We start from the raw sequence: 115,343 nt of genomic DNA, 5'->3' as shown, positions 1-115,343 counted from the left end.
GGCGTCCACCACCTCCGCCGTCTTCCTCGTCGAGCTGCTGTGCGGCATCACGCTGGGGTCGTTCGCCGGTGCTCTGGCCGACCGCTACGACAGGTTCCGGCTCATGGGCTGCGTCGCCGTGGTGCAGGCGGCAGTGGTGCTTCCCCTGCTCGCCGAACCGGGCCACCAGCTGTGGGTCATCTGCCTGATCGCCGGCGCCCAGGCCGTGCTGACGCAGACGTTCGACTCCGCCCGCAACGCGGCGCTGCCCAGCCTCGTCGAACCCGCGCACCTGGTGAGTGCCAACAGCATGGTGGCGCTCAACATCAGTGTCGGACGGCTGATCGGAGGCTCGCTCGGTGGGTTCGCGATCACCCGCGCCGGCACGGGTTACCTCGCCATCGGCGCGGTCGTGGCCTTCACGACCACGGCAGCCCTGATCGTCGCCGGCCGCCGGGCCGCGCGTCGCGGCGCCGCGCGGTCAAACCCACCGGAACGTACGTCGTCGTTCTTCACCACCTGGCGCTCTGGCCTCGCGGCGATGCTGCGCAACCCCACCGTGCGGGTGACGATCCTGAGCGTGGCGCTGGGCGGCATCGCGCAGGGCCTGTTCGTGGTGCTCTTCGTGGTCTTCGTCAGCCGCGCGCTGCATGCCGACGGCACGCTCACCGGCGTGCTTCGGGGCGTACAGGCGATCGGCGGTGTGGCCAGCGGGCTCATCGTCGGAATGCTGGGGGCGCGGCTCAGCTCCCGGCTGCTGATGAGCCTCGGCGCCACCACGTTCGGCCTGATCAGCCTGGTCATCTGGAACGGACCGGCGGTCACCCGTCAACCCGGGTGGTACGTCCTGCTGTTCATCCTGGTCGGCGTGCCGGGCGTCGCCTACGGCAGCGGGGCCTTCGCGCAGATCCAGCAGAGCGTGCCGGAAACCGATCTCGGCCGGGCCTTCGGCGCCTACTACGCGATCTACAACGCGGCACAGGGCCTGGGCATGGCGGCGGCCGGTCTGCTCGGCGACGCGCTCGACGTCGTGCTCGTCCTCAACGTGCAGGCGGCGTTGTACCTGGCCTCCGGTGCGGTCGCCTACGTGGGCCTGCGGCCCGTCCGCGGCGCCGCTGCACCGTCCGGCAGAAAGATCCTGGCCAGCAGGGGCGGGCGCCGGGAGACCGTCGAGTCCGCGCCGTAGCCGCGGCCTTCCCGGACAGGCAGAGCACCGTGGAGAACGGCGGCGGCGTCTACGTCGGCAGCGGCGTCCGACAGCAGCACGGAGCATCCGGTCCCGCCCGGGCTCGATCATCAGATCGGACCCGTGGCGGGGCCGGTTGCGCGCGTCAGAGCAGCTCGCTGCGGTACTCGGGAGCCAGGTCGGCCGCGCGTTGCCGGCGTTGCGCCAGCTCGTCGTCGGTGAGCCGCGGTGGCGGTGCGTCCGCCCCGGCGATTCTGTCGCCGACGCGCAGGAAGTACTCGTCCTGCCCGGCGGGGGTGCACATGCACAACATGCGGGCGGGTGCGCCGGAGGTGTTGCGGAAGTGGTGCGGGGCGTTGGCCGGGATGTTGACGGTCGAGCCGGCCCGGACCGTGCGTTTCTCCCCGCGGAAGGTGAATTCGATCTCGCCTTCGAGGAGGGTGAACATCTCCTCGAAGTCGTGCCGGTGCGGAGGCGGTCCGCCGCCGTCGGGGATGCGCATGTCGATCAGGCAGTACCGGCCGTTGGTTTGCTCACCGGTGATCAACATGGCGTAGGTGCCCCCGGCGAGGGAGATCCAGGTGGTCGCCGGTTCGTCGGGGCCGGCGATGGTGAGTGTTCGGGTCGGGTCGTCGTCCGGGATGGCGGGGGCGGCGCGGTCGGAGGCGCTCATGCTGCTCGTCCTTCCTGGGCTGCGTCAGCAGGGCTCGCGGACGCCCTCCTTCTTCTCCGGGCGACGAGCCCGTTAAACGGAATATATCGTCCGGCTAGCCGGAACTCGTTGCTCTCCGGGATGCGCGCCGCGGCCCCCGGCGGGGGATTGACCCGGGCGGAGCGCGGTCAGGAAGAGGTCGATCTGGCGACCGGCGACTTCCGGCCAGTCGCCCACGCCGGGCATCGGCACCGCGATCAGCGAGCCGAAGATGATGACATCGCGGGCCGTCAGATCCGGCCGCAACGATCCGTCGGCGACGCCGCGCTCGACCATCCGGCCGACACCGGCCCACACGCGCCGCTCCAGGCTCCGGTACTCCGGATCGGTGGTGACCGGGGCGCCGTGATGCGGCAGGAAGAGCTCCGTGCCGTGCCGGACCGTGCCGACCAGGAACTCGTGCACCGCGTCGATGCCCGTGACCCCGCGCTCGAGCACCTCGTCGACCAGGGCGAGGACCATGCCGATCGAGCGGATCTGCAGGGCGACCAGCAGGGCCTCGCGGTCGCGGAAGTGACGGTAGAGCGTCCCGACGCCCACACCGGCCTCCCGGGCGACCACCGCCATGGGGGCGGCCAGGTCACGCTGCAACGTGCGCAACGCCGCCGTCAGGACCTTCTCCCGGTTGGCCACGCCGTCGCTGCGCGGGGCACGACTCACCGTCGGTCCGCCGGGCGCGCTGCCATCATGCCCCGAATCCTAGGGGCTCGGTGGGGTGACGCGGCGTCATCGTGCCGGCGGCGACCGCGGTCGGCGCCACCGCCGGCACGGTGGTGGCGTCAGAGCCGGGAGGTGAAGGTGGCCAGGAAGCGGTGCGGGGTGACGACGCCGGCGTTGTCGAAGCAGATCACGTCGACGTCGGCGTTGGTGGTGTACGTCCACGGTTGGGTGAGGTGGCAGTAGTTGCTGCCGGCGCCCTGCGCGACCACCTGGACGTGGGTCTCCTTGAGACCGATCTGCGGGAAGGTCGCCAGGTAGCGGCCGGCCGGCACCAGCGGCGCCACCGTGTTCGCGCCGACGCCGAGCACCGAGTTGTCGTTGGTCGGCCCGCCGACGGCGGTGCCCAGGTAACCGAAGTACGACGACGGTGCGAGGGAGCCGATCACCGGCCGCCGACGGTGGTACGACAGGGCGAAGTCGGTGTTGATGAACGCGCCGGCCTGGTCGTAGCAGAAGACGTACACCTGCACGTCGCTGCCGACCGCGGCCCAGGAGTAGACCTTGCACCGGCGCGGGCCGGCGTTGGGCTGTACGGCGGTGACCTGCACGTCGCCGGCGAGCACCCCGGCCAGACCGACCCCGGGCAGCCGCACCAGGTACTGCCCGACCCCCAGGGGCCCGACCGTGTTCACCACGCCCGTCGAGTTGTACGACTGCACCACCACGCCGCCGCCCCACTGCACGTACGCGTGGGAGGTGCCGGCCGGCAGCACGCCCGAACTGGTCGTCCAGAGCACGGTGAACGGGGTGTCCTCGCGCGTGCCGCCGGGCCGGTGGCACTGCACGTCGACGATCTCGTCGGCGCCGGACTGGAACCAGCGGACCACCTCGCAGTAGTGCCCGGTCCGGTTCACCGGGGTCACGTGCGGCACGCCCCGCGAACTGGCGCCCACCTGTGGGAAGCGGACCTGGAACCGGCCGGGCGCGAGCTTGACGCCGTCGGCCCAGGCGGCCGGGAACGCGGTCTTCCAGCTACCCCACTGCCGGCTGGTGTCCAGCACGGTCCAGACCGGCACCGTGGGGTCCTTCACGTACGCGAACCCCCAGCGGTCGGCGGTGGCCGCGGCGGCCGGTGCGGGCGGAGTGAGCGCGCCGGCGGCCAGGACGGCGGCCAGCGCGGCGGTGACGAACGATCGGAGACGCATGTGTTCCTCCACTCGACGGGGACGGGTCGCAGAGGAGTGTGCTCGCCGTGACGTGATGGTCACAGTCGGCTACTGCGCGCTCCGGTGTCGGGTGTCGGCCACCGGGACCGATCGGCGCGGTGAACGGTGAACGGCCCCCTCGCCGGGGCGAGGGGGCCGTCCAGGAGTGGGGAGGCGGGGATCAGCCGCCGGCGAACGTCGGTTCCACCCCGCACTTGGCGTTCTGGTTCAGGCAGGACTTCACCAGGGCGCCCAGGTGCTCGGGCTCCCAGGCGTTCATGAAGTCGCCGTGCATCGAGGACGGCCTGCCGGAGGAGAGGCTGAGGCCGTCCCCGCCCAGCGACTCGTAGTTGACCATGAAGGAGAGATCGGGCACCGCCACCGGGTACCTGCCGGTGCAGACACCGTTCACCGGGTCACCCATGTGCGACTTGTGATCGGGCGAGTCGATGTTCTCACCGTCCCAGCAGTCCTTGAACACCAGCTGGAAGATCAGGTTGCCGCCGGGGGCGCAGACCGGCCAGTTGCCGTCGGCGCTGCGGCCGATCTCGGCGCTGCCCGCGCACCAGAACTGGTTGCTGCCGGCGTTCTTCGGGGTGTCGACCTGCTTCTTGGCGTCGCCCTCGACCACCCGCAGGCCCGGGGGGAAGGGCTTGACGGTCGACGGGTCCTTGACCCGCGAGCCGTAGTAGACCCGGAAGCTCTTCATCGGTACCGGCTTGCCGTCCTTGCGCAGCTCCGGGACCCAGTAGGCGCTCAGGTCGCCAGGGGCGTTGCAGGTGGTCTTCGAGGCGAGCAGCTTGTCGGTGGTGGTGAAGGCGTCGACCTTGGGGCCGAAGAACGTGTGCATGTGCGAGGCGCCCGAGAGGCCGGGCAGGACGATCGGGTCGTCCGGGGCGGAGTTGGCGACCTCGCAGTCGGTGTGGAACTCGGGAACGCGGGTGGTGCCCGGCGGCACCGCCTTCGGGGTGATCGCGGTGAAGGCGGCCAGCTCCCTGCTCCACGCGGCCTGGTCGACCGGAACCCAGCCGGCGGCCGGCGCGCTCGGCGGGACCGACGCGGAGGGCGAGGCGGACGGAGTGCGAGTCGGTGCCGACGACGTGGCCGGTGCGGCCGACGTGCTCGGCGACGTCGCCGTCGTGGGGCCGAACGTGAACCAGTTCAGATTCACGAAGTCGGACGTCGAGGTGCTCCTCATGACGGCGAAGACGGTCTGCGGGCCGGTCGGCACGCCGGATGCGGTGGCGTTGACCGTCGTCCACTTCTGCCAGCCACCGGTATGGGTGATCGGGAAAGTGGCCAGCAGCGTGCCGGTCTGCGTGCCGAGGCGCAGTTCGACGGCCCCGCCGTCGGTGTTGTGAGCGGCGACGCGGGCCGTCAGCTCCGCGCCGGTCACCGAGATGCCGTCGTACCGCAGCCAGTCGCCGTTGGCGAGCCAGCCGACGTTCCTGCCGCCGTCGGCGTCGCCGGTGCTCTCGGTCTGCGCGCCGGACTGCGCCGCGAAGGCCTCCGCCTGGACGCGGCCGGGCACGGCGACCTCCTCGGCCTGCGCGCCGGCGATGTAGATGCCACTGCCGCCCAGTGCGGCGACGACAGCGGCGGCGAGCGTGACGCGGGCGAGGCGACGGCGCTTTCGCGCCCGGTCCGGCGGTGCGACATGCGCGGGGGGAGTCCGCATTACCAGTGGTGTCCTTCGAGTCGGGCGATAACGCTCCTGTCGGGTGAAGTATGTGCACGTCCAGAGCCTGCATCAACGTGCGGAAAAAGAATTAAGGAGGGCGGTCCGCAGGTCTCCTGGTAGCCGGCGTCCCGGCTCCGGATAACAGTTTTTCGCCCCCGCAGACTTAAGTTTGTTTTAACTCCGGGAAAGCGACCCGGTTCCGGTGATTACGAATTTTGCGGTAACGAATCGTCATCCGATCGGATACTGGAGGGCATGTCGTCCGGTCGTCCTGGCACTCCTCGGCTCGCGCGCCAGCCGGGGCGGCTGGTCGCCTTCAGCGACGGCGTCTTCGCCATCGCCGTCACGCTTCTCGTGCTGGAGATCCAACCGCCGAAGGACTTCGGGCGCCTCCTGCCGGGCCTCGGGGCGTTGTGGCCGTCGTACCTGGGGTACGCGTTGAGCTTCCTGCTCGTCGGGCAGGTCTGGGTCAACCATCACGTCATGTTCGACCGGGTCCGGCACGTCGACCGTCCGGTCCTGTTCCTCAACACGCTGCTCCTGATGGTCATCGCGTTCCTGCCGTTCTCCACGTCGCTGCTCGCCGACGCGCTCCGCGCGGAGCAGGGGCTGCGGACGGCGGTCGTCGTCTACGGCACGACACTGTGGTTGGCGGCGGCCCTGTTCAACGTCATCTGGGTCCACCTCCGCCGGGCGCGACTCCTGGACCCCAGTCTCGGTCCCTTCGGCGTGCGGGCCATCGGCCGCCGATTCGCACTCGCGCTGGCCTGGATCGGCGGCGGCATCCTCGTCGGCGCGTTCGTGCCGATCGCTGGCGTCGTCATCATCGCGGCCTTCCTGCCCGCCTACTACCTGCCCATCCGCGGCGAGTACGGCGAGGACGACAAGACCACCGGCCGTCCCGCCTGAACCGCACCGGACGGCCCGCGGGCTGGCTCGTCGTACACCGGCGACGAGGCCGTCAAAATATTGTGGGTGCGCCTGTCGATCGGGACCGGCTCTCTTCGTAGCCAGGGTGAGAGCCCGGAATCGAGACGGGCCACACCCGCTGGAGGGCACGATGACCACCACCGCGCAGACCACCCGCACCACCACGGCGGCCTTCGGCGCGCTGATCGGGGCCGGTGCGATCGCCACGACCGCCGCGAGCGCCGCCACCATGACCGTCGCCGCCGCCGGCCACGCGGCAGGTATCAGCCTCGACGTGAGCGGCGCCCCGATTCCGGTGGCGGGGTTCGGCGTGCTGACCGCCGTCTTCTCGTCGATCGGCGTGCTGCTCGCCGTGCTGCTGTCCCGCTTCGCACGGCGTCCGCGGCGCGCGTTCGTCCGTACGACTGTGGCGCTGACGGTCCTGTCCCTGGTGCCGGACGTGCTCGCCGACGCCGGGACGGCCACCAGGGCGCTGCTGATGCTCACCCACCTGGTCGCGGCCGCGATCGTGATCCCGGCTGTCGCGCGCCGCCTGGCCGCCTGACCTGTTCCCCACTCATCGTCGAGCTATCGGAGGATCACCATGAAGCAGTACCTGCTGTCCGTGCACGTCGTCGAGGGCGCACCGACGCCGTCGGACGAGGAAACGCAGATCATGTTCCGGGAGACCGGTCGGATCAACGACGACATGCAGGCCGCGGGCGCCTGGGTCTTCGGCGGGGGGCTCACGTCGCCCGACAGCGCCACTGTCGTCCGGGTCGAGAACGGCGCCACCTCCATGAGCGATGGGCCGTTCGTCGAGACGAAGGAACACATCGCCGGATTCTGGGTGATCAAGTGCGCGGATCTGGACCAGGCGCTGGCCTGGGCCGAGAGGTGCGCGGCCGCCTGCGGCCCGATCGAGGTGCGCCCCTTCGACGAACTGTCCCAAGCCTGAGCGGGAGCTGTCGCCCGACATGGACCTGGCGAGCATCTACCGCGCGGAGTACGGCCGCTGCGTCGCCACACTGGCCCGCATCCTCGGTGACATCAACCTCGCCGAGGAGGCGGTCCAGGACGCCTTCACGACGGCGCTGCAGAAGTGGGAGTCCCCACCGCCGAATCCCGGCGCCTGGATCGTGACGACCGCGCGGAACAGGGCCGTCGATCGCCTCCGCCGGGAGTCGACCCGCGAGGCCCGGCACGCCCAGGCCCTGCTGCTGCACCAACAGGACGAGCCCCAGGAGGTGGGACCGGTGAAGGACGACCAGCTTCGACTCATCTTCACCTGCTGTCACCCGGCACTCGCCCCGGACGCGCGGACGGCCCTGACGCTCCGCCTGCTCGGCGGTCTGGAGGTACCGGAGATCGCGCGGGCCTACCTGGTTCAGGAGACGACAATCGCGCAGCGGATCGTGCGCGCGAAGAAGAAGATCCGGGACGCGGGGATCCCGTACCGGGTACCCGCCGAACACGAGCTGCCGGACCGGCTGCCGCCCGTGCTCACCGTGCTCTACCTGATGTTCAACGAGGGTTACGCCTCCACCGCCGGGCCGCTGATCAGAACGGACCTGTGCGCCGAGGCGATCCGGCTCGCCCGCGAACTGGCCGCCCTGATGCCCGACGAACCCGAGGTGCTGGGCCTGCTCGCCCTGCTGCTGCTGACCGAGGCACGCCGTCCGGCCCGGCTCGGCCCGACCGGCGGACTCGTCCTCCTCGTCGACCAGGACCGGTCACTGTGGAACCGCGCGCTCATCGTCGAGGGCCACGACCTGGTCCGGCGCTGCCTGCGGCGCAACCGGCCCGGCCCGTACCAGATCCAGGCCGCGATCGGCGCGGTGCACACCGACGGCGCGGCCACCGACTGGCCGCAGGTCCTGGCGCTGTACGACCAGCTCTTCGCGCTCGCGCCGACCGCCATCGTCGCGCTCAACCGTGCCGTCGCGGTCGCCGAGGTGCACGGGCCGGCGGTAGCCCTCGCCGCGTTGGAGGACGTCGACCTCCCGGGCTACCACCGGCTGCCCGCCACCCGTGCCGAGCTGCTGGCCCGGCTCGGGCGCGACCGCGAGGCCCGCGCCGCCTACGACCAGGCCATCGCGCTGACCAGCAACGAGACCGAGCGCGCTTTTCTGCGGACGCGTCGTACCGAACTCACCCACCCGAGGAGACCATCGTGACCGCCACCTACACCTTCGACGTCTTCACCAGCCTCGACGGCTTCGGCAGCACAACCGGCAACTGGGGCGGCTTCTGGGGTAAGCAGGGCCCGGAGCTGCTGGAGCGCCGCCTCGCCACGTACGGCGAGGATTCGCGCATGGTTTTCGGCGCCCGCACGTTCGAGTTGTTCGGGCAGATGCTGGCCGACAGCACCGAGGAGTCCGACGTACGGGACGCCTGGGTCACCCGCATGATCAACCTTCCGGCGACGATCGTGTCGAACACGCTGCAGGGCCCGCTCGACTGGCCGGACGCGACAGTCGTACGCGGTGACGCCGTCGACGTCGTCGCCCGGCTCAAGGAGGAGTCCGAGGTGCCGTTGCGGTCACACGGCAGCCTCTCGATGAACCGGGCACTGCTGGCCGCCGGGCTGGTCGACTTCATCCAGGTGACGCTCTTTCCGGTGGTCACCGGTCAGACCGGAACGGAGCCGATCTTTCACGGGACGGCCGACTACGACCTGGAGCTGATCGAGTGCCGGACCCTCGACGGCCGCTCCCAGGAACTCACCTACCGACCCACCCGGCACACCTGAGTCGTCAGCGCCACCCGACGGTGGTGCGGTGCCGCCGGCCGTGCCTGATGATCCCCGGCCGCGGCACCGGACGCCCAGCCGTGCCGGTCAGCAGCGCACCTCGGTCTCCTTCTGCGCCACGTCGGAGATCCCACCGAGGGCCCGGGTGCACACCGTCAGCGTGTTGGCGCCCAGCGACCAGACGTCCGGCCCGCTCGAGCACTGCAGGTCGCGAAGCGTGCTTCCGGTGACGATCGACGTGCAGACCTGGTAGGAGCCGTGGGTGGCGCGGTACTGCTGCCACACGTACGTGTAGGCGTAGTTCTTGCCGCAGCCCTTGTACTGCTTGACCGAGGCGGCGGTCTGCCCGCCGACGGTGACGTACGCCGTCGCGCCGATCTGCACCGAGCTCGCGCAGCGCGGGTTCGTCTCGGCGTGGGCGGGGCCGGCGAACGCCATCGTCGCGGGCACAGCCAGCCCAGCGGCCGCGAGGATGCGTACACCGCGTCGGGAAAGGCTCTTCATCGATGACCTCCTTCAGTGCACCGGGACCGTTGATCCCCGTGTCGTCGATGCACCACATTGATGCTCGCTGTGGCCCGTTCGGTAGCCTCTGACACGCTCTGACAACGTCTGACGAAGCTGTCTGACATGGGGGACTGATGAAGGACCAGCGTGCCGCCGCGGAGTCGATTCAGGACGGACGGGCCGCCGAGAGGTTCGCCGAGCAGTTGCGGACACTGCGCAGCGCCGCGGGAGACCCGTCGTTCCGCAAGATGGCGGGGCGATCAGGCCGGATCTCGCACACGACCCTGCACGAGGCCGTCGCCGGGACCCGGTTTCCCTCCTGGGAGACCACGCGGGAGTTCGTCCGGGCGTGCGAGGCGGACGAGGCCCTGTGGCGGTGCCGTTGGGAGGACGCGCAGCGCCCGGGGCCGGCCCCCCGACCCGGCGGGGACGGAGACGGAGACGGAGACCGCGCGCCGGTCGTCGCCGCGTCCGCGCCGAAGGAGCAGGGCGTGGTGCAGGTCGTGGAGTATCCGCGGGCCGAGGATGGCGTCGCGGCCAGGCGGCGGCGTCGACTGCCGTGGCTCAACGCCGCAGCCGTGGTGCTGGTGGTGGCGGTGGCCGCCGTCCTGGGCGTGACCGTTCGTGGCAGGTCCGACCCGGACGGCCCCGGCACACCTACCGCGTCACCGTCACCGGTGGCGTCGCCGACCACTACGGCATTCTCGGACTCGCTGATCCCCGGGGACTCGAGCAGATTCGTCGGCGACGTCACCATCCCCGACGGCACCCAGGTGAAGGTCAACGCCCAGTTCGACAAGGTGTGGGCTCTCGCGAACGTGGGAAAGGTCGACTGGCACAACCGGTACCTGGCGCGGATGGACCCCACCGCCGACGGTGCGGGTTGCCGGACACCGGACCGGGTGCAGATCGGTGACACGCCGCCCGGTGAGCAGGTGATGATCCGTGTTCGGGTCACCGCGCCGAGCCGCCCCGGCAAGTGCTGGGTCAGTTGGAAGATGGTCGACGAGGCCGGGCGGGAGTACTTCCCGACCCGGCGGCCGGTGTACTTCATGGTCACCGTGACCGCCTGAGGGTCAGGCCGCGGGCTCCGGGTGGCCCCGATGCGATCGATCGCTGTCAGGCACGAGCGTCGAGCCAAACTGACAACACCGCATTCATCGAGGTCGGTGAGGGTCTGACGGATCTGACAGACACCAGGGGTACCGAACAGCACCGCACTTCTCGCAGGGTGATGTCGAACCGAGTACGACTCACCAGCTACGAGGAGGACCCATCTTGCGCCGTCCCTGGTTATCCGTCGGGCTCGCCGCGCTCTGCGTGGCCGTCGGCGTCCCGGCCCACGCGGCGGCATCCGACGCCACAGCGCCGCGGGCCGTCACCACGGCCGCACGGCCGGTCGTGGACATGGAGGCCACCGTCCTGGCCGCTCAGATCGACCCCCGCCGGGCCGACAACACACTGACTCCGGGTGCGAAGAACTCCGTGCTCGCCGTGGAGCAGGCGTTGCAGGCGCAGGGCCTGCTGAACGCGCAGTGGGTCGACGGCTACTTCGGCACGGTGACCGTCTCGGCGTACGCGGCGTACCAACGCTCACTCGGCTACACCGGGCTGGCCGCGAACGGGCTGCCCGGCACGACGTCGCTGACGAAGCTCGGGCTGAACCGCTACACCGTCGGCAACACGATCGGTCCGGGCGCGAAGGTCCCGCGCGACGGGTACGTCGTCAACGCCCGTACCCAGGCGATGCTGGCCGAGGCCCAGCGTCTGCTCGGTTACACCCTGGTGCTCGACCAGGGCTCGTACAACCCCGGGGGCGACCCCACCTCGGCCGGCACGCACGACGGCGGGGGCGTGGTGGACATCGCGGTCACCGGCATGACCGCCGCCAGGCGCACCGCAGTCGCCCGGGCCCTGCGCCAGGTCGGCTTCGCCGCCTGGGTCCGCAACCCCAACCAGGGCGACTGGCCGTGGCACATCCACGCCACGGCGATCAGCGACACGGACCTGTCCAGTCAGGCGCAGCACCAGGTCGGTGACTACTACCTCGGCATGAACGGCCTGGCCAACCAGGGACCGGACGACGGCCCCCAGGTCCCGATCAGGACCTGGGAGCAGTACCAGCGCGGGCAGTGACCCGCATCCCCCTCACCGTTCGCGAAAGGACACCATGAACATCCGTAAGAGCCTCGCCGCCGTCGGCGTCGCGCTGGCCGCGACCACCTCGATCCTCAGCGTCGCATCGCCCGCCTCGGCGGCGGCCCGAGACGGGGTCTGCGACAGCGGCGAATTCTGCTACTACTACAACAGCGACAACGCGGGGTCGATCTCGGACTTCACCGGTTCGCTCGACGACTACGGCACCGAGCAGCCCTCGTGTTACGACTTCAAGGGCGCCGGCGCCGGCAAGGGCCTGTGCATCAAGAACGAGGCCGCCTCGGTCTGGAACCGCAGCACCAAGACCGTACGCGTCTACTACAACAGTGGCTACGCCGGTTCCTACCAGGACTTCGCGGCCGGTGCGAAGGGCAACCTCAACTCCACGCTGAAGAACAACAACGCCTCGCACCAGTTCTCGCCGTCGACCCGCACGAACCTGTCGTACGCCCTGTACCAGGCCAGCGGCGGTGCGGTCACGTGCGGCTTCGACGGTTACACCACCACGCCCGGCCGGCACGAGGGCATCGACATCGCCCGCAGCGTCGGCTCGGACGTGCACGCCCTGGTCTCCGGAACGGTCACCTACGTCGCGCAGGGCAGCACCGGCAGCGGCGGCCTGTCCACGATCTCCGTCTACAACTCCTCGCTCAACAAGACGGTGATCTACCTGCACACCGCGCCGAGGTCCGGGGTGAGCGTGGGCGACGCCATCAGCAAGGGCCAGATCATCGCGGATGAGTCGTGGCACGGGGTGTCCTCCAGCTCGGGCGCGCACACCCACGTCGAGGTCCGGGCCGGTCGGCAGACCCACGCGGCCGTCAGCGTCGGTGACCCCACGCTGGACAACGCCGACCCGACCGCGTTCTGGAACGCCCAGGGCTACAACGAGAAGTAGGACGCCATGAATATCCGCAAGGGCCTCGCCGTCGTCGGCGCCGTGCTCGCCATGTCCACCTCCATCCTGAGTGTCGCCTCGCCGGCGGCGGCGGCCGAACGGGACGGAACCTGCGACAGCGGCGAGTTCTGCTACTACTACAACAGCAACCAGGCCGGCTCGGTCTCCGACTTCACCGACTCCCTGGACGACTACGGCACGACCCAACCGACCTGCTACGACTTCAAGGGCGCGGGCGCCGGCAAGGGCCTGTGCGTGAAGAACAACGCCGCGTCGGTGTGGAACCGTACCGGCAAGACCGTGCGGGTCTACTTCAACAGCAACTTCGCCGGTGCCACCCAGGACTTCGCGTCCGGGGCGAAGGGCAACCTCAACGCCACGCTGAAGAACAACAACGCCTCGCACGAGCTGCTGAGCGGACCGACGGGCTGTAGCACCGACGGCACCAACAGCAAACTGCCGAGCACCATCCTCGTCTACCGGGTCAGTCTCGGCCGAGTCGATCGGGTCGACTTCAAGACGTACGTCAAGAACGTCCTCCCGAACGAGTGGATCACGAGTTGGCCGGCTGCCTCGCTGGACGCCGGTGCGATGGCCGTGAAGAGCTACGCCTGGTACTGGGCGCTGCACTCGACCCGCAAGACCTCCGGCGGCCAGTGCTACGACGTCCGGGACGACACGGGCGACCAGGTCTACCGGCCGTCGTCGGCCCAGACCTCGACGTCGGCGGCGGTGGACCGGACCTGGTCGACCCGGATGACCCGGAGCGGCAACATCCTGCGGGCGCACTACTGCGCGACCACCACCGCGTGCGGTGGCTGGGTGGACGGGGACTGGCTGTCGCAGTACGGCTCCCGTGATCTCGCCAACTCGGGCAGCAGCTACCAGGCGATCCTGCGCCACTACTACCGCGACGTGGTCATCTCCTGACGTCACGCGTCATCCGACGACGAAGCGCCCCGTCCGGCCTGGACGGGGCGCTTCGTCGGTTCAGCCGAGGTCTGTGCCGGGCACCGGTCCGGCCTCGTCGGCGCTCGACGCCGGGGCGGCCACCTCGATCCGGGGCGACCGGTCCGGCGGAAGATGAGCGCGGTCGGCGATCACCACCACATCCACCTCCCCGTCGATCATCTTCTGCTCGACGGCCTCCCACGGCGCCCGCATGATCCCGTTCAGTCGGTAGTCATGCCGGCGGAGGTGGGTCAGACACGACGCGATGGCGTGCTCCGACGGCTCGATGTCGGCCGGTACCCAGATAACGGCTAGTTCCATGATCTCTCCTGATCAACGTCGTGGACGCGGGTGACAGATCAGGAGTTGCCGGGGCGGTGGGGGACCCCGCTCCACGGGCCGGCTGATGGCATGGCTGTCGAAGGGGAGGACGGCACGCCCCCGGTGCAGCGCTGCGACGGGCGGCGGCCCGTAGGCCGCCGGCGCCTTCTGGTCGAGCCCGCCGGCGCCGGAGCCGGCGCCGGCGGGTGCGGACACGAATGCCAGCACCAACGCCGGTCGCACCGGCAGGGGGCCGGCGGGAGGGGGTGGCGCCGACAGCGGTCGAGCGGTCATCGCCGTCGGCGTTCGAGTGGGCACGCGGCCGTCGACGGTGCCGGGGAGGCGGGCCCGGGACGCTCGCGCCGTCACCTGGGTCGGCGGCGGTGGCGCGGTGGCGCGTGCGGCCGGCGGGGCCGAGGCCGACGGAACGCGCGGCGGGGACGACTGTCGCGCACGGGGTCGTCGGGCTGGCGCGGCGGTGGAGGGTTCGACCGACAGCGCGCCGGCGACACTCGGCAGGGGCAGGGGGACGGCTGTCGGCACGGGCAGTGGGACGGCCGTCGGCAAGGACCGGCCGACGTCCAGCGGTGTCTCGACCACGTCGTGCAGCAGCGCCCCGACGATTCCCGGCGCGGTGGCGTCCTGTGCCGGTGCGCGGGTGGTCGGCGACGGTGCCGGTGACGGGGCGGCGTGCGCGGGCTCGGGGCCCAGGGCCGCGCCGAGGGCCGCCGCCCCCAGCGCTGCCGCTCCGAACGCCGCTGCGCCGAGCGTGGGCGGCGGCGGACACCGCTTCGGCCGCCTCACGCCGTCCCATCCATGCGCGGACTGTTGCCCCCGGGTAACTCGGGTTACACCTGTCGCGGACCGATCCGCGGCCACCGCGCCGGTCCAGCTTCGCCGGGCGCGTGCGGCGCGCGGGTCCCCGCTCCGCGCCCCTGTGGTACGCCGGGCAGGTGACCTGGACTGTGAGCGATAACAAGACCGTCGCGCGGCGCACCCACAGCGTCGGAGCGGCACGGATCGTCGACCCGATCCCGTCCGGACGTCGACAGGTGGCAATGGGACACGCTCCGCGAACCGATTCGGCCGGGCAACTATGTGGCCGGCTCGTTACGTCTTGACGAACAGCATGTTATCGCTCACTCTCGATGCAGAGGTCGGCGGCGTCGGTGGCTCACCGGGCGAGTCCCGCGGTCGCGCCTCGAAGCACGGCGTCCCCGGGCAGCGGACGTCGTCTCAGGACTCGCGTGGTTGCCGGCGAGCGCCGGCCAGGCTGCGTGCGCTGTGCGCAGTGCCCAGGATGATCGTTCCGGATTCCTCGGCTCACGCCGGCGCCTGTCGTCGGGACCAGTCCGTCCTGAGTGAAGTGGCACATCACCACCACCGATGCAACCACTGAGAAGGAACGACATGAGACCCAAGAAAGCTCTGCTGGCGACGGCGACCCTCGCGGTCGCGCTGACCGCGGGTATGACCATGGCGCTGGCGCCCATGGCCAGCGCCGGAACGACGTTGAAGGCCTCGGCGGCCGAGAAGGGCCGTTACTTCGGCGCCGCCGTCGCGACGGGCAAGCTCTCCAACAGCCAGTACGTCGGCATCCTCAACAGCGAGTTCAACCAGGTCACCCCCGAGAACGAGATGAAGTGGGACGCCACCGAGCCGTCCCAGGGTGCGTTCAACTACAGCGGTGGTGATCGTCTGGTCAGTCACGCGCAGGCCAATGGCATGAGGGTGCGGGGGCACGCGCTGTTGTGGCACGCCCAGCAGCCGGGGTGGGCGCAGGGCATGTCCGGCACCGCGCTGCGTAACGCCGCGATCAACCACGTCACCCAGGTCGCCACCCACTTCCGGGGCAAGATCTACGCCTGGGACGTGGTGAACGAGGCGTTCGCCGACGGCGGCAGCGGCGGGCGACGGGACTCGAACCTGCAACGCACCGGCAACGACTGGATCGAGGCGGCGTTCCGCGCCGCCCGCGCCGCGGACCCGGGCGCGAAGCTCTGCTACAACGACTACAACACCGACGGCATCAACGCGAAGTCGACAGGCATCTACAACATGGTGCGCGACTTCAAGTCCCGCGGCGTACCGATCGACTGCGTCGGCTTCCAGTCCCACCTCGGCACCACGTTGGCCAGTGACTACCAGGCCAACCTCCAGCGCTTCGCCGACCTCGGCGTCGACGTGCAGATCACCGAGCTGGACGTGATGACCGGCTCCAACCAGGCCAACATCTACGGTGCGGTCACCCGCGCCTGCCTGGCCGTCGCCCGTTGCGCCGGCATCACCACCTGGGGCGTGCGCGACAGCGACTCCTGGCGCGGTAGCGACAACGCGCTGCTGTTCGATGGTTCGGGCAACAAGAAGGCGGCGTACACCTCCGTCCTCAACGCTCTCAACGGGGGCAGCACCTCGCCCACCACGCCTCCGCCGGGCACCGGGGTGGACACCACCGCCTGGTACGTGTTGGTGAACCGCAACAGCGGCAAGGCGCTCGACGTGTACGAGCGGGCGACCACCGACGGCGCGCGGATCGACCAGTGGGCCCGCAACGACGGCGCGTGGCAGCAGTGGCAGTTCGTGGACTCCGGTGGCGGTTACTACCGACTGAAGTCCCGCAACTCGGGCAAGGTGCTGGATGTCTACAACTTCTCCACCGCCGACTCGGCGGCGATCGTGCAGTGGAGCGACGGCAACGGCACGAACCAGCAGTTCCGGCTGGCCGAGTCGTCCGGCGGCTACCTGCGCCTGATCAACCGCAACAGCGGCAAGGCCGTCGAGGTGCAGGGCGCGTCCACCGCCGACGGCGGGAACATCGTGCAGTATGCCGACTGGGGTGGCAACAACCAGCAGTGGCAACTGGTCCGGGTCGGGTAGCCACCCGACCCGCTGAACCGGCAGCGTGGTGGCGCGGACGCACCTCGTCCGCGCCACCGTCGCCGCTGGCCGCGACACCCCCTCGGCACCCGACAGTTGAACCTCGTGCCTGCGCATCCACGCTTCGGACAGCGGATGGACAAGGGCAGCACTATTGGAGAGCATCTATTTCATGATTATCCGGTCCGCCACCCCGCCACCGACCACGGAGAACGTGCCGCCCGAGCCGGTCTCCGACGACCGGCCACCGGCCGATTGGGGTCGATGGCGCTGGGTCCGTAACGAATGGACCGTGGCGGTCCTGGCGAGCCTGCTGGTGGCGGTGGTGCTGACCTGGCCGACGCTGCGGCACCCGGCGAGCACGATCCCCGGTGACCTGGGCGACCCGCTGTTGCAGGCGTGGCAGGTCGCCTGGTCGGGGCACGCTCTGCTGAGTAGCCCGGCCGACCTCTGGAACTCCAACACGTTCTACCCCGAGAAGTACACGTACGCCTACAGCGACACCCTGCTCGGCTACGCCCCGATGGGAATGCTCGGCTCCGGCTTCACGGCCGCCGTGATCCACTACAACGTGCTGTACGTGCTGCTGCACGCCTTGGCGTCGCTCGGGGCGTACGCCCTGGCGCGGCAGCTCGGCGCGAACCGGTGGGGCGGTGCGGTCGCCGGGATCGCGTGGGCGTACGCGCCCTGGCGGTTGGCGCACTCCGGGCACCTGAACATCCTGTCCAGCGCGGGAATCGCGCTGTCGCTGGCCATGCTGGCCCGGGGTCACGGCTGGTCGTTGCGCCACGGGTACCGGCCGGAGCTGCGCCGGCCCGGTTGGGCGGTGGCCGGGTGGCTGGTCGCCGCCTGGCAGGTCTCCCTCGGCTTCGGCATCGGCCTGCCGCTGGTGTACTTCCTGCTGGCCGCGGTGCTGGTGGCGGCGGGTTGCTACGGCTGGTCCTGGTGGCGGCGGGAGCGGCCGCCGTTCGGTCGGCGGCTGTTGCTCGCGGATCTGATCGGTGGGGGTGTGTTCGGCGCGGTGACGCTGCTGCTGGGCATGGTCTACCTGCGCGTCGTCGATCTCAACCCGCAGGCCGAGCGGACGCTGGACTGGACGAAGATGTTCTCGCCTCCGCTGATCGGGTTCGTCACCGCGCCCGCCGACTCGTGGTTGTGGGGCGAGCGGCACGCCGCCGCACGCGAACAGTTGTCCTGGCCGCCGGAGATGGCGCTGCTGCCGGGGATGATGCTGATCGGGTTGGCCGCGGCCGGGCTGTTCCTCTCGGCGTATCCGCTGCGGCACCGGGTCGCGCTGGGGCTCGGCGTGGTCGGCACGGTGCTGCTGGGTCTGGGCGCCACGCTCGGCGGTGACGGCGACCCGGGCTACCTGACACTGTCCACGCTCCTGCCGGGCTGGGACGCGTTGCGTACCCCCGGGCGGATGATGCACTGGACGAGCCTGCTGCTGGCGGTGCTGGCCGCCGGTGCGGTGACGGCGCTCGCCGAATCGCTGCGCGAGTCCTCGCCCCGCCAGTGGACGCGGATCCTCACGCCGCTGGTCCTGCTGGTGCCGTTGACCATGGTCACCCTGGAGGGCGTCAACCGGACGCCCCACCCGAGCGTGCCGCAGCCGCCGGCCGCGATGCGGACGGTGCAGGACCCGATCCTGGTGCTGCCGGCCGGCAGCGTGGGCGATCTGACGTACATGTTGTGGACGACCGACGGGTTCCCCCGGGTGACCAACGGTCTGGCCGGCTTCGAGCCGGTCAGTCAGGCGCAGACCCGGACCGCTGTGGCGTCGTTCCCCGACGCGGGCAGCGTGGCGTACCTGCGGGGGATAGGCGTGCGGTCGGTGGTGTTCGTGCCGAGCCGCGCCGCGGGGACGCCGTGGGAGGGCATCGCGGCCCGGCCCATCGACGGGCTGGGCATCACCCGGGAGGATCTCGATGGCACGCTGGTCTACCACCTCTGACCGCGCGGGCGCCGGACCGGCCGGCGTCGGCGTCGGACACCCGGGCACGGGCGGAAAGGGGTGACGACAGTGCGACTGTCCGTCGTGGTGCCCTGCTTCAACGAGGAGGCGTCGGTGGAGCGGCTGCACGAGACCGTGTGCGCCGCCCTCGCCGAGCTGCCCGACGTGGACGTCGAGGTGGTGTACGTCGACGACGGCAGCGAGGACGGCACCCTCGCGGCGCTGCGCCGGCTCGCCGCCGCGGACCCTGCTGTCTGCTACACGTCGCTGAGCCGGAACTTCGGCAAGGAGGCGGCGATGCTCGCCGGGTTGCAGCGGGCCACCGGTGACGCGGTGGTCATCATGGACGCCGACCTGCAACATCCGCCGCGGCTGCTGCCCGAGATGGTGATGCTGTACCAGCAGGGCTTCGACCAGGTGATCGCCCGTCGGGACCGGCGCGGTGACCGGTTCGTGCGGATGGTCGCCTCGCGGTCCTTCTACCGGGTGATCAACTGGTGGATCGACGTGCGCCTACAGGACGGGGCGGGTGACTTCCGTCTGCTGTCCCGACTCGCGGTGGACGCGATCCTGGCGATGCCGGAGTACAACCGCTTCTCCAAGGGACTGTTCTCCTGGATCGGCTTCCGGACGGCGGTGGTGGCCCACCCCAACGAGACCCGGCAGTCGGGTCGGAGCAGGTGGACGTTCGGCAAGCTCTTCAACTACGCGTTCGACGGCCTGCTGTCGTTCAACAACCGGCCACTGCGCCTGGCGATCTACGGGGGCCTGTTCCTCACGCTCATCGCGCTCGTCTACATGGCCTGGGTGGTCGCGGACGCCGTCGAGAAGGGCATCGACGTTCCTGGCTACACCACCATCATCGTCAGCGTGATCGGGCTCGGCGGCATCCAGATGACGATCCTGGGCGTGATCGGGGAGTACATCGGCCGGATCTACTACGAGACCAAGCGCCGACCGCACTACCTGGTGCAGGAGACGGAGCACCTGCGCGCGGAGACCGGCGACGGGCCGCGGCTGCAGGTTCCGCCCGTGCCACGCTCGACCGTACGCGGCCAACGGACGGTGCCGGCCCGGGAGGATTCCGTCGGCCGGGATCCGGCGCCCCGCCGGCGGGAGGTCCACGACCGCGACACCGGCTGACGGCGTGTGGCGCAGTCGGGTCGGTCAGCGACCGCAGGACGGGCACGCGCCGCGGGTGCGCAGGTGGTAGTCGCTGGACGCGGCGAGGAGGCCGAGCCCCAGGAGGCAGTACGCCGACATGGCCACCCAGAGGAACGCGTCGGAGAACTCGCTGGCCGACCCGGACGCCACCTGCGCCAGCCCCATGCCGAAATAGGCGACGATGGCCGCCCCGAGCCCGAAGCCCGGCACGAGCAGCAGCCGGCGGGGGATCGTACGGCCGGCGAGCAGTGGCACCCATCCCGGCCAGATTTCACCCCAGTGCCGCACCAGTGCCAGCGGTAACAGCACCCCGGCCAGCACCAGACCGATCTCCAACCCGATCACCGAGGCGTCCTGCGTGAGGCCGTCGAAGCCCACCACCGCCTGGGCCGCGAACCGGGTCACGAGGCCGGCCACCGCCACGTACGCGGCCCAGCGTGCCCACGGCGCGGGTGCCGAACGCCGCCGGCCGGGTGGGCCCGTCCGGCAGCAGTTGGGGCAGTCGCCCCGCGTGCGGCGCTGGTAGCGAGCGGTGGCCAGGCCGAGCAGGGCCGCTCCGGTGACGCACCCGAGCCGGCTCGCGAAGGCCACTGGATCGAAGGACGGGCCGGGGGCGAACAGCAGGAGACTCACCAGTTCCGGCAGCAGGATCGCGGCGGCCGCGACCAGTGCCCCGCCGAGCGCCCAGGCTGATCCCGCGAGCACCGGCCGCCAGGTCGCCGCCCGGTCCAGCGCCACCGCCGTCGCGCCTGCCGCCAGGCACAGCGCCACCGACCACCAGCCGGTGAAGCCGAGCAGGTCGGACCCGAACGGGCCGAACTCCGGCGCCTCCCCGATCGTCCACGCCAGACGTACACCGCCGTAGGCCACGGCCCAGGCGAGTACGGCGGAGGTTAGGTGGTTGCCGCTCCCGCGCGCGGTAGCTGTCGGTGTCGTCATGCCTCCGATCCTCGCGGGGCGCCGCCGGGAGCGGTCCCCTCCTGTCGGGGAAGGCGCTCCCCGCCGCGAGGGACGAGCCCCGGCGACCGATCTTGATCCGCCGGCTGTTCAGCCGTACGCTCGGAGCATGGTTGAACATGTTCAAAAACTGGTGTCGGTCGGGGATCGACCGTGAAGATCGTCATTCCGGGCGGCACCGGCCGGGTGGGCGCGATCCTGGACCGGGCCTTGACCGCGCAGGGTCACGAGGTGGTGCTGTTGACCCGCTCGCCCAGTGGTGCGCGTCAGGTTCGCTGGGACGGCGTCACGCTCGGCGACTGGACCCGGCAGGTCGACGGCAGCGATGTGGTCATCAATCTGGCCGGCCGCAGCGTGAGCTGCCGGTACACCCCGCAGAACCTCGACGCCATGATGCGTTCACGGGTGGAGTCGGCGCGCGTTGTCGGCGAGGCCATCGCCGCGGCCGAGCGGCCACCCAGGGTGTGGCTGCAGATGAGCACCGCGACCATCTACGCGCACCGCTTCGACGCCGCGAACGACGAGCGCGACGGCGTGCTCGGCGGCGGCGAACACGGCGTGCCCGGGTACTGGTCGTACAGCGTCAAGATCGCCCAGAACTGGGAGGCCGCGCAGGAGCGGGCGGCGACCCCCCACACCCGCAAGGTCGCGCTGCGCTCGGCAATGGTGATGAGCCCCGACCGCGGTGGCGTGTTCGATGTGCTGAGCTGGCTCGCGCGGGTCGGGCTCGGTGGCCCGGTGGCGGGCGGTGGGCAGTACGTCTCGTGGATCCACGACCGGGACTTCGTCCGCGCGGTGTGCCTTCTGATCGACCGTGACGACCTCGCCGGGCCCGTGAACCTGGCCGCGCCCGGCGCGGTGCCGCAGCGGGAATTCATGCGGGCGCTGCGGTCGGCCTGGCGGATGCCGGTCGGCCTGCCGGCCACCAGGTTGATGGCGGAGGTCGGTGCGTTAGTGCTCCGGTCGGACACCGAACTGCTGTTGAAGAGCCGGCGCGTCGCCCCGGGCCGGCTCTCCGCCGCGGGCTTCACGTTCGATCATCCGTGCTGGCCCGACGCCGCAGTGGACCTGGCCCTGCGACGCCGGGACCTTGGCGGCCTCGGGCGTGGGGGAGCGCACGGTCGCGCACACCCCCACGCCCGGTCGCCTCGCGATCGACACCCGGGAGCGGTCAGAGAGTGAACACGAGGGTCGAGATGCTGCGTGCGCCGACGGTGATGGTGGCCTGTCCTCCGTTCACGCTTGTCGGCTGGCTGGCCGCGTTGGCGTTCTGCGAGGTGAGGTAGTACTCGGCCTTGCTGACGTTCTGCGGCGCCTGGATCACGGCGTTGTTGACCGCGCTGTTCGACCGGTTGAGGATCACCAGCGTGATCTTGCCGTCGCCCTGGTAGGCGGTCACCTCCAGCGGCGAGGCCTTGGAGCTCTTGGTCAGGGCCACCCGCTGATAGCCCGGCCGGACGTACTTCGCGTACTGCGAGAACGCGTACCCCCGCTTGAGCGGAGCGCCCGCCGTGGTGCCGTAGGCCGCCTCGCCGTCGCCGATGAAGGAGTAGTAACGCTTGCCGTACCACCAGATGTAGGCGCTCCAGTTCGCCTCCATCGACTTGTGCACCGTGCGCATGATGTCGTCGAGCGTTTCGTTCCAGACCGCCAGGTTTGCGGGGTTGCCCCAGATGTTGGAGCCGCTGCCGTCCGCCTCGTGGTAGTTCCACTCGGTCATCCACACCGGCTTGTTGTACTGGGCCGCCAGGGGGTACGGCGCCAGCCGACCCGCGGACTCGGTGCCGTACAGGTGGCCGCCGATGTAGCCGATGTTGTTCCGGGCGGTCGCGTCGTTCAGGGTCGGATCGGTGTAGCCGTAGTTCATGTTCACGGCTTCGGCGACCATCAGCTTGCTGTTCTGCACCTTCGTGCCCTGATCACGGACGAAGGTGCGCAGCTCGGTGCCGCTCCAGTCCATCGAGTCGTAGTCGGGGTGCCAGTCCGGCTCGTTCTGCACCGACGTGACGTCGATGGTGACGCCCTGGCCGCGCATGTACTGGACATAGCTGTTCAGATGGTTCGCGTAGTCGTCGTAGTAGTCGGTCTTCAACTTGCCGCCGTTGGTGCGGCTGTTGTTGGTCTTCCACGCCGCCGGCGCCGTCCACGGTGAGGCGAGGATCTTCACGCCGGACCCGTACGACTTCGCCGTCTTCAGCGAGTTCACGTGGGTCGACCATTCGCTGGACACCGGTGAGAGGCCGGTGCGCACGATGGACAGCCCGAGCTGGTTGGGGCCCAGCCCGACCAGGGTCTGGGTGTCGGTCGTCGACCAGGCGCTGCCCCAGATGGACTGCGCGGCCCCGAAGCCGTCGACCGTCTGGTACCGGGTGGCGCTGTTCACCGTGATGTCCGCCGGCCCAGTGGGTGGCGGGGTGGTGGGTGGCGGTGTGGTCGGCGGCGGTGTCGTCGGGGGCGGCGTGGTAGGCGGTGGTGTGGTCGGCGTCGTGCCGCCGGTGCAGGTCACACCGTTGAGCGCGAAGCTCGACGGATCGGGGTTGCTGCCGGTCCACGAGCCGTTGAACCCGAACGACGTCGTGCCGTTGGTGGGGATGGCCCCGTTGTAACTGACGTTCTTGGCGGTGACCGCGGCGCCGCTCTGGGTCAGGGTCGTGTTCCACGCCTGCGTGACCGTCTGGCCAGCGCTGTAGGACCAGGTCAGCGTCCAACCGCTGACCGCGTCGCCGAGATTGGTGATGGTGACGTTCGCGCCGAAGCCGCCCTCCCACTGCGACGACACGGCGTAGTTCACCGCACAGCCGGCGGCTGCGGCACCGGCCGGCGCCGCCAGGGCGACAGCTGTCGATGCCAGTAGGACGGCGCCGGCCGAAACCAGTGCGGCGTTTGTGACTCTTCGTTTTCTCATGAGCCTTCTCCTGCAGGGGGTGGTGGCGGCGACGGATCCGGTGGATCGGTCGTTCGCAGAGCGTCAGGCGGTACCTCGTCAGGTGCTCGGGAGCGCTCCCAAGCGTGGCGGCGGGCGTTGTCGGGAATTCGCCTGTCAGTTCAGCCCCGCGTGGCAACCCTCGACATCACCCGCCGATCGCCGACCCTCGCGTCGCTCGGACGGGCGCGGAGGGAACACCGGGGGAACGCCGGTGCGTCGGCCGGAATGTCGGCACCAGATGGGGTCTCGCGCCACCGGTCGCGAATGCGCGAGCGGCGGCGGGACCGCGTTGGTGCGGCGAACGGGTCCAGCGGGACTGTGGCACCCTCCTCCGTCGGCCGGTTCCTGGAGCGGGCCGGCCTCGCTGCTCATTCGCGGGCTCGCGGGTGAGTGCCGCACAGCGAGCGTACGAAACAGTTTCTTGTTGCCAGGAATTTATTTCGTCAAGTGGTGCCTGTCAATGCGTCAGGCGTACGCGAGCAGGAAGTCGACGGTCCCGGTGCCGCCGGGCTGGCCGGGGGCGACGGGCAGGCCGGGTTCGCTGTTCAGGACGTAGAAACCGCCGCTGCCGATCAGCCGGGGCGTCACGGCCATCATCTGCGCCGCCATTGTCGCTCCGGTCGGCCGCACCACGCTGTCGAGCAGGAGCCGGAAAAGGTTCGCGTTCAGGTTCGCGACGTGGAGCACCCGGTACGAGCGGGGAGCGGCAGCGCCGGTGCTCGTCAGGCCCCAGATCGGCACGATCTGGTTGCGCCACCGCGACGGGTCGTTCGTGATCGTGCTGTCGTGGGTGTTCAGCTGGGTCTGGATGCCCGAGTGGATCCCGGCCAGGTGGATGTGCAGCTGGTCCTGCGTACGGATCGTCGGGTCGGCCGAGTTGATGCCCAGCCCGAGGTGGGGATAGACGACGTGTCCCGGCTGGCCCGGCTGGGCGTTGTTCCACGCGTCGAGCCAGTAGTTCGGTGCGCTGGCGGTGGTGATGAACGGGCACTCGATGCCGCGGATCCGACAACTGGGGACCAGCAGGAAGTCGTGGTTCGACCCGGATCCTCCATTGAGGATCACGTAGGTGGGGGTGGTGCTCAGGCACTGGGGGAACGGAGGGCCGGTCCTGGTGCCCTCGCAGACCTGCACCCGGTCCCAGAGGTCGAACCTGCCTCCGGTGTCGCCGGGGTAGCCACACAGGGGTGAGGGCGTGGGGCAGGGGGCGCCACCGGGCTCCGGCGGGGACGGTTCGGGGCCCTGGCCCCCGTCGGCCAGCGCCCGGTCCGCGCCGATGATGCCCAGGAGCCCCGTGGCGCCGGCCGTTCCGGAGATCCGGACGAACTGACGCCTGGCCATACCACCCATCTTCATCCTCCGTGGCTGCTCAGAACGGGTGCCGTCAGGTGTCATCGCGCCGCGGATCGGTGTCGACGACCGGCCGATGTGAGTCATGAACGTGTTGAGATTAGGACGAACCAGTCAATGACCCGGGTGGCGGCACGGCTGGTCCCCTGATCGTGTCGGGCTGCGCCGGGGCGCTGACCCGGGCCGGCCCGACAAGCGTCTGCAAAAAACCTGCAAACGCTAACCCTTGCCCAGAGGGAAACCGCTTTCCTACGATTGCGTTACATCGATGTTTCATCTCGAGCTGGGCGGGTGCGCATCGGGATGCGCTTCCGGCGACGTGCCGTTTGGCCAGCGGCTTCGCCGCGCACGCCAGGGCGATGACATTCTCGGCGACGAGCAAACAATTGATTGCCGTCAATGCACAGTGATCGACTGAAATCGCGTACCCGTGGAGGGTCGACGCGTCGATCGCCGCTGCCGTCGGCACATCGAGACGAAAGACGAAGGAGGCGCGACATGAGACGACCAGTCGCACTGCGACTTCAGGCGGCGCTGGCCACGGCCGCTGTCGGGATCGCGGTCGGAGGAACACTGTCCATCCCGCACGCGTCGGCGGCGGTCGGCACCGCCACCGGCTACGCCACCCAGAACGGCGGGACCACCGGCGGCGCGGGCGGGCAGACGGTACGGGCCAGCACGGGCACCGCGATCCACGCGGCGCTGTGCGGGCGAGCCAGCAGCAGCACCCCGATCACCATCGAGGTGACGGGGACGATCAACCACGGCAACACCAGCAAGGTGTCGGGTTCGAGCTGTAACACCGCCGACGGCGTGATCGAGCTCAAGCAGATCAGCAACGTCACCATCATCGGGGTCGGCAGCGGCGCGATCTTCGATCAGTTGGGCATCCACATCCGTGACTCCAGCAACATCATCATCCAGAACGTGACAGTCCGGAACGTCAAGAAGTCGGGTTCGCCCACGTCCAACGGCGGAGACGCCATCGGCATGGAGAGCACGGTCCGCAACGTCTGGGTCGATCACGTCACCCTGGAGGCGTCCGGCGGGGAGTCCGAGGGCTATGACGGCCTGTTCGACATGAAGGACGACACCCAGTACGTGACCTTGTCGTACAGCATCCTGCGCAACTCCGGTCGTGGTGGCCTCATCGGCTCCAGCGAGAGCGACCTCTCGAACGGCTTCATCACGTTCCACCACAACCTGTACGAGAACATCGACTCCCGTACGCCGTTGCTGCGCGGCGGCATCGCGCACATCTACAACAACCACTACGTGAGCCTCCACGAGTCCGGCATCAACTCCCGGGCCGGCGCACGGGCCAAGGTGGAGAACAACTACTTCCGCAACTCGAAGGACGTCCTGGGCACCTTCTACACCAACGAGCGCGGCTACTGGCAGGTCAGCGGCAACACGTTCGACAACGTCACCTGGTCCAGCGCCGGCAGCGAGAACTACCCCGCCGGCCCCAACCCGACGTCCAACACCACGGTCAGCATCCCGTACGCGTACCGCCTCGACGGCGCGAGCTGCGTACCGGATGTCGTCCGGCAGATGGCCGGCGCCAACACGGGCCTGCGGGTCTCCGACGGGAGCTGCTCGCCGCAGACGCCGCCGCCGACCACGGCTGCGCCGACCACCGCGCCGCCGACCACCGCGCCGCCGACCACCGCGCCACCGGCGACGACGCCCCCGCCCAGCGGGACCAACCTCAGCCTGGGTGCCGGTGCCGACGGTTCCAGCAAGGCCAGCGGCACCAGTTACGGCAACGTGCGCGACGGCGACATCGGCACCTACTGGTCGCCGGCCGGATCGACCGGCTCCATCTCGATCAAGTGGGGATCGGCCACCCGGGTGTCCCGGGTGATCATTCGGGAGCCCTCCGGGACCCAGGGCTCCATCGGTTCCTGGCAGCTCGTCAACCACGACACGGGCGCGGTCCTGGCCTCCGGTAGCGGTGCGGGCGTGATCACGTTCTCCGCGACAGCACTGAGCAAGATCACCTTTAAGATCAACAGCTCGAGTGGTGTGCCGCGGGTCGGCGAGTTCGAGACGTACGCCAGCTAGCCATCGGGTGGGCGGGGACGGTCCGGCCGCTCCCGCCCACCCGTGGTCCACGAAGGACGAGGCCGGCCCGCGCCGCCCCGACGATAACCCTCGGTGGCCGATCAGTGACTGCTAGCATGCGGCAATGTCCGCAGCTCAACGGGGGATTCAGGCAGGCGACAGTGGTCCCGCGGTGACCGACGCGGGCCGTCTGGCAGCGTTCAGCGACGCCGTGTTCGCCATCGTCATCACCCTGCTGGTGCTGGATCTGCGGGTGCCGGACTTCCACGAGGGTGGACTGGCCGAGGGTCTGCTCGGGGAGGGACCGTCGTATCTGGCCTTCGTCGTGTCGTTCATCTATGTCGGTGTTCTCTGGCTGAATCATCACGCGGTGCTCCAGATGGTCCGGGGCACCACCCCCGCCTTCAGCTCGATCAACCTCGGCATCCTCTTCGGCGTGGTGATCATCCCGTTTCCCACAGCCGTCCTGGCGTCGGCGCTGGCCGACGGCAACACCGACGATCTGCGCGTGGCGGTCGTCCTGTACGCGTTCGCCGCATCACTGATGTCGGCGCCCTGGTGGGTGCTCTTCGCCTATGTGCGCCGCCACCCGGCCCTGCGCGCCGACACCGTCGACCAGGAGCAGGTCCGGGTGCAGGAGGCCCGCCCGATCGTCGGCCTGGTCCTCTACGGCCTGACCGGGGTGCTCGGCTGGTTGGTGACCCCGTTGCTCGGCCTGATCGGTGTGGTCGTGATGATCATCTTCCATGGCGCCACCAGCCAGGGCCTGCGGCACGGGCTGCGGCGGCGCAGGCGCGACGCCCCCCGGAGCTGACCCACCCGCCGTCCCACCGGACCTCGATTCGCGCAGGTCACACCGCTGCGGCTATCTTTCTGCCTTCGTGGAGACCGTCTGGGGGAGGGCCATGAACACCATCGCCGATCGGATGGCCGCGGCGTACGACGATGCCATCGAGGATCTGTGTGGAGCGACTCCGAAGGGGTGGTACGCGAAGCGGGGCACCGCCCGTGCGGCGGTGACCCATGCGGGAGCGTCGACGTTGAACGTGGCGTACGACCTGTCGCGGGAGCCGGACCTCGATTCGCTGGACACGATGGCGACCGAGGTGGCCCGGCAGATCGAGACCTGGTCGATCATGGTCCGGGAAGACGCCGCCGGCGCGGTGGCTGATCTCGCCGGCCGTCACGGGCTCTCCGAGCGCAGCGAGCTGCCGCTGCTGGCCTGCACGGCGGGCGAGCTGGTCTACCGGGCTGACGAGGCGCAGCGCGAGCGCGTGCGCCGGGTCGGCGCGGCGGACAGCGATCGGTACACGGACGTCCTCACCAGGGGGTTCGACGCCCCGGACGGTCTGTTCGGGTCGCTGATGGGCGGCGCCGTGCTCGACGCCGAACGGATCGACGGCTACCTGTACGAGGAGGCCGGCGAGACCCTCGGCACGGGTCTCGGGATGCGCACCCGAGGGGTGGTCGGCGTGTTCAACATCGCCGTCGTCCCGGGCGCGCGCGGTCGTGGCCTGGGTCGGGCGATCACCGAGACGGTGCTGCGCGACGGCGTGGCGACCGGCGCGGACGCGGCGTACCTGCAGAGCAGCGCGCTCGGCCGGCCACTGTACGAGTCGATGGGCTTTCGCCTCCTGGAAAACTGGACCGCCTTTCATGCGTGACCAGCTGACGAGACGGCCGACACCGCGGAGCGGGCGACGCCACCCTGCGCGAGCAACGAGAGGACATCAACCGTGAGTTTCAGTGACGACGTCCGCTCGGCCTTTCGGCGGGGGGAGACCGACGAAGTCGTGCGGATGAGTACGGCCGAGATCGAGCGGGCCCGGACCGTCGGCGACGCGGCGGGCGAGGTGGAGGCCCGGTACAGCCTCGCGCGGGTGGCGATTCGCGGCGGCGACCTGACGCTCGGGGAGGCGCGGGCGCGTCAGGCGCTCGACGTCGCGGTGCGCTCCGGCGATCGCGCGTTGGAGGAGCGGCCGAGGCACGTGCTGGCCGCGGTGGCGCGGATGGCCGGTGACCTGACCCGCGCACGGGATCTGTACCGGGAGAGCATCGCGCTGAACGAGGCGCTGGGGCGGCCGGAGACCGTCAACTCCGAGACGCACAACCTGGCCTTCTGCGAGCTGGGCCTGGGCAATCTCGCCGAGGCGAGGAGGCTGTTCACCCTCAGCCGTACCCGGGTGTTCCGGCACGGCTGGGACGAGTTCGTGCCGTACGTCTGCGTGGCGGGCGCGGCGCTCGCGTCCGCCGAGGGCGACCACCCGCGAGCGGCGCTCATGGTCGGCCTCGCGGACGCGGCGTTCGCGGCCCTCGGCCAGGTGCCGGATCCGGACGACGCGGCCGACCTCGCCGCCGTGCGGGACGCCGCGATCGAGGCGCTCGGCCCCGACGCCTACGCCGCCGCGCAGGAGCGGGGTCGGCACCTCGACCCCCGTACGGCGTTCGACGACGACCTCTGAGAGGGACGGCCGGTCAGGCGGGCGGCTCGGGGGCCGACCGGGCATCGTCACCGTCGCCCGTGCGGGCCCGCGCGGCGGCGACCGCCCGGCCGCGCTCCGACCCCGGAAAGCGGCCGAGCATCGCGCGCACCTCGTCGGCGCTCACGTTGGCGCCGAACAACTCGCTGCCCGGCTCGAGTCGTACCCCCTCGGCGAGGGGGCCAGCGACGACCGGGTCGAAGCCGAGATCGTCCACGAGGGACGCGACAGTGGCGAGGTCGGCCTCGTCGTCACCGGCGATCGCGATGGCCTTGCGGCCCGCCGTGCCCGTCGACCGCGCCTCGTCCTCAAGGTCGTGGTAGCCCATGTGGTTGAACGCCTTGACGACCCGCGCGTCGGCCAGGAACGCCTGGACGATCTCACTGGACGAGGTGCGCGGGTCGGTCAGGTCGTCGCGGATGCCGTCCACCTCCCACCAGTAGTTCATCGCGTCGACGACGAGCTTGCCGCGCAGCGCCTCGGCGGGCAGCGCCCGGTACTTGCCCAGGGGCAGGGCGAGGATGACGATGTCGGCACCGGCCACGGCGTCGACGGCGGTGGTGGCCACCGCCCCGGGCGTGAGCACCTCGATGGTCAGGGCGATCTTCGCCGGGTCGCCGGAGCCGGCGACGAGCACCCGGTAGTCGGCGGCGAGCGCGAGCCGGGCGAGGACGGTGCCCACCTTGCCGGCACCGAGCACGGCGAGGGTCCGGGGTCGGTCGTGACCGTTGTCGAACATGTCGTCCTTCCAGAGGGGTCGGCCGGTGGGTCAGCTGGCCAGGATGTCGCGGACCATGGGGATCACCCGCGAGCCGTACAGCTCCACGGCGCGCATCCGGGCGCTCACGGGCTGCGCTCCGGCGGTGTAGATGAGGTCGAACCGGCCGACGCCCAGGCTGCGGATGGCACCGGCCATCCGGCGGGCCACCGTCTCGGGTGAGCCGATGTAGAGCGAGCCGTGCTCGACCTCGGAGTCGAACTCCGTACGGCGGATCGGTGGCCAGCCGCGCAGCGCGCCGATCCGGTCCCGCATGACCCGGTAGTGCGGCCAGAACAGCTCCTTGGCCTCCTCGTCGGTGTCGGCGATGAAGCCGGGTGAGTGCATCCCGACCGGGTGCGCGGTGGTGCCGAGCTGGTCGGCCGCCCGGCGGTAGAGGTCGATGTAGGGGGCGAAACGGTCGGGAGCGCCGCCGATGATGGCGAGCATGAGCGGCAGGCCGTACCGGGCCGTCCGCACCACCGACTGGGGTGAGCCGCCCACGCCCACCCAGGTGGTGAGGTGCCCCGACTCCGTCTTGGGGAAGACGTCGGCGTCCGTGAGCGGGGCGCGCGTGGTGCCGCTCCAGGTGACCGGCTGCTCGTCGAGCAGCTTCGCGAACAGCTCGATCCGCTCCTCGAACAGCACGTCGTAGTCGGCCAGGTCGTAGCCGAACAGGGGGAAGGACTCGGTGAACGAGCCCCGGCCGAGGATGACCTCGGCCCGGCCGTGCGACAGCGCGTCGACAGTGGCGAAACGCTGGAACACCCGGACCGGGTCGTCGGAGCTCAGCACCGTGACACCGGAGGAGAGTCGAATCCGCGAGGTGCGGGTGGCGATGCCCGCCAGCACCGTCTCCGGCGTCGACACCGAGTACTCCGGACGGTGGTGCTCGCCGAGGGCGATCACGTCGACGCCGAGGTCGTCGGCCAGCACCGCCTCGTCGACCACCTGGCGGATCGCGGCGGCGTGCGACACGGGCTTGCCGAAGTCGTCCTCCGGTACGTCACCGAAGGTGTCGAGGCCGAACACGAGGTCAGACATTGGTGGGCTCCTTCGCCAACAGCTCCCGGACCCGCGGCGCGACCTCGCTGCCCAGCAGCTCGATGGTGCGCGCCCGTGCCTCGCGAGGCAGGTGCATGATGTCGTACTTCAGGTCGAACCGATTCAGCCGCAGGTCGCGGGCCATCGTGGCGATCTTGCGGGCGACCGTCTCCGGCGAGCCGACGAACAACGCCCCGTGGTCGATCTCGGCCTCGTAGCGGGCGCGGTCCGGTTTGTAGAAGCCGCGCTCCTCGGCGAGCCGCGCCACGGTCGGCTGCCAGTACCGCCACCAGGTCTCCACCGCCTCCTCGTCGGTGTCCGCGACAAGGCCGAGCGAGTGCTGCCCGACAGGTTGCTCCGGCTGCCCGAACTGTGCGAGCGCCTGGTGGTAGAGGTCGACATGGCCGGCGAACCGCTGGGGACGCCCACCGATGATCGCCAGCATGAGGGGAAGCCCGTGACGGGCGGCGCGGACCACCGAGTTGGGGCTTCCTCCGACGCCGATCCAGGTCGGGATGCCGCCCGGCCGCATCCGTGGGTGCAGCCGCTGGGCGACCAGGGGAGTGCGTACCGTCCCGGACCAGGTGACCGTTTCGTCGCGCTGAAGCCGTAGGAAGAGGTCCAGCTTCTCCTCGAACAACCGCTCGTAGTCGGCCAGGTCGTAGCCGAACAGCGGGAACGACTCGGTCGCCGATGCCCGCCCGAGGACCAGTTGGGCGCGGCCGTCGCTCACCGCGTCGAGGGTGGCGAACTCGTGGTAGAGCCGTACCGGATCGTTCGTGCTGAGGACCGTGACCGAGGTGCCGAGGCGGATCCGCTCGGTAGCCGTCGCGATCCCCGCGAGCAGGACGGGTGTGGCCGAGTCGTTGTGGCCCTCCCGGTAGTGCTCGCCGAGGCTGAACACGTCGAGCCCGACCGACTCCGCGAGTCGGGCCTCGTCCACGAGCAGTCGTACGGTCTCGGCGTCGCTCAGCGTCCGGTCGCCGTCGGTGGCCACCTCGCCGAACGAGTTGAGCCCCAGCTCGAAGCCTTTCGCCGTCATGTCTCCTCCTCGGCGATCCTCGCCGTCGACCGCGGGGAAGTGATCTTCCCATGTTGACGTGTCAATGATGCTAACCTGCTGATTGACGCGTCAATTCCCCGGGAGAGACACATGGTGAGCGCCACACCCGAGCGGCGGAGGGGCCGCCAGCTGCCGACCGCGGAGGAGCTGCGGATCTGGCGGGACTTCGTCGAGACGACGGAGAGGCTCACCTCCCGGGTCGGGTCACGTCTCCAGGTCGACACTTCCCTCTCCTCGGGGGACTACGCCGTCCTGCTCGCCCTCACCGAGGCGCCCGACGAGCGGATGCGCTCCTCCGCCCTCGCCGCACACATCGGGTGGGAGCGGAGCCGGCTCTCGCACCACCTGGGCCGGATGGAACGACGCGGGCTCATTCGGCGCGAGGAGTACGCAACCGTCCCGCGCGGGGCGCAGGTGATCCTCACGCCGGCCGGGGCCGAGGCGTTCCAGCGGGCCACCTTCGGGCACCTGCGCACCATCCGGGAGCTGTTCGTCGACGCTCTCACACCGGAGCAGCTCCGCGCGGCCGGCGACATCGCGGCGGCGCTGCGCGAGCACCTCCGGCCGCGGCCCGAGGAGCGCGAGGAGTAGGCCGGGCCGCATGCGACGCGGCAGACCGGGTACGCCGCTGCGGCCGTCAAGCCCGACGCGCGCCGCGCAGCACGAGGAGTACCGACATGTCGATCGCGGGGCGGGCACGACTCGCGCCGAACGTCTCGCTGGTGCTGCTGGCGTCGATCCTCGTGTCGTTCCTGGCCGCCTCGGCGGCGCCGACTCCGCTCTACGGGATCTACCAGGAGCGCTGGCACTTCTCGCCGGTCACGACCACCGCGGTGTTCGCGGTCTACGCGCTCGCGGTGCTGGCGTCGCTGCTCATCTTCGGCAAGCTCTCCGACCACGTGGGCCGGCGTCCCGTCCTGGCCGTCGCGATCGCCGTGCAGATCCTCTCGCTGCTGGTCTTCATCATCGCCAACGGCGTGCCCGCCCTGGTGGTCGCCCGCCTCGTGCAGGGGCTCGCGGCGGGTGCCGCCACGGGGGCGGTCGGCGCGGCGATGCTGGACATCAACCGTGTGCGCGGGACGCTCGCGAACTCGATCGCGCCCGGTCTCGGCACCGGCAGTGGCGCTCTGCTCTCGGCGCTGCTCATCCGCTACCTGCCCGCGCCGACCCGGCTGGTGTACGTCGTCCTCGTTGCGGTCCTGCTGATCCAGGCCGTCGGGGTCGCCCTGATGCCGGAGACCGTCACACCGATGCCGGGTGCTCGGCGCAGTCTGCGACCCGAGATCCGGCTGCCGCGCCCCGTACGCGGGCCGGTGCTGGTCGTCGCTCCGGTGCTGTTCGCGGTCTGGGCGCTGGCCGGCTTCTTCGGCGCGCTCGGCCCGGCGCTTGTCCACAGTCTGATGGAGCCGTCGATCGTGGTCTCCGGCCTGGTCCTCTTCGTCTTCGCGCTCTTCGGGTCGGTCGCCGTCCTGGTGCTGCGCAACACCGCGGCGCGGACCGTGATCCTGACCGGGATCGTCGCCCTCATCCTGGGCATGGTCGTCACGGTGCTCTCGGTCATGGCCGAGTCCGTTCCCGGGTTCTTCGTCGGCCTCGCGCTGGGCGGCGTCGGCTTCGGCGGTGGGTTCCAGGGCAGTCTCAAGACGATCATGCCGCTGGTCGAGGCGCACGAACGCGCCAGCGTCCTGTCGCTGCTCTACGTCGTCTGCTACGTCGGCTTCGGCCTTCCCACCGTGATCGCCGGCTTCCTCGTCGTCTACGCCGGCGGTCTGCCGCAGACGGCCGACGAGTACTCGGTCGCCGTCATCCTCCTCGCCCTCGTCGCCCTGCTCGGGGTGCGCAGAGCGGCACGGGTGGCACCCGGCTGATGCGGGAAACGCCGCACCCGCCGCCGGCACAGGACGTAGCGTGGTGATCGCCGACGGCGGTGCCCGCACGCGATCCAGGAGGCCGAGATGAGCCCGAAGGCTGGCGACGCGAGCGCCGCGTCGAATGTCGCAGGCCTCGACGTCAAGGTCGAGGTGATCGTCATCGGAGTCTCGGACGCCGACCGCGCGAAGCGGTTCTACCAGGGCCTCGGGTGGCGACTCGACCAGACGCCGCCGGGCATCGTCCAGTTCACGCCGCACGGCTCCGCGTGCTCGGTGCAGTTCGGCGCTCAGCTCACGTCGGCGACGCCGGGTTCGGCGACGGCGTACCTGGTCGTGTCGGACATCGAGGCGGCCCGCGACGCGCTCGCCTCGGCCGGTGTCGACGTGGGCGGCGTCTTCCACGTGACGCCGGACGGGCCGGCCGACGGCCCGGACCCCGAGCGGCGCAGCTACGTCTCGCGTGCCACGTTCCGCGACCCGGACGGCAACACCTGGCTGATGCAGGAGATCACGAACCGGCTGCCGGGGCGCGTCGAGGGCGACCTGACGTCGTACGGGTCCGCGAGCGAGTTGGCGAGCGCGCTGCGGCGCGCGGCCGCCGCCCACGGCGAGCACGAGAAGCGCACCGGCGAGCGGGACGACAACTGGCCCGACTGGTACGCGACGTACATGGTGAGCGAGCAGTCGGGGGCCACGCCGCCCGAGTGAGCGGTGCCGGCGCACCACCCCACCGTCCGCCGGATCCGGCGCGGCGGTGCTGTTGCGTGCCCACCTCCACCGGCCGTCGACAAGAATCATCAGATGTATTGGCGAGTCGTGTGGACGGCACGTGTGTCCACCGTGGCCGCCTGCCCGCGCCACCGTTCCGGGCGAGTCCGAACTCTCCTGATTAGGGTCGGGTCGCCGCCCGTGATCCTCCGGGCTATCGACCGTTGCCTATTGCGTGACACCGGAGTAATCTTCCCGAAACACATCGGACGTTTGACCGTCCGAGGGTCTGCCGACGGCCTGCGCAGCGAGGCCGGTGCCACCGCGCGGATCCACTATCGGGGGTCGTCGTTGTCGCGCGTGGGTGGCCGTACCGGTCACCGTTTGGAGGATCGATGTCAGACCTGACCCGGCGGCAGGCCCTCAAGATCGGCGCGGCCGGCGCGGGTGGCGCCCTGCTCCCGCTGCCCTGGACGGCCACCGCCCAAGCTGACTCCGTCGCGCCGCCGCAGGTGCTGGCGGCCAACGACCTCGCCCTCTGGTACGACGAGGGCGCCGGCACCGACTGGCTGCGGGCCCTGCCGATCGGCAACGGCCGGCTCGGCGCGATGGTGTTCGGCAACGTCGACACCGAGCGACTCCAGCTCAACGAGGACACCGTGTGGGCCGGCGGCCCGCACGACCCCAGCAACACCAGAGGCGCCGCCGCGCTGGCGGAGATCCGGCGACTGGTCAACGCCAACCAGTGGACCCAGGCCCAGGACCTCATCAACCAGACCATGATGGGCAACCCCGGCGGGCAGTTGGCGTACCAGACCGTCGGCAACCTCCGGCTGGCCCTTGGTTCGGCAAGCGGGGCGTCCCAGCACAACCGCACGCTGGACCTCACCACCGCCACGGCCACGACGTCGTACGTCCTGGGCGGCATCCGCTACCAGCGTGAGGTCTTCGCCAGCGCGCCGGACCAGGTCATCGCGATGCGACTGACCGCCGACCGCAGCAATTCGATCAGCTTCACCGCCACCTTCGACAGCCCCCAACGTACGACGGTGTCCAGCCCGGACGGCACGACGATCGGCCTCGACGGCGTCTCCGGCAGTCAGGAGGGCGTCACCGGGCAGGTCCGCTTCCTCGCCCTGGCCAACGCCACCGTCAGCGGGGGCACCGTGTCCAGCTCCGGCGGCACCCTGCGGGTCACCAACGCGACGAGCGTGACACTGCTCATCTCGATCGGCTCCAGCTACGTCAACTACCGCAACGTCGGTGGCGACTACGGGGGCATCGCCCGCCAGCGCCTCAGCGCGGCGCGCGCCTACAGCTACGACCAGCTGCGCAGCCGGCACGTCGCCGACTACCAGTCGCTGTTCGGGCGGGTGACCCTCGACCTCGGCCGCACCTCCGCCGCCGACCAGACGACCGACGTCCGCATCGCGCAACACAACAGCGTCAACGACCCGCAGTTCTCCGCGCTGCTGTTCCAGTTCGGCAGGTACCTGCTGATCTCGTCGTCGCGGCCCGGCACCCAGCCGGCGAACCTCCAGGGCATCTGGAACGACTCGCTCACCCCCTCCTGGGACTCGAAGTACACGATCAACGCCAACCTGCCGATGAACTACTGGCCGGCCAACACGACCAACCTGGCCGAGTGCCACAACCCGGTGTTCGACATGGTCCGCGACCTGTCGGTGGCCGGCGCGCGCACCGCCCAGGTGCAGTACGGCGCGGGCGGCTGGGTCACCCACCACAACACCGACGCGTGGCGGGCGACCGCCGTCGTGGACGGCGCGTTCTGGGGCATGTGGCAGACCGGCGGCGCGTGGCTGTCCACGCTGATCTGGGACCACTACCTGTTCAACGGTGACGTCGAGTTCCTGCGGACGAACTACCCGGCCATGAAGGGCGCCGCGCAGTTCTTCCTCGACACCCTGGTGACCGAGCCGACCCTCGGCTACCTGGTGACCAACCCGTCGAACTCGCCGGAGCTGAGCCACCACGCGAACGCCAGCGTGTGCGCGGGCCCGACCATGGACAACCAGATCCTGCGCGACCTCTTCGACGGCGTCGCCCGGGCCAGCGAGATCCTCAACGTGGACAGCACCTTCCGGGCCCAGGTCCGCGCCACCCGGGACCGGCTCGCGCCGATGAAGATCGGCTCGCGGGGCAACATCATGGAGTGGCTGTACGACTGGGTGGAGACCGAGCCCAACCACCGGCACATCTCGCACCTCTACGGGCTCGCGCCCAGCAACCAGATCACCAAGCGCGGCACCCCGCAGTTGTTCGAGGCCGCCCGCCGTACGCTGGCGCTGCGCGGCGACGACGGCACCGGTTGGTCGCTGGCCTGGAAAATCAACTTCTGGGCGCGGATGGAGGAGGGCAAGCGGGCCCACGACCTGATCCGCTACCTCGCCACCACCGCCCGGCTCGCCCCCAACATGTTCGACCTGCATCCGCCCTTCCAGATCGACGGCAACTTCGGCGCCACCGCCGGCATCGCCGAGATGCTGCTCCAGAGCCACATCGGTGAGCTGCACATCCTGCCCGCGCTGCCGCCGGCCTGGCCCAGCGGCCGGGTGACCGGCCTGCGCGCCCGCGGTGGGCACACGGTCAGCATCACGTGGGCGAGCGGCGCGGCCACCGAGGTGCTGGTGCGACCGGACCGTGCCGGCACCGTCCGCCTGCGGTCGCGGTTCCTGACCGGCACCGTCAGCGTCGTCGACACCGCCGACGGGACGTCACCGCGGGTCACCCGGATCGAGTCCGACCTGGTCGAGGTGACCGTGCAGGCGGGACGCACCTACCGGGTCAGCAGCACGGGTGTCGCCACGCCGACGCTGGAGCAGAGCTTCACCAACGCCGGCATCAGCAACGACAGCAACACCAACGTCGCGAACTTCGACGGCAACGGCGCGAGTCTCTCCGCGCAGGCCCTGGCGCAGGCCGGCGCCAGCCCGGGCGGCACGGTGAGCCGCAACGGTGTGAACTTCCGCTGGCCCAACGTCAGCCCCGGTACGGCCGACAACGCCATCGCCTCGGGCCAGACCATCGGCGTCAGCGGCACCGGCAGCACGCTCGGCTTCCTCGTGACCGGCACCTACGGCGCCGTGTCGGGAACCGGCACCGTCGTGTACGCCGACGGCACCCGCCAGACGTTCACGTTGAGCACGCCCGACTGGTACGGCGGGCCGCAGTCCGGGGCGACCGCCGCGATCGTGTCCGCCTACCAGAACCGGCCCAACAACGCCCGCCAGGCCACGGCGGCCTGCATCTACTACGTGGGCGTCGCGTTGCAGAGCAAGGCGGTGACCCAGGTCGTGCTGCCCAACATCAGCGCACGGCCCGCGGCGAACGTGCCGACCATGCACGTCTTCGCCATCGCCATCGGGTCCTGACACCGGGCTCGCGCCGCGCCGCCGGGACGGCACGGTCACCGGCGGCGTGGCGTGATCAGTCCCGACTCGTACGCCCACACGACCAGCTGGGCCCGGTCACGGCAGTGCAGCTTCGTCATCGCCCGGTTCACGTGGGTCTTGGCGGTCAACGGGCTGATCACCATCCGCACGGCGATCTCGTCGTTGGTCATCCCTCGGGCGACGAGCTCGACGATCTCCTGTTCGCGGGCGGTCAGCACGTCCCGGCCCGCACCCGGTACGGCCGGCGGCGGGCCGGCCACGAACTCGCTGATCAGCGTACGGGTCACGGTCGGGGCGAGCAGCGCGTCGCCGCGCGCCACGACGGCGACGGCCTGCAGCAGGTCGGCGGGGTCGGCGTCCTTGAGCAGGAAACCGCTGGCGCCCGCTCGCAGGGCGGCGAAGACGTAGGAGTCGAGCCCGTAGTTGGTGAGGATGAGGATCCGGATCGCGGCCAGGTCGGGATCCACGGCGATGCGTCGGGTCGCCTCGATGCCGTCGAGCCCCGGCATCTGCACGTCCATCAGTACGACGTCGGGGCGCAGGCGTCGCGCGAGGTGCACGGCCGACGTGCCGTCGGTGGCCTCGCCGACGACCTCCAGGTCGTCCTCGGCCTCCAACAGCGCCCGGAAACCGGCTCGCATCAGCGCCTGGTCGTCGGCGAGCAGGACCCGGATCATGCCGGCTCGTCCAGGGGGAACGTGGCCCGCACCGTGAACCCGTGGTCGTCGCGGGCGGCGGCCTCCAGTGTGCCGCCCAGTCCGGTGACCCGTTCCCGCATACCGCGCAGTCCCACCCCCGGTGTCGGGGGTCGTGCCGGCGACGCCCGCCCGTCGTCGGTGACCGCCACGGTCAGCCCGGCCGGGGCGTACTCGACGTGAATGTGCGCGGACGCCGGGCCGGCATGGCGGGCCACATTGGTCAGGGCCTCCTGCACGACCCGGTAGCCGGCCTGGTCGACCTCGTCGGGCAGGCTCCGGGGCCGACCGCTGACGGTGACCTGGACCGGCACGCCGACCGCCCGGGTCCGCTCGGCGAGTTCGTCCACCCGGGCCAGCCCGACCCGGTCGTCGTCGGGCGCGCGCAGGATGTCGAGGGTGGTGCGTAGTTCCCGCATCGCGGCGCCACTGGCCTCCTGGATCGCCAGCAGCGTGGCCGACGGTTCCTCGCCGTGCTTACGGGCCAGGTGCACGGCGATCCCCGCCTGCACCTTGATCACCGAGATGCTGTGGGTCAGGGAGTCGTGCAGGTCGCGGGCGATGCGCAGCCGCTCCTCCCCGGCCCGCCGCAACGCCATCTCCTCGCGGGTGCGCTCGGCCTCGATGGCCCGCTGTTCGACCTGCTCCAGGTACGCCCGGCGTTGCCGACCGACGAGCCCGGCGACGTTGGCCGCCACGAACCATCCCAGCAGCAGCGCCGTCCGCTCGACGATCAGCTGGTTGGGGCGGTCGGCGGGCGCCACCGAGAAGTCGCGGGCCAGAAAGCCACCGAGGAAGGCGAGGCTGGCCACGGCGGCGGCCGCCCGGCGACCCCGCCAGGCGGCGAGGTAGACCACACCGAGAACGGGGAACGCGGCGGACACCCCGGAATGCACCCGGACGTGCACGGCCAGCATGGCGGCGGTCACCACGCCCAGCGCGACCACCGGGTACCGCCGGCACACCGCGAGGGCCGCCGCCATGGCCAGGACCAGGGCGACGTCGAGGGCCCCGACCGTCGCGGCGTCGGGCGCGAGCGCGGCGTTGCCGAGCAGCAGGCCGCCGAGGGCGAGACCACTGAGGGCGTACGGCAGGTCGCGGCGCATGGTCGCACTGTAGAACGGCAGTCGTCCGGGGAGCATCCCGCGCACGCGGTAGATCAGCCGTACCACGGACGCGGTATCGCGCCGGAGCAAGTGTCTGCGGCGGCACGACGTTTTCCCAGCCCGCCGCGGCGAGCATCGACCTCATGACATACCGCTTCTTCACCCCCGTTCCCACGAAGGCGGTCACCGGCCGCACCGCGGAGGTCTACCAGCAGTCGCGTGAGGACTTCCTCGGGCCACTGCCCACCTTCCAGGTGCTCTCGGCCGTGCCGGAGGTGCTGGCCGCGACCTGGTCACTGCTGCGCGAGGCCCTGCTCGCCGGGGACGCGTCCCGGGTCGAGCGCGAACTCGTCGCGGCGGCCGTGTCCCGAGCCAACCGCTGTCAGTTCTGCATCGACGCCCACGTGCTGCTGCTGCACGCCCTGGGCGAGCACTCGCTGGCCGAGGTGGTCGCCCGGGGCGGGACGCCAGCCGACCCGAGGCACGCCGAACTCGCCCGCTGGGCCCAGGCCAGCCGCAGCCCCCGGGCCGCCGACTGGCGCAGCCCGTACGGCCCGGAGGTCACCGGCACCCTGCTCGCCTTCCACTTCATCAACCGGATCGTCTCGGCGCTGCTCGACCCCGACCTGCTCCCCGGCGGCCTGCAACGCGCACCGCTGGTGCGTTCGGTCGGGGGCCGCCTGTACGCCAGGGCCGCCCGGGAGCCGAGGGAACCCGGACGCAGCCTGCCGCTCCTCGATGCCGGTCCGACGCCGCCGCCGGCCTGGGCGGGGGACAGCCCGGTCGGTGTCGCCTACGCCTCGTTGCGAACCGCCGCCACCCGGGGCGGGGACCTGCTGGGCGACGTGGCCCGCCAGACCGTGACGGCAACCGTGCGCTGGGAGGACGGGCGGTTCCCGGCCCGGCCCGCCGACTGGGCCGTCGACCTCGTCCGGGACGTGCCGGGCCGGGACCGCATCGGAACCCGGATCGCGTTGCTGGCGGCGTTCGCGCCCAGCTCGATAAGCGTGGGGGACGTCGCCCTCTGGCGGCTGTCGCACCCCGCCGACGCCGACCTCGTCCGGCTGGTCGCGTACGGCGCGATCACCGCCACCGACCACGTCGCCCAGGCCCTGGCCTCGGCGCACCTCTAGGAGCCCACCATGCGTAAGGCATTCGTCGTCAGCGCCGCACTCCTGCTCGTCGCGTTCGCCGTCCAGTTCGTCTTCGCCGCCGTCGGCGCGTTCACGAAGCCCGGGGGCGACGGCGCGTACGCCCTGCACAGCGCCAACGGCATGGCGGTGATCCCCGTCCTCACAGTGCTCACCGCCCTGTTCGCCGCGTTGTCGAGGGCGCCGGGCCGACTCGTCGGACTGGCGATCCTGCCGTTGGGCCTCGTCGTCGTGCAGGCGCTGCTCGCCATGCTCGCCAACGGCTCCACCGACGCCGCCGGCGTCAGCACCGTGCTCGGCCTGACCATCGGTGGGTTGCACGCGATCAACGGCATCGTCGCGGTGCACGTCGTGGTCGGCGTCCTGCGGGGAGCGCGGAGGCTGGGCGGTCCGACGCCGCTGGGCGACATCCGCGCGGCCGTCCGGGAGCAGGAGCCGGCATGACCACCGGCTCGCTGCTCGTGGCGGACCTCGTGCTCGCCGTTCTCACCGCCGCCGGATGGCTGGGCGGCGGCGCCGCGGCGGCCGCCCGACGCCGTCCGCTCGCCCTCGGGCTGGCCGCCCTCGCGCTGCTCGCCACGCTCGGCCGTGCCCTCACGGTGATCGCGCTCGCCCGCGCCGGCTGGTGGTTCGCCGCGGAGAAGGTCCTCGTCGCCGCGCCCCTGTCGCTCGCCGCGGTGATCGTCGCCGGGCCGCGGCTGCTGCGGGCCGCGGGCGACATCAGGTCCGTCGCGGTCCCGCTCCTCTTCGCCGGGTACGCCGTGAGCGGCGCCCTGCTCGTGACGATCCTGCACGGCTATCCGGCGTCGACGTCGACGGGGTTGCTCGCGGTCGCCGGGATCGGCTCGGCGACGGCGGTCACGTGGCGTTTTCTCGACGCGCGCCCGTCCCGGACGGTGTCCCGCGCGGCCACCGTGGTGACGGTCGCTGCCCTGCTGGCCGGAACCGGGCTGGCCGTCGCACCGGACACCGCGACCGCCGTACCGCATGATCATGGCTATCCGCAGATCCGGACCACCGACGAACCCACTCGGCGGTTCACCCTGACGGCCGGGACGGCCACGGTGAACGTGGGTGGCCGCGACGTAGCGGCATGGGCGTTCAACGCGCAGGTACCCGGGCCGGAGTTGACCGCCACCGTCGGCGACGTCGTGGAGGTGACGCTGCGCAACCGGGACATCGGACGGGGCGTCACACTGCACTGGCACGGGTACGACGTGCCGAACAGTCAGGACGGGGTGCCCGGCGTGACGCAGGCAGCGGTGCTGCCCGGCCAGGAGTTCGTCTACCGGTTCCGTGCCGATCAGGCCGGGACGTACTGGTACCACACCCACGCGGTGTCCGACGTCGGTGTGCGGATGGGCCTCTACGGCGTCCTGGTGGTGCGCCCGGGGCCGACGACCGGCCTCGACGTCACCGTGCCGGTGCACACCCTGGCGGGTCGTCCACTTCCCGCGGCGAGAGTGGAGCGGGTCGAGGCCGGTGTGCCGGTACGGCTGCGTCTGATCAACACCGACAACACGACGCACCGCTACGCCCTGGCCGGGACCGCCTTCCAGGTGGCCGCGATCGACGGCTTCGATCTGCGGGGTCCGACGCCGCTCGTGGACACCGCGGTGCTGATCCCGGCCGGGGGCCGCTACGACCTGGTGTTCACCGCGCAGGCCACCCCGGTGGCGCTGTTCGTCGACGGACGGGTGGTCTGGTCCACCGGGGAGGTGTCGACGGCGACCGGCGGGTGGCCCGTCCTGGACCCGCTCACCTACGGCGTGCCGGCTCCGGCGCCGTGGACCGGGTTCGACCGGGAGTTCACCCTCGTCCTCGATCGTGGTCTCGACCTGCACGGACTGCTCCCGCGATACGCCCACACCGTGAACGGCGCGGCCGATCCGGACATCCCGCCGCAGGTCGTGCACCGCGGCGACGTCGTCCGCTTCACGATCGTCAACCGGTCGCAGACCGTGCACCCGTGGCATCTGCACGGCCACCACGTCCTCGTGCTGTCCCGTACCGGCTCGCCGGCGATCGGAAGTCCGCTGTGGCTGGACTCGTTCGACGTCCGGCCGGGTGAGGTGTGGGAGGTGGCGTTCCGGGCCGACAACCCGGGGATGTGGGCCAACCACTGCCACAACCTGGGGCACGCCGACGCCGGGATGACGCTGCACCTGATGTACTCGTGATCTCCCGTACGGTTCCCGGTTTCGGCCCCACCCTGGCGGGAACCCCGTCGCCGCCCGTGCAGCGGAGGCAGGCGACGAGGAGGCGGCTATGACGCTGGCCAACCCGGCTCCGGACTATTTCGAGCCCGAAGACGGCATGTTCCTGGCGACCCTGCTCATCGTCCGGGACATCGATCGGTCGCGCGAATACTACGAGCGCGTGTTCGGGGCGACGTGCGTCCACGACGCGAACCCGCTGATCATGAAGTTCTTCAACAGCTACATCATTATCAACGTCGAGGGCGGCCCGACTGACGACAAGCCGACGGTCCAGGCCAAGGCCCCGACGGACTCCAACACCCTGAGCTGCGCGATGAACGTCCGCGTCCGGGACATCCGCACGCTCTACGCCGAATGGAAGGCCCGGGGCGCGGATTTCCTCACCGAGCCGAAGGACCACGGCACCGAGATCCGTTGTTACCTCCGCGACCCCGACGGCTATCTGGTGGAGATCGGCCAGGGGCTCTAGTCGCGAGTCCCATCGCCGGCCGCCGGATCGGACAGGCGCAGCACCCGGCCCCGTCGCGTGGCGGCGGGGCCGGGTGTCGGTGCGCGGAGTCGGTCGGGATCAGCTGGTTCCGCAGGTGACAGTCGGCCAGTTCCAGTTGCCGTTGGCCATGACCGTTATGCCGAAGTTGTTGCCGTTGCCGTTCGGCCTGGCGGTGACGGTTCCGCTGGTGCCGCTGACGGAGGCGTTCCAGCTGTTCTGAATGCTCTGGCCGCCGCCGAGACCGAGTCGGACGACCCAGTTGTTGGTGCCGCTGACCGCGACGTTGAGATTGAAGCGGTCGCCCCACTGCTGACCGGCGGAGAGCGTCGCGTTGCAGGTGCCGTTCCCGGGGTTACCGGTGGTGGGTCCGGAGGTGGGCCCGGAGGTCGGGTTGCCGCCGCCGCCCTCCTGGACGGTGACGTCGGAGCTGCCGCTGCTCTGGTAACCCTCGGTGGCCATGATCTGGTAGCTGTGGTTGGTGCCGAGGTTCAGGCCGGCGCGGGCCCAGGCGTCGAAGTGGTTGGCGGTGGTGATGGTGCCACTCGAGCGCTTGTTCTGACGGACGCTCCAGTACTGGTAGAACGTCTGGTTTCCGTCGATCGACGGAGCGTTGACCCGCTGGCTGCGCAGGATGTCGTAGGTGCCGCCGTCAGTGGTCACCGTGCCCAGTCGCTGGGCGCCGCTGCTCGGGTTGTAGCTGCCGAAGTTCTCCACCACGTAGTACTCGATGAGCGGGTTGCGCGTCCATCCGTACAGGGCGAGGTAGGTGTTGTTGTTCCCCGGGTTGTAGTTGGCCGAGTAGCTGACCGTCCGCCGCGAGCCGGTGGCCCAGCCCTTGCCGCCGACCCAGTTGTTGGTGCTGCGGTCCCAGCTGCTGGAGTACCGGCCGTTTTCGCGCAGCGTCATGCTGGCGTTGCCGCCGTCCTTCCAGAAGGAGAAGTAGTAGCCGTTGTGCGTGCCGGTCAGGCTCGAGGTGAGCGTCCGGTCGGCCTCGGCGTACGCGTTGGTCGCCGTCACCGTGCCGGCGACGGCCAGGACGGCGGCGCACGCGGCGCCCAGGAGAAGCCGGATGCGGCCGCGCCTCCCTCGCCTGGTGGGGGTGTGGCTGGTGTCGGTCATGTGGGTGGTTCCTCCTCGTAACGGCCACGGCGTGGTGCCGCGTGGTGGTGGTTGGCCGGTCGTCCTGCACGACGACCGGAGGAGTGGGCCGTGGTGGCTGGTGCTGACGGTGATTGAACGTCGTCGATGGCGACCGTATTAACCCGGTCGTCGACTTGTCAACAATTTCCGGAAACGCCGTGGCAACGTCGCGCTGGCCTCCCGCAGCGGAGGGGGCGCGCGTCGAGGCAGGTCAGTAGTCAATCAGAGTTCGGTATCGTCATACGAATGTCGGCGCTGGCGACGGCCGCCCCGGTCGGAAGCCCCCGAAATTTCCGAAGACTTTCCGGACCTTGGCCAGCGGGAGCGCGGGAAGTGGGTCCCGGAGAGGTTGCCGCCACTTCCGCGTGCCGGATCGGGTGAAACTTGATCCGTTCCAAAAAAGTGAGCTAGTGTTCGTCGGGTGATGCCCGACTTCGAGGCGCAACTGCGAGCCGCCTCGCTGCGCGTGACCCGGCCCCGGCTGGCGGTGCTCGCGGCCCTGCGCGACCACCCCCACGTCGGCACCGACGCGGTGATCGCGCTGGTGCGGGCGGAGCATCCCACCGTGTCCCACCAGGCCGTGTACGACGTACTGCGTGTGCTCACCGACGCCGGCCTGGTCCGCCGGATCCAGCCCGCCGGTGCCACCGCCCGCTACGAGTCCCGGATCGCGGACAACCACCACCATGTCGTGTGCCGCTCCTGCGGCGCCATCGCCGACGTCGAGTGCGCCGTCGGTCACGCACCCTGTCTCACCGCCTCGAACGACCACGGCTTCGTGGTCGACGAGGCGGAGGTCGTCTACTGGGGCACCTGCCCCGGTTGCGCGACCGCCCGCACCTCCCAGTGATCCGCCAGTTCGGAAGGAAGTACATGAGCGACACCCAGGACAACCGCCCCGCCAGCGCGCAGGGCGTGGACGAGAAGGCCGCAGCAGGCTGCCCGGTCGCGCACGACTCGGTGACCGCGCACGGCAGCGAGAGCGAGAACCCGGCGATCGACTCGCCGACCCCGAAGACCGGTGGTCGTCCGCGCACCAACCGGGACTGGTGGCCCAACCAGCTCGACCTCTCGGTCCTGCACGCCCACTCGTCCAAGGGCAACCCGCTGGGTGCGAACTTCTCCTACGCCAAGGAGTTCGCCAAGCTCGACGTCGAGGCCCTCAAGCGCGACATCGTCGAGGTCCTCACCACCTCGCAGGACTGGTGGCCGGCCGACTTCGGCCACTACGGCGGTCTGATGATCCGGATGAGCTGGCACGCCGCCGGCACGTACCGCATCGAGGACGGCCGCGGTGGCGCCGGTGACGGCGGTCAGCGTTTCGCCCCGCTCAACAGCTGGCCCGACAACGCCAACCTGGACAAGGCCCGCCGGCTGCTCTGGCCGGTCAAGCAGAAGTACGGCCAGAAGATCTCCTGGGCCGACCTGATCGTGCTCGCCGGCAACGTCGCCCTGGAGTCGATGGGCTTCAAGACCTTCGGCTTCGGCTTCGGTCGCGAGGACGTGTGGGAGCCCGAGGAGATCTTCTGGGGTCCGGAGGACACCTGGCTCGGCGACGAGCGGTACTCCTCGGAGAAGGAGATGGCGGCCGGCGTCGGTTCGACGGAGATGGGCCTCATCTACGTCAACCCGGAGGGCCCCCGCGGCAACGCAGACCCGATGGCGGCCGCCCACTTCATCCGGGAGACCTTCCGCCGGATGGCGATGAACGACGAGGAGACCGTCGCCCTCATCGCCGGCGGCCACACCTTTGGCAAGGCCCACGGCGCCGGTGTCGCCGACGGGCACGTCGGCGCGGAGCCCGAGGGCGCCCCGCTGGAGGCGCAGGGCCTCGGTTGGCTGAGCACCCACGGCAGTGGCAAGGGCGCCGACACGATCACCAGCGGTCTCGAGGTGACGTGGACCGACGTCCCGACGCAGTGGAGCAACCGCTTCTTCGAGATCCTCTTTGGCTACGAGTGGGAACTCACCACCAGCCCGGGCGGCGCGAAGCAGTGGGTCGCCAAGGACGCCGAGGCGATCATTCCGGACCCCTTCGATCCGGCGAAGAAGCACAAGCCGACGATGCTCACGACCGACCTGTCGCTGCGCGTCGACCCGGCGTACGAGAAGATCTCGCGTCGCTTCCTGGAGAACCCCGACCAGTTCGCGCTGGCCTTCGCCAAGGCGTGGTACAAGCTGCTGCACCGCGACATGGGCCCGATCGAGCGCTTCCTCGGACCGTGGGTGGCCGAGCCGCAGCTCTGGCAGGACCCGGTGCCGGCCGTCGACCACGAGCTGGTGGGTGACGCCGACATCGCCGCGCTCAAGGCGAAGGTTCTCGAGTCCGGTCTCACGATCGATCAGCTGGTCTCCACCGCCTGGGCGTCCGCCGCGAGCTTCCGGTACACCGACAAGCGCGGTGGCGCCAACGGCGCGCGGATCCGCCTCGAGCCGCAGCGCAACTGGGAGGTCAACCAGCCCGAGCAGCTCGCGTCGGTGCTGAGCACTCTGGAGGGCATCCAGCAGGAGTTCAACGCCGCAGGTGGGGCGAAGATCTCGCTGGCCGACCTGATCGTGCTGGCCGGCTCGGCCGCGGTCGAGAAGGCGTCGCGCGACGCGGGTGTCGAGGTGACCGTGCCGTTCCGGCCGGGCCGCACCGACGCCACCCAGGAGCAGACCGACGTCGAGTCCTTCCGGGTCATGGAGCCGCGCGCCGACGGGTTCCGCAACTACCTGCGCCCGGGTGAGAAGACCCAGCCGGAGGTGCTGCTCGTCGACCGTGCCTACATGCTGAACCTGACCGCGCCCGAGATGACCGTCCTCGTCGGCGGTCTGCGGTCGCTCGGCGCCAACACCGGCGGCAGCCAGCACGGCGTCCTCACCGACCGGCCCGGTGTGCTCACCAACGACTTCTTCGCCAACCTGCTCTCCCCGGGCACCCGGTGGAGCGCGTCGAAGTCCGACGAGCACGTGTACGAGATCCGGGACCTGGCCACCGACGAGGTGAAGTGGACCGCCACCGCGGTCGACCTCATCTTCGGCTCCAACTCCCAGCTGCGGGCCCTCGCCGAGGTCTACGCCAGCCAGGACGCGCGCGACAAGTTCGTGCAGGACTTCGTCGCGGCCTGGACGAAGGTCATGGAGCTCGACCGGTTCGACCTCGCCTGATCCTGCGTCACCGACGAGCCCCGGCCGATCCGTCAGCGATCGACCGGGGCTCGTCCGCGTCCTGCCGCCGACCGCCTGACGTCCGTCAGTCCAGCCCGGACAGGTACTCGCTGCGTCGCTGCGGCTCGAACTTCTCGATCGCGTACCGCAGCATGACGCGCGGCATGACCCGGTGGTGCCGGGCCAGGAACTCCTCCTCGGCCGCCCGGTCGCGGTTGCCCACCTCGCGCAGCATCCAGCCCACCGCCTTGCGGACCAGATCGTGCGGGTCGTGCAGGAGCCGTTCACCCAGGCGAAACGTCCAGTCGAAGTCACCGACCCTGATGAAGGCGAAGGTCGCCATGATGGCGAGGCGCCGGTCCCACACCAGGTCCGACGCGGCCAGGCGATCCAGGACGCTCCGGTCCTTGTCGATCAGCCACGGCCCGAGGATGTACGGGGCGGACGAGTCCACCAGGTCCCAGTTGTTGACGCGGTCCGTGTTGTCCAGCAGGAGACGGACGACGCGGCCCCGTTCCTCCTCGTCGCCCCGGCTGAACTTGCGGACCAGAACGAACAGCGACGTCAACCTCTCCTCGTGCACGTCGCCCGTCAGCAGCTCCGCCGTGTCGGTCAGGGAGAGATCGCGCCAGTACCGGGCAACGACCCGCCGCTGGTCTGGTACGGAAACGCCGATCGCGCGGTCGCCCTCGCCGTAGCCGCCGGGGACCAGCTGGAGGAGCCGGCTCCATCCGGCCGCCCGGGCCGGGTCGGCGAGGCGCGCGAGGTCGTGGCGGACGTCGGTGGGCGTGGCCATGTCTGGGCAACCTACCGGGCGCGTCCGACAGTTCGGTCGTGTTCGGTGGCGTTCCGTCCGCGGCGCGCGGTGCGAGAGGCCGGTGAGTGTCCGACCAGTTTGGGATGCTGTGGCCGTCTCTCTGCCGACAGCACCTGATCTGAAGGAGCACTGCGATGGCGAAGGTCATCTCCACGCTGTTCATCTCGGCCGACGGCGTGGCCGAGATCGACCCCGACTGGCACTTCCCGTACTTCGACGACAACATGGGCCGCGCCGTCACCGAGGACTACGACACGTCCGACGTGCTGCTCATCGGCCGGGTGACCTACGACAGCTTCGCCGGAGCCTGGCCCGACCGGGAGGCGGCGGGTGGCGAGGACGCCGGGTTCGCCAAGCAGCTCGGGGACGTGCGCAAGGTCGTCGTGTCCCGCCAGCCGCTGGAGTTCTCCTGGCGCAACTCGGAGCTCGTCGACGGCGATCTCCCGGCGGCCGTCGCCGCGCTCAAGGCCGACGCCGGGATCAAGGGCATCCTCATTCCCGGGTCGATCTCCGTGGTGCAGCAGCTCCTCGCCGCCGGGCTGGTCGACGAGCTGCGCCTGCTGGTGCACCCGGTGGCGGCGCGCAAGGGCCGCAGGCTGTTCGACGACGGTGACACCCCGTACCACCTGCGGGTGACGGCGACCGAGGTGTTCCCGACGGGCGTGCTCCGCGTGATCTACGCCCCGACCGACGCGCCCGGCGCGGTCGGCTACGACGAGGTCAAGGACCAGGTGCCCGCAGGAAACTAGGCGACCCGGCCGCCCACCTGGTCGGCCGCCCGACGCCTGGTCCGAGCCGGCCCCGTCGCTGCGCGCGACGGGGCCGGCCCGATCTCGTCCGGGCTCGGACAGCTCAGCCCTGGTGGAGGTCCGCGATCAGGCGATCGTGCAGGTCGCGCCGTTGAGTGTGAACGAGCTCGGTCGGGCGGTGTTGCCGGTGTGCGTGGCCTGGAAGCCGATCGTGACCGATCCGTTCGGCGGGATGCTGGCGTTGTAGGCGACGTTCCGGGCCGTCACCTGGCCGGACGTGGGGGAGTAGGTCGCGTTCCAGCCCGAGGTGATGCTCTGCCCGCCGGGCAGGGTGAACACGAGCGACCAGCCGTTGACGGCGCTGGCACCGGTGTTGGTGATGGTGAAGTTCTCGGTCAGGCCGGTGTTCCAGGCGTTGACGGCGACGCTCACCCGGCACGCGCCGGAACCCGGCGGCGGCGTGGTCGGGTTCGGGGGCGGCGTGGTCGGGTTGGGTGGCGGCGTCGTGGGGTTCGGGGGCGGCGTGGTCGGGTTGGGTGGCGGCGTGGTCGGGTTTGGCGGCGGTGTGGTCGGGTTCGGCGGGGCGGTCAGGCCGAAGAAGGCGACGGCGGCAGCGGCCATGCCGGCGGAGGGCAGGCTGTGCCCGGCCCCCTGGATGCTGTACGCCTCGACCTGAACGGTCCCGCTCGCGTCGGCGTACCGACGCCGGTTCCAGCCGGATTGCGGTGTGTCGGTGGAGGTGGGTGTCTGGCTGAGCCCGAACACGTTGGTCCACTGCTCGATCGTCTCCTGCAGCAGCGAGTACGGCACGAGGGTGTCGCTGGTGCCGTGCCACAACTGCACACGCGGGCGGGGGCCGGAGTAGCCGGGGTACGCCTGACGGACCGCGTCACCCCACTGTTGCGGGGTGCGGTTCATGTTCCCGCCGGTGCACTGGCTGCTCCCCGGTGGATAGTCCGCCGCGTTGGCGAAGCAGTTGTAGGGGACTCCCATGAACGCCGCGCCGGCCTTGAACACGTCGGGATACAGCGCCAGCATGTGGTTGGTCATCATGCCGCCGGACGAGCTGCCGGTGGCGTACACCCGGTCGGGGTCGCCGCCGTACTGCTGCTGGGCGTAGCGGATCATCGAGATGATCGACACGGGGTCGCTGCCGCCGCCGCGGCGCTTGGCGGCGTCCGACCAGGTGTCGAAGCAGTTGCCGAACCCGGCCTGCTGGGTCGCGGTCGGGTAGATCACGATGAAGCCGTACCGGTCGGCCTGGGCGGCGAACTCGCTGCCGGAGTAGAAGCCGGGGCCCGATCCTCCGCAGCCGTGCATGGCGACCACGATCGCGGGCCTGGTCGGGCGGGTGTCGGGCACGTAGACGTGCATGCGCATTCCGCCGGGGTTGTCGCCGAAGCTGGTCACCTCGGTGAGGGATGCGGCGTACGCGGGCTGGAGGGCGGGTGCCACCAGGCCGGCCGCTGCCAGCGACGTGACCAGGCCGAGCAGCAGTTTTCTTCGGATCTTCACGGGGACGACTCCTTCGATCACCTGTGCGGGTTGCGTGTGGTCGCGCGGCGGTCACGGGTGCGCCCGACTGCCCGTGGTGATCGCGCCTCGCCCACTACGTGTGCTTGCCCTGTGCCCGGCTCTGTGCGGCGTCGCGTTGCAGATAGTGTTCCTCGCGGTCGTCGAAGTGTCAATCGACGTACCTCAATTGCACGAGTGGTGGTGACCGCCGCGGCGGTCCCGGCGGCACGGACCGTCCGTCTACAGTCGGTGCACCGTCCCTGAGTCGAGCCGGGAGCGCCTGTGGCAAGCCCCTTCACCATCGAGGAGATCTATCCCGACGACGGGGACGACCCGCCGCGGCTGCCCCGGCGACAGGCCGGCAGCTCGCCGCAGGATCTCGCGGTGACCCTGCTGGCCGACTACACCCTGCGCAACCGCGCGCGGATCCCGTCCGCCGCCCTCGTCGCGCTGCTCGCCGAGGCCGGGGTGAGCACTGCCGGCGCTCGCGCCGCGATCAGCCGCCTGGCCCGTCGGGGTGTGCTGGAGGGCAGCCGGGAGGGGCGGCGCAGCTCCTACCGGATCAGCCGCGCCGCCGCCGCGAACCTGTCCAGCGGCGGCAGATGGATCCTGGCCGCCACCACCGAGGTCACGACGTGGGACGGATGCTGGACCATCGTCGCCTTCTCCCTGCCGCAGGATCACAGCACCCAGCGACGGGCCCTGCGGGGCCAGCTCCGCTGGCTCGGGTACGCGCCGTTGTACGACGGTCTGTGGATCTCGCCGTACGAACTGAGCGCGCAGGGCAGGGCCCAGCTCACCCGATTCACCCTCGGCGCCGTCACGGTGTTTCGCGGGCGGCAGGCCGCGCTCGACGTGATCGGCCAGCGCGCTCCCATCGACGCCTGGGACATCGAGGCGATCGGACGGCACTACGAGGAGTTCCTGCGGCGCTGGACGCCCCTGGTGCCGGTGCTGCGATCCGGAGCCGTCGACGGCGCGGCGGCGGTACGGGCGCGTACCGAGGTCATGGATACCTTCCGGCGGTTTCCCACCCTCGACCCCCGGTTGCCGCTGGAGCTGCTGCCGCCCGGCTGGCTCCGGCAGCCGGCCCGGGAGCTGTTCGAAGCCGTCTACGACGGCCTCGCCGAACCGGCCGCGCGCCACGTCCGGTCGGTCGTCGCGCGGTTCGCCGACGGCGCGCAGCCCGGCATCCAGGCGCACACCACCGCCGACCTGCTCGCCGGTGTCTGCGGCGCGGACCCGGCTCCGGACCGGGGCGGCACGTCGGCGCCGGTCGAGAGCTGCGCGACCTGAACGGGGGCTGACGGGGTCTCCCCACCGGCGGCCAGGTGTGTACCTTGTGGAGAACGCGCAGCACTGGGGAGGCCGGATGACGTCACGCGGTGCAGACCTTTCGGCGACCGACCGGATCGACACCTCCGTCGCGCACCCTGCCCGCCGGTACAACTACTTGTTGGGTGGCAAGGACAACTTCGCCGCCGACCGGGAGTCCGGCGACGCGCTCGCGGCCGCGATGCCCACCATCCGGCTCTCCGCCGTGGAGAACCGGATGTTCCTGCAACGCGCGGTGCGCTTCCTGGCGCGGCACGGCGTCCGGCAGTTCCTGGACATCGGGACCGGCATCCCGACCGCCGACAACACCCACGAGGTTGCCCAGGGCATCGACCCGTCGGCACGGGTGGTGTACGTCGACAACGACCCGATCGTCCTGGCCCACGCCCGCGCGCTGTTGTCCAGCACGCCCGAGGGGCGGACGGCCTACCTCGACGCCGACCTGCGCGAGCCGGAGACGATCCTCGCCCACCCCGATCTGCGCACGACACTGGACCTGACCCGGCCCGTCGCGCTGATGTTGGTGGCCATCCTGCACTTCATCCGCGACGACGAGGACCCCAAGGGCATCCTCGATCGGCTCATCGCGGCGCTGCCGTCCGGCAGCTACGTGGTCGCCTCGCACGTGACCTGGGAATACCTGCCGCCCGCCGTCACCGCCCAGCTCGAAGCCAACAACCGCGACGGCCGGTTCCAGGCCCGGAGCACCGAGCAGTTCGCGGCCCTTCTCGACGGGCTGGAGCTCGTCGAGCCGGGCATCGTGTCGGTGGCGCGCTGGCACGCCGACGACGCGCCGCAGCCGCGCCCGTCCGTAGAGGACGTGTCGTTCAACGCCGCCGTCGCCCGGGTCCGGTGACGACGACCGCCACCGGCGCCGCGGTCGCTCAGCGAGTCTTCTTCGTCGGCCGCTTGCGGGGCGGCGTCAGCAGGTCGGCGATCGCCGCGATCGCCGACGGCACGATGCGGTAATACGCCCACACGCCGCGCTTCTCGCGCTCGATCAGGCCGGCCTCGGTGAGAATCCGCAGGTGATGGCTCACGGTCGGCTGAGAGAGGTTGAGCGGCGCGGTGAGGTCGGTGACCGAGGCCTCGCCCTCCGGGGCGGCCTGGATCAGGCTGAGCAGCCGCAGGCGGGCCGGATCGGCGAACGCCTTCAGCACCCCCGCGAGCCGCTCGGCATCCGCGCGTTTGATCGGCTCACCGGCAAGCGGCGAAATGGCAGGCATGGCAGTCTCGGCAGTTCCCACGACAGCCATCGTTCCACCAACCTGGGGAACAGAGCGGCGGAACCGGACAAATCCCCGAGCGGATGCTGTGCTCATCACGACACCATCGACGCGTGTCGTGGCCGACGCGCCCTCGGTGGGCTCACCGGAGGGCGTCCTCCGTCGAACCGGGGCCGCGTGGGCCAGCCGTCAGGGCAGGTTGATCGTGTACTCGGCGGTCTGGACCTTCCCGTCGACCTGGAAGTCGAAGAAGGCCCGGTACCGGCCGGCGCTGGGGACGGTCAGCCAGAACGTGACAGCGCCGTCGACCAGCTCCTGCTCCGGGTGGACGTGCACGTACCCGAGGTCACCCTCGCGGACGACGACCAGGTGCCCGTACGCGCCCAGGTACCGCTGCGGCTGGACCGGCCCGGCGGCGTCGGTGCGCGTGAGCTGGAATCGCACCGGCGCGGTCACCCCGGCGGTGGGCGTCCCGGTCATCGACACCGTGAACGGTCCGGCCGTCGCCTGCGCCTGGGTCGGTGGCAACGCGGCCGGGGAGTACGCGCCCGGCACGTGGTGGTCGACGCCCAGCACGAGGGGCACCTGTCGACCGTCGGGGGCGTTGACGGAGAAGTCGGCGAAGACGCGGTAGCCACCCGGTCGGGCCAGTGTCAGGGGGACGCTCCAGGTGCCGTCGGACGCCATCGTCGGGTGCAGGTGCTGGTAGCCGCCGAGGTCGCGCCCCACCACGATCAGGTGCAACGGCTTCTCGTGTACGACGGCGAAACGCGTCGCCGGCTGCCGGTCGGTCCCGACGATCCGGAACCGGTAGTCCGCGCGTACGCCGGGCGGCTGGGTCCGCTCCAGGGGCTGCAACGTGTAACCGCCCGCACTGACCGTCGTCCCGGTCGCCAGCGTCTCACCCGCGCCGACGTCCCCCGGATGCGAGTGCGGCCCCGTCCCGGGCGCGTGGTCGTGCCCGTTCCCGGCCGACAGGGCCTCCCCGGCGCCGGTCGGCGCCCCGCCGGCGGCCCCGGGCCGACGGGCGTTGCCGGCCGGCGACGCGTCGCCGGCGCCGATGCGGGCGAGCCCGAAGCCGGCCAGCAGAGCCACCACCAGCCCGCCGACGAGCAGCGCCAGGTGGGTGTTGGTCAGTCGTGACCCGCGTACCCCGGTGCCGTCCTGCGCCTCGGGCCGCGACCGGTCGGCGGGCGACGCGTCCTCGGGCGTGGCCAGGGCCTGCGCGGACGGCGCCGGCGCGGACTCGACCACTACCGGACCTCGCGCGCTGGAGCGCGCGCCGCTTCTCTGCGCCGGGGGTACGGCGGCGCTGCGCTGCCTGCCACCTGCCGCGCGACCGCCGCCCGTGGTCGCCGGGCTCCTGCCGGCGGTCGCCGCGTTCCTGCCGGCGGTCGCCGTGCTCTTGGCGCCGACGGGCTTGCGTGCCGAGGGGGCGACGCGACCGCCCCGGCCGGCGGGAGCCTTCGACGTGCGGACCCGGCCAGGCGATCCACCCGCGGGCGACGAGCGACGACGCCAGAGGACGAATCCCGCCACCGCCGCCAGGACCGCGACCGCCCCACCGACCCCGAGCAACGCGCCCGGGCCGCTTCGCTCCTGCGGGCGTGCGGCGGGCGCCGCAGGCGTCGTGCCGGGCGAGCCGGCGGGCGCCGCCGAGGCCACCGGCTGCTGCCCCGTGGAGGCGTGCTGGTCGATGGCCGCCAGAAGCGCGGGGTCGGGCTGCTGGGTCGGCGGTTGCCAACCCTGCGGAGCCTTGGTCGCCCGGCCGGTGTAGCGGAACGTCATCGTGCCGCGCACCGCGTCACCGTCGGAGGCCACCGACAGGTAGCTCACCGAGTACTGGCCGGCGGCGGGAAGGTGCGCGACCGACACCACCGCCGGAAAGCCTGTCGTGTACTCGCGTGGCTGGAACTGGCCGTCGACCAGGAAGTACTCCCGCACCGGCTTGGTCAGCGGCTTCGGCTCCCCGTACGTCCAGCCGTTGTCGACGCGGACGCCGTTCGGCGCGGTGACCGTGAAGTAGGCGTTGGCGCCGACCTTCTCCGTGAAGTACAGCGCCACCGACGTCAACGGCCCCGGCACCGTGGCGCCGCTCTCGGGAGTGGACATCGCGAACGTCCCGTGAGCTGCGGCGGGCTGAGCGGACGCGAGAAGGGTGACCGCCGTGGCGAGGGCGAGCGCGAGCACGCCCGCGACCAGCCGGCCGAGACTCTGGGGGAGACGACGCATCTGAATATCCTCACCGGGGTGAGGCTTTCTTCACAAGGAGCTGATCTTTTTTCGCGGACGGCAAAAGTTGCGCTCGCTCCGGTCGGCACACTCCGCCGGTGGCCACGACCGTCGCCGCGCGCCACGACCCCGGACCACGCCCACGCCCACGCGTGGCCCGGGGCCGTCGCTTCAGCAGGTCGCGGGTGGAATGCTCTGCTCGTACTGGAAGACGTTGTGCGGGTCGTACTTCGCCTTGACCTTGCGCAGTCGGTAGAAGTTGGACCCCCAGTAGGCCGACTCCCACTCGGCCATCCCGATGTTCGGCACGTTGACGTAGGCGCCGTCGACGTACGGCCGCAGGGCCTGGCTGAACTCGGCGATCCAGGTCTGGGCGATCGGGGTGAGGGCGTCGCCGCTGTCCGGCTCCCCGCGCGTGCCCCAGCCGACGCCCGGCTCGGAGTAGAAGAGCGCGTCGCGGTGCGGGAACGCGGACCCGCCACGGGGCTCGTGCGCCTGGGCCCCGCGGCCGAACGCCTGGAGGAAGAAGTTGCTGTCGTCCGTGGGTGCCTTGTCCATGAAGGCCCGGACCACACCTATCGCCTTCTTCGGGAACGGCCGGTTGGAGAACTGCGAGAAGAACTTCCAGTTGGCGGGCTCGTCCTCGGTCGGGATCTGGAAGCCCGCGTAGATCTCGCCCCAGCCCCCGGTCTGTACGGTGACCTCGGGGCTGCCGATCGAGAGGATCGGCTCCAGCAACTCCCTCGCCTCGGCCTCCGGACCGTCGGCGAGCACCGCGAACAGCAGGATCTGGGACTTGTGGATCTCGACCTGGGTCCCGAGGCGGTAGTCGGTGAACGGAGCGATGCGCTGCCAGGTGTCGAAGATTTCCTCCAGGTCGCCCAGGCCGTCCCAGGTCGCCTGGACGTAGGCGACGCTGTGCAGCGGCGTCACCCGGTAGGTGAGTGAGGTGACGATCCCGAAGTTCCCGTTGCCCGCGCCGCGCAGGGCCCAGAGCAGGTCCTCGTGGTTGTGCAGGTCCACCTCGATCGCCTTCGCGCCGTTGGTGCCCCACGCGACCACGATCTCCGCCCCGATCAGGCTGTCGCAGGCCATCCCGAGGTAGCGGGTGAGGAAGCCGAGACCGCCGCCGAGGGTCGCGCCGGACAGGCCCACGCTGCCCTCCGTCCCGGTGGTCACCGCGAGGTCGTGCTCACCGAGCGCGGTGACCGCCTCCAGTTGGTTGAGCCCGGCGCCCACCCGCGCGGTGCGGCTTGCGTAGTCGATGTCTGTCGACTTCAGCTCGCTCACGTCGATCACGATGCCGTTGTCGACGTTCGACCAGCCCTCCAGGCTGTGCCGGCCACTGCGCACCCGCAGCGCGACGTCGTTCTGCCGCGCCCAGGTCAGGGCGTTGACCACGTCCTGGGTGTTCTGGGCGAAGACGATGACCAGCGGGTAGCGGACGAACAGCTCGTCCCAGCCGAGGCTCGCGTTCGCGTAGCCGGGATCCTGCGGGCGGACGATGCGGCCGGTCAGCTCCGCCGGCGGGCACTCCGCGGTGGAAGACGGACCCGGGCCGCCGTCGGCCGCGAACCCCGGGGTGCCGGCGGCCACGATGCCGGGAAAGACCGCGGCCCCCGCGCCGACGGCCGCCGTCGCCTTGAGTACTTCGCGACGAGATAGGTCGCGCATGGTCCGATCCTCTCGATGTGGGTTCCGCCAGCGATCGACCAGAGTGGTTCTGGCCCGGTGGCACGCAACTCACGCTATTACGGGAGAGTTATTCGGAGATGGGCGTTTTTGTCCGGAAACCCGGTCGGGTGATCGGGACGGGTCGGTTCGTGGTGTGCGGGACGGCTCGGTCCTGCGTGACGTCAGTCGACGCCACGCAGGACCGTCGCGGCGTCAGCCGGCCGTACAGGAGCGGATCTGCGGTCGGGCGCTGCTGTTGCCGTTGAACATCGTGGTGAAGCCGAACGTGTTGCCGCTGCCGTTGGGGCGCACGGTCATGACGTAGCCGCTGCTGTCCCAGGTGGCGTTGCCGTTCCAGATGGTGGAGACCTTCTGCGGCGCGGTGAGGGCGACCACCACCGTCCAGGTGCTGGTGCCGCTGACGGTGACCGAGGTGTTGTACCGGTCACCCCAGACGTTCGGCGTCGTCGCCGTCGCCGTGCAACTGCCGCCGGACGGAGGCGGGGTCGTGCTGCTGGGCGGGGGAGTCGTGCTGCCCGGCGGCGGGGTCGCGCCGTCGGGTGCGACCGCGCGACCGGTGGACGGCGAGATCATGCCGGGGCAGAGGTTGCGGCTGGTCAGGTTGGCCACGATCTGGCCGATGGCGTCCCGGGTGTTCTGGATCCCGTCGTGCATGAGGATGACCTGGCCGGCCTGGAGACGGCTGGCGTTCGACACGATCTGGCTGACGCTCGCGCCGTTCCAGTCCTGTGAGTCGACGTCCCAGATCACCTGCCGCATCCCGAGCGACGAGGCGACCGACTGGAGGGTCGAGTTGGTCTCCCCGTACGGCGGCCGGAACAGCTGCGGCCGGCTGCCGGTCGCGGACTGGATCGCCGAACTCGTCTGGGACAGGTCGGACTGCATCTGGGACTGGCTCATCGACGTCATGTGGGCGTGGCTCCAGCTGTGGTTGCCGACCCACATGCCGGCGGCCACCTGTGCCTGCGCCGCCGACCTGTTGTTCTGCGCGTTCTGCCCGATGTTGAACATCGTGGCCCGTACGCCGTTGGCGCGCAGCACGTTCAGCAGGGCGCTGGTGCTGCCGGTCGGACCGTCGTCGAAGGTGAGCCCGACGTAGCCGTTGCAGGTGGCGGCGCTCGACGGGGTCGCGGTGGCCACGACGACGACGCCGCATGTCGCGACGGCGGTGGCGAGGATGGACAGCACCGCACGGAGTCGCCTCGACCGTACGAGCGTGCCAGCGGAGACAGTGCTCATCTGTGCCCCTTCTACCGGGTCGGACGCGCCCCGGTGTGTGTGGGCGGCACGGTCCGGTCCGGACGTGTGGGTGGTGGGTGGGGAGATCGACCGAAGCTCGCCGGAAGCCGGATCGCATCGACCAGAATGGATCGGAGTATTGCAGCGGGAATTCCGACGCGTCAACAATTTCCGGAACCCCGGCCGGAGTCGTCCGGAGCCGCTCTCGTGCTCGACGTGACCCGGGAACAGCCGGGATGTCGGAGCAATGGCAACCAGGTGTTCGCAAAGGCCGGACCTTTCGGCCTTGATTCAGAGAGTCCGAGAGCGCATGATCCGGAAATCTCCCGGAACTCTCGGCGGAGATCTGACCAATAGATCGCGGCCGTAGCCGAAGCGCCTGTTGTCGGCTGATTGATCAGGGTCCTGGCCAGGTCCGACAGGCCGCGCGGTGGGCGACACTCGCCAGGCGGTTCCGCAATGTTTCCGATAAACGTTGACAGTGCGCCGCCGTGCTACCAATACTTCCGCCATCGACAGACCTTGACGGATGTCGATTCGGTTCGCTCGCGGCGACCTGGTCTGCCGGGCGGCGACGGCAGCCGGCCGCACCTTGGCCAACGGTCTCACGCAGGGCGAGCTGACCGCCGGCCGGATCGCCCCGCACGGCGGGCTGGGGCGGTCCGGCCGCCGGGTCGGATCACCGTCGGCGCCCCGCGCGCCTGTCCCGACCGGCGGCGGCGACCCCGTTGATCGGTTTGTCCCCGATCGAACGACATCGTTTGACATGTGCCGCGAATCCATCTTTGATGGTCGATGTTGCTTCTCGTCGGTCCGGTCGGGCGCTGGGTCGTCCGGCGTGGGGTCGGGCCGTTCGATGCCCCGACCCTGGAGGACGGATGCGAAACTTCGCCCGAGTCAGACCACGACGGCTGGTGCCGGCGTTCGCCGTGGCGGTGCTGCTGTCCGCGGCGGTCGGTGTGCCGGCGTCGGCGGCGGGCCCGTCGACAGTCGTCGGTGTGGCGTCCGGTCGGTGCCTGGACGTGGTGGGCAACTCACGGACACCCGGCGCCGGCATCAACATCTACGACTGCGTCGGCCAGGCCAACCAGGCCTGGACGTTCACCGCGGCCGGCGAGTTGCGGGCGTACGACGCGACGATGTGCCTCGACGTGGTCGGCCAGGACACCAGCGCGCCGGCCGCGCTGCAGATCTACGGCTGCACCGGCGGTGCCAACCAGCGCTGGCGGATCAACGCCGATGGGAGCATCGTCGGTGTCCAGTCCGGGCTCTGCCTGGACGTGAGCGGCGGCGGCACCGCCAACGGCACGACTGTCGGCCTCTGGACCTGCAACGGGCAGGCCAACCAGCGCTGGACGTCATCGCTGGGCAGCACCGACAGTCAGCCGCCCACGCCCCCGGGCAACCCCCGGGTGAGCGGGCTGACCTGCAACTCGGTGACGTTCGCGTGGAACGCCTCGACGGACAACGTCGCGGTGGCGTTCTACGACATCTACCACGACGGCCAGCTCATGACCTCGGTGAGCGGCGGCACCCTGTCGGCCAGCCTCACCGTCGTCCCCGGAGCGACCTGGGGCCTGTACGTCAACGCGCGCGACGCCGCCGGCAACGTGTCGCAGGCCAGTGCCACCGTGACGATCACGCCGCCGCCCTGCCAGGCCGACACCGTGCCGCCGAGCACGCCGACGCAGCTCACCGGCACCGCGTCGGGGACCACTGTGACCCTGCGGTGGACCGCATCGAGCGACAACGTCGGGGTCCGGGCGTACGACGTCTACCGCAATGGCGTGAAGATCGGCACTGTCACGGGCGCCCCGCCGGCCACCACCTTCACCGACAGCGGCCTGGCGGCGAACACCACGTACCAGTACCAGGTCCTCGCTCGCGACGGGCAGGACAACGCCTCGGCGCGCAGCGCCTCCGTCGCGGTGAGCACCGGCGGCGCCTGCGCCAACCCGGTGTGCACGGTGCGGCAGGTCACCACCGACACCGACGTCCCGTGGGGCCTGGTGACGCTGCCGGACGGCACCGTCCTCTACAACCGCCGCGACGCGCACGACATCATCCACCTCAACCCCACCACGGGGACGAAGACCACAGTGGGCACCGTGCCGAACGTGCAGAGCACCGACGGTGAAGGTGGTCTGCTGGGCCTCGCGATCTCGTCGAGCTTCGCCAGCGACCGGTGGCTCTACATCATGCACACCTCGCCGAGCGACAACCGGATCGTCCGGATCAAGATGGAGAACGACCGGCTCACCACCGCCAGCGAACAGGTCCTGCTCAGCGGGATCCGGCGCAACAAGTACCACAACGGCGGTCGGCTGCGCTTCGGCCCGGACGGCAAGCTGTACGCCAGCACCGGCGACGCGCAGAACGGCGCGTACGCCCAGGACCGCTCCAGCCTCGAGGGCAAGATCCTGCGCCTCAACCCGGACGGCGGCGTGCCCTCGGACAACCCGTTCGGCAACTACGTGTGGAGCTACGGTCACCGCAATCCGCAGGGGCTCGCGTTCGACTCGCAGGGCCGCCTGTGGGAGCAGGAGTTCGGCAACTCGATCATGGATGAGACCAACCTGATCACGCGGGGCGGCAACTACGGCTGGCCGGCCTGCGAGGGCACCAGCGGCACCTGCGGCACGGCCGGCTACATCGCGCCGGCCCGCACCTACCCGACCGCCGAGGGCTCCTGCTCCGGCATCGCGATCGTGCGCGACGCGCTCTACGTCGCCTGCGCCCGCGGTACGCGGATGTACCGCGCCGTGATCAGCGGCAGCAGCCTGACGAACGTGCAGACGTACTTCAGTGGCACCTACGGCCGGTTGCGGACGGTGGAGCCGGCGCCCGACGGGGGACTGTGGCTCACCACCACCAACACCGGCGACAAGGACAGCACCCCGAACAACAGCAACGAACGCGTCCTGCACGTCACTCTCGGCGGTTAGCCGGGACGTTCGCCGACGGTCACCGCGCTTCGGCGCGGAGGCCGTCGGCGAGGCCGGGACGCGGTCCCCGCAGCTCTGAGGTTCGACGAGCGTTCACACAACGCTCGTGGCGAGGTCACCGTGCCGGATCGGCTTCCACCTAGCCTCACCAGGGCATCTGCACCCCAAGAGCTGAGGTTTGCACCATGTCCCTGCGTCACGTTCTGGCGGGCCTCGCCGTTCTGCCCGCGCTCGCCGCTCCGGTAGCCGCGCACGCGTCGCCAGTCGACAGCGCCAGCGCGCTGCACCCCCAGAAGACCCATTTCGACCTCCAGGCCCACCGCGGCGGCATCGGCATGACCACCGAGGAGTCGCTGGAGGGCTTCGGCAAGGCGATGCGCCTCGGTGTCACCACGCTGGAGCTGGACACCCAGATCACGAAGGACCAGAAGGTGGTCGTCAATCACGACCGCCAGATCAGCGCCCAGAAGTGCGCCGACACCGCACCGGTCCGGGCCGGTGACCCGATGTACCCGTACGTCGGCAAGTACATCAAGGACCTCACCCTCGCCCAGCTCAAGACCATGGACTGCGGCTACCAGCAGCTTCCGGGCTTTCCCGAGCAGGAGCAGGTCAAGGGCTTCCGCATGGTCGAGTTGAAGGACGTCCTCGGCCTCGTCAAGAGCTACCGGGCCAAGCAGATCACCCTCAACATCGAGACCAAGGTCGAGGCGGGAGCGCCCGAGCAGACCGCGCCGCGTGAGCTGTTCGTCCGGCGGGTCTTCGAGGAGATCGACGCCTCCGGCATCGAAAAGCAGGTCACCATCCAGTCGTTCGACTGGGGTGCGCTCAAGGCGATGCACCGGCTCGCGCCGAAGTGGCCGCTGGTGGCCCTCACGAACTACGACTTCCTCCAGGTCGGCCAGCCGGGCGCGTCCCCCTGGCTGGGGGGAATCGACGCTGACGACTACGACGGTGACTTCGTGAAGGCGGCCGCCGCCATCCCCGGCGTCACCGCCCTGTCGCCCAACTACGGATTCCCGCAGAACGGGACCATCAGCGACCCGAACTTCCGCTTCTACCCGGACGCGACGATGGTGGCCGAGGCGCACGCCCGGGGCCTGAAGATCATTCCGTGGACCTGCGACGACCCGGCAACCGTGTCCGCGTTGATGGACATGGGCGTCGACGGGATCATCACCAACTACCCGAACCGGGTCCGGGAGATCATGGCCGAGCGGGGCATGCGGCTGCCGAAGAGCTACCAGCCCCGCCACTGACCCGTACGCCCGATCCGGGGCCGGTCCCGTGAGCCGCCTGGCGCGCTCGTGGGGCCGGTCCCGTCCGGCGCGCGTGCCGCGGCGCGGCCGGCGACGGCCCGGACGGTCCGGTCAGGCCGGATGCTCAATGAGTCTCCTCGGATTCCCCCTCCGCTGCGCCGGCACGCCTGTCGGTCGGTGGGCGCCGCCCAACTCCGTCGTCCACGGCCGGGCCTGCGCGGCCGGGGCCCGCCACCGGGCCAGTGCCCCAGGCGGCGAGTCGGCGTGCTGCCCGCCGCCGGCCCCGGCGGGCCCCGCGTCGGGGTCGGTCGCCTCGCCGCCGGCCGGCGCGATGCCCAACTCCCGCATCCGCTCGACGTACGTGCGGTAGCGCCGCTGCGCCTCGCCGTGCCGCCCGGCCGCGCGCAGCACCTGCACCAACTCCAGGTGGGCGTCCTCGTCGTACGGGTCCCGGTGCACCAGCCGCATCAGGTAGACCAGCTTCTGGTCGGTGTCCGAGGCGTGCTGGGCCAGAGCCCGCAGCACGCTGGTGTGGGCGACCTGCGCCTCCTCGCGCAGCGGCTGCGCCCAGTCCTCGTACGGGTCGTCGGCGAGGAAGTCCCCGCCGTACAGCTCGTCGGCCCGGACCAGCGCGCGGGCCGTGTCCGGGTGTCCGCCCCGCAGGGCGACCTGCGCCTCCTCGGCGGCGGTCAGGAACGTCTCGACGTCCACGTCGATCACGTCCAGGTCGATCGCCACCGAACCCCGGTCGGCCAGCACCGCGCCCCGGCCGCTGGTGCGGCGTCCGGTGCCGAGCACCCGGCGCAACGTGGACAGCAGCACCGACAGCCGGTTCGCGGTACGCGACGGTGACTCGTCCGGCCAGAGCAGCTCCATCAGCCTGGCCCGGGGCACGGCGCGTCCCCGGTGCGCGACGAGGATCTTCAGCAGGTCCCGTGCCTTCTTGGACTGCCACTCGCCGTACGGGACGACGGCGCCGGCCCGGAACACCCGGAAGTCGCCCAGCGTGTGGATGACCACCGCCGGTACGCGCAGCGTGATCGCGGTGAGTCCGTCGGCGACGCCCGGGTCCAGGCGTACCCCGCAGCGGCGCAGCTTCTGCCCGGCGCCCTCGGCGCCCCGGCGGGCCTGCCGCCCCTGCAGTCGCGCGGCGATCAGCGCGACGGTGGCCTCCTCGGCCGGGTCGCCCAGTTCCCGGCAGAGCGCGGCGGCGTCGTCGAGCAGCCCGGCGGACGCGCGCGGGTCGTCCGCCGCGAGCACGGTGAGTTGAAGCGCCTCGACGAGGGTGGCGCGTCGCCGCCCGACGGTCGCGCCGGTGCGGGCCTCGGCGGCGTCGAAGTGGGCGGCGGCGGTGTCACCGCGCAGCAGCGCCACCCAGCCACGGGCCAGAAGGGCGTACGGTCGTTCGGGCTCCCGGGCCATGGTGACCGCCCGTTCGGCGAGATCCTGCGCGGCGCACAGGTCGTCGGCCGCGCGGATCCGCGCCAGCTCGGCCAGGACCCAGGCGGGCGAGACGATGCGCGGCTGACCGCTGCCCACCGCGGCCAGGGCGCTCTCCAACGCCTGCCGGGCCTGCCGCGGCTCCCGCCGGCGACGGTGCACCATCCCGAGGGCGGCGAGCGAGATCGCCTCGTCGGCGGCGACTCCCGCCAGTTCCCGCAGGCGAAGCCCTGCCGCCCCGTCGGCGAGGGCCTCCTCCAACCGGCCGAGCTGACACTTCGCCACCGCGGCGAGGGTCAGCGCGTACGGTTCGAAACCCGTGTCGCCCGCCACCTCGGTCAGTCGGACGGCCGCCTCGGCGTGCCGCAGCGCGTCGGTGGCGTCGCCGGCCCACAGCAGGTGGCCGGCCAGGTCCAGGTGGACCATCAACCGCAGCAGGTCGGCGTCCGCGCGGCGCAGCCCGTCGGTCGCCTCCGCGCGCCCGTGGGTCGCCGTCGCGTCGCCGGTGGCGGCGGCGAGCAGCACGACCATCCGGGCGTACGCCCGGTGGGCGGTCGGGACGCCGCACGCGTGAGCGGCACGCGCCGCCTCCTCGACGTCGGCGCTGGCCCGCTCGATGTCGTCGTCGAGCAGGTGGTGCACCGCCGCGTGGCAGTACATCTGCACGGCGTGTGGGCCAGTCGCGCCGATCGGCGCGGTCGCCAGGCGGGCCGCCGCCAGGTGCGGTTCCCCGGCGAGGTGGTGCCGCAGCGCCGCGCGCCAGATCTCCGCGACCGGCGCGTCGGCCGGGTCGGGTGTCGCGGCGAGGAGGTCGGGTTGGGTGGCGAGCCACAGGTGCGCGGCCGCGCGGTCGCCGGCGGCGGCGAGGTGACGCAGCGCCCGCCCCGGGTCACCACCCGCAGGGTGTCGTTCCGCTGTCGATGCCTCGACCCCACCTTCGCTGCGAGCCGGCGTCGACGGGCGCCAGGCATGGTTGACATTGTCTCCGGACATTCACCGCTCCTGTGTTCTCTCGTGGAGGCTCAGGCGAGCGAAGAGACAACCGGGCACTACGAGTCGTCGCCCCCGGCGTGGCTTCCCCCCGGGCACGATCATTGTCTTCATCGAGCGGCATCGCCATAACCAAAAGAGTCGGTGTACTTACTGACTGCAATGCGCTATCGGCATAAAGGCGCACTCAGGTTTCCCTCAGACCGCCGCAACGGCACCCGAACGGCCCCTACAAGCAACTGGCACGGGCCCGGTCCAGACTTCCCGGCATTGCGTGTCACCCGCCGATCGGAGCTGAGATCCGATGACCGAACAGACAGTTCGCCCTGGCCTTTCCGCCTTTTGGGAACGACAGCTCACGGACCTTCCGGAGCCGCCGGACCTGCCCTTCGCGCCATCCACCGACCCCGCCGTGGACACCCCCGCCGAGCTGCCCTGTGACCCGGTCGAGCCGCAGGTCAGCTCGCTGGCCGGCCTGTTCGCGCTGCTGCACCGCTGGGTCGGTGGCCGGGACCTGCTCGCCGAGACGCCGGCCGCGCCGACCGGCTCGGGACGATGGCTGCCCGTGCGGGTCCGGTTGCCCGAGGATCCCACGTGGACCGAGCTGCGGGACCTGGTCCGAACGGCTCTGCGCGAGGCCCGGGAGCACGACGCGGAATTGCCCGAAACGGTTCCCGACTATCGGCCGGTGGTATCGATTAGCTCCGATCAAGCGTCTCCCGGTTTTCGGGGTGCGGTGCGGCTGTTGATCGACGACACCGACGAACGGCCGGCGGCCACGGTGAGCCACCCGCACGCGACGTCGATCGGGGCGGCGCTGGCCGTGCTCCTCGCCCGGGCGCAGGAGCGGCCCGGCGCGCGCCTGTCCGACCTCCCGCTGCTCGACCCGGCGACAGAACGGCAGGTGGTGATCGACTGGAACGCCACCGACACCGACTACCCGCGCGAAAGGTCGGTGCCCGACCTGTTCGCCCAGTGGGTGCGGCAGACCCCGGACGCGCCCGCGCTGCGCGACGGCGAGCGGATCCTGGCCTACCGGGAGGTGGACCGGCGTGCCAACCACCTGGCGGGGCGTCTGCGCCGGCTGGGGATCGGCGCCGAGGCGCTCGTCGGCATCTGCCTCGCCGACACGACGGCCTGGGTGATCGCCGCGCTGGCGACGCTCAAGGTCGGCGCCGCGTACCTGCCGCTGGACCCCGGATACCCACCGGAACGGCTGGCGTTGATGTGCCGCGACGCCACACCGGGAGCGATCCTGCACACCGCCGCGCTGGCCGACCGGCTCCCGGACGACGGCACGCCCCGGATCGTCGTGGACCGGCTGCCGGCCGACGACGGCCCGGCGGACCCGCCGGCGGTGGCCATCCACCCCGACCAGCTCGCGTACGTGATGTACACGTCGGGCTCCACCGGCCGCCCCAAGGGCACCGGCGTCAGCCACCGCAACATCGTCCGGCTGGTCCGCGACACCAACTTCGTCGACGTACGCCCGGACGACGTGATGGGACAGGCCGCCACGATGTCGTTCGACGCGGCGACCCTGGAGGTGTGGGGCGCCCTGCTCAACGGCGCGTGCCTGGCGGACCTGGACATCAACGACGTGATCGTGCCGGACCGGTTGCGCGCCCGGCTGCGCGACACCGGCGTGACGATGATGTTCCTGGCCACGTCCGTGGCCCGCCAGGTGGCGACCGAGGCGCCGGACGCCCTGGCCGCGCTGCGCTACCTGACGTTCGGCGGCGAGCAGGCCGACCGGACGGCAGTGGACCGGCTCCGGGTGGCCTGCCCGGACACGACGCTTGTCAACGGGTACGGCCCGACCGAGGCCACCACCTACACCACGACGTACGACTGCGCCCGGCTCACCGCCGCGGACCCGATCGTGCCGATCGGCGGTCCGGTCGCCAACACCCGGGTGTACGTGCTGGACCAGCTCCTGCAGCCGGTGCCGCCCGGGGTGCTCGGTGAGCTGTTCATCGGCGGGGACGGGGTGGCCCGCGGCTACCTCGGCCGTCCCGACGCGACGGCCGAGAAGTTCGTGCCCGACCCGTTCGGGCCGCGCACCGGTGGTCGCCTCTACCGCACCGGCGACGTGGTGCGGCAACGCCCGGACGGGCTGATCGAGTTCGTCGGCCGCTCCGACCACCAGGTGAAGATCCGTGGGTACCGGGTCGAGCCGGGGGAGGTGACCGAGGCGCTGCGCGCCGGTGGGCTGCTGCGGGACGCGATCGTGCGCGCCGACCGCGACGCCGCGGGCGACGCCCGGCTGGTCGCGTACGTCGTGCCCGACGACGGGGTGCGCGTCGAGGCGGTCCGGGAGCGGGCCCGCGAGCAACTGCCCGACCACCTGGTGCCGGCCGTGTTCGTGGTGCTGGCGCGGCTGCCGCTCAACCGCAACGGCAAGGTGGACGTCGCGGCGCTGCCCGCGCCCGACACCACCGCGACGGCCGATGACGACGCCGCTCTGCGGACACCCACCGAACGGGCGGTCGCCGAGATCTGGCAGGACGTCCTCGGCGTGCCGGTGCGCCGCCGCGACGACGACTTCTTCGACCTCGGCGGACGGTCCCTGAAGGCGACCCGGGTCCGCTCCCGGCTCGCCGCCGCGATCGGCGCGCAGGTGCCGCTCCGGCTGATCTTCGACCACCCGACGGTGGCCGCGTTGGCCGCCGCGGCCGACGAGATCGGCGGGGTGCCGGTAGCGCCCACCGAGGCGGCCGTGCCGCTCGCGCCGGACGGGCCGCCGCCCGCCGACCTCGCCGGCCTGCTCGACCAGCTCGAACAGGGGATCGCCCGATGATCGGAGCCCTCACGCCCGGGCAGTTGCGCCAGCGCGTGGACGCCCTGCCGCCCGAACGGCGGCGGGCGTTCCTCGCCGCGATCCGCGCCGACGGCGACCGGTACGGCATCCACCCGCTCACCGCCGCCCAGGAGTGGATGCTGCTGCTGGCGCAGCTGCGCCCGGACAGCCCGGCCTACCACGTGCCGTACCGGGTGGATCTGCGCGGCGAGGTGGACGTGGCCGCGTTGCGCGGCGCGCTCGACGAGATCGTGGCGCGGCACGAGGCGCTGCGCACGGTGTTCGTGCCGCTGGACGGGCAGTCGTACCAGATGGTCCTGCCGCCGACCGGCCTGCCGCTGGCGGTCGAGGACGTCGCGCCGGAGCGGATCGATGAGTACGCCGCGGCCGAGGCGGTACGCCCGTTCGACCTGGCCCGGGGGCCGCTGGTGCGGGCCACCCTGTGCCGCACCGGCCCCACCGACTGCACGCTGCTGCTGTCCCTGCACCACGTGGTGTGCGACGGCTGGAGCATGGGTCTGCTCTTCGATGAGCTGTCGACGGCGTACGCCGCAGTGCGGGAGGGACGCCGTCCGGCGCTGCCGCCGGCGCCCCGGGACGTACCGGCTGCGCTGGCCCAGGACCTGCTGCTCGGCCCGGCCGAGCTGGCCCGACGCCTCGACTGGTGGCGCGACGCGTTGACCGGCGCACCGCCGGGGCTCGACCTGCCCACCGACCGGCCCCGCCCGGCCGAGCTGGAGGACGCCGGCCACGAGATCGAATTCTCCTGGCCCCCGGAGCTGGCCGACCGGGTCGCCGAGGCGGGCCGCCGCACCGGCGCGACACCGTACATGATCTTCGCGGCGGCCTGGGCGGCGTTGCTGCACCGACGCAGCCAGCAGCCGGACCTGCTGATCGCCACCCCGGTGGCGAACCGGCAGACGCTCGACAGTGAGACAGCTGTCGGCTTCTTCGTCAACACCCTGGTGCTGCGCAGCCGTGTCGACAGTCGACTGACCTTCGCCGCGCTGCTGGACCGGCTGCGGGACTCCGCGCTGACCGCGCTGACCGACCCGGTGCCGTTCGACGCCCTGGTGCAGGAGCTGCGCCCGGTCCGCGACGCCGGCCGCCACCCGCTCGCCCAGGTGATGTTCGCCGTCGAGGACGGCTGGGAGCAGCGGTTGACCCTGCCCGGGGTGAGCGTGCTGGCCAGCGGTGAGACGCACACCGGGACGTCCATGTTCGACCTGACGCTTACCGTCATCCCGCACGACTGCCGCATCGACGGGCGGATCGAGTACCGGACGCGGCTCTTCGACGAGTCCACCGCCCGGGCGCTCGCCGACCAGCTCGACACCCTGCTCACCGCCGCGCTCGCCGCCCCGGACACCCCCGTGGACCGGCTGCCCCTGCTCGACGCGACCGCCGGAGGGGACCTCATCGACCGCTGGGCCGCCACCGCGCCCGCGCCCCGGGACCAACCGACCCTGCCCGAGCTGGTCGCCCGCCAGGCCGCGGCGGCACCGGAGACGGTCGCCCTGGCGTACCGCGATCAGGCCCTGACCTACCGGGAGCTGGACGCGCGGGCCGACCGCCTGGCCCGGACCCTCGCCGCCCGGGGCGTGCGGGCCGAGACGACGGTCGGGGTCTGCCTGCCCGCCGGCCCGGACTGGGTGGTCACCTTCCTCGCCGTGCTCCGCGCCGGTGGGGTCTACCTGCCCCTGGACCCGCAGTTGCCGGCGGCCCGGCTGGCGCACCTGCTCACCGACTCGGCCGCCGCGCTGGTGGTCACCACTGCCGACGCGGAGTTGGCGCTGCCCACCACCGACGTGCCGCTGCTGCGCCTCGACGAGCAGCCGCCGGCCGTCGACGCCGCGCTCCCGACCGCCGTCCACCCCGACGCCGCCGCCTACCTGATCTACACGTCGGGCTCGACCGGGCTGCCCAAGGGCGTCGTCGGCACGCACCGGGGGCTGAGCAACCTCGCCGCGGCGCAGGCCCGGCTGGTCGGCGTAGAGGCCGGCGATCGCGTCCTGCAGTTCCACTCGATCAGCTTCGACGTGGCGCTGTCCGATGTGGTCACCGCGCTCACGGCGGGCGCGACGCTGCGCCTGCTCGGCCCGGACGAGCGCACCCCCGGCCCCGACCTGGCCGCCACGCTCACCCGGCACCGCGTCTCGGTGGCCGACCTGCCACCGGTGGTCCTCGACGCGTTGGACCCCGCCGCCGTGCCCGACCTGCGGATACTCACCGTCGGCGGCGAACCCTGCGCCCCGGACGTCGCCGCCGCCTGGTCGCGCGACCGGCTCCTGATCAACGGGTACGGGCCGACCGAGGCCACCGTCACCGCCACCGCCGCCCACTGCGCACCCGCCGACACCGAGCTGCCGATCGGCCGGCCGCTGATCGGGGTCCGTGCCTACGTGCTCGACACCGAGCTGCGGCCGGTGCCGCCCGGGGTGCCCGGCGAGCTGCACCTCGGCGGCGCCGGGGTGGCCCGCGGCTACCACGGCGACCCCGCGCTCACCGCCGGGCGTTTCCTGCCCGACCCGTACGCGCCGACACCGGGCGAGCGGATGTACGCCACCGGCGACCTGGTCCGCTGGCGTGCCGACGGGCAACTGGTCTTCCTCGGCCGGGCGGACAACCAGGTGAAGATCAACGGCTACCGGATCGAGCTGGGTGAGGTCGAGGCCCAGCTGCGGCAGTGCGCGGGGGTGCGCCGGGCCGCCGCCGTGGTGCGGACCGACGCGCCCGGCGGTCGACGACTGGTCGGCTACCTCGTCGGCGACGGGTTGGCGATCGACGAGCTGCGCCAGAGCCTGCTGCGGCGGTTGCCCCGCTATCTCGTGCCGAGCGCCTTCATGGTGGTCCCCGACCTGCCGGTGACCGCCAGCGGCAAGCTCGACCCGTCCCGGTTGCCCGCCCCCACCGTGGCCCGCGCCGACCTCGGCGCCGCGTACGTGGCACCCGACGGCGCTGTCGAAAGGGCCATCGCCGACACCTGGCGGCAGGTGCTCGGCGTCGACGACGTCGGCGCGGACGACAACTTCTTCGACCTGGGCGGCACGTCACTGCTGCTGGCGCGGGTGCAGACCCGACTCACCGAACGGCTCGGCCGGCCGGTGCCCGCCGTCGAGCTGTTCCGCTACCCGACCATCGCGCTGCTGGCCCGGTTCCTCGACGGCACGGCCGCCCCGACAACCGCACCGGCCGGCGGCCGGCGACGGGACGAACGCAAACAGGCGCTGGCCGAGCGGGCTCGCCGGGCCCGCCCGGTGCCGGCGGGGGAGGGACGAGCGTGACCGACCAGGAGACCGGACTGGAGATCGCCATCGTCGGGATGGCCGGCCGCTTTCCCGGCGCCGCCGACGTCGACGAGTTGTGGCGGCGGATCCTCGCCGGGGAGGAGACCATCACCCGGTTCACCGACGCGGAGCTGGCGGCCGCCGGCCTCACCGAAGACGAGCGGCGACACCCCGACCACGTGCCGGCGCACGGCGCGCTGCCGGACATCGACAGGTTCGACGCCGGCTTCTTCGGCTACTCGCCCCGCGACGCCCGGCTGCTCGACCCGCAACAACGACTCTTCCTGCAGACCGCCTGGGCCGCCCTGGAGAGCGCCGGTCACCTCGCCGGGAAGCCCGACCGGCTGGTCGGCGTGTACGCCGCCGCCGCGGCCAGCGGCTACCTCCTGCACCACCTGTTCCGCAACCCGCGGCTCGACTCGGTCTCCGAGTACGAGCTGATGCTCGCCAACGACAAGGACTCGTTGCCCACCCGGGTGGCGTACCACCTGGACCTCCGGGGACCCGCCGTGGCGGTGCAGACGGCCTGCTCGTCGTCGCTGGTCGCCGTGCACCTCGCCGTGCAGGCCCTGCTCGCCCGCGAGTGCGACGTCGCGCTCGCCGGCGCCGCGCACGTCCTGTTGCCCACCGGCACCGGCTACCGGCACGAGGCCGGCGGCATCATGTCCCGCGACGGGCACTGCCGCCCGTTCGACGTCCGCGCCACCGGAACCGTGGGAGGCGACGGCGCCGCAGTGGTCGTCCTGCGCCGACTGGCGGACGCCCGCGACGACGGAGACACGGTGTACGCCGTGATCCGCGGCTCCGCGATCAACAACGACGGCCGGATGAAGGTCGGCTTCACCGCGCCCGGTGTGGACGGGCAGGTCGCCGCGATCCGCGCCGCCCAGGAGGTCGCCGAGGTCGACCCCGCCACCATCGGCTACGTCGAGGCGCACGGCACCGGCACCGAGCTGGGCGACCAGATCGAGCTGCGCGCCCTGGCCGAGGCGTTCCGGGGCGCAGACGCGAGCCCGGGCGCGCACGACGGTCGGGGCGCCGACGAGGGCCGGTGCGCGCTCGGCTCGGTCAAGTCGATCCTCGGTCACCTCGACGTCGCCGCCGGGGTGACCGGGATGATCAAGGCCACGCTGGCGCTGCACCACAAGGTGGTGCCGCCCAGCCCGTACTGCACCGAGCCCCACCCCGAGCTGGCCGGTGGGCCGTTCCACGTGCCGACCACCGCGCAGCCCTGGCCGGACCTGGGCACGCCGTCCCGGGCGGCGGTCAGCTCCTTCGGCATCGGCGGCACCAACGCCCACGTCGTGCTCCAGGCCGCCGAACCGGCGGACCACAGCCCCGGCGACGACCGGTCCGCGCATCTGCTGGTGCTCTCCGCCCGGGACGCCGACGCGCTCGACCGGGCCCGCGACCAGCTCGCCACCCACCTGAGCGAGCACACCGACGTGCCGCTGGCCGACGTCGCGTACACCCTCGCGCGCACCCGACGGGAGTTCGGCCACCGGCTCGTCACCGTCGCCCGTGACGCCACGACCGCCGCCGCCCAGCTCGCCGACCGCGGGTCGCCGCTGGTCCGCACCGGCGTCGCCACCGGTACGCCGCCCGGTGTGGCGCTGCTCTTTCCCGGCCAGGGCGCGCAGTACGCGGGGATGGGCCGCACCCTCTACCGCACCGAGCCGGTCTACCGGGCGGCCTTCGACAGCTGCGCCGACCTGCTGCGCCCGCACCTCGACGTGGACCTGCGGACCCTGCTCTGCCCACCCGGCGACGCGGTCCCGGCCGCACCCGAACTGGACGAGACCCGGCTCACCCAGCCGGCCCTGTTCGCCGTCGAGTACGCCCTCGCCGAACTGCTGCGCCACCACGGCGTACGTCCGGCCGCGATGGCGGGACACAGCCTCGGCGAGTACGTGGCCGCCTGCCTGGCCGGCGTCTTCACCCTGCCCGACGCGCTCGCCACAGTCGCCGTGCGCGGCCGGCTCATGCAGGCCCAGGCCCCCGGGTCGATGCTCTCGGTGGCTCTCGGCGTCGACGAGGTGACGGCGCTGCTGCCCGCCACAGTGGAGGTGGCCGCCGCCAACGCGCCCAACCTCACCACCGTCTCCGGCGAGACCACCGCCGTCGCCGCGCTCGCCGCCGACCTGCGCGGGCGCGGGGTGGTCTGCCGGGAGGTACGCACCTCCCACGCCTTCCACTCGGCCCTGATGGACCCGGCTCTGGCCGGCTTCGCCGCGCACCTGCGGGAGGTGCCGTTGCGCCCGCCCACCGTGCCGGTCGTGTCGAACGTGACAGGCGGCTGGCTCACCGACGACGAAGCCACCGACCCCGACTACTGGGTACGACAGCTGCGCCGCCCGGTCAACTTCACCGCCGCCGCCGAACTGCTGCTCGACGAGCGGTACGCGCTGCTGGAGGTCGGCCCGGGTCGCACCCTGGCCACCCTCGTCCGCCAGCACGACGCCGCACGCGAAGTGCCCGTGCTGACCAGCCTGCCCGCCGATCGCACCCCGGCCGGCGAGGACGATGCCGTCGCCCTGGCCGTCGGCCGGCTCTGGCTCGCCGGGACGCCCCTGCGCTGGCCCGACGGCCGCGCCGACGGACGACGACGGGTGCCGCTGCCCACGTACCCGTTCGCGCGCGAGCGGCACTGGGTCGACGCGTACCGGCCCGAATCCGCCGCCCCGGCCGCGGTCACGCCGGTCACCCCGGTCACCGCGTCACCGCCACCGGTCTCGGTGGAACCGGCGGCGGCCTCGACGGCGATCGCGCCGAGCGACGAGCCGTACGAGGTGGTGCGGCGGATCTGGGTGGATCTGCTCGGGGTGGACGAGATCGGCCCCGACGACGACTTCTTCGAGCTGGGCGGGCACTCGCTGCTCGGCACCCGGGTGGTGGCGCGACTGCGCGACGCGCTCGGCGTCGACCTGCCACCCGCCGCGATCTTCGAGTCACCGACGCCCGCCGCGTTGGCCCGTACCGTCGCCGCGCTGGCGGGGCCGGCTCCCGTCGTACCCCCGGCGGTTTCCCCGCCCACGGACAGCGACCTCACCGACCTGCTCGCGGAGATCCGGGCGCTGTCCCCGGAGAGCCTGGCCCGCGAGCTGCACCTGGCCCGACACGAGGAAGGCAACCCCGATGGCTGACGAGCACCGCGTGGTGATCAACGACGAGGAGCAGTACGCCCTGTGGCCCCGGCACAAGGAGGTGCCGGACGGCTGGCGGGACGCCGGCTGCGCCGGCAGCCGCGAGGAGTGCCTGGACTTCGTGACGCGCACCTGGACCGACATGCGCCCCCGCAGCGTGCGGGAGCACCTCGCCGCCGGCTGAACGTCCGGCTTGGTGGTGGCCGGGCTTGGTGGTGGCCGGGCGGTGGCCCTGCCGGGCGGTGGCCCGGGCGGGCGGTGGCCCGGTCTGGCGGTGGCTCGCCCGAGGGTGGCAGGTGCCCTGTGCTGCCTGTCGAGCTGCCCCAGAAATGGGGCAGCTCGACAGGGCCGCAGGGGAGTGGGGCCACCCCCTCGCAGGGCTCCTGTGGCGCAGGCGCTCGCGGTGCCAGGTTCTGGCGCGGCCGGGCGCTCGCGGGGCTGGACGCCGGTGTCGGGCTTTCGCGGCATCGGGCGCTTGAGGCGCTGGGCTCACGCCGCGCTGGGCTCATGCCGCGCTGGGCTCACGCCGCGCTGGGCTCATACCGCGCTGGGCGCTTCCGGTGGCCGGGCCTCGCGGTATCGGGCTCGCGGGTCGAGCGTTCGCGGGGCCGGGCCGAGACGGTGGCGAGTTGTCAATGTAATGTTGACGCGATGACGACGCCGTTGGTCGGCCTGGCTGAGGTGCGTGCCGCTCGTGGCCGCCTGGACGAGCGGGAGGCGGAGCTGATCGACCGGGCGCGTCACGACGGCGCGACCTGGGCGCAGGTCGCGACGGCGCTCGGGCTTGGCAGTCGGCAGGCCGCCGAGCAGCGCCGTCAGCGCCTCGCGGCCGCTCGGCGTGCGCGGCGGCAGGACCTGGATCGTGGCTACTCGCCGCAGATCGCGGCGTTGCGAGCCGCGGTGGCCGAGGTAGAGCGTTGGATTGCGACGGACCGGCGGTGGGACTCCCGCTTCCGTCGGGCGGCTCTCGTGCGGAACACGGTCGACGCGGCTCTGGACGCCGACCCGGGCTCGCTCTACGCGCTGGCGCTGCACCTGCGGACCGATCTCGACGACGCGGGCGACCGGCTGCCGCCGCCGGTGCGAGCGGTCGCGACGACGTTGACGACCGCGTTGTCAACGCGAGATTGACGTCTGCCGAGGGCATTGCCTGGGTGCGGCTCAAGAATCAGGATGTGAGTCAATTCGACTCAACCTGGAGGGCGCATGCGGCGCAACGCGGGTCTGTTCGTGGCGATCTCGATGCTGTCCGGCTTCGGCAGCAGCGCCATGTCCCTCGTGTCCGGCGTCTGGATCCTGGACCTCACCGGCTCCACCGGTCTGGCCGCTCTCGCCGGGCTCTGCGTGTACGCCCCGGTGCTCGCCGGCCCGTGGCTCGGCGGCCTGCTCGATCGGGCGTCGCGACGACCGCTGGTGATCGCCGTCAACCTTTTGCTGGCGGCCGCGCTGCTGACGCTCCTCGCCGTGCGTGGCCCGGGGCAGACGTGGGTCATCTTCGCCGTCTCGGGCGCCTACGGTGTCAGCTACGTGCTGATCGACGCGGGGGAGACCGCGCTGCTGCCGTCCGCGCTGTCGGCCTCGGAACTGGGCGATGTCAACGGGTGGCGCTCCAGCGCGCAGGAGGGCATGAAGCTGGTCGCGCCCCTGGCCGGCGCGGGCCTGTACGCCTGGCAGGGCGGCCACGCGGTCGCCGTGCTGAGCGCGGCGATGCCGATCCTGGTCGCCGTCCTCTACCGGGCGGTCCGCCTGAACCGGACGCCATCCGAGCGACCGACGTCGCGGGACCATGACCTCCGTACCGGGCTGGCGGTCCTGATCGGACAGCGGGCCACCCGCGTGCCGGTCCTGCTCGCGGCGACGTCGATCGCCATGTCCGGCTTCGGGACCGCCGCCGTCTACGCGATCGTCGTCGCGGAGCTGCGTCTGCCGACGACCTTCCTGGGTGTGCTGGCCGGTGCCCAGGGCGCGGGATCCATCCTGGGTGGACTGGTCGTCGGCCGGTTCCTCACCCGACGGGGTCCCGTCGCCGTCGGCGTCGCCGGCACTGTGCTGTTCGCCGTGGGTTGCCTGGTCCGCTGCCTACCCTGGTGGCCGGCCACGGTCGTGGGCGCCGTCATCGCCGGCATCGGGCTGCCGTGGACCCTTGTCGCGGCGGTGACCGCCGTGCAGACGCACACCCCGGCGGCGCTGCTCGGCCGGGTCGCCGCGACTGCCAACACCGCGATGTTCGGCCCGCTCGTCCTGGCGATCCCGCTCGGTTCCGCCGCCGTCCACCTCGGCGGCCGTCCCCCGCTGATCGCCGCCGCGGTGCTCTGCCTGGCCGCCGCGGTCACCCTGCGCGCGCCGAAGCCACGACAACCCGAAGAGAGCGCCCCGCTCGTGATCGTTGGCAGCTGAGCGGTACGACACGCCGGCCCCCGCCACCGCTCAGCCGCCAACGATCACGGCAGGCGGATGCACGAGGTCAGCCGTCGACGACGCCGTGTGGATCGCGTACCGGATGGGTGGCCTGGAAGGCGAGCCGGCGGTCCGCGTCGGCGGCGATCCGGTCGAGGACGTCGTCCAGGTTCAGGAACACCGACCATTTCTCGCGGCCGGTGGCGTCGGCCAGGCGGTCGACGAGCAGCCCTTCCAGGTCGGTGACCCGTTTGCCCTTCCACACCTTGTCGGCAAGGCTGACCAGCAGATCGTCGACGCCTATGCCGTCCTGCTGCCACGAGGCGTGTGTGCGTGCGAACCGGGCCAGCGACGGCGCGACACCGTGGCGCAGCAGCAGTTCGTAGCCGGCGGGTTCGTGCGACGAGCCGGGCTCGGACAGCTCCTGCGGGTGCAGGACCTTGCCGATGTCGTGGGTGGCGGCGCCGAACAGCACCGCCGATCGGTCGACGGGCAGCTGCGGAAACCCGTCCGCCAGCGCGTCTGTGAGCTGTGCGGCGACATCGTGGACGGCGCGCAGGTGCGCGGCCAGGCGCGGTGGCGCGTGCACCGTCTCCAGCATTGCGACGACCTGGTCGGGGAGGGGCCGCAACACCGGGTCGCCGGGTGCGGTGAGGGCGCGGCGCAGAGCAGCGGAGATCACCGCGCCAAGGGTACGACGGACTGCGGGGGGCCGAGATCGATTCGTGGCCGTACCGCCGCTGGAGAGGTATCGGCAGTCGTTAACGTTTCGTCATGCGTCCAGCCCTGTCGCCCCACCCACCGTCGGTTGACCCACCTCCGAAGGCCCGGCGCACCACGTGGATCGTCGCGGGCGCCGTCGTCGTCGCGTGCCTGGGGGCGCTGGCCCTGCCCGTCGGCGGCTTCCTGCTGTGGATGTACGCCGGGCCGGACGTGGACGAGCCGCGTGCGGCGGCCGACCAGTTCGTCAGTCGACTGGAGAGCAACGACGACGCTGCAGCGCACGAATCCCTGTGCCGGGAGATCAAGGCACGGACCGACCTGGCGGCGTTCACCGCGGCGGTGGAGCGCCTCGGCCGGCCCGTGTCGCACACCATGGGTCGGGCGGCCTTCGGGGACGAGGCCGGAAGCAGCGCCTTCGTGACCGTCGAGCTGACCGGCCGGACGGGTGAGACCAGGACGCTCGACCTGTACCTGACGTCGGAGACCGGCTGGCAGGTGTGTGACGAGAAGGTCTTCGGCTGACCGTTGCCTCACTCCTCGGCGAGGTGGTCGGGGGACTCCAGGGCCGCCTTCACGGCCTGCAGGAACGCGACCGCCTCCCGGCCGTTGACCACCCGGTGGTCGTAGACGGCGCTGAGGTTGACGAACCGGCGCGTCACGACCTGACCGTCCGCGTCCAGCGCCAACTCGTCCTGGGTGCCGCCGATCGCCACCACACAGGTCTGGCCGGGAAAGACGATCGGCCCGGCGAGCACCACGTCGGGGTCGGTGTGCAGCGAGACGACGATGGTGCCGCCGGCCAGCTCGCCGGCCCGGAAGCCCTCACCGCCGGCCCGGGACCGGAAGTCCATCAGCGTCTCGGCGATCTCCGCGCAGGTCAGCTCCTCCACATCGCGGACCACCGGGATGAACAGCCCCGTACCGACGTCGATGGTGACGCCGACGTGGGCCGCCTCGGCCAGTCGTACGCTGGCGCCGTCGCCGGGTGCGGCGAAGAGCAACGGGTGGTCCTCGCGCAACCCGCCGATGGCCTTGACCAGCAGCTCCGGCAGGCCGACAAGGGTGCGGGTGGAGCGGGTGAGCTGCCGGGCCACCGCGAGGGCGGCGTCGGCGCGGACCTTGATGACGGCGAGCGCCGCCGGCACCTCCCGGTGGGACTCGGTGACCACCGCGGCGACGGCGCGCTGCGCGCGCGAGAGCGCGTGCACCGGGCGCGGATCGTCCGGCTCCGGGCCGTCGCCGGCGGCCAGCGCGGCGGCCGCGGCCACCACCACCGGCTCGGTCGCCGCCGCGGGCGCCGACGACCGGTCGGCCAGCAGGCGTTCCACGTCGGTACGCCGCACGACCGCCTTGCCGAGGCCGCGCAGCTCGTCGTCGCCGAGGCCGTGCGCGGCCGCGAGTTCCCGGGCCGAGTCGGTGAGCACCGGCCCGCCGAGGGAGGCGTCCGGCAGGGGTACGACAGCCGGGGCGACCGCCTCGGCGAGGAAGCGCTGCCGGGCCTCCTCGCTGTCGAAGACGCGACCGATGACGTCGCCCGGGGCGCACTCCTGGTTGACCTCGACGAGCCGGTGCAGGACGCCGTCGCCGTCGCTGAGCAGCTCCTCGGCCGCCTTGGAGGTCTCCACCTCGGCGATCGGCTCGCCGGCGCGCACCCGCTCGCCGTTCTCGGCCAGCCAGTCGAGCAGGACGTACGTCGTGTCGTTGTTGTTGAGCTTGGGGACGACCAGGTCAGTCACCACTGACGACCTCCTTCACGGCCTGGTGGATGTCGGTGTCCTGCACCAGCACGGTGCGTTCGAGATGCGCGGCGGTCGGGATGACGCTGTCGGCGGAGTGCACGAGGCGTACCGGCGCGCGCAGCGATCCCCAGAGCCGCCGGTGCACGACCTGCGCCAGCTCCGCGCCCCAGGTGCCGCCGGCGGTGCTCTCCTCGGCCACCACCACCCGCCCGGCCCGCGCGATCGGCGGCAGCAGGGTGTCGGTGTCCAGCGGCCAGAGCCGTGACGGCACCAGCACCTGGCAGACGATGTCGTCGCGCAGCAGCAGCTCCCGGGCCACCGACACCGCCCGGGCGGCCAGCCCGCCGGGTACGACCAGCACGCAGTCGGCCTGCTCCTCCTCGTCCACCCGGATCCGGGCGACGTCGGCGTCCGGGCCGATCAGGTCGTAGCGGAACAGCTCGTCCACGACGCCGTCGGCGTACATGCGTGTGGTGTAGAGGACCTTGTCCTCGAAGAGCAGACCCGGCCGGCCGGTGGCGAGCATGCCCGCGAGCACCGTCCGGTTGTCGTGGAACGGCGACACCTCGTGCACGCTGAGGCCGGGGATGCCGATGAAGTGCTTCAGCGGGCTCTGGCTGTGCGTCGGGCCGTACCCCCGGTTGCCGCCGGTGGGGCAGCGCACCACCAGCCGCATCGGCACCCGCCGGCCGTACATGGCTGTGGACTTGCTGGCGAAGTTGAGAAGCTGGTCGAACGCCAGCGCCACGAAGTCGCTGAACATGATCTCGACGATGGCGCTCTGCCCGGCCAGGGCCAGCCCGCCGGCCACGCCGACGATGCCGCCCTCGCTCAACGGGGTGGACAGCACCCGCTCCGGCCAGCGCGCCGACAGGCCCCGGGTCACCTTGAACGCCCCGCCGTACGGGTCGATGAGATCCTCCCCGAGCACTGTCAGCGCGGGGTCGTCGGCAAGCAGCGCGTGCAACGCCTGGTTGAGGTTCTCCACCACCCGCTCAGCCACGGCTCTCCTCCGCCCAGCGGCTCGCCGGTCGGCCGGCGACGTCGGCCACCACCTGTGCGACGTACGCCCGCTGCCGCTCGTCGTGCGCGCCGAACTGCTCCGGGTACGCCTGCGCGTAGCGGGCGTACCAGTCGTGCGCCCGCGCGTGCGCGATCTCCTCCGGTCGGCGGCTGTCGTCGCCCTTGCTGTGCGGTCCCACCCGGTGCGTGAGCAGTTCCACCACGTACGGCGTGGACCGCTCGCGGACCCGGCGCAGCACCGGCGTCAGCGCGGCCCGGACCACCTCGGTGTCGGTGGAGGTGACCCGCAGGTGGTCCACCCCGAACGCCCGCGCCCGCCCGCCGATGCTGCCGGCGAGCTGCGCGTCGGTGGGCGTGGACTGGGCGATGCCGTTGTTCTCGACCACCAGCAGCAGCGGCAGGCCCCACAGCGCGGCCATGTTCAGCGCCTCGTAGACGGCGCCCTCACCCCAGGTGCCGTCGCCCAGGTAGACGAGCGCCAGCCGGCCCGGTTCGGTGCGCTTGAGGTGCAGCGCCACCCCGGCGGCCACCGGGGCGCTCTCGCCCTGCACGCCTGTCGACAGGTAGCGGTCCCGCAGGATGTGCTGGCTGCCGCCCACGCCGTGGCACACCGCGCCCTCGCGGCCCATCACCTCGGCCAGCAGGCCGTGCGGGTCGTCGAACCGGGCCAGGTAGTGCCCGTGCCCGCGGTGGTTGCTGAACACGAAGTCGCCGTCGTCGAGCAGCGGGCGCAGCGCCACCGGCACGTACTCCTGGCCCAGGCAGGTGTGGGTGGTGCCGTGCAGTTCGCCGCGGCCGAACATGTCCAGCAGGGCCAGCTCGAAGTGCCGGATCAGCAGCAACAGGTCCAGGTCGGCGTCGGTGAGGCGGGTCGGCGCGATCGGCGCCGCCTCGGTGCGGGTGGCGGTCACCGGGCGACCCCGTCCCGTTCGCGGGCGACCAGGTCGACCAGCTCGCCGACCGCGCTAACCGCCAGGTACGTCCGCAGGTCCAGGCGTACGCCGAGGTCGTCCTCGAGCGCGGAGAGCAGCCGCAGCGCCTCCAGGCTGGTCCAGTTGGCCAGCGACGCGAACCGGACGTCGGGCGCGATCTCCTCGGCCGGCACGTCCGCGACCTGCTCGATGAGGTCCGCGACGGTGGTGAACAGGTCAGGCACGGATGTCTCCCTCCTCAGTGGCGATCCACGCCGGCAGCAGCCGGGGCGGGGGGTGCAGCGGCAACACGTGCCGGGTGGTGCCGTCGTCGACGGATGCCACGGTGAAACCGGCCGAGGGCCAGACGGTCCCGCCGGGCTTGTTGCGGGCGGTGGGCCGGAACAGGGCCTCCAGCCGGGTCGCGCCGGCCGCTCGGGCCAGCTCCGCCACCCGGTGCAGCGCCGCCTGCTCGACGCCGCGGGAGAAGACCCGGCAGCTGAGCACGAAGTTCTCGATCACCCAGGCGTCCGGGTCGGTCCGGTCCAGCCACAGGCCGCCCACCAGCCCTTCGGCACCGAACCGGTCGGTCACCTCGACGGTGAGCACCAGGTGGTCGGGGGAGTCGGCGCGCGCCCGGGTCTGCGCCTCGGTGTGTGCGCGCTCGGTCATCGTGAACTGGTTGGTGCGCAGCCCGAGCTGCGCGAGCCGGGGCAGGCTGTGCTCGTCCACCTCCCGGACGGTGACGCGCAGCTTCAGCTCGTGCAGGTAGTCGGCCGCCGAGTCGAACGTGGCGGCGAAGCGCTCCCGCCCGGCGCGGGCCCGGTACAGCGCGGTGCGTTCCCGGTCGGTCGCGCCGGTGGCCAGCACGGTGAAGTGCCCCTCGGTGAGCAGCCTGGTCGGGAAGCCCGCCGGGTCGCCGGCCAACTCCACCACCCGTACGGTCGGCAGCTCGCGGCGTACCAGGTCGCACTCGAACGGGCTGTCGTCGGCGAACACGACCGCGTCCAGGCCCAGGTTGAGGGTGGTGGCGAGCTGGCGCAGGTTCTCGTCCTTGCGTCCCCAGTTCACCGCCTGGGCGACGAAGTCGTCGGAGCGCAGCAGCAGGTCCGGGTGCTGCGTGAACGCCTCGGCCACCAGGTCGGGGTCGTTCTTGCTGCACACCGCGAGCAGCACGCCCTGCCGGCGCAGCGCCAGGGCACGACGCTGCACGTCCCGGTGGCAGTTGCCGGGATAGTCGCTGCCCAGCCGGATGCCGGTGAGCCCGTCGTCGCCGAGCACGCCCGCCCAGAGGGTGTTGTCCAGATCCAGCGCGAGCACCTTCGCCGTCCGGCCGAGGACCGCGCGGCAGAAGGTGGCGGCCTCGTGGGCGTACCGGCGCTCCACTGTGGGCGTCCACGCCATGCTGGCGAACCGGTACAGGCGCTCGTCGCGAACCGGACCGTCGTGGTCCACCAGCAGTGTCTCCAGATCCAGGGTGTACGTGGTGTCCCGCCCGCCCAGCTCCAACAGCTGGGAGTTCAGCTCCCGCCAGACGCGGCCCAGCTCGGCCCGGCCCCGGAAGCTGACCAGGCCACGGTGCTCCAACGGCGACAGCGGCACGGTGTGCAGCAGCACCGCGCCCTCGGTGCGCGTCGCGTAGCCGCGCAGCGCGGCGGCGAGCACGCCGGCCCGTTCGCCCAGCACGTCGGCGAGGCCGGCCAGGTCGCCGGGGTCCCACTCGGCGGGCAGGAACCAGCCGTCGTGCAGCAGGCAGAGCGTGACGTCGGGCCGGAACTCGGCGAGCGCCGAGCGCGGATCGCTGAGGTCGAGCACGAGCTGGTCGAAGCCGGAGACGTGGATCTCGGCGGCGATGCCGATCCGCAGCAGCGCCACCCGCAGCAGCGGTTCCAGCGTGCCCGGCGTGAACGTGCCGGTGACCGCGATCCGCAGTGGGCGCAGCGGGAAGTCGGGACTGGCCAGCTTCTCGACGGACACGTCGGCGAGCAGCCGGCCGGCGGACGCGACTGTGGTGACCGCCGCGTCGTCCAGGTGGACCAGGCCGGGCGCCAGCTCCGGATCGGCGGCCGCGTCGGGTCGGCGCAGCCGGCGGATCCGGTGCAGGACCTCCTCGACTCTCATGTTCGGTGTTCCTTCCCGTCGGATTGGTGCGGCCGGTCAGACCCGCAGCAGGGTGCAGACCCAGTGCATGCCGCTGCCGGTGCTGGTCAGGGCGACCACGTCGCCGTCGGTCAGCTCGCCGCTGTCGAGGTGGCGTTCCAGGCCGATGAGCTGGTCGGCGCAGCCGATGTGGCCGTGGGCGAGGGCCAGCTCGACGTTGGTCCGCTCCAGCGGGACGCCGAGGTCCTTGGCCAGCTCCGCGAACTGCCGGGCGTTGTCGTGGAAGTGCACGAACCGGTGGACGTCGGCAAGCGTCACGCCCGCCCGGGCGCACGCCGTCTCCACCACCTGCCGGTTGCGCTCCCGGATGGTCGCGACGAACCGGAACATCCGGCGTACGTCCCCGGCGAAGAACTCGTTGAGCCGGTCGGCCGGGTCGCCGACGCGAGGGGTGCCGCCGTCCGGGGTGAACGGCTGCGCAGCGCCACCGACGGGCATGCGCATGAAGCCCGCGTACCGGCCGTCGGTGATCGTCTCGGTGGCCAGCCAACGGCACCGGTCGTGGTCGCGCACCAGCACGGCCGCCGCCGCTCCGTCGGAGAAGACGCTCGTGTTCACCTCCATCCGGTTCCAGTACGGCTCGCACACCCGGTTCCCGCCGATCAGCAGCGCCGTCCGGTATTCGGGGTGGGTGGCGAACCGCCCGGCCACGGTGTCGAACGCGGCCACCCCGCCGCCGCACGCCTGGTTGAGCAGCACCGCCTCGGCGCGGTGCGCGCCGAGGCGGGCCTGGGTGTGCGCTGCCGGATCCCAGTAGAGGTATTCGGCCAGGTCGGGGATGGCCAGCACCACCAGGTCCACGTCGGCGGCGCTCACCCCGGCCCGGTCCAGGGCCGTGCCGCCGGCCACCACCGCCAGGTCGGTCACCCCGACGCCGGGGCCGGCCCGGTGGAACGCGCGGTACTCCCAGGACCGCAGGCGGTCCAGATCCTGGGTGTACGCGGCCGCGGCAGCCGCCACGTCGACAGGCTCGCCGAGGACGTGGGCCAGGGCGGCCACTCCGACGCCGACCGGCGGCCCGCTCATCGCCGTACCGCCGTGGCTGTCAGCGGTGTCGATGCCGTCGCCGCCGGCGATCCTGGCGTCGGGTCGTCGGCGGACGTCTGGGCGGCGTGCAGCCGGACCCGGGGGTCGGCGGGCGCGACACCGTCCAGCTCGGACAGGAAGCGTCGGGCGGTGCCGTTGCGGCCCGTGTCGGTGAAGCGGACCAGCACCTCGCCGGCGCCGGCCGCGCCCGCCCGCCGGGTCACCTCCCGCAGCACTGCCGCCTCGACGCCCTTGCCCAGCACCGGGCAGGAGAGGGAGAAGACGTCGACGGTCCAGCGGTCGGCGGTCCGGTCCAGCGCGACGAGGCCCGAGGTGCCGTAGTCGCCGAGCCGGTCGCATACCCGGATCGCCAGCAGGTCGGCGGCCCGCCCGGCCAGCGCGGCGGCCGGCGGGGCGGGCGCCAGCGCGAAGTCGTGCGCCCGGGCGACGACCTCGGCGACCTCGGCGACGCTGTCGGCGGCCACCGGTCGGTAGTCGACGTGGACGTCCAGGCCGGCCACGAAGTCGTCCAGGGACAGCTCGACGGGCGCGACGGAGGGTCGGGACGTGCCGCCGGTCCACAGTCGGATCGGCAGCCGGTCGGTCAGTCCCGCCGCCCGCAGCTCGTCCGACCAGAGCGCGGGATCGGACCCGAGCGGTACGTGTCGCGGCGGCGCCTGCGCGGGGCCGGTGCCCGCCAGCACGAGCTGGGCCGGCGTGACGTCCAGCTCGTCGGCGATCTCGGCGAGCTGGTCGGCCAGGGGCCGCCCGTCGGTGACCCAGCCGTCCAGCACCGCCAACAGGTCCGTGGCGTCGGCGCTCGACCACCAGTCGGCGTCGGTGGCCCGCAGCGCCACGCGTACGCCGGCGGCGCGCAGCTCGCGCAGCGCCGGCAGCAGGTGCGCCGCCCCGGTCAGGCCGTCGCCGTCGAGCACCAGCGCCCGGCAGCCCGCGCCGAACCAGGTGGCCACCAGCGCGGCGACGGTGGCACCGAGCCGCGCGAAGACCTCCTCGGTGTACGGCACCTTCGCGAAGCGGAACAGCGCCGGGTGGTACGCCCGCTCGTCCCCGACGGCGCGGACCGCCTCGTCGGCGTCGACGAGCAGCACCCACGGGTCGCCGGCCAGCCGATCGCGCAGCCGTTGCCGGACGGCGGTGCCGCTGGCGGTCACCCCGTCGGCGTGCATCGCGTCGGCCGGCCCGTACGGGCGGGAGGCGGGGACGGCCGGCAGGACGTACACCAGCAGGGCCCCGTGCCGGCGCGCGGCGGTGACGGCCGCCTCGGCCCCGGCCAGCAGCTCCGCCGCCCACGCGTCGCCGGCCGGACCGGGGTCGCCGGCCTCCTCCAGGCGCTGCGCCACCACCAGCACGTCGGGCCGAGCCTCGGCGAGGAAGCCGTCGGTGGCGAGGCACTGCTGCACGACCTGCTGGAACGGGCCGACGGTGAGCGTGGCGCTCAGAGCGGTGTCGTGCAGGCCCAGGCCCAGGTACGGCACCAGCGGGTCCACCGTGTAGCTGGCCAGCAGCGCGACGCGCAGCGCCGGGGTCGGCCGCTGGCGGGTGAGCGCCTGCCAGCGGGTGCGTCGGGCGAACAGAACGGCGCTCATCGCGTCTCCGTGCCCTTGGCGCGCAGCACGGTGCGCAGCTCGCCGACGCTGCGCACGTCGCGGATCTCCTCGAAGGCGAAGGAGAGCCCGTAGACCTCCTCCAGGGTCACCACCAGTTGCAGGTGCCGCAGGCTGGTCCAGGTGCCGATGGTCTGCGGCCCGGACTCGTCGGTCACCTCGGCCGGGTCGACCTCCAGGACCCCGGCCACCACCTCGGTCAGCGTCACTTCGCCACCACCGCGCGGTCGTCGGTCAGCTCGTCGGTGCCGCTCGGCGACGGCAGCGGGGCCGGCGGGTCGGCCGGCTCGTCGTAGTCGGGCAGGTCGACCTCCATCCGGCGGATGCTCGGCGACGCGAAACCGGCCGCCGCGACGCCGATGCCGAACAGGCCGACGATCACGAAGATCAGGCCCATTCCGGCGCCCGGTCCGCTGCCGACCAGCCACCCGAAGTACGGCACCCCGGGCCCGCCGTCGCGCATCATCGGCTCGAACCAGCGGTCCGCGGCGATACCGGCCAGGGCGGTGCCGCCGGGGTACGCGAGGTCCTCGATGAACTGGCGGGCGGCGAAGACCCGGCCCTGGTGCGACGGCTCGACCTTCTCCTGCCAGACCGACTGGGCGTACCCGTCGATGAAGGGGATGGACAGGTGCAGGAAGAGCAGCGCGACCGACCAGACGATGATGCTGTCCCCGACGCCGTAGACGATCCGCCCGAGGACGCTGAAGACCAGGATGGCGATGAGCATCCGGCGGATCTTGTGGCGGGTGTTGGGCAGCAGGCCCAGCAGGAGCGCGCCGGCCACACCGCCCACCGCGCCGATGGTCTGCACCAGGCCCACCGCGTTGGTGCTGCTGTCGGTGCGGGCCAGGATCTGCGGCACCAGCAGGGCGAAGCCGACCGCGGCGAGCACGTTGATGGCGAACATGATCGCCTCCAGCCCGGTGAACGCCCGACTGGCCAGGATGTAGCGGAAGCCGTAGATCGTGTCGTACCAGAAGCCGCCCTCGTCGGGCTGCGTCGAGCGGGGCAGGGGTGGGAGCTGCACCAGCAGCACCGCGCCGATCGCCACCAGGTAGGACAGCGCGTCGATGAACAGGATGACCTTGATGTCCATCAGGCCGAGCAGCGCGGCGGCGAAGCCGGGGGCGAAGATCACCGGGATGGTCCGGACCGCGAACATCATCGCGTTGGCCCTCGGGTACTGGCCCTTCTCCATCATCACCGTGATGGTCGCCTGGTACGCCGGCAGCTGGAACGCGAGGAACGCGCCGGTGACCAGGTTGACCAGGTACAGGTGCCACACCTCGACCGAACCGGTGAGGAACAGCAGCAGCACGACCGCCGTGGTGATCGCCGAGCCGACGTCACTGAGCACGATGGTCAGTCGTCGTCCCCACCTGTCGACAAGCGCGCCGGCGATCGGGCTGAAGATCACTGTCGCGCCGAACGCGAACGCCATCAGCATGGTCAGGTCGAAGGCCCGGCCGGTGGCGTCCCACACCCAGATGCTCAGGGCGAAGTTCGTCATCCGGGTGCCGAGCGCCGACAGCAGCTGGCCGAACCAGATCGTGGTGAACCCGGCGAACCGGGACGGGCGTCGGAACGCCATGGGGTCTCCTCCTACTGCCGTGGCGGTTGCCCGTGGTTCCCGACCAGGCGCAGAAGGCTGGTCCGGATGCCGTCGAGCAGGTTCTCAGCGGTCTCCGGCCGGAAGGCCGGAGTGGCGTAACTCAGATCGACGCGCAGCGCGGGGCCGGTGAGCGACCCCGTCACGTCGAAGGGGAAGGGCCAGTGCCCGTCGGGGTCCTCGGTCGGCCCGAACGGCGCCGCGCAGACATCGAGGAGCTGGTTGGCCGGGGCGACGTCGTCGAATCCGAAGCCGCCCATGTAGTTGACCGCGACCTGCGGTGGCGGTGTCGCGGCCAACCGGGCGCGTACGTCGTCGTCGGGGCAGAGGTGGCGCAGCAGCGAGTACCCGATGCCGTTGTCCGGGACCCGGCCGAGCTGGCGGATCACCGAGCGGGCCGAGCGCGCCGCGTCGGTGGTGGCGGGCAGCTCCAGCCGCAGCGGGTACAGCACCTGGAACCAGCCCGCGGTGCGACTGACGTCGACGTCGTCGAAGAGCGGTTCCCGGCCGTGGCCGGTCGTGGCGACGGTGACCGCGCCACCGGTACGCCCCGCGACGGTGGCCACCACGGCCCACACGAGCAGGTCCCGCACGCTGGCGCGCAGCCGGCGGGCGGCGGCGTGCAGTCCCCGGGTCGCCGCCTCGTCCAGCGTCACGGTGGCCAGGCCCAGGTCACCGAGGCGGAACGGCGCTGCGGCCGGCTCGTCGGCCAGCCGGGCCAGCACACGGTCGTCGGCCTGCGCCAGCCAGAACGGCAGTTGCTCGCGCAGGTGCGGCGAGCCCGCGTACCCGGCCAGTCGCCGCGCCCAGGCCCGGTACGACGTGGTCTTGGCGGGCAACGTCGGCTCGGCGCCGCGTTCGAGCTGGTCGCAGAGCGTCTCCAGGTCGGCCAGGAGCACGCCCCGCGAGACCGCGTCGACGACGAGGTGGTGGTTGACGAGCAGCAGCCGGTCGGGCAGCTCCGGGCCGAGCCGGAAGTGCGCCACCCGGGCCAGCGGGCCGGCCGTGAGGTCCAGGCCGGTCTGCGCCTCGGCGCAGCGGGCCTCGACAGCCGCCTCCCGCTCGTCGGGCGGGAGTCCGGTCAGGTCGTGGCTGACGAACGGGACCGCGTCGGCGGGGTCGGCGTGGTGCTGACGCCAGCTCCCGTCCGGCTGACGGGTCAGGCGCAGCCGCAGGGCGTCGTGGTGGGCCACCAGCCGACGGACCGCCTCGCGGAGCAGGTCCGCCGGCAGCGGGCGGGCCAGCTGGAGGTAGTAGGGGTGGTTGAACAGGGCGGGTCGGCCCATGGTCGGGGCGACCACGTCGGTGAACCAGCGCTGCGCGCCGGTCAGCGGCGCGTCGCCGTGCACCTCGCCCTGTTCGGCGTCCAGCGCCACAGTCGACTCCCCGAGGCTGGCGGCCAGCTCGGCGACGGTGGGATGGCGGACGAGCTGTCGCGGGGTGACCTGGATGCCGGCCGCCGCGCAGCGGGCGACGAGCTGCATCGCGAGCAGCGAGTCACCGCCGACGGCGAAGAAGTCGTCGTTGATGCCGAGCTGGCTGGTGCGCAGCAGCTCCGACCAGATCGCCACGAGCTGACGTTCCCGGTCGGTGCGCGGCGCGGCGGCGGCCCGGTCGGCCGAGCGCCGGTACCCGTCGGTGACCGCAACGCGCAGCGCCGCCGCGTCGCCCAGCTCGGTGGCCACCTCGGCGAGCAGGCCGGCGGCAATCCGGTCGACAGGCGCGTCGGCGGCCCCGGAGACGTCCGCGTCGAGGGACCAGAGGCCACGCAGCACGTCCACCGGCCCGTTCGCCGGGTCGACGGGCAGCGCCGTGGCGTCCGGTGGCGTGGGCTCGGTGACCGGGTGCAGGACCAGCGTGGCCGCGTCGGTGGGCGGGGTCGGGGCGTACCGGATGATCCCGGCGGTGACCAGCGCGGACAGCTCCGCGCCCTGCGGCATGGTGGTGAGCAGCACCTCGCGCCCGGAGCGGGCCTGGGCCGCGACCAGCCGGGCCAGCTCCGCCTGCCGGTGCGCCGGCCCGGCCGGTACGACCAGCCGGCGCAGGGCCGGGTGCCGGACCGCCCGCCGCACCACCAGGGTCCCGGTGACCGCCGCCAGCTCCGGCGACCAGGCGTCGCCGGCGAACAGCTCGTGCACCCGGTAGCGTCGCGCCCACGCCTGCACCGCGACGACGTCGACGTCGGGCCGGGCCTCGGCCAGCCGCGCGGTCAGCTCGGTGAAGACCGCGTTCCACGGCGACGTCCGGTACTCCGGCGACGACGGGCACACCACGAGCGTCAGCGCCGCCGCGCTGTGCTGCCGGTGGACGTCAAGTGCCGCCAGCAGCTCGGTGTGGAAGTCGCGCAGCCCGACGATGCCCGCGCCGAGCGGGCCGGGTGTCCGGCGGTCCTCCCAGCGCAGCATCAGCACGTTGTGGTCCCGTCGCCCGGCCGCCAGGCCGGCGGCCGGGTCGCGCAGCAGCCGCAGCAACGCGCCGGCCGGCAGCTGTTCGAGGGCGTGCGGCAGGCCCAGCAGCCCCGTCCAGAAGCGGACGGTCGCCGCCAGCGCGGGCACCTCGACGGTGCCGCCGACGACCAGCCGGGGCGCGGGCGGCGCGAGGCGGCGCGGCGCCGACGCGCGCCGCCCCCCGGCGAGCGGGGCGTCCGGTCGACGCACCCCGTCGTCGAGCACCTTCGCGAGGCCGGTCAGCAGCCGAACCATCCGCTCCGGCCCGAACAGGTCGGCCCGGTACGCCAGGTCGGCGTGCAGGTCGTCGCCCTGCCAGGTGAGGCTGAGGAAGAGGTCGAAGTCGACACCGACGCTCGGCACCTCGACCGGCGTGGCCGCCAGCCCGGCGAACTCCGGCAGCTCGTCGGCGCCGTCGAGGACGTTGAGCACGCACTGGAACAGCGGGTGGTACGCGGCCTGGCGGGGCAGCCGCAGCGCCTCCACGATTGTCGCGAACGGCAGCCCCTGATGCCGGTACGCCTCCCGTGCCGTGCGGTACGCCCGGGTCACGAGCTGCCGGAAGGTGGGCCGGCCGCCCACGTCCATGCGCAGCGGCAGCAGGTCGGCGAAGCAGCCGATCAGCGGGGCGAGTTCGGCGCGTTCCCGGCCGGCGGTGGGAACGCCCAGCACCAGGTCCGGTTGCCCGCTCTCGGTGTGCAGCAGGGCGGTGAAGCCGGCCAGCAGCACGGCGAACGGGGTGACCCCCTCGGCCCGGGCCAGCTCCCGCACCGCCGCGCCGAGCCCGGTGCCCAGCCGCTGGGCCTGGTAGCCGGCGACGTCCGAGCGCTCGTCGGGGCGGGGGTGGTCGGTGGGCAGCTCCAGCAGCGGCGGCGCGTCGGCCAGCCGTTCCCGCCAGTACGCCAGGTGCGGCTCGACGGCGCTCGACGCCAACCAGTCGCGTTGGTGCCGGGCGTAGTCGGCGAACTGCACCGGCAGCGGGGCGAGCGGCCGGTCGACGCCTGTGGTGTGGTGGGCGTACCGGGCGGCGAGGTCGTCGAGCAGGACGCTCCACGAGGTGTTGTCGCAGACGATGTGGTGCATGCCGAGCAGCAGGTGCCAGCGCTTGTCGGGCAGCCGCAGCAGGCGGGCCCGCACCAGCGGGCCGGCGGCCAGGTCGTACCGGTGCGCGGCCAGTTCGGCGGCCGCCCGGCGCAGCGCCCGGGCCTGCTTCGCCGCCGCCAGCCCGGTCAGGTCCAGCGTCTCCAGCCACGGGTCGATGTGCGGGCGTACCACGGGTTCCGGTTCGCCGCCCCGGTCGGCGAAGGTCGTGCGCAGCACCTCGTGCCGGGCCAGCACGTCGTCGAACGCCCGGCGCAGCGACGTCTTGTCGAGGTCGCCGCGCAGCTCGACGGCGGCGGTGGTGTTGTGCCGGACGACGTCGTCGCCGAGCTGGTCCAGGGCCCAGAGCCGCACCTGCGCGGAGGAGGCCACCGCGGGCACACCCGGCGGGGCGGGGGTGAGCGGGGCGAGGGCGGTGGCGTCCGGGTCGGCGTCCAGCACGGCCGCGAGCCCGGCCACTGTCGGGTTGGTGAACAGGGTGTAGAGCGACACCTCGCGGCCGAACTCGGCCTGCACCTGCGACAGCAGACCGGTGGCCAGCAGCGAGTGCCCGCCGAGGTGGAAGAAGTCGCTTGTCACGCCTACCTGCTCGACGCCGAGCGCGGCGGCCCACAGGCCGGCGAGCCGCTCCTCGGTCCGGGTGCGCGGAGTAACGATCTCGCCGTCGACGGCCGCGACGACCGCCGGGGCCGGGCGGCTCCGGTCGGCGATCGCCGCGGCCGTGCTCAGCTCCTCGACCAGGTACGCGGCCCGCTCCGACCCGATCGCCGGGTGCAGCCCGCTCGCCCCGGTGGCCGGCGTCGGCGCGGGTGGGTCCAGCGGCCAGACGTGGGCGAGCAGTCGGCGCAGCTCGTCCCACCCGGCGGGCACGGCCAGCGCCAGCACGCCCGGGTGCGCCTCGTGCAGCGCCGTGACCGCCTGTGGGTCGGCGTCGAGCACCACTGTGGTGGCCGGGTCGGCGTCGGCGAGCGCGGCGGCCGTGTACGCCCGTACGTCGTGGCCGGGCAGCGCGCCGGCGAGCCGGTCGAGCGGCAGCCGCTCGGCGTCGACGAGCACGAGGCGGCGCGGCTGGCCGACGAGCCGCCGCAGCTCACGCAGCACGATCGTGCCCAGCGCCGCGAAGTACTCGCCCGTGTACGGCACGTGGCCCAACTCGTCCGCGCGCTCGTCGCTCACCTCGCTCACCGGGTAGGCGCCGGCGTGGTCGGCGGCCCAGGCCGCGTGCACCCCCGGCGTGCGGGCGGCCAACGCGGTCAGCCGGTCGTCGAGGCGGCCGGACCGCTCGCCGAGCCGGTCGGCGGCGCGCGGCGACGCGGGGCACACCACCAGCAGCAGCGGGGCGTCGGTCCGCCGCCGGTACGCGGCCACCGCCGCGTCGAGGTCGTCCATCGCCGCGTCGAGGGCCGCCTCGGCGGCGGTGTGGTCCTGCCGGCGCAGCCAGTCCTCCCACCGCAGCAGGCAGACAGTGGCGTCGGCCGTCGGCCCGGCCAGCAGGTGGGCCACCAGCTGGCCGTACCCGGCCAGCTCCACCGAGGCGGGTACGCGCAGGAAGCGCAGCCAGAACTCCACCGGATCGCGCAGCGGGTCCACGGTGAAGGTGGCCGCCAGGGCGATGCGGTGCCGGCGCAGCCCGGTCACCTCCGACAGCGGCTCATCCGGCGCGTCCGCCATGGCGCGCAGCAGCTCCGGCAGCCGGCCCACGGTCGCGGCGATCGTCTCGTCGAGGTACAGGTCTGCGTTGAAGTCGACAGCGCCGTCGATCCGGTCTCCGTGCGCGGTCAGGCTGACGAACAGGTCGAAGTCGGTGAGGCCGCTCTCGGCGGGCACCGGCCGGAAGGTGACCCCGCCGGCCTGCCGCTGCGGCACCCCGCCGTCGGTCATTGTCGCCAGCACCTGGAACAGCGGGTTCACGCTGGGATCGCGGACCGGCCGGACCTCCTCCACCACCCGCGCGTACGGGGCCTCCTGATGGGCGTACGCCTCGCTGACCGTGCGGTGCACCCGGCGGACGAGGTCGCGCACGCTCGGGTCGCCACCGGTGTCCACCCGCAGCACCAGCATCGTGGCGAAGCAGCCGATCAGCGGCTCCAGGTCGGTGCTCGCCCGGCCGGCGGCGGGCATCCCGAGCAACAGGTCGTCCTGGCCGGTGGCCTGGCGCAGCAGGGCGGTCAGCCCGGCGAGGACCACTGCGTTGACTGTCGCGCCGGCGCTGCGGGCCAGCCCCGCGAGGGCGGCCGTCACCTCGGCGTCGACGGTGAACGGCAGGCTCCGGCCACGGTGGGTCTGCACCGGCGGCCGGGGGCGGTCCGGTGGCAGCGTCGAGCGGGACGGCGCCGAGGCGAGCCGTTCCCGCCAGTGCGCCAGGTGACCGGCCAGCTCCCGCTCCGCCTCCGGCCGGCGGCGGGCGGCGACGTGCGCGACGAACCGGGTGGGCAGCGCGGGCAGCCCGGCCGGCACGTCGGCGGCGAACTCGCCGTACCAGCGCACCAGCTCCTCGACGAACACGCCTGCCGACCAGGCGTCGAAGACGATGTGGTGCGCGGTCACCAGCAGCAGGTGTTCGTCGGCGGCGAGGGCGAGCAGCCGGACGGCGAGCAGCAGCCCGCTGGTGAGGTCGAAGGTGACTGCCGCGTGCGCGGCGACCTCCCGATCGATCGCGGCCTGCCGCTCCGACTCCGGCAGCGCCGTCAGGTCGACTACCGCAAGCGGCACCTCCAGGGCGTCCGACACCCGCTGGGTGACGACGCCGTCGACGGACGCGAACACGATCCGCAGCGCGTCGTGCCGGGCCACGACCGCGTCGATCGCCCGGTGCAGCGCCGGGACGTCCAGGGGACCGGTGATCCGCTCGGCGAAGGGCACGTTGTAGACAGGCGTGCCCGGCTCCAGCCGGTCCAGGAACCAGAGCTGCTCCTGGGTGAAGGAGAGCGGGTAGCTGGCCGGTCCGCTGCCCGATCGGGGCGACGGCACGGCGGTGTCGGGGCGGCTGGCGGGGGCCTTGCCGGCACGGCTCCGGCGCAGCCGCAGGGCCAGCAGCTCCCGCTGCTCGGGGGTGAGGTCGGCGAGGTCCGGGTGCAGGTCCTGGGTCATCGGGTGGCCCCTTCGACGTACGCGCGGTCGGCGGCCGGCCCGCCGCCGAGCAGGCGGGACAGCGGGGGAGGGGTGTCGTGCAGGTAGAGGTGGCCCCCGGGCACGACGGTCAGCGAGAAACCGGAGTCGGTGCAGGCCGCCCAGCCGGCCACCTCGTCCGGGTCGACCAGGGGATCGTCGGCCGCCGCCACCGCGTCCACGGGCAGCGGCAGCGGCGGCACGGTCGCCGGCCGGTACGACGCGACGACTGTCAGGTCGGCCCGCACGGTGGGCAGGATCAGCTCCAGCAGGCCCGGGTCGGCGAGCACCTCGTCGGGGATCCCGCCCAGGTCGCGCAGCCACCGGGTCAGCGCCGCGTCGTCGAGGCGGTGCGCCGCGCCCAGCGGTGCCGCGGTGCGCGGCGGACGGGCCGCCGAGACCACCAGACGCTGGGGTACGTGGTCTCCCCGCGCGACCAGGCGGGCGGTCACCTCGTACCCGATCAGGCCGCCCATGCTGTGCCCGAAGATCGCGAACGGCGCCGGCACCCGCTCGACGATCGCCGCGACCAGCGGGGTCGCCAGCTCGTCCATGGTGCTCAGTGGCGGGTCGGCCAGCCGGCGCTCACGGCCGGGCAGCTGCGCGGCCCACACCTCCACGTCGTCGCCCAGCAGGGTGGCCCACGGCCGGTAAGCGGCAGCGCCGGCACCGGCGTACGGCAGGCACACCAGCCGCAGTCGGGCGGCCGGGCGCGGCGCGACGCAGCTCAACCAGGCTGCGGCGCCGGCCGTTCGGGCGGCGGTCGCCGGCAGGGATACGGGTGGTGTCGCCATGCCCGCACACGCTAGGAACGGGCCGTGACAGCGGTCTTAGCGTCGGCTGAGGGTTCGTCGCGGTGTCCGCTGGGCGCGGCCGATGCCGGGCGGCACCTCGGCGACACGCTGGTGGCCGTGAAAGCCCGTGTGACGACGGTTTCGCTTGCCCCGTAACGGCTTCGTCGTCACTGCCGTCGAGCCGGGCCAGCGCCCATGGTTGTGCACGTCGTGGGTCAGCGGGTCAGGTCGGCGTAGACGACGATCTGCCAGGCGAGCACGGCCGTGGCGGCGACCTCGATGCCGGACACGGCGACGAAGGCGAAGCTCAAGGGCCCATTCGCCCAGAAGACGATCAGGGCGGCAACTGGCGGAGCGACGAAGGTACCCAGGTCGACGGCGAGTTGTAGGTACTTCCGGGAGATGCGGCGGGCGTCGGAGCGGTGGGCCGTCTCCCAGCCGAATACGGGCTGACTGTCCGACGTCAGCGCCATCAGGCGGGGACCAAGGTCCGTGCGGACGTAGCGACCAATGGCCGAGATCTTCTCATCGTTGATCAGATAGGTCCATCCGAGGACGGCGCTGGCCACGGGCAGCAGGAGCAACAGATCGGCGTGGTCCTTGACGGAGAGAACGGCCGCGACCACCGCCGCCATCGATCCGAGAGTGGCATAGATCAGGTTGTCGCGGAATCCGATTCGCGTGCGTTGCTCGTGCTTCAGCTGCTCGTACTCGGTGAGCAGTAGCCCGCCGGTGGTGATTTCGCCGCCCATGCACGTCCTTCCCGCGCGACCGATGATGCGTCCCATGATGCCCGAAGCAGCCAAACGAACGGTCAGCACGTGCGTAGACGATCTTGAACATGGCCCTCGGCCGAACGGAGATCGTCGGCAGAATCCGACAGTCGCCCCCCAGTCACTACCTGGCGTCATGGTTGCCTTTTGGTCTGCTTCGTGGCCCGAGTGTCGGTCTCCGCATCGGTCGTCCGTCCATTGTCGGGTTTCGACACCGCGGTAACGTGCTGTCGCACCTTCACAGGCCGTGTTCGCGCTGCTAGGTTTCTGCTCGGGATTCACCCGCTGGTCATGTTGACGCATGGGTGTGTCGCCCAATCGGACAAGGACGGGCTCAGGATCACTCCGTCCGCGACTTGACTTGGGGTATCGATGACGGGGCGGCAGGCGTCGATATCGGCAACGGTGTACCAGCCGACGAAGGGCGATCAGCTGGCGCTGCACGTCGCCAAGTTGTTCGTGGGCCTGGCGACCAGTTCGCTGAGCCGCAGTTTGCAGGACGCCCTGGACCGCAGGTCGGCGGCGAAGAGGTTGGCCGCCGAAGACGGCTATCTGGTCCCCATCCCAGGCGACGGCGCAATTGAGTCGCTGCGGCGTTCGTGGGCCAAGGCAGCCGAATACTGGCGAAGCGAGCCGAGGGCGTTGCTGGACCTGACGGAATGCTCTTTCTCCGATGTTGCCGGGCCGGTCTACCTCATCTCGAAAATCGTCGAACGGCACCGTCTCGGGCTGGTTACCAGAGTTCGACTCCCCGAGCAGCCAGAGATGATCGACTTTCTCCGGGAAATCAACTTCCTGGATGCCGTGACGGTCGCTTCCGAGACGTCGCTGTCCCAATTGCTGACCACCGAGAGCCTGTACCGACTGACCCGCGTCGACTCCTACCTCAAGCGCGCGCCGGGGAACAGCAGGCGCCCGACTCTCCCCTTCAACATCTTTCCGCTCAAGGTCCTCCAACTGGGGTCGAACACCCGGCACGCGCCGGCGGTACGGTACGCGGCGGATTGGCTGTCGAAGCACGTGGTGGCCGCGCTCGACCGGGATCTGGCCGGCCCTGGCGCCCAGGTGGCCCGGTTGGTGATCCTGGAAACCCTCATCCGTGCGTCGATCGGTCACGACAAGCAGACCGCGGTTGTCGCCGCGCATTATGGACTGCATCGAGACGATCGTGCCTACCTCCAGATCGCCTTCTGGTGGGACGGGGCTGGTGAACGATCCACCAGGGTGGCGACGACTGACTTGCTTGAACTGGTGTTCGACGAGCCGGAGAACGTGCTGGCAGCCTTGCCGCACACGCCCATGGCTGTTCAGGATGCCTGGCAACTGCCGAGCAGCCCCACCGTCCTCGCCAGCGCGGTGGTTGACATCTTCGGCGGCCAACTCGACACCTACGGCGCCGATGCGCATCTCGCCCTGGCCCGCGACCAGCGCGATGGCACCGATGTCCCAGCCCCGACTCCGACCCTCACCTACGATCGGTCGAACGGCGGGGCAGTGCTCGGTGATCTCGTTGTCGTGACCCTCCCGCTCAACGACTAGTCCGGCGCCTGTCCGATGCTGGAACAGTCCCCACAGATGTCACAGACCACGTTCGATCTCGTTCGCTTCGGGTTGGGGCCGGGCGAGGAACCGGACGACCGGCAGCGCGCCTTCTACGCGGACGTTGCCCGGATCGTCGCCGGCCGCACGCTGCGCTACGCGGAATCGGCAGCTGCCTTCCACACCGTCGCCACGGACAAGGCGCTCGTCGAAACCGGTTCGGTCTACCAGCCGCTCTTTCAGGCGTTGATGGAGCTTCCTGACCGGGCCGACCTCGGAATCCTCGATCTGTCGGTGAGCACCCAGACAGTCAACAGCGAGCTGTTTCTCCGCCCTGAGGCGTTGCTGCATCTCGCCTCGGCGGTGAGCGCCGCATGCGACACCGAGCAGTGGGCCGATCGAACCCTGGTTATCCTGCTGCCCACCGAACAGGCGGAAGACATCAAACTTCGTGAACGCTTGCAGGCGCGGTTGACCTCCGGTCAGATCCATCTCCTCTCCGACGGCGGCACCTCGTCCTGGTCGGACGACGATGTCGACGACTATCGGAGCGCGTTGAATCGTCTGCGGACCGCGCCGATCGATCTGTTGGAACGAAAGCTGATCACTCGGCTCGGCTGGTTCAGCCCGCATGGCCGTCAGGGTGAGCGGAAGGTGTTGCGCCATTACTTCGACGCCAGCCGGGCACAGGACGAACTCGGCCATCTGCTGGACGACGCGCTCGGCTCTGACTCCGCCGAGCGGCCTGACCTGGTCGTCTATCACGAGTCCGTGTCGAACTGGCTTGCCAATCCACTGAAGGGATCCTGCATATCCGCCGGCTCACTGCCGGTCCGGTCCTTCTCCGAGGCGATCGTCAAGGCGCCAGAGGATCCCCACCCTCGATCGGTGCTGCTCGTCGTCGCCGTCGTCAACACAGGGGTGTCACTCGCGGAACGGGTCGCCACCATTACCGCTGCGCTGCGTCCCACCCGGTTGCGGATCCTGGCCGTCCTCTGTGTCGGTGGAGCGCAGCCACGGTTCGGACGCCGTCGGATCGAGGGCGACGACGGCACGGAGTACGACGTCGAATACTTCTTGTCGGTCGAACAACGCACCGAGTTGGAGGCCGAGTGCCGCCTGGCAGTGGTGGGAGAGACCAGGCGGTACGAGGAGCGGACCAACGCGCTGACCACCGCGGAGTTCTGGGACCTCGTACGAATGTGCGGCGTGAAGCCCGAGGATGACGTGCCGACTCCCCGCCGGGGCGCCTACCCCGTGGTCCCTGACGTCCCTCGGATCCTTGAAAAGTATGGGAATTGGCTGGCCGACAAGCTATGGATGTTTGTGCGTCGGTCGACGAGCACGGTGGGGCAGGACATCCTGTTGGTCTGCCCCGAACGCGAACAGGGATCCCGCAAGCTGTCCAACAGTTTGTCCCTGCGGTCGGGCGCCCAAGTGGTGAGGATCCCCCGCGAGGCGATCGAGAAGGTGGTTGACGGCACCGCCCCGGAGCGGGTCTTCGATGACGCCGCCCCCTGGTGCCAGGAGCTGGACTCCGTCGCCACCAAGGAGGTGGTCCTCATCGACGAGTTCGTCGGTGCCGGCGACACGATCGACGCCATGGAGCGCATCGCCCTCGCGAAGGGCCTGAACGTGAAGGCCGTCTGCACACTGCTCGACTTTGCGCCCGAGGCCGCAGGACAGCGACACTCGCTCTACGGCTGGCGGCCGCCAGCCCCCCGGAAGGACGTGCCCACGCAGCGCGCGGACTCCGATGCGGAAGCGGTGCGCAGGCCGTGACCCGACAGCCGACGGAGAACGACGTTCTGACGTTGCTCGCGCTGCTGCGGTCAGAGGCGTCTGATGACGTGGCTTCGATCATGTTCGATGATCTTGTTTGGTCCGTCAGCCGCCTCGACGAGAGATTTCGCTCCAAGGTCCTTGTCCATGCTGCGGCGATCATGGGCTCGCGGTGGCTTGATGCCGAGCGCGCCAAGGACATCTTCGATCAGCTCGACAGATGGCAGGTGTCGCGTAGCGTCGACTTTGCGCTCGTTACGGTGAAGGAGCGGGAGTTCGACGCAGCGAAGGTGGCGCTGGGCGTCGACCTCCGACGCGAACCTGACTATTCAGCGCGAGGCGCGTACTTCTTCGACGTCGAAGTGGCGCGTGAGGGTCAGCCACCGCTGAAGGGGATCATCACCAAGTGCGGGACGGCCGGTAACAGTCGGATGGCCGCCTTCCTGCACACCGTGTTCTCCACGTACGAGGTCAGGCTGTGCTGCCTCGTCGGCATGGCAGCCGGTCACAGTGGGCAGGTCAGACTGGGCGACGTCGTGTTCGGCGACAAGATCATCGACACCGGGCGCGGAATATCGACGACCCGCGGTTACGAGCCCGACCCGGCGTCGCTGGACCCGGACCTCAGGATCGCCCGCGAGATGACGTCGTTCCGGCCGGAGCGGCTCGGCTGGCACGACCTGATCGCCAAGGAGGTCGCGGCGGCAACCGCCGACCTGGACGATCTGCAGGTTCCTGAGCTCTTCGACCCGGCGACCTACCGTCCAAGGCTCATTCTGAAGACGATCCAGGCCAAGGACGAGTTGGTGGAGGACGGCAAAGTCGGACGGCGGGCGCGGTGGTTCGGCCCGGAGCGCCGCACCGGCGCATTGGAGATGGAGGGCGCCGGATTTGCGGTCACCTGCGACGAGCAGGCCGTTCCCTGGATGGTCATGCGGGGGATCGCCGACTTCGGTGAGCCCGACCGGGTGAAGGATTGGCAGTTCGTCAGCACGGTGGCGGCGACTACCGCGGTGAAGCTCTGGTTGAAATCCTGCCGGTTCATGCAGGATCGGCGGAACTAGCGTCGGCTGAGTTCCGTGCGGTGTCCGCCGCGCGACCGCGCCGGCTCATTCCTCGGTGACGACCGCCACGATGGCGAAATGCGGCCGATGGATTCCACCGTCCGGGCGCTCCAGGCGTTCGACCTCGGTGAAGCCGGCGCGCGCCAGCCGCTCGGAGATCTCGTCGACGGGCCACCGGTAGGCGGTCAGGACCTTGTGGTCGAAGGCGTCGACCTCGTCGCCGGCGAAGAGCCCCAGCACCAACCGTCCGGACGGGGCCAGGGCGCGACGGAACGTGGCGAGCACGCCGTCGAGGCGCTCCGGCGGCAGGTGGATCAGCGAGTACCAGGCCAGGATGCCGGCGACTGAGTGGTCGGCGACGTCGAGGTCGTCCAGCGACCCGAGGCGGTAGCTGCCGCCGGGATGGGTCGCCCGCGCGTGGGCGATGAACTCGGGGACCACGTCGACGCCCGTGGCGTCGACGCCCAGCGAGCGCAGGTGGTCGGTGAGGTGACCCGGGCCGCAGCCCAGGTCGAGCACCGGACCGGGTCGGCCCCCCAGGTGCCGGCCGATGAGGGCGAGATCGTCGGGGTCCACCTTCTCCCGCGTGCCGAACAGTTCGATGTAGAGATCCGCGACCGCGGCGTACGCCTGCTGTACCTGTTCCGTGCCCACCGCCCGACTATAGGAGCTCCGCCCTCCGGGCGACCGACCGCACGCAACCGCCCGTCCAGAAGATCGTTAGTGCCCGGGGGGTGGCCGGGATGGCGCACGGGTGGACGGGACGGCTGCTGCGCGATCCGGTGGCCTCGCCCCGGGCGGCGTTTCTCGAACTCTTCTACGACCTGGTCTTCGTCTTCGCCCTCACCCGGGTCGCGCAACGGCTCATCACCGAGCTGAACGCCAGCGAGCCGGAGCGCGACGTGCGGGCGGGGGCCGCCGAGGCGCTGTTCTTCTTCCTGCTGCTCTGGTTGATCTGGATGTTGGCGGCCTGGGTCACCAGCCTCTACGATCCGGCGCTGGCGTTCGTCCAGGCGCTGGTCATCGTGGTCATGTTCGGCGCGCTGGTGCTGGCCATCGGGATGCCGTACGCGTTCGGCGGCCGAGCCGTGGTGTTCGCGGTCACCTACGTCACCATCCAGCTCGGCCGGCCACTCGCGCTCACGCTGGCGTTGCGCCACCATCCACGACGGTTGGTGACGACCCGCATCACGATCTGGACGGCAGTCGCCGCGGTGCCCTGGCTCATCGGCGCCGCCGTGAGCGAGCACTCCCGTCCCGCGGTCTGGGCCGGTGCCCTGGCCATCGAGTACGTGGGGTTCGCCACCGGCTGGCCGATACCCCGGCTCGGCGCCTCCCGGGTGAACCAGTGGGTGATCAACGGGGTCCACCTGGTGGAGCGCTACCAGCAGGTGTTCCTGATCGCGCTCGGCGAGGCGATCCTGGTGATCGGCCTGGCCTCCAGCGCGGACCGGTTGACCCCCGCGAAGGTCGCCGCGTTCGTCATCGCGTTCGCCGTCACGGTGCTGTTCTGGCGGATCTACTTCCACCGCGCCGGACACCTGCTCCCCACCGCGATCCGCGACTCGACGTCCCCGGCGCGACTCGGCGAGCGGGCGACCTACATCCACCTGGTGACGGTGGCCAGTGTGCTGGTCACCGCCGTCGGATTCGAGCTGGTCATCGCCCACCCCACCGACGAGGGCGGGTTGCCGCCGGCGGTCATCATGCTCGGCGGTCCGGCGTTGTTCCTCCTCGCGCAGGGCTGGGCGGAGTACGAGGTCCGCGGGCGGCGCTCCGTCCACCGGCTGGGCGGGGCGCTGGTGCTGATGGCGGCTGTCCCGGTCGGCGCCCGGCTGCCGGGCCTGGCGGTCCTGGTCCTGGCCGCCGTGGTGCTCGGCCTCGTCGGCGGGGCCGACCTGGGCCGTCCCGGTCGAGGTGGCTGATCCGCAGGTCGCCCGCCGGCTGGTACGCCTCGGCATCGGCACCCTGTGTGCCCCGCGGCAGCGATCCCGCCGCCACCGGCTTTCGCCGGTCCCGGGCGGGTTGCTGGTGCCTGAAACTTTCGGCGCGGTGAGGTCGGGACGCTCCCCGGCCGGCGGGCGGTCCTGCTGGCAGCGAGGTTGTTGACGGATGACGTGGCAGTTAGTAGCCTCAGCGCACGAAATAGTGGCATGCAAATGTCTCGATAGATTTCGGAGACGGGAACCGACGACCTCGCCTACGACGCGGCCAGAGTTGACCCCGTCGGTGCGGCCGCCCGTCAGCCGCTGCCTCCCGTGCCCGCAGCCGGCACGCCCATCGCTCCGATCCACCGCGGTCACCCGACCACCGCCCCGCACGATCACCGTATGGAGGGCCGTTGAAACGCGTCCGGACCACCGCCGCAGCCATCGTCGCCACAGCCGCCCTCCTCCTGGCCGGCTGTCAGGGATCGGATGGCACATCCAGCTCGGCCGACACGAAGACGTTCGACTTCTGGTCGTTCGCCAACATCAACCAGAAGGCCGACGTCGACGTCTACACCAAGGCGCACCCGGATGTGCGCGTCAAGCTCACCGAGGTGGGCACCACTACCGAGACCGCCCAGGCGCTCACCGCCGCGCTGGCCGGCGGCAAGGTGCCCGACCTGGTGCTGATCCAGGCCGACGACCTGCCGAAGTTCATGCAGTCGCCGGACAACTTCGTCGACCTCACCACGCTGGGCGCGGGCGACATCAAGGGCAACTACCTCGACTGGGTGATGGCGCAGTCGACCACCAAGGACAACAAGATCGTCGGTGTGCCGACCGACGTCGGTGGCCTGGCGGTCGCCTACCGCACCGACCTGTTCAAGGCGGCCGGGCTGCCCACCGACCGGGAGGCGGTCGCCAAGCTCTGGCCGACGTGGGACGACTTCATCAACGTCGGCAAGACCTACGTCCAGAAGACCGGCAAGCCGTTCGTGGACAACACGCCGACGAGCGTCTTCTTCCAGGCGGTCAACCAGGGCAGCCAGCGCTACTACAGCGCCGACCGCAAGCTGGACTACGACAACGACCAGGTCAAGGCGGCGTTCGACGTGACGCTGAGGGCCTTCACCGCGGGCATCTCCGCCAAGCAGGAATCGTTCTCGTCCGGCTGGACCGCCGCCATGAAGAAGGGCGACTACGCGGTGGTGTGCTCGCCGTCCTGGATGCTCAGCCAGATGAAGACGAACGCCCCGGAGACCAACGGCAAGTGGGACATCGCCACCATCCCCGGCGGCTCGGGCAACTGGGGTGGCAGCTTCCTCGCCATCCCCAAGCGCGCCAAGAACGCGAAGGCGGCGTGGAACTACATCTCCGAGATGCAGTCACCCAAGGGCCAGCTGGCGCACTTCGTGTCGCAGGGATCGCTGCCCACCACGCCGTCGGTCTACACGGACCCGCAGCTGGTCGGCAAGACCGACCCGTTCTTCAACAACGCGCCGATCGGCAAGATCTACACCCAGTCGGTGGTCGGGATCAAGCCCTTCTACTTCGGCCCGAAGGACGGCCCCATCGGCACCGAACTGCTCAACACCCTCACCAGCGTCGAGCAGGGCAAGGTGGACCCGGCCAACGCCTGGAACACCGCCCTGACCAATGTCAAGAACGCCGTGCGCGAATGACGGACGGTTGATGTGCGGCAGCCGGGTCCGGCCCGGCTGCCGCACGTCGGGAAGGTGACGCCTTGACCACCATGCTCAGCCCGGCCGCCGCCGCACCGGACCTCCCACGGCCCAGCCGCAACCGGCAGATCCGGCAGAGCGTACGGGAGCGGCTGGCTCCGTACGCGTACATCTCGCCCTTCTTCATCCTGTTCCTGATCTTCGGCCTCTTCCCGTTGCTGTTCACCTTCTACATCTCCCTGTTCGACTGGGATCCGATCGGTGAACACCGCTTCGTGGGGCTGGACAACTTTTCCGACCTCGTGCACGACCCGCGCTTCTGGGGCGCGCTGCGCAACACGTTCAGCATCTGGGTGCTGTCGACGGTGCCGCAGTTGCTCCTGGCCCTGGGCCTGGCGCACATGTTGAACCACGCGCGGCTGCGGCTGGCCACGGTGTTCCGGATGTCGGTGCTCGTTCCCTACGTCACCTCGGTGGCGGCCACCACTATCGTGTTCGCCCAGATGTTCGACCGGGACTACGGCATGATCAACTGGATCCTCGGCCTGCTGGGCTTCGAGCACATCGATTTCACCGCCTCGCTGTGGGGCAGCCACGTCATGATCGCCACGATGATCGCCTGGCGCTGGACCGGCTACAACACGCTGCTGTACCTCGCCTCGTTGCAGGCGGTCCCCCGAGAACTGTTCGAGGCCGCCGCGGCGGACGGTGCGAACGGCTGGAAGCAGTTCCTGCACATCACCATCCCGTCGCTGCGGCCGATCATCGCCTTCACCGTCGTCACGTCGACCATCGGCGGCCTGCAGGTCTTCACCGAGCCTCTGCTGGCCAACCCGGTCGGTGGCCTCACCTGCGGGGCGGCGCGGCAGTGCCAGACCGTCACCCTCTACCTCTACGAACAGTCGTTCGGGCAGTTCCACTTCGGCTACGGCGCGGCCGTCGGTGTCGCGCTCTTCCTCATCGTGGTGGCCTTCGCCGGCCTCAACTACCTGCTGGCCACCCGCATCCGCTCGGAGCGTCCATGAAGCCCGGAACCTCGACCGCCGCACCCAAGCGGGCCCGGCGGCGTCACGCCAACCGCGTCCCGACGACGGTCTACCTCCTGCTCACCCTCACGAGCCTGGTCAGCGTCTTCCCGCTCTACTGGATGTTCGTGGTGGCCACGACGGACTCCGCCACCGCCACGACCCTCCCGCCGCACCTCACGCCCGGCGGCAACTTCCTGCACCTGGCGAAGCTGGTCTTCACCATCGTGCCGTTCGTACAGTCCCTGCTCAACAGCCTCATCGTGGCCAGCACCATCGCCGTGGGGCAGGCGGTGCTCTGCGCGTTGGCCGGCTTCGCCTTCGCCAAGCTGTCCTTCCCCGGCCGCAACACGCTGTTCCTCATCGTCGTGCTGACCATGACGGTGCCGGCTCAACTGGCTGTCGTGCCGCAATATCTGATCATCTCCCGCCTCAACTGGGTGGACAGCCTCCAGGCGGTGATCGTTCCTGGGCTGGTCAGCGCGTTCGGCATCTTCTGGATGCGCCAGCACATCGGCAACACCATCGACGACGAGCTGATGAACGCCGCTCGGGTGGACGGGGCGACCACCTGGCAGATCTTCTGGCGGGTGGCGTTCCCGCTGGTGCGCCCGGCGGCGTTCGTGCTGGGGCTGTTCACGTTCGTCTACGCCTGGAACGACTTCCTCTGGCCGTTCATCGTGCTGAAGTCGCCGGAGAACTACACCGCCCAGATCGCCATCAAGGCACTGCAGCAGAACCGGGACATCGATCTGGGCCTGGCCATGTCCGGCTCGTTCCTGGCCACCATTCCGCTGCTGGTGCTCTTCGTCTTCGTCGGGCGCAAGCTGGTGCAGGGAATCATGGAAGGCGCGTTCAAGGGCTGAGGTGCCCGGCCCACCACCTCCTGACCACAGCGACCGAGGTCGAACAGGGACGGGCGATGACAGGTGTCCGCCGCCGGCTGGCCGGCCTGCTCCGACGTGCCCGCCGCCCGACCGGGCCGCCCTACCCGTTCACCGTGCGGCGCAGGCTGCGCGTGCCGATGGACGACGGCGTCGAACTGGTAGCCGACCTGTACCAACCGGTCGGCGCCGGGGAACCGCCGCTGCCCACGATCGTGGTCCGCTCGCCGTACGGCCGGCACGGCTCGCTCACCCATGCGCCCGCGCTGGCCGGGACCGGGTTCACCGTGCTGGTGCAGAGCTGCCGGGGCACGGGCGGTTCCGGAGGCACCTTCCGGCCCCAGCTCGACGAGGAGTGCGACGGCATGGCCACCCACCGGTGGGTACGCCGCCAGCCGTGGTTCACCGGCGCCGTCGCGACGTACGGGGAGAGTTACCTCGGCTACACCCAGTGGGCGGTGGCCGGACGGATGTGCCGCGACGACCCCGGGAACGCCCCGGACGCCCTGTGCCTGAACGTCACCATGGCCGACTTCGGTGCGGTCACCTGGACCAACGGCGCCTTCTGGCTGGGCGGCTCGCTCGGCTGGTCGCGCCGGATGGTCCTGCGGGGCCCGCGCGGCGCCCTGATCCGGGCGCGGCTCGCCCGGCGCCCGGATCGGAAACTGGCCGAGGCCCTCGACGTCCTGCCCCTGGCCCGCGGGGACACCGCCGTGGCCGGCCACCCGATCGGCTGGTACCAGGACTGGCTGGCGCACGAGAAGCTCACCGACGACTACTGGACCCGGCAGTCGCACACCGCATCGGTGCCCGACGTGACCGCACCCGTCTACCTGGCCACCGGCTGGTACGACATCTTCCTGCCCTGGCAACTGCGCAACTACGCCCAACTGGTCGCGGCCGGCCGCCCGCCCCGGCTGACCATCGGCCCGTGGGGCCACGGCGGTGAGCGGAGCCCGTTTCTCGCCGAGTCGATCGCGTTCCTCAAGGAACACTTCGCCGGCGCTTCCGCGACCCGGCCGGCGCCCGTGCGCGCCTTCCTCACGGGTGCGGACCAGTGGCACGACCTACCTGTGTGGCCGCCACCGGGCACCGCGACGCGGCGCTGGTACCTGCACCCGTCCGGGCTGCTCGACCCGGCGATCCCCGCCGGGGGCACCACCCGCTACAGCTACGACCCCGACCGGCCCACACCGGCGCTCGGTGGCCCCGACATGGGCCCCAGCTGCGGACCGGTCGACACCCGCGCCCACGAACGCCGCCCGGACGTGGTCGTCTTCCGCAGCCCACCGCTGGCACACCCGGTCGTCCTCGCCGGGGAGCCGGTCGCCCGGGTCCGGTTCCGCTCGACGGCCGCCAGCGCCGACGTGTTCGTGCGGATCTGCGACGTGCACCCCGACGGCCGCTCGATGAGCGTGTGCGACGGCATCCGCCGCATCGGCAGCGTCGGCACGGCGGCCACCGACCCGCCGCCCGACGGGGACGGTTTCGTGACCCTGGACGTGCCGCTGTGGCCGGCCTTCCACCGCTTCGCCTCCGGCCACCGGATCGCCGTGCAGGTCAGCTCGGGGGCGCATCCGCGCTACGCCCGCAATCCGGGCACCGGCGAACCGGCCGCCACCGCGGCCACCACCGTCCGGGCGGAGCAGGAGATCTCCCACGACCCCGCCCACCCGTCCCGGATCGACCTGCCGGTTTGGGACGGGTGGGCACCGGCGACCGGCGGCGGGCGTGGCTGACGCGGCGTCGAGGCCGTCAGGCGGCGCCCGCGCGGAGATCCCCGGTGGTGTGGGCGCGGATGCCCGGGTCGGGGGAGTCGGCGAACCGGGCGACGACCGCGCGCACGTGTTCCTCGGCGGGCGCGGCGAGGCCGTCGTAGACCGAGACGAACAGCTCCCGGGCACGGCCTCGGGGCCAGTCGGCGGGCATCAGCGCGATCGGCAGCTGCGGGTCGAGGACGGGGAAACGCCGGTAGGTGTCCATGACCTCGGTGCGGGTGGCGACCGCGCGGGCGCCGGTGATCCGCCCGGTCCGGATCTGCGGGAGCAGCGGCCGCCAGCGCTCGATGAACGTCTCGTACTGGTGGGCGATGGCGGCCACGTCCCACGCCTCGATCGGCGACCTGTCGCTCGTATTCGCCAGGTCCACGTGCCGGGCCCGGAAGATGCTCATGGCACCGACGCCGAAGGCCCGGAGGCGGTTCTCGACGGTCGGGTTCGGCGCGTCGGGGGAGATCCACAGCCCGTCGAACAGCGACGCGAACCCCAGCCAGCGCAGCTGGTCGCGCAGCGCGCGCCGGTGACCGTTGGCCTCCTGGGGTAGGGAGAAGGCGACAAGCGTCCAGGACCCGTCCCACGAGTCGCCCCCGGCGGCGAATCCGGCTATCCAGGCCCCGCCGCCCAGCAGTTCGTCGGCGGCGGTCCGGGGTCAGCCGGTACGAGCTGCGCCGACCGTCCCGGTGGTTCTCGAGGACTCCCCGGCGGGCCAGCCGGCTGATGGCGGTGCGGCCGCCGGTGGGGCTGACCCCGGTCTCCGCGAGCAGCGCGACGATCGACGCCGAGGGCAGCCAGGCCCGCGTACGCGCGGTGTAGTCAGCGATCAACGTCGTCGCCAGGCCCTGCGGCGAGCTGCCCGCCTGGCGACGGGGCAACCGCACGGAGCCGGCGACGTCGGGGACGATGTCCGCCATCTCGTACGGGATCACCACTGATGCGCTCCGGTGTTCTGGCCGAGCCGGACGGGCGTCTACTGACGACGGGCCGGTCCCGGGGGGACCGGCCCGCGCTTGGCCCGCTGGATCTGCTCGTAGACGCGGGTCCGCAGCTCGGTGAAGCGGGGCAGGGCCCGGGTGGTGAGCTGGTCGCGCTCGGGCGGGAGGTCGATCGCGAGGTCCTCCTGCACCCGGGTGGGGGAGTTGGACAGGACGAGCACGCGTTGGCCCAGATACACCGACTCGTCGATGTCGTGGGTCACGAAGACCGTCGAGATCCGCCGCGTGCGGTGCAGTTCGCGGACGAGGTCCTCCAGGTCGGCGCGGGTCTGCGCGTCCACCGCGGCGAACGGCTCGTCCATGATCAGCACGTCCGGCTGGTACGCGAGGGCCCGCGCTATCGCGACCCGCTGCTGCATCCCGCCGGACAGCTGCCACGGATGGCTGCGCCCCGAATGCGGCAGCCCGACCGCGTCGAGGGCGTCGTCGACCAGCCGGGCGCGTTCGGCGCGGGAGAGCTTCTTGTGGCGAAGCGGAAGCTCGACGTTGCCTCGGACGGTCAGCCACGGATAGAGGCTGCGGCCGTACTCCTGGAAGACCACCGCCATCGCCGGGCTCGGGCCGGTCACCGGCGACCCCTCCATCTCGACGAGGCCGCTGGTCGGCCGGAGCAGCCCGGACAGGCATTTCAGGAGCGTGGTCTTCCCGCAGCCCGAGGGTCCGACGACGCACAGCAGCTCGCCGGGATCCATCGTGAAGCTGATGTCCCCGATCGCCTCGACCTCGCCCCGGCCGGACGCGTAGACCTTCCGCAGGTGCTCGACCCTCAGCAGGGGACGCCCGTCAGCCACGGGTGACCTCCTTCATTCCGTGGTACCAGCGCAGGACGCGGCGTTCGACGACACCGAAGACCACGGCGAGGACGACGCCGATGAGGCCGAGCAGGAGGATGCCGCTCCACATCTCGGCGATGAGGTAGTTCCGCTGGAAGTAGGCGATCCGGTAGCCGAGGCCGGCCGACGACGCGAACATCTCCGAGATCACCATGAGGATCAGGGCCACCGAGAGCGCCTGCCGTACGCCGGTCATGATGCGCGGACTCGCCGCCGGGAGGATCAGCCGCCACAGCCGGTCCCACCGGGAGATCCGGAACGAGTACGCGGTCTCCAGCATCACGCTGTCGGTCGCCCGGACGCCCTCGATCGTGTTCAGCAGGATCGGCCAGATCGCGCCGGAGGAGATGACGACGACCTTCATGGTGTCGGTGATGCCGAGCAGGAGCATCGCGACCGGGATCAGGACGGGCGGCGGAATCGCGCGGAAGAACTCCAGCAGCGGTTCGAGGATCTCGCGGAGCGGGCGGAACCGGCCGATGACGACGCCGGCGGCGACGCCGAGCAGGATCGACGCGAACAGTCCGATCAGGAGCCGGTACACGCTCGGCAGGACGTCGTCGACGAACGCCGGGCCGATCCAGGTCTGCCGGAACGCGTCGAGGAGCGTACGGGGGCCGACGAGGAACCGGTTCGTCGACCGGGTGGACCAGACGGCCCAGAGCCCGACGGCCAGAACGGGGAGCCCGACCGCGAACAGGACGTTCTCGGCGACCCGGACGCCCAGGTCGCGAGGGCGGGCCCGGCCCGTGCCGACGGCGGTCACCGGGTCGCCTCGTCCGCGAGCACCGACTGGTGCCAGGCCAGCGAGCGCCGTTCGACGAAGCGGAACACGACGTTCACCAGCAGCCCGAGCATCCCGGTGACCACGACGAGCCCGTAGAGGCCGACCGCGTCTCCGGCGGAGCGGGACAGCTCGATCATGCGCCCGAGGCCGGGGTTACCGATCACCATCTCCGCGGTCACGGCCAGGATGAGGGCGACCGCCGCGCCGAGACGCAGGCCGGTCATCAGGTACGGCAGCGCGGTCGGCAGGACGAGATACCGAAGCCGCTCGGCACGGGTGAGGCCGAAACTCCGCGCGGTGTCCCGGGCGACCGTGTCGACGTCGGCGACCCCGTAGATCACCTGCACGAACACCTGCCAGAACGCCGCGTAGACGATGATGACGAGCGCGGCGCGCATCTGCAGGCCGAACATCAGCACGGCGAGCGGGATCAGCGCGACCGACGGCACCGGCCGCAGGAACTCGACAGTCGTGTGCGTCGCGCGACGCAGGAACGGCACCATCCCGATCACGGTCCCCAGCGCGACCGCGGCGAGCGTGGCCACCGTCAGGCCGATCGCCCACGACGTCATGGTGAGCCGGACCCGCCGCCAGAACGCCAGGTCGCGGACCTCCTCGGCCAACCGTCCGAACACGTCGGTGGCGTACGGCAGGTAGTGCGGGTCGACCAGTCCCAGGGTCGGGATCAGTTGCCAGACGACGAGGAACCCCAGCAGACCGGCGGCGCCCAGCAGGATCTTGCGCATCGGCCGGCTACTGCTGCTGGATGAGGCGGTCGAAGTCGGGTCGCCGGTCGAGGACGCGGTACTTCTGGGCGAGCGTCGCCAGTTGCTCCAGGCCGGCCCGGTCGAGCTCCCATCCGAACGCCGGGAGCCGCACGGAGTCCGCCACCGCCTCCGGCAGTTTGAGGTTGTCCTTGATGGCCTGACGCAGGTCCTTCTCGTTCGCCGGATCCTTGGCCCAGGTGAGCGTCTTCTTCATCGCCGCCGAGAAGTCCGCGACCAGGGAGGCGTCGGAGTCCTTCAGCTTGCTCGACGTGATCGTCGTCAGGGTGGTGAGTCCGGGAACGGTGGCCTGATAGGGGGCGACCACGAGGACGTCACCGCGTTTGCGCAGCTGGGTGATGAACGGCTCGGTCACCCAGGCGGCGTCGATGTTGCCGGCCGCGAGCTGGGCCGGCGCGTCCGGGAAGGCCACCTCGACGAACTTGACCTTCGCCGGATCGCCGCCGTCCTTCTCGACCGCTGCCATGATCGTGACGTCGCCGGCGGCGCCCAGGCTGTTCACCGACACCTTGCGCCCGGCGAGCTGGGCGGGCCGGGTGATGCCCGACTTCGCCGACGTCACCACGGCGTTGATGTCGTCACCGTCGGCGTAGGACGACGCGTAGTTCCCGATGATCACCACGCCGAGGTTCTGCAGGTCGGCGCGGAACGGGCCGAACGGCTGACCGATAGCGAAGTCGATGTCGCCGTTGAGCAGCGCCGGGATGGCCTGCGCGCCGCCCTGCGCGGGCACGACCTCCACGTCGAGCCCCTGCTCCCGGAAGATGCCCGCCTTGATGCCGCCCCACAGCGCGGCGGTCTCGCTGATCGGCAGCGCGGCCACGCGGACCTTGCGCAGGTCGCCGCTCGTCCCGGGGGACGGATCGGTGGCGTCGGAGTCCGTACAGCCGGTCAGGGCGATCGCGACGGCGGTGAGAACAGCGAGGGCGGTGGCCTTCTTCATGGACGAGCCCTTCCGTGCGAAGCGCTGGTGCATCCGGAGGAGTGAGGGCCGGCGAGGAGAGGTGAACCATCCGACCGCGTCGATCAGCGTCATGCAGAGGTGATTGATTGTCAAGAATTCCGATAAGGCGAATCGCAATGCGAGACGAGTGGTCGGAACTCGATGGGAATACGTCTTGACGCGTGACGATTTTGTGACCAAACTATGCGATTGGTGGTCCGGTGGCGGAGGGAGCGACGACTTGGCGATCGTGATCGTGGGCGCGGGGATCGGTGGCCTCACCACCGCTCTCAGCCTGCACCGGGCCGGCTTCCGTGAGATCACCATCTACGAGCGAGCCGACGTGCTGCGCCCACTCGGCGTCGGGATCAATCTGCTCCCGCACGCCGTCCGGGAGCTGACCGAATTGGGCCTCGGCGACCGCGTGGAAAGGCTGGGCGCCGCCCCCGGCACGCTCGCCTACCACAACCGGCACGGTCAGCAGATCTGGAGCGAACCGCGCGGACTCGACGCCGGATATCGCTGGCCGCAGCTTTCCGTGCACCGCGGCCGGTTCCAGATGGAACTGCTCACCGTGGTGCGGGAACGGCTGGGGCCCGACGTGGTGCGCACCGGGCACCGGCTCGTCGGCGTCCGCGACGGCGTCGCGCACTTCGCGACGGCGGCGGGGGAGGTGAGCGTCGCGGGCGACCTGATCGTCGGAGCGGACGGCATCCACTCCGCGCTGCGCGGGCAACACCATCCCGGCGAGGGACCGCCGCTCTGGAACGGGCTGACGCTGTGGCGGGGCACGGCACGGGCGTCCGGCTTCCTGGACGGGCGAACCATGATCATGGCGGGGGACGCGGAACAGAAGTTCGTCGCGTACCCGATCGGTGCCGGCCTGATCAACGTCGTCGCGGAGCGGCGCGGGCCCGGTTTCGCCGGGCCCAACGCGGACTGGAACCGGACGGTCGACCCCGCGCCGGTCGTCTCCCTCTTCGCAGACTGGCGTTTCCCGTGGCTCGACGTCCCGGCACTGCTCGCCGCCGCCGACGAGATCCTCGAATACCCGATGGTGGACCGCGACCCGATCGACACCTGGACCCACGGGAACACGACGCTGCTCGGGGACGCGGCGCACCCGATGTATCCGAACGGTTCCAACGGGGCGTCGCAGGCGATCCTCGACGGGCGTACCCTCGCCTTCCACCTCGCCACCGCGCCGACGGTGCGGCAGGCGCTCGACGCCTACGAGGCGGACCGGCGGCCGGCGACCACCGCGCTCGTGCTGAGCAACCGGCGGCAGGGCCCGGAACAGGTGATGGTGCTCGCCCGCGAGCGGGCCCCCGACGGGTTCGCGCACATCCACGACGTCATCCCGCCGGAGGAGCTGACCGAGATCGCCACCGGGTACAAGAAGGCGGCCGGCTTCCTGCCCGCCGACCTCAACGAACGGGCCTCCCTGACGCCGACTGTCTTCTCCGGTGTCCTGCCGTGACCGGCCCGGAGCCGACCGGGCTGGACGCGGCGCGACTGGCGTCGGTGATCTCGCCGCTGCGCCGCACGCTGCTCGCCGCCGCCCGGGCCGCCGAGCACCTGCCGGAGATCCCGGACGCGCAGATCGAGATCGTGCGGGCCCTGCCCCGGGGCACCGTGTCCGGTCCCGGCGAGCTGGCCGAACGACTCCGCCTGAGCCGCTCGACGGTCAGCAACCTGCTGACCACGATGGAGGGCAACGGTCTCGTCGAGCGCCGCCCCCGTCCCGGCAACCACCGCCACGTCGACGTCCTCGCCACCCCGAAGGCCCTCGACCTGTTCGACCGCTTCGACCTCGCGAGCGGAGACCTGGTCGCCCGCGCCGCGGCGACCCTGCCGGCGGCGGACCGCGCGGCCCTCGCCGCCGCGGTGCCCGCGCTGGAACGCCTCCGCGACGCCCTCGCGCAAACCAAGGACACCCCATGAGTACGCGTCGAGCTGCCGGTCGGGGCCCGGTGAGCGCCCCGCCGATTCCCGGTCTGGAGGCCGCGTTCGAGGTGGCGGCCCGGCTCGGCGCGTTGGAGGACCACGGGGTGACCCGCGCGGGCCACCGCCGCGTCGTGCCCATCGTCGGCGGCCAGATCACCGGCCTGTTCGAGGCGGAGATCCTCCCGGGCGGCGCCGACTGGCAAGTGGTCCGCCCCGACGGCGCCATCGAGATCGACACACGATACTCGGCGCGCACCGCCGACGGCGGCCACATCTACCTCCGTACGTTCGGGGTCCGCAGCGGACGCCCGGAGATCCTCGAAGCGTTGCTCCGCGGCGATCCGGTCGACCCCGCCGAGTACTACTTCCGCCTGGGCGTACGGCTGGAGACCTCGGTGCCCGCGCTGGCGGTCCTGGAGCAGAGCGTTTTCGTGGCGTCCGCGATCCGCGAGGCCGACCGGGTGCGCTACACCGCCTACCGCGTCACGTAGCCGGCCCCTGGACCCGCGACCAGCCGTGCGGCAGCCAGGGAAGCCCTCGGCTGCCGCACCGCCCCGGGGTCGCCGCCCGGCGACGCGGGTGGCCGGCAGGTCCACCGCTTACTACTGTGGCGGGAGTCCCCGGCGGAACCGGCAGGGGTGCCCTGCGGTGCGGACCGACCGGCACCGGATCCCGGACCGCCCTGGATCGGCTCACCGGCCGCACCGCAGATGAGGGGTGAACGATGGACCGTGACCGCGATCCGCGCGATGTGCACGTGGTC

94 protein-coding genes and 2 pseudogenes (2 of these 96 cut by a window edge) are annotated in these 115,343 nt (G+C 71.5%); 52 read left to right on the top strand and 44 right to left on the bottom strand.

Annotation, left to right across the window (positions count from 1 at the left end; genetic code table 11):
* Window positions 1–1,165, top strand: the 3' portion of a protein-coding gene (locus ACLQ27_RS05875; protein WP_425865856.1) for an MFS transporter. 119 nt of this gene lie to the left of the window's left edge; 1,165 of the gene's 1,284 nt are visible here — the last part of the coding sequence; its start codon lies off the left edge, out of view; it ends in the stop codon at window positions 1,163–1,165.
* Between the two features lie 145 nt (window positions 1,166–1,310).
* On the opposite strand, the gene ACLQ27_RS05870 is transcribed toward ACLQ27_RS05875, so the two are convergent.
* The 4 genes from ACLQ27_RS05870 to ACLQ27_RS05855 form a co-directional block, all read right to left on the bottom strand.
* Window positions 1,311–1,838, bottom strand: coding sequence for a cupin domain-containing protein (locus tag ACLQ27_RS05870; RefSeq protein ID WP_357492800.1), 528 nt, complete (start codon window positions 1,836–1,838; stop codon window positions 1,311–1,313).
* Between the two features lie 72 nt (window positions 1,839–1,910).
* A complete protein-coding gene (locus tag ACLQ27_RS05865; protein ID WP_425865855.1) occupies window positions 1,911–2,537 on the bottom strand; it encodes a TetR/AcrR family transcriptional regulator in 627 nt (208 codons plus the stop codon).
* A gap of 119 nt (window positions 2,538–2,656) precedes the next feature.
* On the bottom strand, window positions 2,657–3,742 hold the full coding sequence (locus ACLQ27_RS05860) for a hypothetical protein (protein ID WP_425865854.1): 1,086 nt from the start codon (window positions 3,740–3,742) through the stop codon (window positions 2,657–2,659).
* Between the two features lie 181 nt (window positions 3,743–3,923).
* Window positions 3,924–5,420: a DUF1996 domain-containing protein gene (locus ACLQ27_RS05855; RefSeq protein WP_357574194.1), complete on the bottom strand. Its 1,497-nt coding sequence runs from the start codon at window positions 5,418–5,420 to the stop codon at window positions 3,924–3,926.
* 258 nt (window positions 5,421–5,678) lie between these two features.
* On the opposite strand from ACLQ27_RS05855, the gene ACLQ27_RS05850 reads away from it, so the two are divergent.
* The 5 genes from ACLQ27_RS05850 (at window position 5,679) to ACLQ27_RS05830 (ending at window position 9,084) form a co-directional block, all read left to right on the top strand.
* On the top strand, window positions 5,679–6,332 hold the full coding sequence (locus ACLQ27_RS05850) for a TMEM175 family protein (RefSeq protein WP_357492792.1): 654 nt from the start codon (window positions 5,679–5,681) through the stop codon (window positions 6,330–6,332).
* Window positions 6,333–6,483: 151 nt separating this feature from the next.
* Window positions 6,484–6,897, top strand: coding sequence for a DUF6069 family protein (locus ACLQ27_RS05845; RefSeq protein ID WP_357492790.1), 414 nt, complete (start codon window positions 6,484–6,486; stop codon window positions 6,895–6,897).
* Window positions 6,898–6,936: 39 nt separating this feature from the next.
* Window positions 6,937–7,290, top strand: a complete 354-nt coding sequence (locus ACLQ27_RS05840) for a YciI family protein (RefSeq protein ID WP_234581158.1) — start codon at window positions 6,937–6,939, stop codon at window positions 7,288–7,290.
* Between the two features lie 19 nt (window positions 7,291–7,309).
* Window positions 7,310–8,509, top strand: a complete 1,200-nt coding sequence (locus ACLQ27_RS05835; protein WP_425865853.1) for an RNA polymerase sigma factor — start codon at window positions 7,310–7,312, stop codon at window positions 8,507–8,509.
* Entirely contained in the window at window positions 8,506–9,084 is a 579-nt protein-coding gene (locus ACLQ27_RS05830; protein ID WP_425865852.1) for a dihydrofolate reductase family protein, read from the top strand. Before ACLQ27_RS05835 ends, ACLQ27_RS05830 begins: the two co-directional genes overlap by 4 nt.
* A gap of 87 nt (window positions 9,085–9,171) precedes the next feature.
* Here ACLQ27_RS05830 and ACLQ27_RS05825 read toward each other — a convergent pair whose 3' ends face one another.
* The gene (locus ACLQ27_RS05825) at window positions 9,172–9,588 is read right to left on the bottom strand and encodes a hypothetical protein (protein ID WP_357492782.1); all 417 of its coding nucleotides are present in this window, start codon (window positions 9,586–9,588) and stop codon (window positions 9,172–9,174) included.
* Window positions 9,589–9,725: 137 nt separating this feature from the next.
* Between ACLQ27_RS05825 and ACLQ27_RS05820 the strand changes: the two genes are divergently transcribed.
* The 4 genes from ACLQ27_RS05820 (at window position 9,726) to ACLQ27_RS05805 (ending at window position 13,576) form a co-directional block, all read left to right on the top strand.
* On the top strand, window positions 9,726–10,664 hold the full coding sequence (locus ACLQ27_RS05820) for an NBR1-Ig-like domain-containing protein (RefSeq protein ID WP_425865851.1): 939 nt from the start codon (window positions 9,726–9,728) through the stop codon (window positions 10,662–10,664).
* Window positions 10,665–10,869: 205 nt separating this feature from the next.
* A complete protein-coding gene (locus ACLQ27_RS05815; RefSeq protein WP_357492779.1) occupies window positions 10,870–11,727 on the top strand; it encodes a peptidoglycan-binding domain-containing protein in 858 nt (285 codons plus the stop codon).
* A 34-nt stretch (window positions 11,728–11,761) separates the two neighbouring features.
* A complete protein-coding gene (locus ACLQ27_RS05810) occupies window positions 11,762–12,646 on the top strand; it encodes a peptidase inhibitor family I36 protein (protein WP_234581169.1) in 885 nt (294 codons plus the stop codon).
* Window positions 12,647–12,652: 6 nt separating this feature from the next.
* Entirely contained in the window at window positions 12,653–13,576 is a 924-nt protein-coding gene (locus ACLQ27_RS05805) for a SpoIID/LytB domain-containing protein (RefSeq protein WP_357574189.1), read from the top strand.
* Window positions 13,577–13,636: 60 nt separating this feature from the next.
* On the opposite strand, the gene ACLQ27_RS05800 is transcribed toward ACLQ27_RS05805, so the two are convergent.
* On the bottom strand, window positions 13,637–13,918 hold the full coding sequence (locus ACLQ27_RS05800; RefSeq protein ID WP_234581173.1) for a hypothetical protein: 282 nt from the start codon (window positions 13,916–13,918) through the stop codon (window positions 13,637–13,639).
* 12 nt (window positions 13,919–13,930) lie between these two features.
* A complete protein-coding gene (locus ACLQ27_RS05795; RefSeq protein WP_425865850.1) occupies window positions 13,931–14,722 on the bottom strand; it encodes a hypothetical protein in 792 nt (263 codons plus the stop codon).
* Window positions 14,723–15,328: 606 nt separating this feature from the next.
* Between ACLQ27_RS05795 and ACLQ27_RS05790 the strand changes: the two genes are divergently transcribed.
* The 3 genes from ACLQ27_RS05790 (at window position 15,329) to ACLQ27_RS05780 (ending at window position 19,892) form a co-directional block, all read left to right on the top strand.
* A complete protein-coding gene (locus ACLQ27_RS05790; protein WP_357492774.1) occupies window positions 15,329–16,795 on the top strand; it encodes an endo-1,4-beta-xylanase in 1,467 nt (488 codons plus the stop codon).
* Window positions 16,796–16,967: 172 nt separating this feature from the next.
* Complete coding sequence (locus ACLQ27_RS05785; protein ID WP_425865849.1) at window positions 16,968–18,749, top strand: hypothetical protein; 1,782 nt, start codon at window positions 16,968–16,970, stop codon at window positions 18,747–18,749.
* 60 nt (window positions 18,750–18,809) lie between these two features.
* Window positions 18,810–19,892 (top strand): glycosyltransferase family 2 protein, encoded by a 1,083-nt coding sequence (locus ACLQ27_RS05780; protein WP_357492770.1) that lies wholly within the window; start codon window positions 18,810–18,812, stop codon window positions 19,890–19,892.
* A 24-nt stretch (window positions 19,893–19,916) separates the two neighbouring features.
* Here the strand turns inward: ACLQ27_RS05780 and ACLQ27_RS05775 are convergent, their stop codons facing one another.
* Entirely contained in the window at window positions 19,917–20,852 is a 936-nt protein-coding gene (locus tag ACLQ27_RS05775) for a hypothetical protein (RefSeq protein ID WP_425865848.1), read from the bottom strand.
* 171 nt (window positions 20,853–21,023) lie between these two features.
* Between ACLQ27_RS05775 and ACLQ27_RS05770 the strand changes: the two genes are divergently transcribed.
* Window positions 21,024–22,052 carry a DUF1731 domain-containing protein gene (locus ACLQ27_RS05770; protein WP_425865847.1) on the top strand — a complete coding sequence of 343 codons (1,029 nt, stop codon included), beginning with the start codon at window positions 21,024–21,026 and terminating at the stop codon, window positions 22,050–22,052.
* Here the strand turns inward: ACLQ27_RS05770 and ACLQ27_RS05765 are convergent.
* Together ACLQ27_RS05765 and ACLQ27_RS05760 are read right to left on the bottom strand one after the other, a co-directional pair.
* On the bottom strand, window positions 22,042–23,775 hold the full coding sequence (locus ACLQ27_RS05765) for a cellulose binding domain-containing protein (protein ID WP_357574183.1): 1,734 nt from the start codon (window positions 23,773–23,775) through the stop codon (window positions 22,042–22,044). The two genes, ACLQ27_RS05770 and ACLQ27_RS05765, sit on opposite strands and share 11 nt — an antisense overlap.
* 486 nt (window positions 23,776–24,261) lie before the next feature.
* Window positions 24,262–25,137, bottom strand: a complete 876-nt coding sequence (locus tag ACLQ27_RS05760) for a CDP-diacylglycerol diphosphatase (protein ID WP_425865846.1) — start codon at window positions 25,135–25,137, stop codon at window positions 24,262–24,264.
* Between the two features lie 507 nt (window positions 25,138–25,644).
* Between ACLQ27_RS05760 and ACLQ27_RS05755 the strand changes: the two genes are divergently transcribed.
* The 4 genes from ACLQ27_RS05755 (at window position 25,645) to ACLQ27_RS05740 (ending at window position 29,675) form a co-directional block, all read left to right on the top strand.
* Window positions 25,645–27,213, top strand: a complete 1,569-nt coding sequence (locus tag ACLQ27_RS05755; RefSeq protein ID WP_425865845.1) for a pectate lyase family protein — start codon at window positions 25,645–25,647, stop codon at window positions 27,211–27,213.
* 124 nt (window positions 27,214–27,337) lie between these two features.
* Window positions 27,338–28,027: a TMEM175 family protein gene (locus ACLQ27_RS05750; RefSeq protein ID WP_357492758.1), complete on the top strand. Its 690-nt coding sequence runs from the start codon at window positions 27,338–27,340 to the stop codon at window positions 28,025–28,027.
* 91 nt (window positions 28,028–28,118) lie between these two features.
* On the top strand, window positions 28,119–28,877 hold the full coding sequence (locus ACLQ27_RS05745; protein ID WP_357492756.1) for a GNAT family N-acetyltransferase: 759 nt from the start codon (window positions 28,119–28,121) through the stop codon (window positions 28,875–28,877).
* Window positions 28,878–29,012: 135 nt separating this feature from the next.
* The gene (locus ACLQ27_RS05740) at window positions 29,013–29,675 is read left to right on the top strand and encodes a tetratricopeptide repeat protein (protein ID WP_357492754.1); all 663 of its coding nucleotides are present in this window, start codon (window positions 29,013–29,015) and stop codon (window positions 29,673–29,675) included.
* 13 nt (window positions 29,676–29,688) lie between these two features.
* Here the strand turns inward: ACLQ27_RS05740 and ACLQ27_RS05735 are convergent, their stop codons facing one another.
* From ACLQ27_RS05735 to ACLQ27_RS05725, 3 genes are read right to left on the bottom strand one after another with little or no spacing between them, the layout of a single operon-like run.
* Complete coding sequence (locus tag ACLQ27_RS05735; protein WP_425865844.1) at window positions 29,689–30,432, bottom strand: NADPH-dependent F420 reductase; 744 nt, start codon at window positions 30,430–30,432, stop codon at window positions 29,689–29,691.
* Between the two features lie 30 nt (window positions 30,433–30,462).
* On the bottom strand, window positions 30,463–31,494 hold the full coding sequence (locus ACLQ27_RS05730) for an LLM class flavin-dependent oxidoreductase (RefSeq protein ID WP_234581189.1): 1,032 nt from the start codon (window positions 31,492–31,494) through the stop codon (window positions 30,463–30,465).
* Window positions 31,487–32,536 carry an LLM class flavin-dependent oxidoreductase gene (locus ACLQ27_RS05725; protein ID WP_357492748.1) on the bottom strand — a complete coding sequence of 350 codons (1,050 nt, stop codon included), beginning with the start codon at window positions 32,534–32,536 and terminating at the stop codon, window positions 31,487–31,489. Before ACLQ27_RS05725 ends, ACLQ27_RS05730 begins: the two co-directional genes overlap by 8 nt.
* 111 nt (window positions 32,537–32,647) lie before the next feature.
* Between ACLQ27_RS05725 and ACLQ27_RS05720 the strand changes: the two genes are divergently transcribed.
* The 4 genes from ACLQ27_RS05720 to ACLQ27_RS05705 all read left to right on the top strand — a co-directional run bounded on the left by ACLQ27_RS05720 (window position 32,648) and on the right by ACLQ27_RS05705 (window position 38,528).
* Window positions 32,648–33,148: a MarR family winged helix-turn-helix transcriptional regulator gene (locus ACLQ27_RS05720; protein ID WP_357574174.1), complete on the top strand. Its 501-nt coding sequence runs from the start codon at window positions 32,648–32,650 to the stop codon at window positions 33,146–33,148.
* Between the two features lie 86 nt (window positions 33,149–33,234).
* Window positions 33,235–34,425 (top strand): MFS transporter, encoded by a 1,191-nt coding sequence (locus tag ACLQ27_RS05715; protein ID WP_425865843.1) that lies wholly within the window; start codon window positions 33,235–33,237, stop codon window positions 34,423–34,425.
* Between the two features lie 87 nt (window positions 34,426–34,512).
* A complete protein-coding gene (locus tag ACLQ27_RS05710) occupies window positions 34,513–35,136 on the top strand; it encodes a VOC family protein (protein ID WP_357492742.1) in 624 nt (207 codons plus the stop codon).
* Window positions 35,137–35,531: 395 nt separating this feature from the next.
* Window positions 35,532–38,528, top strand: coding sequence for a glycoside hydrolase family 95 protein (locus tag ACLQ27_RS05705; RefSeq protein ID WP_425865842.1), 2,997 nt, complete (start codon window positions 35,532–35,534; stop codon window positions 38,526–38,528).
* A gap of 35 nt (window positions 38,529–38,563) precedes the next feature.
* Here the strand turns inward: ACLQ27_RS05705 and ACLQ27_RS05700 are convergent, their stop codons facing one another.
* Together ACLQ27_RS05700 and ACLQ27_RS05695 are read right to left on the bottom strand one after the other, a co-directional pair.
* Window positions 38,564–39,226, bottom strand: coding sequence for a response regulator (locus tag ACLQ27_RS05700; protein ID WP_234581198.1), 663 nt, complete (start codon window positions 39,224–39,226; stop codon window positions 38,564–38,566).
* On the bottom strand, window positions 39,223–40,350 hold the full coding sequence (locus ACLQ27_RS05695) for a sensor histidine kinase (protein WP_357492736.1): 1,128 nt from the start codon (window positions 40,348–40,350) through the stop codon (window positions 39,223–39,225). Before ACLQ27_RS05695 ends, ACLQ27_RS05700 begins: the two co-directional genes overlap by 4 nt.
* 143 nt (window positions 40,351–40,493) lie before the next feature.
* Between ACLQ27_RS05695 and ACLQ27_RS05690 the strand changes: the two genes are divergently transcribed.
* From ACLQ27_RS05690 to ACLQ27_RS05675, 4 genes are all read left to right on the top strand, one after another.
* Window positions 40,494–41,483 (top strand): carboxymuconolactone decarboxylase family protein, encoded by a 990-nt coding sequence (locus ACLQ27_RS05690; protein WP_357492734.1) that lies wholly within the window; start codon window positions 40,494–40,496, stop codon window positions 41,481–41,483.
* 9 nt (window positions 41,484–41,492) lie between these two features.
* Entirely contained in the window at window positions 41,493–41,945 is a 453-nt protein-coding gene (locus ACLQ27_RS05685) for a DUF6220 domain-containing protein (protein WP_425865840.1), read from the top strand.
* A complete protein-coding gene (locus tag ACLQ27_RS05680) occupies window positions 41,942–43,681 on the top strand; it encodes a multicopper oxidase family protein (protein ID WP_425865839.1) in 1,740 nt (579 codons plus the stop codon). Before ACLQ27_RS05685 ends, ACLQ27_RS05680 begins: the two co-directional genes overlap by 4 nt.
* Window positions 43,682–43,769: 88 nt before the next feature.
* On the top strand, window positions 43,770–44,189 hold the full coding sequence (locus ACLQ27_RS05675; RefSeq protein ID WP_357492728.1) for a VOC family protein: 420 nt from the start codon (window positions 43,770–43,772) through the stop codon (window positions 44,187–44,189).
* Window positions 44,190–44,288: 99 nt separating this feature from the next.
* Here the strand turns inward: ACLQ27_RS05675 and ACLQ27_RS05670 are convergent, their stop codons facing one another.
* Complete coding sequence (locus tag ACLQ27_RS05670) at window positions 44,289–45,329, bottom strand: glycoside hydrolase family 11 protein (protein WP_357492726.1); 1,041 nt, start codon at window positions 45,327–45,329, stop codon at window positions 44,289–44,291.
* Window positions 45,330–45,771: 442 nt separating this feature from the next.
* Here ACLQ27_RS05670 and ACLQ27_RS05665 point away from each other — a divergent pair, with 442 nt between their 5' ends.
* Both ACLQ27_RS05665 and katG read left to right on the top strand, forming a co-directional pair.
* Entirely contained in the window at window positions 45,772–46,200 is a 429-nt protein-coding gene (locus tag ACLQ27_RS05665) for a Fur family transcriptional regulator (RefSeq protein ID WP_357574169.1), read from the top strand.
* 23 nt (window positions 46,201–46,223) lie between these two features.
* Window positions 46,224–48,500: a catalase/peroxidase HPI gene (gene katG / locus ACLQ27_RS05660; RefSeq protein ID WP_357492722.1), complete on the top strand. Its 2,277-nt coding sequence runs from the start codon at window positions 46,224–46,226 to the stop codon at window positions 48,498–48,500.
* Window positions 48,501–48,585: 85 nt separating this feature from the next.
* Here the strand turns inward: katG and ACLQ27_RS05655 are convergent, their stop codons facing one another.
* Entirely contained in the window at window positions 48,586–49,296 is a 711-nt protein-coding gene (locus ACLQ27_RS05655) for a DNA alkylation repair protein (protein ID WP_425865838.1), read from the bottom strand.
* A gap of 155 nt (window positions 49,297–49,451) precedes the next feature.
* On the opposite strand from ACLQ27_RS05655, the gene ACLQ27_RS05650 reads away from it, so the two are divergent.
* Window positions 49,452–50,066 carry a dihydrofolate reductase family protein gene (locus tag ACLQ27_RS05650; RefSeq protein WP_357492718.1) on the top strand — a complete coding sequence of 205 codons (615 nt, stop codon included), beginning with the start codon at window positions 49,452–49,454 and terminating at the stop codon, window positions 50,064–50,066.
* Window positions 50,067–50,192: 126 nt separating this feature from the next.
* Here ACLQ27_RS05650 and ACLQ27_RS05645 read toward each other — a convergent pair whose 3' ends face one another.
* On the bottom strand, window positions 50,193–51,581 hold the full coding sequence (locus ACLQ27_RS05645; protein WP_357492716.1) for an extracellular catalytic domain type 1 short-chain-length polyhydroxyalkanoate depolymerase: 1,389 nt from the start codon (window positions 51,579–51,581) through the stop codon (window positions 50,193–50,195).
* Between the two features lie 282 nt (window positions 51,582–51,863).
* Here ACLQ27_RS05645 and ACLQ27_RS05640 point away from each other — a divergent pair, with 282 nt between their 5' ends.
* Complete coding sequence (locus ACLQ27_RS05640; RefSeq protein ID WP_425865837.1) at window positions 51,864–52,877, top strand: PaaX family transcriptional regulator C-terminal domain-containing protein; 1,014 nt, start codon at window positions 51,864–51,866, stop codon at window positions 52,875–52,877.
* Between the two features lie 76 nt (window positions 52,878–52,953).
* The gene (locus ACLQ27_RS05635; protein WP_357574166.1) at window positions 52,954–53,772 is read left to right on the top strand and encodes an SAM-dependent methyltransferase; all 819 of its coding nucleotides are present in this window, start codon (window positions 52,954–52,956) and stop codon (window positions 53,770–53,772) included.
* Window positions 53,773–53,800: 28 nt separating this feature from the next.
* On the opposite strand, the gene ACLQ27_RS05630 is transcribed toward ACLQ27_RS05635, so the two are convergent.
* The 4 genes from ACLQ27_RS05630 to ACLQ27_RS05615 all read right to left on the bottom strand — a co-directional run bounded on the left by ACLQ27_RS05630 (window position 53,801) and on the right by ACLQ27_RS05615 (window position 59,308).
* The gene (locus ACLQ27_RS05630) at window positions 53,801–54,172 is read right to left on the bottom strand and encodes an ArsR/SmtB family transcription factor (RefSeq protein ID WP_007461709.1); all 372 of its coding nucleotides are present in this window, start codon (window positions 54,170–54,172) and stop codon (window positions 53,801–53,803) included.
* A gap of 159 nt (window positions 54,173–54,331) precedes the next feature.
* Complete coding sequence (locus ACLQ27_RS05625) at window positions 54,332–56,374, bottom strand: copper resistance protein CopC (protein ID WP_425865836.1); 2,043 nt, start codon at window positions 56,372–56,374, stop codon at window positions 54,332–54,334.
* Window positions 56,375–56,545: 171 nt separating this feature from the next.
* Window positions 56,546–58,048, bottom strand: coding sequence for an FAD-binding oxidoreductase (locus tag ACLQ27_RS05620; RefSeq protein WP_357574164.1), 1,503 nt, complete (start codon window positions 58,046–58,048; stop codon window positions 56,546–56,548).
* 213 nt (window positions 58,049–58,261) lie between these two features.
* Window positions 58,262–59,308 carry a polysaccharide deacetylase family protein gene (locus ACLQ27_RS05615; RefSeq protein ID WP_234581226.1) on the bottom strand — a complete coding sequence of 349 codons (1,047 nt, stop codon included), beginning with the start codon at window positions 59,306–59,308 and terminating at the stop codon, window positions 58,262–58,264.
* An 878-nt stretch (window positions 59,309–60,186) separates the two neighbouring features.
* Between ACLQ27_RS05615 and ACLQ27_RS05610 the strand changes: the two genes are divergently transcribed.
* Window positions 60,187–62,253: a PQQ-dependent sugar dehydrogenase gene (locus ACLQ27_RS05610; RefSeq protein ID WP_425865835.1), complete on the top strand. Its 2,067-nt coding sequence runs from the start codon at window positions 60,187–60,189 to the stop codon at window positions 62,251–62,253.
* A 185-nt stretch (window positions 62,254–62,438) separates the two neighbouring features.
* Window positions 62,439–63,512: a glycerophosphodiester phosphodiesterase family protein gene (locus ACLQ27_RS05605; RefSeq protein ID WP_425865834.1), complete on the top strand. Its 1,074-nt coding sequence runs from the start codon at window positions 62,439–62,441 to the stop codon at window positions 63,510–63,512.
* 111 nt (window positions 63,513–63,623) lie between these two features.
* Here the strand turns inward: ACLQ27_RS05605 and ACLQ27_RS05600 are convergent, their stop codons facing one another.
* Complete coding sequence (locus ACLQ27_RS05600) at window positions 63,624–65,945, bottom strand: BTAD domain-containing putative transcriptional regulator (protein WP_425865833.1); 2,322 nt, start codon at window positions 65,943–65,945, stop codon at window positions 63,624–63,626.
* 409 nt (window positions 65,946–66,354) lie between these two features.
* Between ACLQ27_RS05600 and ACLQ27_RS05595 the strand changes: the two genes are divergently transcribed.
* From ACLQ27_RS05595 to ACLQ27_RS05570, 6 genes are all read left to right on the top strand, one after another.
* Window positions 66,355–68,742: a non-ribosomal peptide synthetase gene (locus tag ACLQ27_RS05595; RefSeq protein ID WP_425865832.1), complete on the top strand. Its 2,388-nt coding sequence runs from the start codon at window positions 66,355–66,357 to the stop codon at window positions 68,740–68,742.
* Window positions 68,739–72,026: an amino acid adenylation domain-containing protein gene (locus ACLQ27_RS05590; RefSeq protein ID WP_425865831.1), complete on the top strand. Its 3,288-nt coding sequence runs from the start codon at window positions 68,739–68,741 to the stop codon at window positions 72,024–72,026. The genes ACLQ27_RS05595 and ACLQ27_RS05590 overlap by 4 nt, the downstream gene beginning before the upstream one ends.
* Window positions 72,023–75,172, top strand: coding sequence for a type I polyketide synthase (locus ACLQ27_RS05585; RefSeq protein WP_425865830.1), 3,150 nt, complete (start codon window positions 72,023–72,025; stop codon window positions 75,170–75,172). The genes ACLQ27_RS05590 and ACLQ27_RS05585 overlap by 4 nt, the downstream gene beginning before the upstream one ends.
* Window positions 75,165–75,356 carry an MbtH family protein gene (locus tag ACLQ27_RS05580; RefSeq protein ID WP_234581241.1) on the top strand — a complete coding sequence of 64 codons (192 nt, stop codon included), beginning with the start codon at window positions 75,165–75,167 and terminating at the stop codon, window positions 75,354–75,356. Before ACLQ27_RS05585 ends, ACLQ27_RS05580 begins: the two co-directional genes overlap by 8 nt.
* 467 nt (window positions 75,357–75,823) lie before the next feature.
* Entirely contained in the window at window positions 75,824–76,303 is a 480-nt protein-coding gene (locus ACLQ27_RS05575; RefSeq protein ID WP_357492691.1) for a hypothetical protein, read from the top strand.
* Window positions 76,304–76,378: 75 nt separating this feature from the next.
* On the top strand, window positions 76,379–77,569 hold the full coding sequence (locus ACLQ27_RS05570; protein ID WP_425865829.1) for an MFS transporter: 1,191 nt from the start codon (window positions 76,379–76,381) through the stop codon (window positions 77,567–77,569).
* Window positions 77,570–77,636: 67 nt separating this feature from the next.
* Here the strand turns inward: ACLQ27_RS05570 and ACLQ27_RS05565 are convergent, their stop codons facing one another.
* Window positions 77,637–78,251 (bottom strand): HD domain-containing protein, encoded by a 615-nt coding sequence (locus tag ACLQ27_RS05565; protein WP_425865828.1) that lies wholly within the window; start codon window positions 78,249–78,251, stop codon window positions 77,637–77,639.
* Between the two features lie 92 nt (window positions 78,252–78,343).
* Here ACLQ27_RS05565 and ACLQ27_RS05560 point away from each other — a divergent pair, with 92 nt between their 5' ends.
* A complete protein-coding gene (locus ACLQ27_RS05560) occupies window positions 78,344–78,814 on the top strand; it encodes a hypothetical protein (RefSeq protein WP_425865827.1) in 471 nt (156 codons plus the stop codon).
* A gap of 8 nt (window positions 78,815–78,822) precedes the next feature.
* Here the strand turns inward: ACLQ27_RS05560 and ACLQ27_RS05555 are convergent, their stop codons facing one another.
* From ACLQ27_RS05555 to ACLQ27_RS05500, 12 genes are all read right to left on the bottom strand, one after another.
* Complete coding sequence (locus ACLQ27_RS05555; RefSeq protein ID WP_425865826.1) at window positions 78,823–80,028, bottom strand: 2-oxo acid dehydrogenase subunit E2; 1,206 nt, start codon at window positions 80,026–80,028, stop codon at window positions 78,823–78,825.
* Window positions 80,021–81,034, bottom strand: coding sequence for an alpha-ketoacid dehydrogenase subunit beta (locus ACLQ27_RS05550; protein ID WP_425865825.1), 1,014 nt, complete (start codon window positions 81,032–81,034; stop codon window positions 80,021–80,023). The genes ACLQ27_RS05555 and ACLQ27_RS05550 overlap by 8 nt, the downstream gene beginning before the upstream one ends.
* Window positions 81,027–81,965, bottom strand: coding sequence for a thiamine pyrophosphate-dependent dehydrogenase E1 component subunit alpha (locus tag ACLQ27_RS05545; RefSeq protein WP_357492679.1), 939 nt, complete (start codon window positions 81,963–81,965; stop codon window positions 81,027–81,029). Before ACLQ27_RS05545 ends, ACLQ27_RS05550 begins: the two co-directional genes overlap by 8 nt.
* Window positions 81,962–82,210, bottom strand: a complete 249-nt coding sequence (locus ACLQ27_RS05540; RefSeq protein ID WP_425865824.1) for an acyl carrier protein — start codon at window positions 82,208–82,210, stop codon at window positions 81,962–81,964. The genes ACLQ27_RS05545 and ACLQ27_RS05540 overlap by 4 nt, the downstream gene beginning before the upstream one ends.
* Window positions 82,203–84,086 carry an HAD-IIIC family phosphatase gene (locus ACLQ27_RS05535; RefSeq protein ID WP_425865823.1) on the bottom strand — a complete coding sequence of 628 codons (1,884 nt, stop codon included), beginning with the start codon at window positions 84,084–84,086 and terminating at the stop codon, window positions 82,203–82,205. The genes ACLQ27_RS05540 and ACLQ27_RS05535 overlap by 8 nt, the downstream gene beginning before the upstream one ends.
* 36 nt (window positions 84,087–84,122) lie before the next feature.
* A complete protein-coding gene (locus tag ACLQ27_RS05530) occupies window positions 84,123–85,151 on the bottom strand; it encodes a 3-oxoacyl-ACP synthase III family protein (RefSeq protein WP_357492673.1) in 1,029 nt (342 codons plus the stop codon).
* Window positions 85,148–86,758 (bottom strand): hypothetical protein, encoded by a 1,611-nt coding sequence (locus ACLQ27_RS05525; RefSeq protein WP_357492671.1) that lies wholly within the window; start codon window positions 86,756–86,758, stop codon window positions 85,148–85,150. The genes ACLQ27_RS05530 and ACLQ27_RS05525 overlap by 4 nt, the downstream gene beginning before the upstream one ends.
* On the bottom strand, window positions 86,755–86,985 hold the full coding sequence (locus tag ACLQ27_RS05520) for an acyl carrier protein (RefSeq protein WP_234591281.1): 231 nt from the start codon (window positions 86,983–86,985) through the stop codon (window positions 86,755–86,757). The genes ACLQ27_RS05525 and ACLQ27_RS05520 overlap by 4 nt, the downstream gene beginning before the upstream one ends.
* On the bottom strand, window positions 86,982–88,370 hold the full coding sequence (locus tag ACLQ27_RS05515; protein WP_357492669.1) for an MFS transporter: 1,389 nt from the start codon (window positions 88,368–88,370) through the stop codon (window positions 86,982–86,984). The genes ACLQ27_RS05520 and ACLQ27_RS05515 overlap by 4 nt, the downstream gene beginning before the upstream one ends.
* An 11-nt stretch (window positions 88,371–88,381) precedes the next feature.
* A complete protein-coding gene (locus ACLQ27_RS05510; protein WP_425865822.1) occupies window positions 88,382–95,026 on the bottom strand; it encodes a condensation domain-containing protein in 6,645 nt (2,214 codons plus the stop codon).
* Window positions 95,023–95,838 carry a thioesterase II family protein gene (locus ACLQ27_RS05505; protein WP_425865821.1) on the bottom strand — a complete coding sequence of 272 codons (816 nt, stop codon included), beginning with the start codon at window positions 95,836–95,838 and terminating at the stop codon, window positions 95,023–95,025. The genes ACLQ27_RS05510 and ACLQ27_RS05505 overlap by 4 nt, the downstream gene beginning before the upstream one ends.
* Window positions 95,839–96,053: 215 nt before the next feature.
* The gene (locus ACLQ27_RS05500) at window positions 96,054–96,659 is read right to left on the bottom strand and encodes a hypothetical protein (RefSeq protein ID WP_425865820.1); all 606 of its coding nucleotides are present in this window, start codon (window positions 96,657–96,659) and stop codon (window positions 96,054–96,056) included.
* A 324-nt stretch (window positions 96,660–96,983) separates the two neighbouring features.
* Here ACLQ27_RS05500 and ACLQ27_RS05495 point away from each other — a divergent pair, with 324 nt between their 5' ends.
* From ACLQ27_RS05495 to ACLQ27_RS05485, 3 genes are read left to right on the top strand one after another with little or no spacing between them, the layout of a single operon-like run.
* Window positions 96,984–98,150 carry a hypothetical protein gene (locus tag ACLQ27_RS05495; RefSeq protein ID WP_357492663.1) on the top strand — a complete coding sequence of 389 codons (1,167 nt, stop codon included), beginning with the start codon at window positions 96,984–96,986 and terminating at the stop codon, window positions 98,148–98,150.
* 36 nt (window positions 98,151–98,186) lie between these two features.
* Window positions 98,187–99,932, top strand: coding sequence for a hypothetical protein (locus ACLQ27_RS05490; RefSeq protein ID WP_425865819.1), 1,746 nt, complete (start codon window positions 98,187–98,189; stop codon window positions 99,930–99,932).
* Window positions 99,929–100,996, top strand: a complete 1,068-nt coding sequence (locus tag ACLQ27_RS05485; protein WP_357492659.1) for a hypothetical protein — start codon at window positions 99,929–99,931, stop codon at window positions 100,994–100,996. The genes ACLQ27_RS05490 and ACLQ27_RS05485 overlap by 4 nt, the downstream gene beginning before the upstream one ends.
* A 45-nt stretch (window positions 100,997–101,041) precedes the next feature.
* Here the strand turns inward: ACLQ27_RS05485 and ACLQ27_RS05480 are convergent, their stop codons facing one another.
* The gene (locus ACLQ27_RS05480; RefSeq protein WP_357574141.1) at window positions 101,042–101,650 is read right to left on the bottom strand and encodes a class I SAM-dependent DNA methyltransferase; all 609 of its coding nucleotides are present in this window, start codon (window positions 101,648–101,650) and stop codon (window positions 101,042–101,044) included.
* An 89-nt stretch (window positions 101,651–101,739) separates the two neighbouring features.
* Between ACLQ27_RS05480 and ACLQ27_RS05475 the strand changes: the two genes are divergently transcribed.
* The 5 genes from ACLQ27_RS05475 to ACLQ27_RS05455 all read left to right on the top strand — a co-directional run bounded on the left by ACLQ27_RS05475 (window position 101,740) and on the right by ACLQ27_RS05455 (window position 108,254).
* Window positions 101,740–102,921, top strand: coding sequence for a low temperature requirement protein A (locus tag ACLQ27_RS05475; RefSeq protein ID WP_357574140.1), 1,182 nt, complete (start codon window positions 101,740–101,742; stop codon window positions 102,919–102,921).
* Window positions 102,922–103,337: 416 nt separating this feature from the next.
* Window positions 103,338–104,606 (top strand): ABC transporter substrate-binding protein, encoded by a 1,269-nt coding sequence (locus ACLQ27_RS05470; protein WP_357492653.1) that lies wholly within the window; start codon window positions 103,338–103,340, stop codon window positions 104,604–104,606.
* 71 nt (window positions 104,607–104,677) lie between these two features.
* A complete protein-coding gene (locus ACLQ27_RS05465; protein WP_357493424.1) occupies window positions 104,678–105,631 on the top strand; it encodes a carbohydrate ABC transporter permease in 954 nt (317 codons plus the stop codon).
* Window positions 105,628–106,497, top strand: coding sequence for a carbohydrate ABC transporter permease (locus ACLQ27_RS05460; RefSeq protein ID WP_234582710.1), 870 nt, complete (start codon window positions 105,628–105,630; stop codon window positions 106,495–106,497). Before ACLQ27_RS05465 ends, ACLQ27_RS05460 begins: the two co-directional genes overlap by 4 nt.
* A 56-nt stretch (window positions 106,498–106,553) precedes the next feature.
* Window positions 106,554–108,254 (top strand): CocE/NonD family hydrolase, encoded by a 1,701-nt coding sequence (locus ACLQ27_RS05455; protein ID WP_425865818.1) that lies wholly within the window; start codon window positions 106,554–106,556, stop codon window positions 108,252–108,254.
* A gap of 16 nt (window positions 108,255–108,270) precedes the next feature.
* On the opposite strand, the gene ACLQ27_RS05450 is transcribed toward ACLQ27_RS05455, so the two are convergent.
* The 7 genes and pseudogenes from ACLQ27_RS05450 to ACLQ27_RS05420 form a co-directional block, all read right to left on the bottom strand.
* A complete protein-coding gene (locus ACLQ27_RS05450; RefSeq protein WP_425865817.1) occupies window positions 108,271–108,687 on the bottom strand; it encodes a PaaX family transcriptional regulator C-terminal domain-containing protein in 417 nt (138 codons plus the stop codon).
* A gap of 18 nt (window positions 108,688–108,705) precedes the next feature.
* Window positions 108,706–108,900: pseudogene (locus ACLQ27_RS05445) on the bottom strand (PaaX family transcriptional regulator C-terminal domain-containing protein); the annotation flags it as partial.
* Window positions 108,901–109,000: 100 nt separating this feature from the next.
* Window positions 109,001–109,204, bottom strand: a pseudogene (locus ACLQ27_RS05440) (PaaX family transcriptional regulator C-terminal domain-containing protein); the annotation flags it as partial.
* Between the two features lie 56 nt (window positions 109,205–109,260).
* Window positions 109,261–110,076 (bottom strand): ABC transporter ATP-binding protein, encoded by an 816-nt coding sequence (locus tag ACLQ27_RS05435; RefSeq protein ID WP_357492647.1) that lies wholly within the window; start codon window positions 110,074–110,076, stop codon window positions 109,261–109,263.
* On the bottom strand, window positions 110,069–110,884 hold the full coding sequence (locus tag ACLQ27_RS05430; RefSeq protein ID WP_425865816.1) for an ABC transporter permease: 816 nt from the start codon (window positions 110,882–110,884) through the stop codon (window positions 110,069–110,071). Before ACLQ27_RS05430 ends, ACLQ27_RS05435 begins: the two co-directional genes overlap by 8 nt.
* Window positions 110,881–111,651: an ABC transporter permease gene (locus ACLQ27_RS05425; protein WP_234582715.1), complete on the bottom strand. Its 771-nt coding sequence runs from the start codon at window positions 111,649–111,651 to the stop codon at window positions 110,881–110,883. The genes ACLQ27_RS05430 and ACLQ27_RS05425 overlap by 4 nt, the downstream gene beginning before the upstream one ends.
* Window positions 111,652–111,658: 7 nt before the next feature.
* Window positions 111,659–112,633 (bottom strand): ABC transporter substrate-binding protein, encoded by a 975-nt coding sequence (locus tag ACLQ27_RS05420; protein ID WP_425865815.1) that lies wholly within the window; start codon window positions 112,631–112,633, stop codon window positions 111,659–111,661.
* Between the two features lie 250 nt (window positions 112,634–112,883).
* Between ACLQ27_RS05420 and ACLQ27_RS05415 the strand changes: the two genes are divergently transcribed.
* The 4 genes from ACLQ27_RS05415 to ACLQ27_RS05400 form a co-directional block, all read left to right on the top strand.
* Complete coding sequence (locus ACLQ27_RS05415; RefSeq protein WP_425865943.1) at window positions 112,884–114,113, top strand: flavin-dependent oxidoreductase; 1,230 nt, start codon at window positions 112,884–112,886, stop codon at window positions 114,111–114,113.
* Window positions 114,110–114,577 carry a MarR family winged helix-turn-helix transcriptional regulator gene (locus ACLQ27_RS05410; RefSeq protein WP_357492641.1) on the top strand — a complete coding sequence of 156 codons (468 nt, stop codon included), beginning with the start codon at window positions 114,110–114,112 and terminating at the stop codon, window positions 114,575–114,577. The genes ACLQ27_RS05415 and ACLQ27_RS05410 overlap by 4 nt, the downstream gene beginning before the upstream one ends.
* Window positions 114,574–115,071, top strand: a complete 498-nt coding sequence (locus tag ACLQ27_RS05405) for a DUF3237 domain-containing protein (protein ID WP_357492639.1) — start codon at window positions 114,574–114,576, stop codon at window positions 115,069–115,071. The genes ACLQ27_RS05410 and ACLQ27_RS05405 overlap by 4 nt, the downstream gene beginning before the upstream one ends.
* 233 nt (window positions 115,072–115,304) lie before the next feature.
* Window positions 115,305–115,343, top strand: the beginning of a protein-coding gene (locus ACLQ27_RS05400) for an effector-associated domain 2-containing protein (RefSeq protein WP_425865814.1). The gene runs 1,083 nt beyond the window's last position; only the first 39 of its 1,122 coding nucleotides appear in the window; it begins with the start codon at window positions 115,305–115,307; its stop codon lies off the right edge, out of view.

Origin of the sequence: Micromonospora sp. DT63 (genome assembly GCF_049841615.1) — a bacterium.
GTDB lineage: Bacteria > Actinomycetota > Actinomycetes > Mycobacteriales > Micromonosporaceae > Micromonospora.
This window is presented reverse-complemented; position numbering and strand designations above follow the sequence as displayed.

Excerpts from the sequence above, each read along its gene's own strand:
- ACLQ27_RS05735 (WP_425865844.1), bottom strand. The coding sequence starts at position 30,432 with ATGTTCGACAACGGTCACGACCGACCCCGGACCCTCGCCGTGCTCGGT.
- ACLQ27_RS05785 (WP_425865849.1), top strand. The coding sequence starts at position 16,968 with ATGATTATCCGGTCCGCCACCCCGCCACCGACCACGGAGAACGTGCCG.
- ACLQ27_RS05655 (WP_425865838.1), bottom strand. The coding sequence starts at position 49,296 with ATGGCCACGCCCACCGACGTCCGCCACGACCTCGCGCGCCTCGCCGAC.
- ACLQ27_RS05840 (WP_234581158.1), top strand. The coding sequence starts at position 6,937 with ATGAAGCAGTACCTGCTGTCCGTGCACGTCGTCGAGGGCGCACCGACG.
- ACLQ27_RS05570 (WP_425865829.1), top strand. The coding sequence starts at position 76,379 with ATGCGGCGCAACGCGGGTCTGTTCGTGGCGATCTCGATGCTGTCCGGC.
- ACLQ27_RS05605 (WP_425865834.1), top strand. The coding sequence starts at position 62,439 with ATGTCCCTGCGTCACGTTCTGGCGGGCCTCGCCGTTCTGCCCGCGCTC.
- ACLQ27_RS05630 (WP_007461709.1), bottom strand. The coding sequence starts at position 54,172 with ATGGCTGTCGTGGGAACTGCCGAGACTGCCATGCCTGCCATTTCGCCG.
- ACLQ27_RS05530 (WP_357492673.1), bottom strand. The coding sequence starts at position 85,151 with ATGAGCGGGCCGCCGGTCGGCGTCGGAGTGGCCGCCCTGGCCCACGTC.
- ACLQ27_RS05760 (WP_425865846.1), bottom strand. The coding sequence starts at position 25,137 with ATGGCCAGGCGTCAGTTCGTCCGGATCTCCGGAACGGCCGGCGCCACG.
- ACLQ27_RS05475 (WP_357574140.1), top strand. The coding sequence starts at position 101,740 with ATGGCGCACGGGTGGACGGGACGGCTGCTGCGCGATCCGGTGGCCTCG.
- katG (WP_357492722.1), top strand. The coding sequence starts at position 46,224 with ATGAGCGACACCCAGGACAACCGCCCCGCCAGCGCGCAGGGCGTGGAC.
- ACLQ27_RS05515 (WP_357492669.1), bottom strand. The coding sequence starts at position 88,370 with ATGGCGTTCCGACGCCCGTCCCGGTTCGCCGGGTTCACCACGATCTGG.
- ACLQ27_RS05765 (WP_357574183.1), bottom strand. The coding sequence starts at position 23,775 with ATGAGAAAACGAAGAGTCACAAACGCCGCACTGGTTTCGGCCGGCGCC.
- ACLQ27_RS05700 (WP_234581198.1), bottom strand. The coding sequence starts at position 39,226 with ATGATCCGGGTCCTGCTCGCCGACGACCAGGCGCTGATGCGAGCCGGT.
- ACLQ27_RS05670 (WP_357492726.1), bottom strand. The coding sequence starts at position 45,329 with ATGACCGACACCAGCCACACCCCCACCAGGCGAGGGAGGCGCGGCCGC.
- ACLQ27_RS05680 (WP_425865839.1), top strand. The coding sequence starts at position 41,942 with ATGACCACCGGCTCGCTGCTCGTGGCGGACCTCGTGCTCGCCGTTCTC.
- ACLQ27_RS05690 (WP_357492734.1), top strand. The coding sequence starts at position 40,494 with ATGACATACCGCTTCTTCACCCCCGTTCCCACGAAGGCGGTCACCGGC.
- ACLQ27_RS05650 (WP_357492718.1), top strand. The coding sequence starts at position 49,452 with ATGGCGAAGGTCATCTCCACGCTGTTCATCTCGGCCGACGGCGTGGCC.
- ACLQ27_RS05845 (WP_357492790.1), top strand. The coding sequence starts at position 6,484 with ATGACCACCACCGCGCAGACCACCCGCACCACCACGGCGGCCTTCGGC.
- ACLQ27_RS05590 (WP_425865831.1), top strand. The coding sequence starts at position 68,739 with ATGATCGGAGCCCTCACGCCCGGGCAGTTGCGCCAGCGCGTGGACGCC.
- ACLQ27_RS05560 (WP_425865827.1), top strand. The coding sequence starts at position 78,344 with ATGCGTCCAGCCCTGTCGCCCCACCCACCGTCGGTTGACCCACCTCCG.
- ACLQ27_RS05600 (WP_425865833.1), bottom strand. The coding sequence starts at position 65,945 with ATGTCCGGAGACAATGTCAACCATGCCTGGCGCCCGTCGACGCCGGCT.
- ACLQ27_RS05705 (WP_425865842.1), top strand. The coding sequence starts at position 35,532 with ATGTCAGACCTGACCCGGCGGCAGGCCCTCAAGATCGGCGCGGCCGGC.
- ACLQ27_RS05860 (WP_425865854.1), bottom strand. The coding sequence starts at position 3,742 with ATGCGTCTCCGATCGTTCGTCACCGCCGCGCTGGCCGCCGTCCTGGCC.
- ACLQ27_RS05425 (WP_234582715.1), bottom strand. The coding sequence starts at position 111,651 with ATGCGCAAGATCCTGCTGGGCGCCGCCGGTCTGCTGGGGTTCCTCGTC.
- ACLQ27_RS05850 (WP_357492792.1), top strand. The coding sequence starts at position 5,679 with ATGTCGTCCGGTCGTCCTGGCACTCCTCGGCTCGCGCGCCAGCCGGGG.
- ACLQ27_RS05575 (WP_357492691.1), top strand. The coding sequence starts at position 75,824 with ATGACGACGCCGTTGGTCGGCCTGGCTGAGGTGCGTGCCGCTCGTGGC.
- ACLQ27_RS05730 (WP_234581189.1), bottom strand. The coding sequence starts at position 31,494 with ATGTCTGACCTCGTGTTCGGCCTCGACACCTTCGGTGACGTACCGGAG.
- ACLQ27_RS05695 (WP_357492736.1), bottom strand. The coding sequence starts at position 40,350 with ATGCGCCGCGACCTGCCGTACGCCCTCAGTGGTCTCGCCCTCGGCGGC.
- ACLQ27_RS05710 (WP_357492742.1), top strand. The coding sequence starts at position 34,513 with ATGAGCCCGAAGGCTGGCGACGCGAGCGCCGCGTCGAATGTCGCAGGC.
- ACLQ27_RS05450 (WP_425865817.1), bottom strand. The coding sequence starts at position 108,687 with ATGAGCATCTTCCGGGCCCGGCACGTGGACCTGGCGAATACGAGCGAC.
- ACLQ27_RS05745 (WP_357492756.1), top strand. The coding sequence starts at position 28,119 with ATGAACACCATCGCCGATCGGATGGCCGCGGCGTACGACGATGCCATC.
- ACLQ27_RS05525 (WP_357492671.1), bottom strand. The coding sequence starts at position 86,758 with ATGAGCGCCGTTCTGTTCGCCCGACGCACCCGCTGGCAGGCGCTCACC.
- ACLQ27_RS05455 (WP_425865818.1), top strand. The coding sequence starts at position 106,554 with ATGACAGGTGTCCGCCGCCGGCTGGCCGGCCTGCTCCGACGTGCCCGC.
- ACLQ27_RS05490 (WP_425865819.1), top strand. The coding sequence starts at position 98,187 with ATGTCACAGACCACGTTCGATCTCGTTCGCTTCGGGTTGGGGCCGGGC.
- ACLQ27_RS05725 (WP_357492748.1), bottom strand. The coding sequence starts at position 32,536 with ATGACGGCGAAAGGCTTCGAGCTGGGGCTCAACTCGTTCGGCGAGGTG.
- ACLQ27_RS05580 (WP_234581241.1), top strand. The coding sequence starts at position 75,165 with ATGGCTGACGAGCACCGCGTGGTGATCAACGACGAGGAGCAGTACGCC.
- ACLQ27_RS05495 (WP_357492663.1), top strand. The coding sequence starts at position 96,984 with ATGACGGGGCGGCAGGCGTCGATATCGGCAACGGTGTACCAGCCGACG.
- ACLQ27_RS05675 (WP_357492728.1), top strand. The coding sequence starts at position 43,770 with ATGACGCTGGCCAACCCGGCTCCGGACTATTTCGAGCCCGAAGACGGC.
- ACLQ27_RS05720 (WP_357574174.1), top strand. The coding sequence starts at position 32,648 with ATGGTGAGCGCCACACCCGAGCGGCGGAGGGGCCGCCAGCTGCCGACC.
- ACLQ27_RS05755 (WP_425865845.1), top strand. The coding sequence starts at position 25,645 with ATGAGACGACCAGTCGCACTGCGACTTCAGGCGGCGCTGGCCACGGCC.
- ACLQ27_RS05800 (WP_234581173.1), bottom strand. The coding sequence starts at position 13,918 with ATGGAACTAGCCGTTATCTGGGTACCGGCCGACATCGAGCCGTCGGAG.
- ACLQ27_RS05750 (WP_357492758.1), top strand. The coding sequence starts at position 27,338 with ATGTCCGCAGCTCAACGGGGGATTCAGGCAGGCGACAGTGGTCCCGCG.
- ACLQ27_RS05740 (WP_357492754.1), top strand. The coding sequence starts at position 29,013 with ATGAGTACGGCCGAGATCGAGCGGGCCCGGACCGTCGGCGACGCGGCG.
- ACLQ27_RS05510 (WP_425865822.1), bottom strand. The coding sequence starts at position 95,026 with ATGACCCAGGACCTGCACCCGGACCTCGCCGACCTCACCCCCGAGCAG.
- ACLQ27_RS05855 (WP_357574194.1), bottom strand. The coding sequence starts at position 5,420 with ATGCGGACTCCCCCCGCGCATGTCGCACCGCCGGACCGGGCGCGAAAG.
- ACLQ27_RS05825 (WP_357492782.1), bottom strand. The coding sequence starts at position 9,588 with ATGAAGAGCCTTTCCCGACGCGGTGTACGCATCCTCGCGGCCGCTGGG.
- ACLQ27_RS05715 (WP_425865843.1), top strand. The coding sequence starts at position 33,235 with ATGTCGATCGCGGGGCGGGCACGACTCGCGCCGAACGTCTCGCTGGTG.
- ACLQ27_RS05615 (WP_234581226.1), bottom strand. The coding sequence starts at position 59,308 with ATGAGCACTGTCTCCGCTGGCACGCTCGTACGGTCGAGGCGACTCCGT.
- ACLQ27_RS05405 (WP_357492639.1), top strand. The coding sequence starts at position 114,574 with ATGAGTACGCGTCGAGCTGCCGGTCGGGGCCCGGTGAGCGCCCCGCCG.
- ACLQ27_RS05460 (WP_234582710.1), top strand. The coding sequence starts at position 105,628 with ATGAAGCCCGGAACCTCGACCGCCGCACCCAAGCGGGCCCGGCGGCGT.
- ACLQ27_RS05420 (WP_425865815.1), bottom strand. The coding sequence starts at position 112,633 with ATGAAGAAGGCCACCGCCCTCGCTGTTCTCACCGCCGTCGCGATCGCC.
- ACLQ27_RS05805 (WP_357574189.1), top strand. The coding sequence starts at position 12,653 with ATGAATATCCGCAAGGGCCTCGCCGTCGTCGGCGCCGTGCTCGCCATG.
- ACLQ27_RS05775 (WP_425865848.1), bottom strand. The coding sequence starts at position 20,852 with ATGACGACACCGACAGCTACCGCGCGCGGGAGCGGCAACCACCTAACC.
- ACLQ27_RS05620 (WP_357574164.1), bottom strand. The coding sequence starts at position 58,048 with ATGCGCGACCTATCTCGTCGCGAAGTACTCAAGGCGACGGCGGCCGTC.
- ACLQ27_RS05820 (WP_425865851.1), top strand. The coding sequence starts at position 9,726 with ATGAAGGACCAGCGTGCCGCCGCGGAGTCGATTCAGGACGGACGGGCC.
- ACLQ27_RS05535 (WP_425865823.1), bottom strand. The coding sequence starts at position 84,086 with ATGAGAGTCGAGGAGGTCCTGCACCGGATCCGCCGGCTGCGCCGACCC.
- ACLQ27_RS05635 (WP_357574166.1), top strand. The coding sequence starts at position 52,954 with ATGACGTCACGCGGTGCAGACCTTTCGGCGACCGACCGGATCGACACC.
- ACLQ27_RS05685 (WP_425865840.1), top strand. The coding sequence starts at position 41,493 with ATGCGTAAGGCATTCGTCGTCAGCGCCGCACTCCTGCTCGTCGCGTTC.
- ACLQ27_RS05810 (WP_234581169.1), top strand. The coding sequence starts at position 11,762 with ATGAACATCCGTAAGAGCCTCGCCGCCGTCGGCGTCGCGCTGGCCGCG.
- ACLQ27_RS05465 (WP_357493424.1), top strand. The coding sequence starts at position 104,678 with ATGCTCAGCCCGGCCGCCGCCGCACCGGACCTCCCACGGCCCAGCCGC.
- ACLQ27_RS05505 (WP_425865821.1), bottom strand. The coding sequence starts at position 95,838 with ATGGCGACACCACCCGTATCCCTGCCGGCGACCGCCGCCCGAACGGCC.
- ACLQ27_RS05610 (WP_425865835.1), top strand. The coding sequence starts at position 60,187 with ATGCGAAACTTCGCCCGAGTCAGACCACGACGGCTGGTGCCGGCGTTC.
- ACLQ27_RS05625 (WP_425865836.1), bottom strand. The coding sequence starts at position 56,374 with ATGCGTCGTCTCCCCCAGAGTCTCGGCCGGCTGGTCGCGGGCGTGCTC.
- ACLQ27_RS05790 (WP_357492774.1), top strand. The coding sequence starts at position 15,329 with ATGAGACCCAAGAAAGCTCTGCTGGCGACGGCGACCCTCGCGGTCGCG.
- ACLQ27_RS05835 (WP_425865853.1), top strand. The coding sequence starts at position 7,310 with ATGGACCTGGCGAGCATCTACCGCGCGGAGTACGGCCGCTGCGTCGCC.
- ACLQ27_RS05870 (WP_357492800.1), bottom strand. The coding sequence starts at position 1,838 with ATGAGCGCCTCCGACCGCGCCGCCCCCGCCATCCCGGACGACGACCCG.